General features: G+C 69.3%; 105 protein-coding genes, 1 tRNA gene, 2 pseudogenes and 1 riboswitch (2 of these 109 only partly in view). Of the genes and pseudogenes, 49 read left to right on the top strand and 59 right to left on the bottom strand.

Annotation, left to right across the window (positions count from 1 at the left end; translation table 11 throughout):
• Positions 1 to 326, top strand: partial view of a molybdopterin-synthase adenylyltransferase MoeB gene (gene moeB, locus AS25_RS08170; protein WP_035964146.1) — the 3' portion only. It extends 865 nt beyond the left edge of the window; only the last 326 of its 1,191 coding nucleotides appear in the window; its start codon lies beyond the left edge, outside the window; the stop codon is at positions 324 to 326.
• A 105-nt stretch (positions 327 to 431) separates the two neighbouring features.
• Positions 432 to 1,232, top strand: a complete 801-nt coding sequence (locus AS25_RS08165; RefSeq protein ID WP_052160823.1) for an SDR family oxidoreductase — start codon at positions 432 to 434, stop codon at positions 1,230 to 1,232.
• Between the two features lie 148 nt (positions 1,233 to 1,380).
• Here AS25_RS08165 and AS25_RS08160 read toward each other — a convergent pair whose 3' ends face one another.
• Genes AS25_RS08160 through AS25_RS08150 form a run of 3 tightly spaced genes read right to left on the bottom strand, consistent with a single transcriptional unit; the run spans position 1,381 to position 4,711 of the window.
• Complete coding sequence (locus tag AS25_RS08160) at positions 1,381 to 2,025, bottom strand: LutC/YkgG family protein (RefSeq protein ID WP_035964145.1); 645 nt, start codon at positions 2,023 to 2,025, stop codon at positions 1,381 to 1,383.
• Positions 2,022 to 3,881, bottom strand: a complete 1,860-nt coding sequence (locus tag AS25_RS08155; protein ID WP_084118093.1) for a LutB/LldF family L-lactate oxidation iron-sulfur protein — start codon at positions 3,879 to 3,881, stop codon at positions 2,022 to 2,024. Before AS25_RS08155 ends, AS25_RS08160 begins: the two co-directional genes overlap by 4 nt.
• Entirely contained in the window at positions 3,878 to 4,711 is an 834-nt protein-coding gene (locus AS25_RS08150) for a (Fe-S)-binding protein (RefSeq protein ID WP_035964144.1), read from the bottom strand. Before AS25_RS08150 ends, AS25_RS08155 begins: the two co-directional genes overlap by 4 nt.
• A 308-nt stretch (positions 4,712 to 5,019) precedes the next feature.
• On the opposite strand from AS25_RS08150, the gene AS25_RS08145 reads away from it, so the two are divergent.
• Complete coding sequence (locus AS25_RS08145; RefSeq protein WP_035964142.1) at positions 5,020 to 6,690, top strand: L-lactate permease; 1,671 nt, start codon at positions 5,020 to 5,022, stop codon at positions 6,688 to 6,690.
• Between the two features lie 175 nt (positions 6,691 to 6,865).
• Positions 6,866 to 7,588 carry a FadR/GntR family transcriptional regulator gene (locus AS25_RS08140; protein WP_035964141.1) on the top strand — a complete coding sequence of 241 codons (723 nt, stop codon included), beginning with the start codon at positions 6,866 to 6,868 and terminating at the stop codon, positions 7,586 to 7,588.
• Between the two features lie 339 nt (positions 7,589 to 7,927).
• Here AS25_RS08140 and AS25_RS08135 read toward each other — a convergent pair whose 3' ends face one another.
• On the bottom strand, positions 7,928 to 8,650 hold the full coding sequence (locus AS25_RS08135) for a response regulator transcription factor (RefSeq protein ID WP_253270517.1): 723 nt from the start codon (positions 8,648 to 8,650) through the stop codon (positions 7,928 to 7,930).
• A 46-nt stretch (positions 8,651 to 8,696) separates the two neighbouring features.
• Between AS25_RS08135 and AS25_RS08130 the strand changes: the two genes are divergently transcribed.
• Genes AS25_RS08130 through AS25_RS08120 form a run of 3 tightly spaced genes read left to right on the top strand, consistent with a single transcriptional unit; the run spans position 8,697 to position 10,413 of the window.
• A complete protein-coding gene (locus tag AS25_RS08130; RefSeq protein ID WP_035964137.1) occupies positions 8,697 to 8,891 on the top strand; it encodes a hypothetical protein in 195 nt (64 codons plus the stop codon).
• Between the two features lie 50 nt (positions 8,892 to 8,941).
• Entirely contained in the window at positions 8,942 to 10,072 is a 1,131-nt protein-coding gene (locus AS25_RS08125; RefSeq protein WP_035964135.1) for a sensor histidine kinase, read from the top strand.
• Positions 10,069 to 10,413 carry an MGMT family protein gene (locus AS25_RS08120; RefSeq protein WP_035964132.1) on the top strand — a complete coding sequence of 115 codons (345 nt, stop codon included), beginning with the start codon at positions 10,069 to 10,071 and terminating at the stop codon, positions 10,411 to 10,413. Before AS25_RS08125 ends, AS25_RS08120 begins: the two co-directional genes overlap by 4 nt.
• A gap of 154 nt (positions 10,414 to 10,567) precedes the next feature.
• Here AS25_RS08120 and AS25_RS08115 read toward each other — a convergent pair whose 3' ends face one another.
• Both AS25_RS08115 and purD read right to left on the bottom strand, forming a co-directional pair.
• A complete protein-coding gene (locus AS25_RS08115; RefSeq protein ID WP_035964130.1) occupies positions 10,568 to 11,539 on the bottom strand; it encodes a phosphoribosylaminoimidazolesuccinocarboxamide synthase in 972 nt (323 codons plus the stop codon).
• Positions 11,536 to 12,903: a phosphoribosylamine--glycine ligase gene (gene purD, locus AS25_RS08110; protein WP_035964128.1), complete on the bottom strand. Its 1,368-nt coding sequence runs from the start codon at positions 12,901 to 12,903 to the stop codon at positions 11,536 to 11,538. The genes AS25_RS08115 and purD overlap by 4 nt, the downstream gene beginning before the upstream one ends.
• Positions 12,904 to 12,974: 71 nt before the next feature.
• Between purD and AS25_RS08105 the strand changes: the two genes are divergently transcribed.
• The 5 genes from AS25_RS08105 to purM all read left to right on the top strand — a co-directional run bounded on the left by AS25_RS08105 (position 12,975) and on the right by purM (position 17,634).
• Entirely contained in the window at positions 12,975 to 13,976 is a 1,002-nt protein-coding gene (locus AS25_RS08105) for an asparaginase (protein ID WP_035964127.1), read from the top strand.
• 26 nt (positions 13,977 to 14,002) lie between these two features.
• Positions 14,003 to 14,368: a sterol carrier family protein gene (locus tag AS25_RS08100; RefSeq protein WP_035964124.1), complete on the top strand. Its 366-nt coding sequence runs from the start codon at positions 14,003 to 14,005 to the stop codon at positions 14,366 to 14,368.
• A 213-nt stretch (positions 14,369 to 14,581) separates the two neighbouring features.
• Positions 14,582 to 14,923 carry a magnesium transporter gene (locus tag AS25_RS08095; RefSeq protein ID WP_035964202.1) on the top strand — a complete coding sequence of 114 codons (342 nt, stop codon included), beginning with the start codon at positions 14,582 to 14,584 and terminating at the stop codon, positions 14,921 to 14,923.
• 12 nt (positions 14,924 to 14,935) lie between these two features.
• Complete coding sequence (gene purF / locus AS25_RS08090; protein ID WP_035964122.1) at positions 14,936 to 16,477, top strand: amidophosphoribosyltransferase; 1,542 nt, start codon at positions 14,936 to 14,938, stop codon at positions 16,475 to 16,477.
• The gene (gene purM, locus AS25_RS08085; RefSeq protein ID WP_035964120.1) at positions 16,474 to 17,634 is read left to right on the top strand and encodes a phosphoribosylformylglycinamidine cyclo-ligase; all 1,161 of its coding nucleotides are present in this window, start codon (positions 16,474 to 16,476) and stop codon (positions 17,632 to 17,634) included. Before purF ends, purM begins: the two co-directional genes overlap by 4 nt.
• A gap of 120 nt (positions 17,635 to 17,754) precedes the next feature.
• On the opposite strand, the gene AS25_RS08080 is transcribed toward purM, so the two are convergent.
• Positions 17,755 to 17,955: a DUF3073 domain-containing protein gene (locus AS25_RS08080; protein WP_035964118.1), complete on the bottom strand. Its 201-nt coding sequence runs from the start codon at positions 17,953 to 17,955 to the stop codon at positions 17,755 to 17,757.
• 267 nt (positions 17,956 to 18,222) lie between these two features.
• Here AS25_RS08080 and AS25_RS08075 point away from each other — a divergent pair, with 267 nt between their 5' ends.
• The gene (locus AS25_RS08075) at positions 18,223 to 20,109 is read left to right on the top strand and encodes a BCCT family transporter (RefSeq protein ID WP_084118091.1); all 1,887 of its coding nucleotides are present in this window, start codon (positions 18,223 to 18,225) and stop codon (positions 20,107 to 20,109) included.
• A 51-nt stretch (positions 20,110 to 20,160) separates the two neighbouring features.
• Here AS25_RS08075 and clpB read toward each other — a convergent pair whose 3' ends face one another.
• Entirely contained in the window at positions 20,161 to 22,851 is a 2,691-nt protein-coding gene (gene clpB / locus AS25_RS08070; RefSeq protein ID WP_035964117.1) for an ATP-dependent chaperone ClpB, read from the bottom strand.
• Positions 22,852 to 23,086: 235 nt separating this feature from the next.
• On the opposite strand from clpB, the gene AS25_RS13820 reads away from it, so the two are divergent.
• From AS25_RS13820 to AS25_RS08050, 4 genes are all read left to right on the top strand, one after another.
• Entirely contained in the window at positions 23,087 to 23,920 is an 834-nt protein-coding gene (locus AS25_RS13820; RefSeq protein WP_052160822.1) for an ATP synthase subunit B family protein, read from the top strand.
• The gene (locus AS25_RS08060; protein WP_035964116.1) at positions 23,917 to 24,387 is read left to right on the top strand and encodes a phage holin family protein; all 471 of its coding nucleotides are present in this window, start codon (positions 23,917 to 23,919) and stop codon (positions 24,385 to 24,387) included. Before AS25_RS13820 ends, AS25_RS08060 begins: the two co-directional genes overlap by 4 nt.
• Positions 24,384 to 25,007: a DUF3618 domain-containing protein gene (locus tag AS25_RS08055; RefSeq protein WP_035964115.1), complete on the top strand. Its 624-nt coding sequence runs from the start codon at positions 24,384 to 24,386 to the stop codon at positions 25,005 to 25,007. Before AS25_RS08060 ends, AS25_RS08055 begins: the two co-directional genes overlap by 4 nt.
• A 161-nt stretch (positions 25,008 to 25,168) precedes the next feature.
• A complete protein-coding gene (locus tag AS25_RS08050; protein ID WP_035964113.1) occupies positions 25,169 to 25,402 on the top strand; it encodes a hypothetical protein in 234 nt (77 codons plus the stop codon).
• An 18-nt stretch (positions 25,403 to 25,420) separates the two neighbouring features.
• Here AS25_RS08050 and AS25_RS08045 read toward each other — a convergent pair whose 3' ends face one another.
• From AS25_RS08045 to AS25_RS08035, 3 genes are read right to left on the bottom strand one after another with little or no spacing between them, the layout of a single operon-like run.
• A complete protein-coding gene (locus tag AS25_RS08045) occupies positions 25,421 to 26,020 on the bottom strand; it encodes a DNA-3-methyladenine glycosylase I (protein ID WP_035964197.1) in 600 nt (199 codons plus the stop codon).
• Positions 26,014 to 26,565 (bottom strand): GNAT family N-acetyltransferase, encoded by a 552-nt coding sequence (locus AS25_RS08040; RefSeq protein WP_156960929.1) that lies wholly within the window; start codon positions 26,563 to 26,565, stop codon positions 26,014 to 26,016. The genes AS25_RS08045 and AS25_RS08040 overlap by 7 nt, the downstream gene beginning before the upstream one ends.
• Positions 26,562 to 27,188 carry a hypothetical protein gene (locus AS25_RS08035; protein ID WP_035964112.1) on the bottom strand — a complete coding sequence of 209 codons (627 nt, stop codon included), beginning with the start codon at positions 27,186 to 27,188 and terminating at the stop codon, positions 26,562 to 26,564. The genes AS25_RS08040 and AS25_RS08035 overlap by 4 nt, the downstream gene beginning before the upstream one ends.
• Before the next feature lie 52 nt (positions 27,189 to 27,240).
• On the opposite strand from AS25_RS08035, the gene AS25_RS08030 reads away from it, so the two are divergent.
• A complete protein-coding gene (locus tag AS25_RS08030; RefSeq protein ID WP_035964111.1) occupies positions 27,241 to 27,912 on the top strand; it encodes an HAD family hydrolase in 672 nt (223 codons plus the stop codon).
• A gap of 94 nt (positions 27,913 to 28,006) precedes the next feature.
• Entirely contained in the window at positions 28,007 to 28,657 is a 651-nt protein-coding gene (locus AS25_RS08025) for an HAD family hydrolase (protein WP_035964110.1), read from the top strand.
• Between the two features lie 194 nt (positions 28,658 to 28,851).
• Here AS25_RS08025 and AS25_RS08020 read toward each other — a convergent pair whose 3' ends face one another.
• The 3 genes from AS25_RS08020 to AS25_RS08010 form a co-directional block, all read right to left on the bottom strand.
• Positions 28,852 to 30,426, bottom strand: coding sequence for a DEAD/DEAH box helicase (locus AS25_RS08020; protein ID WP_035964109.1), 1,575 nt, complete (start codon positions 30,424 to 30,426; stop codon positions 28,852 to 28,854).
• Positions 30,427 to 30,597: 171 nt separating this feature from the next.
• On the bottom strand, positions 30,598 to 31,350 hold the full coding sequence (locus AS25_RS08015; protein WP_035964108.1) for an SDR family NAD(P)-dependent oxidoreductase: 753 nt from the start codon (positions 31,348 to 31,350) through the stop codon (positions 30,598 to 30,600).
• Between the two features lie 95 nt (positions 31,351 to 31,445).
• The gene (locus tag AS25_RS08010) at positions 31,446 to 32,222 is read right to left on the bottom strand and encodes a type 1 glutamine amidotransferase domain-containing protein (RefSeq protein ID WP_084118090.1); all 777 of its coding nucleotides are present in this window, start codon (positions 32,220 to 32,222) and stop codon (positions 31,446 to 31,448) included.
• A gap of 207 nt (positions 32,223 to 32,429) precedes the next feature.
• Between AS25_RS08010 and AS25_RS08005 the strand changes: the two genes are divergently transcribed.
• A complete protein-coding gene (locus tag AS25_RS08005) occupies positions 32,430 to 32,825 on the top strand; it encodes a hypothetical protein (RefSeq protein ID WP_035964106.1) in 396 nt (131 codons plus the stop codon).
• 149 nt (positions 32,826 to 32,974) lie between these two features.
• Complete coding sequence (locus AS25_RS08000) at positions 32,975 to 34,549, top strand: alanine/glycine:cation symporter family protein (protein WP_084118089.1); 1,575 nt, start codon at positions 32,975 to 32,977, stop codon at positions 34,547 to 34,549.
• A gap of 164 nt (positions 34,550 to 34,713) precedes the next feature.
• Here the strand turns inward: AS25_RS08000 and AS25_RS07990 are convergent, their stop codons facing one another.
• The 4 genes from AS25_RS07990 to AS25_RS07975 form a co-directional block, all read right to left on the bottom strand.
• Positions 34,714 to 35,589, bottom strand: a complete 876-nt coding sequence (locus AS25_RS07990; protein WP_035964102.1) for a D-hexose-6-phosphate mutarotase — start codon at positions 35,587 to 35,589, stop codon at positions 34,714 to 34,716.
• Between the two features lie 50 nt (positions 35,590 to 35,639).
• Positions 35,640 to 37,100, bottom strand: a complete 1,461-nt coding sequence (locus AS25_RS07985; RefSeq protein WP_052160821.1) for an amino acid permease — start codon at positions 37,098 to 37,100, stop codon at positions 35,640 to 35,642.
• Between the two features lie 170 nt (positions 37,101 to 37,270).
• Positions 37,271 to 38,746 carry an alanine/glycine:cation symporter family protein gene (locus AS25_RS07980; RefSeq protein ID WP_035964099.1) on the bottom strand — a complete coding sequence of 492 codons (1,476 nt, stop codon included), beginning with the start codon at positions 38,744 to 38,746 and terminating at the stop codon, positions 37,271 to 37,273.
• Positions 38,747 to 39,007: 261 nt separating this feature from the next.
• Positions 39,008 to 40,255 (bottom strand): multidrug effflux MFS transporter, encoded by a 1,248-nt coding sequence (locus tag AS25_RS07975; RefSeq protein ID WP_052160820.1) that lies wholly within the window; start codon positions 40,253 to 40,255, stop codon positions 39,008 to 39,010.
• Positions 40,256 to 40,372: 117 nt separating this feature from the next.
• Between AS25_RS07975 and trmB the strand changes: the two genes are divergently transcribed.
• The 3 genes from trmB (at position 40,373) to catC (ending at position 43,766) form a co-directional block, all read left to right on the top strand.
• Entirely contained in the window at positions 40,373 to 41,365 is a 993-nt protein-coding gene (trmB, locus tag AS25_RS07970; protein ID WP_253270516.1) for a tRNA (guanosine(46)-N7)-methyltransferase TrmB, read from the top strand.
• A gap of 73 nt (positions 41,366 to 41,438) precedes the next feature.
• Complete coding sequence (locus tag AS25_RS07965; RefSeq protein WP_084118088.1) at positions 41,439 to 43,448, top strand: BCCT family transporter; 2,010 nt, start codon at positions 41,439 to 41,441, stop codon at positions 43,446 to 43,448.
• 6 nt (positions 43,449 to 43,454) lie between these two features.
• On the top strand, positions 43,455 to 43,766 hold the full coding sequence (gene catC / locus AS25_RS07960; protein WP_035964097.1) for a muconolactone Delta-isomerase: 312 nt from the start codon (positions 43,455 to 43,457) through the stop codon (positions 43,764 to 43,766).
• A gap of 82 nt (positions 43,767 to 43,848) precedes the next feature.
• Here the strand turns inward: catC and AS25_RS07955 are convergent, their stop codons facing one another.
• From AS25_RS07955 to dnaK, 4 genes are all read right to left on the bottom strand, one after another.
• A complete protein-coding gene (locus tag AS25_RS07955) occupies positions 43,849 to 44,403 on the bottom strand; it encodes a heat shock protein transcriptional repressor HspR (protein ID WP_035964094.1) in 555 nt (184 codons plus the stop codon).
• Position 44,404: 1 nt separating this feature from the next.
• A complete protein-coding gene (locus AS25_RS07950) occupies positions 44,405 to 45,445 on the bottom strand; it encodes a DnaJ C-terminal domain-containing protein (RefSeq protein WP_035964093.1) in 1,041 nt (346 codons plus the stop codon).
• A gap of 82 nt (positions 45,446 to 45,527) precedes the next feature.
• The gene (locus AS25_RS07945; protein ID WP_035964091.1) at positions 45,528 to 46,178 is read right to left on the bottom strand and encodes a nucleotide exchange factor GrpE; all 651 of its coding nucleotides are present in this window, start codon (positions 46,176 to 46,178) and stop codon (positions 45,528 to 45,530) included.
• Positions 46,175 to 48,052 carry a molecular chaperone DnaK gene (gene dnaK, locus AS25_RS07940; protein ID WP_035964088.1) on the bottom strand — a complete coding sequence of 626 codons (1,878 nt, stop codon included), beginning with the start codon at positions 48,050 to 48,052 and terminating at the stop codon, positions 46,175 to 46,177. The genes AS25_RS07945 and dnaK overlap by 4 nt, the downstream gene beginning before the upstream one ends.
• Positions 48,053 to 48,394: 342 nt before the next feature.
• Between dnaK and AS25_RS07935 the strand changes: the two genes are divergently transcribed.
• From AS25_RS07935 to AS25_RS07915, 5 genes are all read left to right on the top strand, one after another.
• Positions 48,395 to 50,383: a BCCT family transporter gene (locus tag AS25_RS07935; protein ID WP_035964085.1), complete on the top strand. Its 1,989-nt coding sequence runs from the start codon at positions 48,395 to 48,397 to the stop codon at positions 50,381 to 50,383.
• Between the two features lie 186 nt (positions 50,384 to 50,569).
• A complete protein-coding gene (locus tag AS25_RS07930; RefSeq protein ID WP_084118086.1) occupies positions 50,570 to 51,409 on the top strand; it encodes a TetR/AcrR family transcriptional regulator in 840 nt (279 codons plus the stop codon).
• A gap of 40 nt (positions 51,410 to 51,449) precedes the next feature.
• Positions 51,450 to 51,941 carry a low molecular weight protein-tyrosine-phosphatase gene (locus tag AS25_RS07925; protein ID WP_035964184.1) on the top strand — a complete coding sequence of 164 codons (492 nt, stop codon included), beginning with the start codon at positions 51,450 to 51,452 and terminating at the stop codon, positions 51,939 to 51,941.
• Positions 51,938 to 52,564 carry a nucleoside/nucleotide kinase family protein gene (locus AS25_RS07920; protein WP_035964084.1) on the top strand — a complete coding sequence of 209 codons (627 nt, stop codon included), beginning with the start codon at positions 51,938 to 51,940 and terminating at the stop codon, positions 52,562 to 52,564. The genes AS25_RS07925 and AS25_RS07920 overlap by 4 nt, the downstream gene beginning before the upstream one ends.
• 65 nt (positions 52,565 to 52,629) lie before the next feature.
• On the top strand, positions 52,630 to 53,520 hold the full coding sequence (locus tag AS25_RS07915; RefSeq protein WP_052160819.1) for an aminotransferase class IV: 891 nt from the start codon (positions 52,630 to 52,632) through the stop codon (positions 53,518 to 53,520).
• Positions 53,521 to 53,604: 84 nt separating this feature from the next.
• On the opposite strand, the gene AS25_RS07910 is transcribed toward AS25_RS07915, so the two are convergent.
• The 10 genes from AS25_RS07910 to AS25_RS07865 all read right to left on the bottom strand — a co-directional run bounded on the left by AS25_RS07910 (position 53,605) and on the right by AS25_RS07865 (position 64,043).
• Positions 53,605 to 54,408 (bottom strand): energy-coupling factor transporter transmembrane component T family protein, encoded by an 804-nt coding sequence (locus tag AS25_RS07910; RefSeq protein ID WP_035964082.1) that lies wholly within the window; start codon positions 54,406 to 54,408, stop codon positions 53,605 to 53,607.
• Positions 54,405 to 56,210 (bottom strand): ABC transporter ATP-binding protein, encoded by a 1,806-nt coding sequence (locus AS25_RS15275; protein ID WP_035964080.1) that lies wholly within the window; start codon positions 56,208 to 56,210, stop codon positions 54,405 to 54,407. The genes AS25_RS07910 and AS25_RS15275 overlap by 4 nt, the downstream gene beginning before the upstream one ends.
• Entirely contained in the window at positions 56,207 to 56,830 is a 624-nt protein-coding gene (locus tag AS25_RS07900) for an ECF transporter S component (protein ID WP_035964079.1), read from the bottom strand. The genes AS25_RS15275 and AS25_RS07900 overlap by 4 nt, the downstream gene beginning before the upstream one ends.
• A gap of 58 nt (positions 56,831 to 56,888) precedes the next feature.
• A riboswitch (TPP riboswitch) is annotated at positions 56,889 to 56,995 on the bottom strand.
• Between the two features lie 117 nt (positions 56,996 to 57,112).
• On the bottom strand, positions 57,113 to 57,385 hold the full coding sequence (locus AS25_RS07895; RefSeq protein WP_035964077.1) for a DUF4235 domain-containing protein: 273 nt from the start codon (positions 57,383 to 57,385) through the stop codon (positions 57,113 to 57,115).
• Positions 57,386 to 57,515: 130 nt separating this feature from the next.
• Positions 57,516 to 57,881 carry a monovalent cation/H(+) antiporter subunit G gene (gene mnhG / locus AS25_RS07890; protein WP_035964074.1) on the bottom strand — a complete coding sequence of 122 codons (366 nt, stop codon included), beginning with the start codon at positions 57,879 to 57,881 and terminating at the stop codon, positions 57,516 to 57,518.
• Positions 57,878 to 58,141, bottom strand: coding sequence for an MrpF/PhaF family protein (locus tag AS25_RS07885; protein WP_035964181.1), 264 nt, complete (start codon positions 58,139 to 58,141; stop codon positions 57,878 to 57,880). The genes mnhG and AS25_RS07885 overlap by 4 nt, the downstream gene beginning before the upstream one ends.
• Positions 58,142 to 58,143: 2 nt before the next feature.
• Positions 58,144 to 58,791, bottom strand: coding sequence for a Na+/H+ antiporter subunit E (locus tag AS25_RS07880; RefSeq protein WP_035964072.1), 648 nt, complete (start codon positions 58,789 to 58,791; stop codon positions 58,144 to 58,146).
• Positions 58,788 to 60,425, bottom strand: a complete 1,638-nt coding sequence (locus AS25_RS07875) for a Na+/H+ antiporter subunit D (RefSeq protein WP_035964070.1) — start codon at positions 60,423 to 60,425, stop codon at positions 58,788 to 58,790. The genes AS25_RS07880 and AS25_RS07875 overlap by 4 nt, the downstream gene beginning before the upstream one ends.
• Positions 60,415 to 60,945, bottom strand: a complete 531-nt coding sequence (locus AS25_RS07870) for a Na(+)/H(+) antiporter subunit C (RefSeq protein ID WP_035964068.1) — start codon at positions 60,943 to 60,945, stop codon at positions 60,415 to 60,417. Before AS25_RS07870 ends, AS25_RS07875 begins: the two co-directional genes overlap by 11 nt.
• A complete protein-coding gene (locus AS25_RS07865; protein WP_035964067.1) occupies positions 60,942 to 64,043 on the bottom strand; it encodes a Na+/H+ antiporter subunit A in 3,102 nt (1,033 codons plus the stop codon). The genes AS25_RS07870 and AS25_RS07865 overlap by 4 nt, the downstream gene beginning before the upstream one ends.
• A 218-nt stretch (positions 64,044 to 64,261) precedes the next feature.
• Between AS25_RS07865 and AS25_RS07860 the strand changes: the two genes are divergently transcribed.
• Positions 64,262 to 65,629 (top strand): MFS transporter, encoded by a 1,368-nt coding sequence (locus tag AS25_RS07860; protein ID WP_035964065.1) that lies wholly within the window; start codon positions 64,262 to 64,264, stop codon positions 65,627 to 65,629.
• Between the two features lie 19 nt (positions 65,630 to 65,648).
• Here the strand turns inward: AS25_RS07860 and dcd are convergent, their stop codons facing one another.
• On the bottom strand, positions 65,649 to 66,227 hold the full coding sequence (gene dcd / locus AS25_RS07855) for a dCTP deaminase (RefSeq protein WP_035964180.1): 579 nt from the start codon (positions 66,225 to 66,227) through the stop codon (positions 65,649 to 65,651).
• Between the two features lie 257 nt (positions 66,228 to 66,484).
• Here dcd and AS25_RS07850 point away from each other — a divergent pair.
• The 7 genes from AS25_RS07850 (at position 66,485) to AS25_RS07820 (ending at position 72,791) form a co-directional block, all read left to right on the top strand.
• Positions 66,485 to 66,555 (top strand) — tRNA-Gly (locus AS25_RS07850).
• A 148-nt stretch (positions 66,556 to 66,703) separates the two neighbouring features.
• Entirely contained in the window at positions 66,704 to 67,156 is a 453-nt protein-coding gene (panD, locus tag AS25_RS07845) for an aspartate 1-decarboxylase (protein ID WP_035964064.1), read from the top strand.
• Between the two features lie 60 nt (positions 67,157 to 67,216).
• A complete protein-coding gene (locus tag AS25_RS07840) occupies positions 67,217 to 68,137 on the top strand; it encodes an AEC family transporter (protein ID WP_035964063.1) in 921 nt (306 codons plus the stop codon).
• 158 nt (positions 68,138 to 68,295) lie between these two features.
• A complete protein-coding gene (locus AS25_RS07835) occupies positions 68,296 to 69,612 on the top strand; it encodes an extracellular solute-binding protein (RefSeq protein WP_035964062.1) in 1,317 nt (438 codons plus the stop codon).
• Complete coding sequence (locus AS25_RS07830) at positions 69,609 to 70,577, top strand: carbohydrate ABC transporter permease (protein WP_035964061.1); 969 nt, start codon at positions 69,609 to 69,611, stop codon at positions 70,575 to 70,577. Before AS25_RS07835 ends, AS25_RS07830 begins: the two co-directional genes overlap by 4 nt.
• A gap of 6 nt (positions 70,578 to 70,583) precedes the next feature.
• Entirely contained in the window at positions 70,584 to 71,420 is an 837-nt protein-coding gene (locus AS25_RS07825; RefSeq protein WP_035964060.1) for a carbohydrate ABC transporter permease, read from the top strand.
• 48 nt (positions 71,421 to 71,468) lie between these two features.
• Complete coding sequence (locus AS25_RS07820; protein WP_035964059.1) at positions 71,469 to 72,791, top strand: ABC transporter ATP-binding protein; 1,323 nt, start codon at positions 71,469 to 71,471, stop codon at positions 72,789 to 72,791.
• A 217-nt stretch (positions 72,792 to 73,008) separates the two neighbouring features.
• Here AS25_RS07820 and AS25_RS07815 read toward each other — a convergent pair whose 3' ends face one another.
• On the bottom strand, positions 73,009 to 73,659 hold the full coding sequence (locus AS25_RS07815) for a hypothetical protein (protein ID WP_035964057.1): 651 nt from the start codon (positions 73,657 to 73,659) through the stop codon (positions 73,009 to 73,011).
• Between the two features lie 171 nt (positions 73,660 to 73,830).
• Between AS25_RS07815 and AS25_RS07810 the strand changes: the two genes are divergently transcribed.
• Positions 73,831 to 74,811, top strand: a complete 981-nt coding sequence (locus tag AS25_RS07810; RefSeq protein ID WP_035964056.1) for a hypothetical protein — start codon at positions 73,831 to 73,833, stop codon at positions 74,809 to 74,811.
• Between the two features lie 288 nt (positions 74,812 to 75,099).
• Here AS25_RS07810 and AS25_RS07805 read toward each other — a convergent pair whose 3' ends face one another.
• From AS25_RS07805 to malQ, 12 genes are all read right to left on the bottom strand, one after another.
• On the bottom strand, positions 75,100 to 76,989 hold the full coding sequence (locus tag AS25_RS07805; protein ID WP_035964055.1) for an NHL domain-containing thioredoxin family protein: 1,890 nt from the start codon (positions 76,987 to 76,989) through the stop codon (positions 75,100 to 75,102).
• 199 nt (positions 76,990 to 77,188) lie between these two features.
• On the bottom strand, positions 77,189 to 79,432 hold the full coding sequence (locus AS25_RS07800; protein ID WP_084118083.1) for a bifunctional copper resistance protein CopD/cytochrome c oxidase assembly protein: 2,244 nt from the start codon (positions 79,430 to 79,432) through the stop codon (positions 77,189 to 77,191).
• 76 nt (positions 79,433 to 79,508) lie between these two features.
• Positions 79,509 to 80,780 carry a Dyp-type peroxidase gene (locus tag AS25_RS07795; protein ID WP_035964053.1) on the bottom strand — a complete coding sequence of 424 codons (1,272 nt, stop codon included), beginning with the start codon at positions 80,778 to 80,780 and terminating at the stop codon, positions 79,509 to 79,511.
• Positions 80,770 to 81,477 (bottom strand): copper chaperone PCu(A)C, encoded by a 708-nt coding sequence (locus AS25_RS07790; RefSeq protein WP_035964052.1) that lies wholly within the window; start codon positions 81,475 to 81,477, stop codon positions 80,770 to 80,772. The genes AS25_RS07795 and AS25_RS07790 overlap by 11 nt, the downstream gene beginning before the upstream one ends.
• A gap of 298 nt (positions 81,478 to 81,775) precedes the next feature.
• On the bottom strand, positions 81,776 to 82,999 hold the full coding sequence (locus tag AS25_RS07785) for an IS110 family RNA-guided transposase (protein WP_035964051.1): 1,224 nt from the start codon (positions 82,997 to 82,999) through the stop codon (positions 81,776 to 81,778).
• A 249-nt stretch (positions 83,000 to 83,248) separates the two neighbouring features.
• Complete coding sequence (locus tag AS25_RS07780) at positions 83,249 to 83,935, bottom strand: copper resistance CopC family protein (RefSeq protein ID WP_052160818.1); 687 nt, start codon at positions 83,933 to 83,935, stop codon at positions 83,249 to 83,251.
• 107 nt (positions 83,936 to 84,042) lie between these two features.
• A complete protein-coding gene (locus AS25_RS07775; protein WP_035964050.1) occupies positions 84,043 to 84,636 on the bottom strand; it encodes a hypothetical protein in 594 nt (197 codons plus the stop codon).
• Positions 84,637 to 84,819: 183 nt separating this feature from the next.
• Complete coding sequence (locus tag AS25_RS07770; protein ID WP_035964049.1) at positions 84,820 to 85,104, bottom strand: HU family DNA-binding protein; 285 nt, start codon at positions 85,102 to 85,104, stop codon at positions 84,820 to 84,822.
• Between the two features lie 76 nt (positions 85,105 to 85,180).
• Positions 85,181 to 85,486 carry a 30S ribosomal protein S14 gene (gene rpsN, locus AS25_RS07765; protein ID WP_035964047.1) on the bottom strand — a complete coding sequence of 102 codons (306 nt, stop codon included), beginning with the start codon at positions 85,484 to 85,486 and terminating at the stop codon, positions 85,181 to 85,183.
• A 3-nt stretch (positions 85,487 to 85,489) separates the two neighbouring features.
• Positions 85,490 to 85,657: a 50S ribosomal protein L33 gene (rpmG, locus tag AS25_RS07760; RefSeq protein ID WP_012397435.1), complete on the bottom strand. Its 168-nt coding sequence runs from the start codon at positions 85,655 to 85,657 to the stop codon at positions 85,490 to 85,492.
• A gap of 1 nt (position 85,658) precedes the next feature.
• The gene (gene rpmB / locus AS25_RS07755; RefSeq protein WP_012397434.1) at positions 85,659 to 85,895 is read right to left on the bottom strand and encodes a 50S ribosomal protein L28; all 237 of its coding nucleotides are present in this window, start codon (positions 85,893 to 85,895) and stop codon (positions 85,659 to 85,661) included.
• Between the two features lie 561 nt (positions 85,896 to 86,456).
• The gene (gene malQ / locus AS25_RS07750) at positions 86,457 to 88,688 is read right to left on the bottom strand and encodes a 4-alpha-glucanotransferase (RefSeq protein ID WP_035964046.1); all 2,232 of its coding nucleotides are present in this window, start codon (positions 88,686 to 88,688) and stop codon (positions 86,457 to 86,459) included.
• A gap of 126 nt (positions 88,689 to 88,814) precedes the next feature.
• Here malQ and AS25_RS07745 point away from each other — a divergent pair, with 126 nt between their 5' ends.
• Complete coding sequence (locus tag AS25_RS07745; protein ID WP_035964045.1) at positions 88,815 to 89,525, top strand: HAD family hydrolase; 711 nt, start codon at positions 88,815 to 88,817, stop codon at positions 89,523 to 89,525.
• Positions 89,526 to 89,562: 37 nt separating this feature from the next.
• Here the strand turns inward: AS25_RS07745 and AS25_RS07740 are convergent, their stop codons facing one another.
• Positions 89,563 to 90,408, bottom strand: a complete 846-nt coding sequence (locus AS25_RS07740) for an HpcH/HpaI aldolase/citrate lyase family protein (RefSeq protein WP_035964044.1) — start codon at positions 90,406 to 90,408, stop codon at positions 89,563 to 89,565.
• A 428-nt stretch (positions 90,409 to 90,836) separates the two neighbouring features.
• Positions 90,837 to 91,934 (bottom strand): glutathione S-transferase family protein, encoded by a 1,098-nt coding sequence (locus AS25_RS07735; protein WP_035964043.1) that lies wholly within the window; start codon positions 91,932 to 91,934, stop codon positions 90,837 to 90,839.
• A 175-nt stretch (positions 91,935 to 92,109) separates the two neighbouring features.
• Here AS25_RS07735 and AS25_RS14620 point away from each other — a divergent pair, with 175 nt between their 5' ends.
• Genes AS25_RS14620 through AS25_RS07725 form a run of 3 tightly spaced genes read left to right on the top strand, consistent with a single transcriptional unit; the run spans position 92,110 to position 93,542 of the window.
• On the top strand, positions 92,110 to 92,790 hold the full coding sequence (locus AS25_RS14620) for a hypothetical protein (protein WP_156960928.1): 681 nt from the start codon (positions 92,110 to 92,112) through the stop codon (positions 92,788 to 92,790).
• 24 nt (positions 92,791 to 92,814) lie between these two features.
• On the top strand, positions 92,815 to 93,000 hold the full coding sequence (locus AS25_RS15270) for a hypothetical protein (protein ID WP_052160815.1): 186 nt from the start codon (positions 92,815 to 92,817) through the stop codon (positions 92,998 to 93,000).
• 56 nt (positions 93,001 to 93,056) lie between these two features.
• Positions 93,057 to 93,542 carry a MarR family winged helix-turn-helix transcriptional regulator gene (locus tag AS25_RS07725; RefSeq protein ID WP_035964042.1) on the top strand — a complete coding sequence of 162 codons (486 nt, stop codon included), beginning with the start codon at positions 93,057 to 93,059 and terminating at the stop codon, positions 93,540 to 93,542.
• 636 nt (positions 93,543 to 94,178) lie between these two features.
• Here AS25_RS07725 and catA read toward each other — a convergent pair.
• Positions 94,179 to 95,063, bottom strand: coding sequence for a catechol 1,2-dioxygenase (gene catA / locus AS25_RS07720; RefSeq protein WP_035964176.1), 885 nt, complete (start codon positions 95,061 to 95,063; stop codon positions 94,179 to 94,181).
• 392 nt (positions 95,064 to 95,455) lie between these two features.
• On the opposite strand from catA, the pseudogene benA reads away from it, so the two are divergent.
• Positions 95,456 to 96,778: pseudogene (gene benA / locus AS25_RS14200) on the top strand (benzoate 1,2-dioxygenase large subunit); the annotation flags it as partial.
• 228 nt (positions 96,779 to 97,006) lie between these two features.
• Here benA and AS25_RS07705 read toward each other — a convergent pair.
• From AS25_RS07705 to AS25_RS07680, 6 genes and pseudogenes are all read right to left on the bottom strand, one after another.
• Complete coding sequence (locus AS25_RS07705) at positions 97,007 to 98,107, bottom strand: mandelate racemase/muconate lactonizing enzyme family protein (protein WP_035964038.1); 1,101 nt, start codon at positions 98,105 to 98,107, stop codon at positions 97,007 to 97,009.
• 31 nt (positions 98,108 to 98,138) lie between these two features.
• The gene (locus AS25_RS07700; RefSeq protein WP_035964037.1) at positions 98,139 to 99,020 is read right to left on the bottom strand and encodes a LysR family transcriptional regulator; all 882 of its coding nucleotides are present in this window, start codon (positions 99,018 to 99,020) and stop codon (positions 98,139 to 98,141) included.
• A gap of 186 nt (positions 99,021 to 99,206) precedes the next feature.
• Positions 99,207 to 99,581: pseudogene (locus AS25_RS07695) on the bottom strand (MFS transporter); the annotation flags it as partial.
• Positions 99,582 to 99,635: 54 nt separating this feature from the next.
• Positions 99,636 to 99,980, bottom strand: a complete 345-nt coding sequence (locus AS25_RS07690; protein WP_035964035.1) for an AMP-binding enzyme — start codon at positions 99,978 to 99,980, stop codon at positions 99,636 to 99,638.
• A 163-nt stretch (positions 99,981 to 100,143) separates the two neighbouring features.
• Positions 100,144 to 100,545 (bottom strand): AMP-binding protein, encoded by a 402-nt coding sequence (locus AS25_RS07685; protein WP_035964034.1) that lies wholly within the window; start codon positions 100,543 to 100,545, stop codon positions 100,144 to 100,146.
• 78 nt (positions 100,546 to 100,623) lie between these two features.
• Positions 100,624 to 102,333 (bottom strand): long-chain-fatty-acid--CoA ligase, encoded by a 1,710-nt coding sequence (locus tag AS25_RS07680; RefSeq protein ID WP_035964032.1) that lies wholly within the window; start codon positions 102,331 to 102,333, stop codon positions 100,624 to 100,626.
• 156 nt (positions 102,334 to 102,489) lie between these two features.
• On the opposite strand from AS25_RS07680, the gene AS25_RS07675 reads away from it, so the two are divergent.
• The 6 genes from AS25_RS07675 (at position 102,490) to AS25_RS07650 (ending at position 108,741) form a co-directional block, all read left to right on the top strand.
• Complete coding sequence (locus AS25_RS07675) at positions 102,490 to 103,455, top strand: hypothetical protein (RefSeq protein WP_035964031.1); 966 nt, start codon at positions 102,490 to 102,492, stop codon at positions 103,453 to 103,455.
• A gap of 63 nt (positions 103,456 to 103,518) precedes the next feature.
• Positions 103,519 to 104,235 carry a LuxR C-terminal-related transcriptional regulator gene (locus AS25_RS07670; RefSeq protein WP_035964030.1) on the top strand — a complete coding sequence of 239 codons (717 nt, stop codon included), beginning with the start codon at positions 103,519 to 103,521 and terminating at the stop codon, positions 104,233 to 104,235.
• A 19-nt stretch (positions 104,236 to 104,254) separates the two neighbouring features.
• Positions 104,255 to 105,562: a sensor histidine kinase gene (locus tag AS25_RS07665; protein WP_253270515.1), complete on the top strand. Its 1,308-nt coding sequence runs from the start codon at positions 104,255 to 104,257 to the stop codon at positions 105,560 to 105,562.
• Positions 105,559 to 106,584, top strand: a complete 1,026-nt coding sequence (locus AS25_RS07660) for a hypothetical protein (RefSeq protein WP_035964029.1) — start codon at positions 105,559 to 105,561, stop codon at positions 106,582 to 106,584. Before AS25_RS07665 ends, AS25_RS07660 begins: the two co-directional genes overlap by 4 nt.
• 113 nt (positions 106,585 to 106,697) lie before the next feature.
• On the top strand, positions 106,698 to 107,960 hold the full coding sequence (locus tag AS25_RS07655; protein WP_035964028.1) for a metal-dependent hydrolase family protein: 1,263 nt from the start codon (positions 106,698 to 106,700) through the stop codon (positions 107,958 to 107,960).
• Between the two features lie 115 nt (positions 107,961 to 108,075).
• Complete coding sequence (locus AS25_RS07650; protein ID WP_084118081.1) at positions 108,076 to 108,741, top strand: DNA-3-methyladenine glycosylase I; 666 nt, start codon at positions 108,076 to 108,078, stop codon at positions 108,739 to 108,741.
• A 129-nt stretch (positions 108,742 to 108,870) separates the two neighbouring features.
• Here the strand turns inward: AS25_RS07650 and AS25_RS07645 are convergent, their stop codons facing one another.
• From AS25_RS07645 to AS25_RS07630, 4 genes are all read right to left on the bottom strand, one after another.
• Positions 108,871 to 110,445, bottom strand: coding sequence for a dihydrolipoamide acetyltransferase family protein (locus AS25_RS07645; RefSeq protein WP_035964027.1), 1,575 nt, complete (start codon positions 110,443 to 110,445; stop codon positions 108,871 to 108,873).
• A gap of 54 nt (positions 110,446 to 110,499) precedes the next feature.
• A complete protein-coding gene (locus tag AS25_RS07640; RefSeq protein ID WP_035964026.1) occupies positions 110,500 to 111,474 on the bottom strand; it encodes an alpha-ketoacid dehydrogenase subunit beta in 975 nt (324 codons plus the stop codon).
• Positions 111,471 to 112,652, bottom strand: coding sequence for a thiamine pyrophosphate-dependent enzyme (locus AS25_RS07635; RefSeq protein ID WP_035964024.1), 1,182 nt, complete (start codon positions 112,650 to 112,652; stop codon positions 111,471 to 111,473). The genes AS25_RS07640 and AS25_RS07635 overlap by 4 nt, the downstream gene beginning before the upstream one ends.
• Positions 112,653 to 112,746: 94 nt before the next feature.
• Positions 112,747 to 113,215, bottom strand: partial view of a histidinol-phosphate transaminase gene (locus tag AS25_RS07630; protein ID WP_035964023.1) — the end only. It continues 692 nt past the right edge of the window; the window shows 469 of its 1,161 coding nt (coding positions 693-1,161); the start codon falls outside the window, past its right edge; the stop codon is at positions 112,747 to 112,749.

The raw sequence follows: 113,215 nt of genomic DNA, 5'->3' as shown, positions 1-113,215 counted from the left end.
AGCTGGCCGAGCTACTGACCGCCCGGTCCCTCGGGGAGACGTCCTTCACGCTCGTGGACGTGCGCGAGGACTGGGAGCGCAAACTCGTGGCCATCCCCGGATCCGTGCACGTGCCGCTGCAGGACGTCCTGGACCGGGGTGTCACGGCTCTTCCGGATGAGGCGGAGGGCACCGTGATCCTGCACTGCAAGGCCGGTGCCCGTTCCGCCCAAGCCCTCGCGGCACTGCGCAGGGACTACGCCCTGCGGGAGGACACCGTGAAGCACCTGGACGGCGGGGTGCTCGCGTGGATCGACCGGGTGGACCCGGCACTGCCGCGCTACTGACCCGTTCGATCATCGCTCCGTACTTGAGGAGCGGTTTCCGCACGTGTGCCACCATGAGGTCCAGGGCCGCGCCATCCGGGCCGGTCATGACCCCGAGGAGAGATCGTGCCCACCACAGACGTCGCCGCCCCTCGCGTGTACGTGGTCACCGGAGCCGGATCCGGTATCGGACAGGCCACCGCCGCTCAACTCATCGACGAAGGCCACCGGGTCATCGGCGTGGACCTCAAGAACACGGAAGTGGTCGCGGACCTGTCCACCGAGGACGGCATCGCCGCCATGGTGGAGGAGATCGCCGCGCTGACCTCCGTGGTGGACGGGGTGATCGCCAATGCCGGTACCTCGCTGCAGGCACCCATGGACGTGGCCATCGACTTCTTCGGCGCCGTGGGCACGGTGGAGGGTCTGCTCCCCCTGCTGCGCGCTTCCGACGCCCCGCGCGTGTGCATCACCGCGAGCGCCGCTTCCCTGCACCCGGCGAACGACGACCTCGTGGACGCCATGCTGAATGGTGATCGTGAGACCGCGGCCGCGATCGGTGAGCGCCTGGTCGCCGCCGGTGGTGGAGCGGGGTACCTCAACTACTCGTCCTCCAAGCAGGCCGTGGCCCGGTGGGTGCGCCGCAACGCCCTGGCTGAGCGCTTCGTGGGCGCCGGGATCACCCTCAACGCCGTGGCCCCGGGCCTGGTGCTCACGCCCATGACCGAGCCCCTGCTCGCCACGGAGGAGGGCCGCCAGCAGGTGGAGGAGGGCATGCCCTCCCCGCTCAACGGCCCGGCACGGCCCGAGGACGTCGCCGCCGCGATCTGCTTCCTGACCTCCACCGCGGCCGGGAAGATCGGTGGTCAGGTGTTGTTCGTGGATTCCGGGTACGACGCCCTGACCCGTGGGGACGACTCGTGGTGAGCAGCCGTTCGACGTGAGTGACCGCTCGTAGGGTCCGGCAACTCCTGATGAGCGGTCGCTGCTGGTGAGCAATGTACAAGAAAGAAGGTCCCCGTCCCCGCGATAGCGCGGGAAGGGGACCTTCTCCAATTGGTGCGAGCACGCGGCCTCAGCCCAGCAGGATCACGTCCAAGGTGCGCGGACCGTGGACACCCTCCACGCGTTCGAGCTCGATGTCCGAGGTGGCCGAGGGCCCCGAGATCATGGTGGTGGGCGCCGAACGCTCCACCCGGGACATGGCCTCCGGGATCAGTTCCACCACGGTGTCCAGCGGCACGATGCAGATGTGGTGGTCCGGCACCAGGGTGATCGCGCGCCGCCCCTCATCGGGGCGCGCGGACAGGAAGATGGTCCCCGTCTGGGCACACGAGACCGTGGAGGATGTGACCACGGCGTCCACCCGGTTGAGATCGCGCACAGTCAGCGCGGACGCCTTGCGGGAGTCGTTGGGGTCCACGATCGCCCGGCGCGCCGCGGTGTCCTCCGGGAGCAGGGCGGTGTCGAAACCCTCCGGGATCACGTAGCGCGCGGACGCACCGAGTTGCGTGGCGATCCGATCCGCGACGGTCTGCGCGGTCTCCCGGAACACGTTGGCCTTGTAGTCGACCAACCGGTCCTCGAGCATGTCCACGATCTCGTCGAGGGACAGCTCGGACGTCCGGCGGTAGTCGCGCGGCACCTCGGGGGCCTGGGGCCGGTCGGAGAGCGCGCCGGCCAACCGCGCCAGGATCTCGGTCTTCGCGTCCATGCTCATGCGTTCTCTCCGTCGTGTCCTGCGGTCCGGCCGCCTTCGGTCGGGTTGCCCGCGCCGCGGGCGTCGTTCTCGTCCCCTGCAGAACCGGAGCGAACGGTTCCCTCGGCTGCGGGGGTGGCCGCAGCGGCGTCGTCCCCGGTGGACGCGGGAGCCGCGCCGTCGCGTTCGAGGCGCTGGGCGGTCTCCCCCTCGTGCTTCTTCCACCAGTTGCGGAAGGACTCCTTGGGCGGCTCGGGGATATCCCGCTCGTCCGTCCAGCCGCCCACCATGCCGGGCAGCCAACCGATCGCGTGGTCCCGCCCGGCCACCACACGGCCCAGGGGTAGGCCGCGTTCGGCCAGGGACATCCGCTTCCCGGAGGACATCACGAAGGACGCGCCCTTCATCATCGCGTCCATCTGGGACGGCACCGCGCGCGTGGGAACGGCCTCGCGCACCTTGCGACCCGCGCGGCGAGCGCGCGTGGCGAGGCCCTTGAGCGAGGTCTCACGGGGAGCGCCGTCGTGCCCGCCCTCCCCGTGGTCAGCAGTCAGGGACTTCTCCTCGCGCCAGTTGTCCCCTGCGTGGATCGCGGGATCGTCCGACGACGGCGCGGGCGCCGCGCGGTCCCGCTTCCCGTGGCGGGTGCGCACGTCCTCGTCCCGCAGGTGCACGAGGATGTCCGGGATGTTGATCTTGACGGGGCACACCTGGTAGCACGCGCCGCACAGCGAGGACGCGTACGGCAGGGACGAGTTCTCCTGGGACGTGATCCCCGTGAGCTGCGGGGAGAGGATCGCGCCGATCGGACCCGGGTAGGTGGACCCGTAGGCGTGACCGCCGGCCTGCTCGTACACGGGGCACACGTTCAGGCACGCCGAGCACCGGATGCAGTGCAGCGCGGAACGGCCCTGCGGGTCGGAGAGCACCGCGGAGCGGCCGTTGTCGAGCAGCACCACGTGGAAGTTCTTGGGCCCGTCCCCGGGCGTGACCGCGGTCCACAGGGAGGTGTACGGGTTCATGCGCTCCCCGGTGGACGAGCGCGGGAGGAGCTGGAAGAAGACCTCCAGGTCCTGGTAGGTGGGCAGCAGTTTCTCGATGCCCATCACGGTGATGAGGGTCTCGGGCAGGGTCAGGCACATCCGCCCGTTGCCCTCCGACTCCACGACCGAGAGGGTCCCGGTGTCCGCGATGCCGAAGTTGGCGCCGGAGATTGCGACCTTGGTCGTGAGGAACTTCTCCCGCAGGTGTTTGCGCGCGGCCTCCGCGAGCACGCGCGGGTCGTTGGTGAGCTCGTCCGTGGTCTCGGGCATCTCCCGGCGGAAGATCTCCCGGATCTCGTCCCGGTTCTTGTGGATCGCGGGCACCAGGATGTGGGAGGGCTTGTCCTTGCCCAGCTGCACGATCAGCTCCGCGAGGTCCGTCTCCGTGGCGGTGATGCCGTGTTCCTCGAGGTGCTCGTCCAGGCCCATCTCCTGGGTGGCCATGGACTTGACCTTGATCACGTCCGTGGCGTCCTGTTCCTGGATCAGGCGGGTGACGATCGCGTTGGCCTCGTCCGCGTCCCGCGCCCAGTGCACCACACCGCCGCGTGCGCTCACGTTCTGCTCGAACTGTTCGAGCAGTTCCGGCAGGTGCGCCATGACGGTTTCCTTGATCGCGGAGCCGGCGTCACGCAGTTGCTGCCAGTCCGGGACCTCGCCCACCACGCTCGCGCGCTTGGCGCGGATCGAGTGGGTCGCGTGGCGGATGTTGGCCCGCATCTGCTCGTTCTGCAGTTCTTTCTTGGCCGCGCGGGGGAAGGCGACCTGCGCGTGCAGATTGCCCTGCCCGTGCACGGGCCGCACACCGGGCATGCCCAGTTCGGTGATGCTCATCGCTGACCTCCGGTCGTGGCCGCGGCGGGCTTCGCCGGCGCGGGGATGGACAGTTCCACGGGGCCCTCCACCGTGAGGGTGTTCTGCCGGGTCGAGGCGAGGATCTCCGCGAAGTGGACGGTGCGCACGGGGACCCGGCGCTTGGACGCCGCGCCGCTGAGGTGCATGAGGCAGGACGCGTCACCGCCCGTGCACAGCGAGGCACCCGAGTTCTCGATGTTGCGCAGTTTGGCCTCCGCCATGGCCCCGGAGACGTCCGGGTTCTTGAACGAGAACGTGCCGCCGAAACCGCAGCACTCCTCCGCGTCCGGCAGTTCGCGGAAGTCGATCCCGGCCACCGAGCGCACGAGGTCCTTCTGCCGGTCCCCCAGCTCGAGCAAACGCATGCCGTGGCACGAGGGGTGGTAGGTCACTGTCTCCGGGAAGTAGGAACCGAGCTGCTGCGCGGCGTCCGTGACGTGCAGGACGTCCACGAGCAGTTCGGCCAGTTCGTACGTGTTGGCCGCGACCATCGCGGCGTCCTCGGCGAGCGCGGCCTCCCCGCACTGGCGGGCAACCATGGGCTGCTGGTGCCCCAGGGACGCGACGCACGAGGCCGACGGCGCCACGGCGACGTCGTAGTCCACGCTCGTGAAGGCGCGCACGTGATTGCGGATGACCGGGACGGCGTCGTCGAAGTATCCGCTGTTGACGTGCATCTGCGAGCAGCACCCCTGCCCCTGGGGGAACACGACCTCGTGTCCGAGCCGCTCGAGGATCCGCACGGTGGCCAGCGCCACCTTGGGATACATGGCATCCACAATGCATGTGGCGAAGAGCGCGATTTTCATGTGTGTGGTCTCCTAACCGTCTGCCCCGGTCCATACTCTGTGGTCATACCAGGCTACGCCCGTGAGCCCGGTCACAACAACGTACGGCGTGGCATGGGACAGGCATGAAAGGCCGCGCGCGGGCTCCCCGCGGCGGGGCGCGAGGTGTTCACCATGTGACCTGCATCATGTACGCTGTGCGGTAGGACCAATGTGGTCTGACCACTCATCGTACGACTTGCCCGGACGTGGCGCACACCGCCCCGCCGAGACCACACTCTCGATCCGGGAACCACGGTTCCGATCCGGCCCCACCCCTTGGAGAACGCGTGAATACCTTTACCGCCGCGACCGACGCCGTGGGAGGCAGCGTCGGGCTGTCCGCCCTGGTCGGCTGCCTGCCCCTGCTGACCTTCTTTGTGATGCTGCTGGCCTTCAAGGCCAGCGCCTACGTGGCGGGTCTCACGTCCCTCGCCGTGGCCCTGCTGGTGGCCACCCTGGGCTTCGGCATGCCAGCGCACCTCGCCGCACTGACCGCCACCCAGGGCGCCGTCTACGGACTGTTCCCGATCGTGTGGATCGTGGTCATGGCCCTGTGGTTCTACCAGGTGACTGTGCTCTCCGGGCGTTTCGAGGACCTGCGCACCATCTTCGACACCATCGGGGGCGGTGACCTGCGCATCCAGGCCATGCTCATCGCGTTCTGCTTCGGCGGTCTGCTCGAGGCTCTCGCAGGCTTCGGCGCCCCCGTGGCGATCACCGCCACGATGATCCTGGCCCTTGGGCTCAAGCCTCTCAAGACGGCCACGCTGGTGCTGATCGCCAACACCGCCCCCGTGGCCTTCGGCGCGATCGCGATCCCCATCACCACCGCGGGCACGCTCACGGACCTCGACCCGGCCCACATCGGTGCCGTGGTGGGTCACCAGGCCCCGTTCTTCGCGTTCGTGGTCCCCTTCTTCCTGCTGCTGATCGTCGACGGCGTCCGCGGTCTCAAGCAGGCCTGGCCCGCCGCCCTCGTGGTGGGCGGCAGCTTCGCGATCGCCCAGTGGTGGTGCGCCACGCACTTCTCGTACGAGCTCACCGACGTGGTGGCGTCCCTCGCCGGGCTCGCCGGTGTGGTGATCCTCATGCGCTTCTGGCGTCCCAAGGGCGCCGAGGCCGTGCGCGCGGACCTGGGCGTCTCCCGCCCGGAGGATGCTGCGGTGCTCACGGCCGGGCGCGTGTGGATGGCAGTGCTGCCCTACCTACTGGTGGTGGCCGTCTTCGGCGTCGCCAAGCTCTGGACCGCCGGGGTCAATGTGCCCAAGGCGCTGGCGTCCACGGACGTCAAGATCCCGTGGCCCGGCCTGAACGGGCACCTGCTCAATGCCAAGGGCGAAGCCATCTCGGGCACGGTCTACTCTTTCCAGTGGCTCTCCAGCCCCGGCACGCTGCTGCTCATCACCGGCCTGCTGGTGGCCGTGATCTACGCCCTGTTCAACCACCACGGGATGTTCCGACTCTCGATCGCGGATGCCCTTGCCGAAATCGGACGCAGCTTCTGGAAGATGCGTTTCTCCGCCCTGACCATCATGTCCGTGCTGGCACTGGCCTACGTGATGAACTTCTCCGGCCAGACCCTGGCGATCGGCACGTTCGTGGCCGGTCTTGGCGCGGCGTTCGCGTTCTTTTCCCCCGTGCTGGGCTGGGTGGGCACCGCGGTCACCGGTTCGGACACGTCCGCCAACGCACTGTTCGCCAACCTGCAGAAGACCGCGGCCCTGGGGTCTGGGCTGGACCCGTACCTGATGACCGCCGCGAACACGTCCGGCGGTGTGGTGGGCAAGATGATCTCGCCGCAGTCACTGGCCATCGCCTCCTCAGCGGTGGGCATGCAGGGCAAGGAGTCTCAGATCTTCCGCTCCGTGATCCCGTGGTCCCTGGGCATGCTGCTGGTGCTGTGCTGCCTGGTGTTCCTGCAGTCCAACGTGCTCGCATGGATGCTGCCCGCCGCCTGAGCACTCCTGAGATATCAGACCGTCCGGGGCACCGCGGAGCTGCGGGCACCTCGGGGACGCCGAGCACCATGGGGCTCAGCACGCCATGGCACCCGCAACCCTGTGGGCACAGTGAGGAGCCCGGTCCGGCGGCACCTCGCCGCAACGGACCACGGACCCGCCCCGAGAGGAATCAATGAGCACCACCCCCGCCTACACCCTCGTGCTGGACTGGCTCGAACACCAGTTGCGCACGGGCGGGCTGCACGTGGGCGACAAGCTCCCCGCCGAACGCGCGCTCGCCGAGGACTTCGGCATCTCCCGGGCGTCGGTACGGGAGGCCGTGCGGATCCTCGCGGCCATGGGGCTCGTACGGACGGCCACGGGCTCGGGCCCGCAGTCCGGGGCCTCCGTTATCTCGGACCCCTCCGCGGCGCTCGGCTGGGCCCTGCGGATGCACATTGCCACCCGTTCCTTGCCGGTCGCGGACGTGGTGGGCACACGCGTGCTGCTGGAGAGCCACGCGAGTCTTGAGGCGGCGTCGTCGACCGATCCGCACCGGGACGAGATCCTTGCGCAGGCCGGCGAACTGCTCGACCGCATGGACGACCCCGAGGTGAGCGACGCCGAGTTCCACGCGCTGGACGCGCAGTTCCACGTGCGCCTCGCATCCCTGAGCGGGAATGTGGTGCTCGAGACGATCATGGCGTCCCTGCGCGAGGCCACGATCGGGTACGTCCAGGAGACGGTCGCGAAGGTCACGGGCTGGCCGGAGATCCGCGCGCACCTGCAGCAACAGCACCGCGCAATCCTGCGCGCGACCACCGAACGCGACGGCGCCCTGACCGCGCGCCTGCTGCGCGAGCACATCATGTGGTTCTACGGCTTCGTGCCGGATGCGACCGGCACGGCCGACTAGCACCGAGCCGAACAGGGAAAAACCCCGGCGCCTCCTGGCCGGGAGGCGCCGGGGTCAGGCTTGCATCCGCCCTGGCCCGCTGACGCGACGGAGGACCTCGGAACTGCACGCGAGGTGATCCAGGCCTCGCGGAGCTCTGTCACAAGGGGGTACGAGGACCCCCGCCGCGAGTTCAGCGGTCCGCTCCTACTCGGGGCCGCACGCCGTACACTCGCTCGACCCCCGTGGAGCGGTGGACATCTCTTCCGATGTCCACCACTAACTGTGCCGTACCGGGGACCCGCGCCACCATGGCCATTCGGCCAGTCTTCGAGCGTGAACCTGAAGGTAACCTGGGAATCAGGTCAGGCGGGGGTACCGCTCGTCGTCCAGCTCGGGATGCACGAGGCCCCACTGGATGCCCGAGATCAGCACCTGGACCCGATCCCGCACCGCGAGTTTCTCGCACAGATGGGACACGTAGGCCTTCACACTGCCGTGCGAGACGGACATGCGCTCGGCGATCTCATTGTTGTTGAGCCCCTTGGCGATCCACTCGAGCGTTTCGAGTTCGCGCGGCGAGAGCTTGGGCGCGTCCGGGTGGGGTCCCCGGGGTGCGGGTTCGACGGCGCCGGCCGCCGCCGCGCGCAGGTGACCGCGGCGCACGGAGGGCACCGGGACGTCCCCCAACACGTTGTTGGCCAGCGAGCTGGCCACGGACGGGGACAGCGCGAGTTCGTCCTCGCGGATCAGGCTCACGGCGGAGACGATCTCGTCGTGCCGGGCGTCCTTGACGAGGTACCCGGAGGCCCCCGCGCGCAGAGCGGGGACCACGTACTCGAGGGTCGAGAACGTGGTCAGCGCGAGCACCTTGGTCTCCGGACACCGCTGCACGATCTCGCCGGTGGCCTCGATCCCGTCCATGCCCGGCATGCGGATGTCCATGAGCACCACGTCAGGGCGCAGTTCGAGGCACGTGGCCACGGCCTCCGCACCGTCCGAGGCTTCCCCCGCGACCTCGAAACCCGGCTCCGCGCGGAACAGGTTCGCCAGGGCGTCGCGCATGAGCGGATGATCGTCCACCAAGAGAAGCCTGCACAAATCCATGGCCTGATCATAAACTGAGCGCATGACTGAGAACTCGTCCCCCGTGACCACCACCACATCGACCCGCGCACGCTGGGTGCGCACCGCGACCGCCGCCCTCCTGAGCGGCGCCCTCATCCTCAGCGCCGCGCCCGCGCACGCGGCGTCCCCCATGGTCCCGCGCGGCCCCACGAACGTGATCTGCCACTACTGGCCCGTTCTCTGCCCCAACCGGTGATCCCGGGGGGTTCCGTTACCGGGGTCGACCCCACCCCTCGTTCCGGTGGCATGCCGAGTTGGCTGCGCATCGTCGTGGTGCTCTTCGCCGCGGTGGCGCTGCTGGACGACCTGCGCGCCATGCCGTGGTCGTTCATGTCCCCGGTGGCCGCCGTGCTCTCGGGCAGCTTCCTGGTCCTGAGCTACGGTTCCGTGGCACTGCTCGCGTGGTCCCCCCTCGCGAGCGCCGTGGCCATCACGTTCTCGTACGTGTTGGCCACGGTGTTGCATGACTACGCCCTGGCCCTGCTGTGCGCGTGCGTCGTGCTCGTCGCGGTGCTCACCACGCTCTCCCGCGGGGTCGCGCTCGCCCACCTGGCCGTGACCGCCACGTGGGTGGTGGTCTCCGCGGGGGTGCTGCGCAACTCCGACTTCGTGTGGACCGTGGGCATCCCCCTGGGCGTGTCCGCGCTGATCGGCGCGGCCGTGCGGTTCTTCCTGACCCAGTACCGACTCAACACCCGCCGGCTCGCGGTCATGGAGGCCACCCACCAGCGCCTACGCGAACAGGAACGGCTCGCCCTGGCCCGCGACCTGCACGACGTGGTCGCCCACGAACTGACGCTCGTGACCATGCAGGCCGCGGGGTCCCACCGGCAACAGGACCCCGGGGAACTGCATCGCACGATCGACACCATGGACTCCGCCGCCCGTTCCGGGCTGCACGAGCTGCGCACGCTGCTGCACATCCTGCGGGACTCCCCCGGCGCCCCGGACGAGCGCGACAGCAGTTCCGGGCTCACCACGGGATCCCTGTACGGCGTGGCCCGGGCGCTCGCGGCGAGCCTCGAACGCGCCGCGTTGAAGCCGGAGCTCGAACTGGGTGACGGCCTGGACGAGATCCCCACGTCCATCCGCGGCACCGCGGCCCGGGTGCTGCAGGAGGCCTCGACCAACATAATCAAGTACGCGCCCACGGGTTCCCGGTGCGCCCTGCGGGTGTTCGTCCGGGACGGCGCCGTGCACGTCCACGCCGAGAACCAGATCCGCCGGGGTGCCGGCACCGACTCCGGGCGCAGGGAACTGACCTCCGCGTTCGGGCTGCGCGGCATCCAGGAACGGGTCGCCCTGCTCAACGGTCAGGTGGAGTACGGTCCGCGCAATGCCGTGTGGCACCTGGACGTGCGGATCCCGGTCGCGTGAGCGACACCCCGGACGGCCCGCGGACCGGGACGGACGCGGTCGAGGCCGTGCGCGGCGTCGTCGTCGCGATCCCACCGGGCGCGGTACTCAGCTACGGGGACGTCGCGGAACTCGCGTGGTTGAGCACCCCGCGGCTCGCGGCCCGGATCATGGCGCTGGGCATGGCCGGGGCGGACGTCCCGTGGTGGCGCGTGGTGCGGGCGGACGGCACGCTGCCCGACCACCTGCAGATCACCGCGCGGGAACACTACGAACGCGAGGGCACCCCGTTGCGGGAGACCGACGCCCACTGGGTCCGCGTGGACATGCGCGCCGCGCGCTGGGACGGCCGGGTACCGTAGCATCGGCGCGCCGACACGTCAGTCGCGAAAGACCGGGATCCTCCGTGACCCGCAACCCGACCGGGCCGGCGCTCGGCGGGATCGGTACTCCGACCGGGTCGGGGCCCGGCGGGACCAGCACTGCCGCCGGAGGAGTACCCGGCGGGAGCAGGGATCAGTACTCCGGCGGGCCGGCGACCTCGAAGAACGGGCCGCGCGCGTCGAACACGCGGCCCGTGAGCCGCTCGTACGCCTCCACGTAGCGCTCGCGCGTCTTGGCCACGACCTCCTCGGGCAGCTCGGGCACGGGGCCCTGACCGTCCCACCCGGAGGCGTCCGAGCGCAACCAGTCCCGTACGTACTGCTTGTCGAAGGACGGTTGCGGGCGCCCCGGCTTGTACGTCTCCAGGTCCCAGAACCGTGAGGAGTCCGGGGTGAGCACCTCGTCGCCCAGGGTGATGGCCCCGCGGTAGGAATCCAGGCCGAACTCCACCTTGGTGTCCGCCACGATGATCCCGCGCTCCCGGGCGATCCGTTCGGCGCTCGAGTAAATCTTCAGCGAGAGCTCCCGCAGCCGGTCCGCCACGGAATTGCCCACCACGTTCGCCATCTCCTGGTACGTGATGGGCTCGTCGTGCTCCCCCAGCTCGGCCTTGCCCGTGGGGGTGAAGATGGGCTGCTCGAGCCGGTCGCCGTCCTCGAGGCCCTCGGGCAGCTCGATCCCGCACACCGACCCCGTGGCACGGTAGTCCTTGAGCCCGGAACCGGTGAGGTAACCGCGCACGATGTTCTCCACGGGGAACATGGACAGGTTCTTGCACACGACCGCGCGTCCGCGCACGGACTCGTGCACGTCCGTGGTGAGGATGTGGTTGGCGATCCCGTCCAGCTGCTGGAACCACCACAGGGACAGCTGGGTGAGGATGACACCCTTGTCCGGGATGGTGGTGGGCAGCACCTGGTCGAACGCGGAGATCCGGTCGCTCGCGACCACGAGCACGGCGCCCGCGCGGTACTCGGCGTCGTCGTGGATCGCCACACCCGTGGCGCTCAGACGTGATTCGTCCGGGACGTAGAGTTCCCGGACCTTCCCGGAGTAGACGTGCTTCCAGCCCGGGATCTCGCGCGGTGTGCCGTGCTCGCTCATGCCTGCTCCTCTGCTGTGGTCGCTGTGGGCGCCCCGGCGCGACCCTGCGTCCCGCCCGGGACGTCCGTGGTGCCCGGGTGCGGTGCGCCCCCGGGGACCGTGATCCGTCCCTCGGACGCGGCCAGTGCGATGTCGGTGCGGTAGTGCGATCCGGGGAGGGTGATGCGCTCCATCCCACGATAACCACGCTCGCGCGCTTCCCGCAGGTCCGCCCCGCGGGCCACGACGGCGAGCACCCGCCCGCCCGCCGAGACGAGCTCCCCGGCGGCGTCACGGTCCGTGCCTGCGTGGATGACCCACGTGTCCGGATCCTCGGCGGCCTCGGCCAGCCCGGTGATCACGTCACCCTTGCGCGGGGCGCCCGGGTAGTTGTGTGCCGCGAGCACGATGGTCACGGATGCGCCGGGCGCCCACTGCAGCTCCTCGCGCTCCGCCAACCGGCCCTGCGCGGCGTCGAGCAGCAGTTCACCCAGCGGCGTCTCGAGCATGGCCAACACGGACTGGGTCTCGGGGTCGCCGAAGCGCGCATTGAACTCGATGACCTGGACGCCGCGCTCCGTGACCGCCAGACCGCAGTAGAGCACCCCCACGAACGGGGTGCCGCGGCGGCGCAGTTCGTCGATCACGGGGCGGGCCACGCGGCGCACGACCTCGTCCGTGAACCCCTCCGGCAGCCACTCGAGCGGCGTGTAGGCGCCCATGCCGCCCGTGTTGGGGCCCTGGTCACCGTCGCGGACACGCTTGAAGTCCTGGGCGGGTTGCAGCGGGACCACGTTCTCGCCGTCGCTGAGCACGAACAGGGACACTTCCGGGCCGTCCAGGAACTCCTCGACGACCACGGCGCCGCCGGCGTCCAGGCATTCGCGCGCGTGGGCCTCCGCACGGTCCCGGTCGGACGTGACCACCACGCCCTTGCCCGCGGCCAACCCGTCGTCCTTGACCACGTACGGGGCACCGAATCGCTCGAACGCCGCGCGCACGTCCGCGAGGTCGGCCGTGGCCACCGAACGTGCGGTGGGCACACCGGCCGCCGCCATGATCTCCTTGGCGAACGCCTTGGAGCCCTCGATCCGCGCGGCCTGCGCGGACGGACCGAACACGGGGATCCCCGCCCGGGTGAGGGCGTCCGCGACACCTGCGACGAGCGGGGCCTCCGGTCCCACGACCACGAGGTCCGCGTTCAGCTCCCGTGCCAGCGCGACCACGGCGTCCGGGTCCTGCGCGTTGAGCGGGTGCACCGGGACGTCCTGCGCGATCCCCGCGTTACCGGGTGCGCTGTGCACCTCGCTGACGTTGGGGTCCCGCAGCAAGGACGTGATCATCGCGTGTTCGCGGCCACCTGGGCCCACCACCAAAACCTTCACGCGCTCAGCGTATCGGCCGCTCCCCCCGCCCGGGCAACGATTGCGCGGGCCGCGCTGCCATACTGGGGGGTATGCAGACCTTCAGCTCGGACCAGGCCGTGGAACTCGCCGTGGTGCAACGCAGCGGCTTCGTGGAGTCCCGGCACAGCGGATCCGCCGTGGTGCTGGCCCCGGACGGTTCCGTGGCGTTCTCCGTGGGCGCCCCGGACGAGGCGATCTTCCCGCGCTCCACCCTCAAGCCGTTCCAGGCGATCGCCGCGATGAAGGCCGGGGCCCCGCTGCGCGGCGAGCAGGTGGCGATCGCGGCGGCGTCGCACACCGCCACGTTCGACCACCTGGACGCGGTCAGCTCGATCCTCAAGGCGGCCGAGCTGGGCCCCGAGGCCCTGCAGTGCCCGCCGGACTGGCCCCAGGACGAGGACACCCGCGCGTGGTTGATCCGCACCGAGCGCGGCCGCAACCGCATGTGCATGAACTGTTCGGGCAAACACGCGGCGTTCCTGCTCGCGTGCGTGACCAACGGCTGGCCCATCGATTCCTATCTGGACCCCGAGCACCCGCTGCAGCAACTCGTGATCGAGACCATCGAGGAGTTCTCCGGCGAGCGCGCGCAGCATCTGGGGGTGGACGGCTGCGGCGCACCGCTCACGGCGATCACCCTCACGGGGTTGGCGCGCATGTACTCCACGCTGGGACGCGCCGCGCGCAACATCCAGGCGGACGCCCGCGCCGCGACCGTGGCCACGTCCATGCTCGACTACCCCGAGTACGTCCAGGGCCCGGGGCGCTCGAACACCGTGGTCATGGAGGAACTGGACGTGATCACCAAGCTCGGCGCGGAGGGCGTGCTGGGGCTGGGCACCCGTTCCGGGTGGTCCGTGGCCATCAAGATGCTCGACGGCTCCTCGCGCGCCAACTCCCTCGTGGGCCTCACGCTGCTCGCGCACGCGGGTGCCATTTCCCGGGCCGACGCCGATCGCGTCCTCGAACGCGTCACGCACCCGATCACCGGGGCCGGGCGGCCCGTGGGGGCCATCGAGCTCGCCGAACCGCTGCGGGACCTGCTGGGCTGACGGTCCGACGATCCGAGAGGTGGGACATGACGATCCGACGCAAGGTGGACCCGGCGGACGGCAGCCTCGCGCTCGCGCGCTGGCGTGACGCCCCCGATGCTGCGGACCGTCGCACCACGGCCACCGCGGTGCGCTATTGCCTCGAGGAGCTCGCGAGTCGCGCGGAGGGCAATTCCGTGGAGGTGCGCGTCCCGCCCTTCGGGGTGACCCAGTGCGTGCCCGGACCTCGGCACACGCGCGGCACCCCGCCCAACGTGGTGGAGACCGACGCCGCCACGTGGCTCGCGCTCGCGACCGGCCGCGCACGGTGGGCGGACAGCGTGCGCGAGGGCAGCGTGGCGGCGTCGGGAACGCGCACCGACCTCAGCGCGTGGCTCCCGCTGTTCGGCTGACGCATCACCGACGCACCACCGACGCACCACCGGCGACGGTGCGCCGACCCGCGGCGCGGCGCGGGGACGCCCCCGGGGCGTGCGCCCGCGGCGTCGTCCCGCATTCGTCCCGATGCCGTACACGCGGTGCATCGGGAACTCCCAGTGGATCGCAAGTCCTCTCCGGGCCCGCTGTGGCCCGCGCACGCCCGGACGCGCGATAACCTGGAGACCATGAGTTCCGCCGATCCAGAGACTCCCGCGCCCGCCCCGCAGCCCGGTTCCGCCACCGAGCGGATGACGGTGCGCCGCGCCCCGAACATGATCGCGTTCCTGATCACGGGTGCGGCCGTCGGGGCCATCGCGGGGCTGCTCGTGGGAGCACTGGGTCCCGGATCGCTCGCCTACACCCGCGGGGCCATCATCGGGTTCTTCCTCATGACGTTCCTGATCGTGGGCGCGACCGTGGGCGCCGTAGTGGCACTCGTGCTGGACCGGATCTCCCTCAAACGCTCCCGGCACGTGAGCGCGGAGGTCCGGGATCTTCACGGGACGGACGAGCGCCCCGGCACGTGAGACACTGTCTGCGTGGTTCGAGCTGACGGAAAACTCTCTCACGACCTTCTGCCCGGAGAAAAAGGCCCCCAGGACGCGTGCGGCGTGTTCGGCGTGTGGGCCCCGGGGGAGGACGTCGCCAAACTGACGTACTACGGCCTGTACGCGCTGCAGCACCGCGGGCAGGAGTCCGCGGGCATCGCGACGTCCGACGGGGAACGGATCTCGGTCTACAAGGACATGGGGCTCGTGTCCCAGGTCTTCGACGAGACCACGCTCAACACCCTCAAGGGGTACCTGGCCGTGGGACATGCGCGCTACTCCACCACGGGTGCGTCCCACTGGGCCAATGCCCAGCCCACCCTGGGTGCCACCCCGCACGGCACGCTCGCGCTCGCGCACAACGGCAACCTGACCAACTCCGCCGAGCTCTACGACCTGCTGCTCGACAAGTCCGGGTTCCCGTCCCGGGGTGAGATCGCCCGGGGCAACACCACGGACACCGCGTTGATCACCGCGCTGCTCGCGGAGCACCCCCTGAACTCGCTCGAAGAGGCGGCCATGATGCTGCTGCCCCGGCTCGTGGGGTCCTTCTGTCTCACGTTCATGGACGAGGCCACACTCTACGCCGCGCGCGATCCCCTGGGCGTGCGTCCCCTCGTGCTGGGCCGACTGGAACGCGGCTGGGTCGTGGCCTCCGAGACCGCTGCGCTGGACATCGTGGGCGCCTCCCTCGTGCGCGAGGTGGAACCCGGTGAGTTCATCGCAATCGACGAGAACGGCCTGCGTTCCCGCCGCTTCGCGGAGGCGAAGCCCGCGGGGTGCGTGTTCGAGTACGTGTACCTGGCCCGCCCCGACACCACGATCGCCGGGCGCTCCGTGTACGAGTCCCGCGTGGAGATGGGCCGACAACTCGCGCGCGAGCACGCCGTGAACGCGGACCTCGTGATGCCCACCCCCGAGTCCGGGACCCCCGCCGCGATCGGATACGCGGAGGCCTCGGGCATCCCGTTCGGACACGGACTCGTGAAGAACTCCTATGTGGGCCGCACGTTCATCGAGCCCTCGGACACCATCCGTCAGCTCGGGATCCGGCTCAAGCTCAACCCCCTGCGTTCGATCGTGGCGGGCAAGCGCCTGGTGGTCGTGGACGACTCGATCGTGCGCGGCAACACCCAGCGGGCCCTCGTGCGCATGCTGCGTGAAGCGGGGGCGGCGGAGATCCACGTGCGGATCTCCTCCCCGCCCATCAAGTGGCCGTGCTTCTACGGCATCGACTTCGCGTCCCCCGCGGAGCTGATCGCCAACGGGCTCGCCGTGGAGGACGTCCGCGCCTCCCTGGGCGCCGATTCCCTGGGGTACATCTCCGAGGAGGGGATGATCGAGGCCACCGCCCGCCCCCGTCCCACCCTGTGCACCGCGTGCTTCTCGGGTGAGTACCCCACGGCCCTGCCCAAGGCGGACCGGCTCGGCAAGTCCGTGCTGGAATCCCCCGGGGCCCACGCGGAACCCTCCGAGGACCTCGTGGACCCAGCACCGCGCACCGACACCGCCCACGAGGAGACCACCGCATGAGCCAGTCCCGAGCCCACGGCACGGAAGCCGTCACCTACGCGAGCGCGGGGGTGGACGTCGAGGCCGGGGACCGCGCCGTCGAACTCATGAAGTCCGCCGTGAAGGCGACCCACACGTCCGGCGTGGTGGGCGGCGTGGGCGGCTTCGCCGGGCTCTTCGACGTCTCCGAGCTCACGGGCTACCGCAAGCCCTACCTGGCCACGTCCACGGACGGCGTGGGCACCAAGGTCGCGATCGCCCAGTCCCTGGACGTCCACGACACCATCGGGTGGGACCTCGTGGGCATGGTCGTGGACGACATCGTGGTCGTGGGCGCCAAGCCGCTGTTCATGACCGACTACATCGCGACCGGCAAGGTGGTCCCGGAACGCATCGCGGACATCGTGCGGGGCATCGCCGCGGCGTGCGAGGCCGCGGGCACCGCCCTCGTGGGCGGAGAAACCGCCGAGCACCCCGGGCTGCTGGGCGTGGACGAGTACGACGTCGCCGGTGCGGCCACCGGCGTGATCGAGGCGGACGAACTGCTCGGCCCGCAGCGCGTGCGCGACGGGGACGTCGTGATCGGCATGGCGTCCTCCGGACTGCACTCCAACGGGTACTCCCTGGTGCGCCGGGTCATCAACGTGGCCGGGTGGCAGCTGGACCGCCAGGTCGGCGAACTGGGCCGGACCCTGGGCGAGGAACTGCTCGAACCCACGCGCGTCTACGCCGCGGACGTCCTGGACCTCGCACGGGCCTTCCCCGTGAACGGCCCGGACGGCACCACGGGCCACGGCGTGCGCGGTTTCTCCCACGTGACCGGCGGCGGCCTCGCGGCCAACCTGGCCCGTGTGCTGCCCACGGACCTGCAGGCCACGGTGGACCGCTCCACGTGGTCCCTGCCGCCCGTGTTCCAGCTCGTGGCGCAGCTCGGTCAGGTGCCCCTGGCGGACCTTGAGCGCACGCTCAACCTGGGCGTGGGCATGGTCGCGATCGTGGATCCCGCCGTGGCCGACGCCGCCGTGGCCCACCTCACCGAACGTGGGCTGCCGTCCTGGATCATGGGCCGCGTGGGTCCCGTGGACCCGGACGCCTCCCACCACGGCAGCGACTGGGTGCAGGGCGCCAAGGGCGTGGCCGGCGGCGGCGTGCTCATGACGGGTGACTACGCGCGCTGAGCGCACACCGGGCGCCCGCGACGCGGCGGTCACGCAAGGAACCGCCCACACGCTCGTGTGGGCGGTTCCTTGCTCTGCTGGTCACGATGACGACGCCGCCGCGGTGGCGCGGCGAGCGGATCAGTCGTAGTCCGAGTACTTCTCCGCGTAGGTCGAGTAGTCGTCCTCGTCCTCGGGACGTTCCTCGTGATCCACGGCTCGGGAGGACGGTTTGCTGCTGCGCAACTCCCGCTGCAACGCCGAATAGTCGGTCTGCGGGCTGAAGTACTTCATCTCCCGCGCCTGTCGTGTCGCCTTCGCCTTTTGACGGCCGCGCCCCATGGCGTGACCCCCTCTGCGTCTCGTGTCCGATCGGCGGTACCGTGTTGAGCACACAGTACGGCCCCGGAGTGTCTTGTCAGTTTTTCGTGTGTCCAGGGTACATGTTTTGCACGCTTCTCGCGCACCCGCACCGCGTGCGTCCACCCCGGGCCGATCCGGGGCCCTCACGGCGTCGTTCCAGGAGTCTCCCGGCCCGAATCCGGCCGGTACAGTGAAACCGCCCCGGCGGCGCAGTCCGCACATTCCCCGCACCAGAGCAGGTTCGCCATGAGTTCATCCCCGCGGAAGGTCCCGCCCTCCGAGAGTCCGTATCCCCATGACACCCACCCGGGCCTGGTCCCCGGGGTCTCGGTGGAGGAACAGCGGGTGCGCTACCGCACGGACAAGATCACGTTCGGGGTGGCCGGAGCACTGATTGTGGGGTTCGTGGTGTGGGGTGCGGTCTCCACCGAATCGCTCACCGCGGTGTCCAAGGGCGCACTGGACGCGGTGGTGACCTACGGCGGATGGGTCTTCACCCTGTTGGCCGCCGTGATGCTGTTGTTCCTGCTCTTCGTGGGCTTCTCCCGCTACGGCCGGATCCCCCTGGGCAAGGACGGCGAGGAACCGGCGTACTCCATGGGGTCGTGGATCGCCATGCTCTTCGCGGCGGGGATGGGCGTGGGGCTCATCTTCTTCGGCGTCTACGAACCCGTCACGTACTACATGACGCCTCCCCCGGGACGCGCCGCGGCGGAGAGCTACCACGCGATGCACTCCGCACTCGCGCAGACCATCTTCCACTGGGGACTGCAGGCGTGGGCCATCTACGCGCTCGTGGGGGCGGCCGTGGGCTACGCGGGCTACCGCCGCGGGCGGCCCCTGCTGATGTCCGCGATCTTCGGCCAGCGCGCGCACCTGAGCGTGGGCGGGCGGCTCATCGACATGTTCGCGATCGTGGGCATCCTCTTCGCGACCTCCGCGTCCCTGGGGCTGGGCACGCTGCAGATCGGCCGCGGTCTGCAGATCATCACCGGTCTCGGTGAGGTAGGCAACGCGGTGCTGATCGCGATCATCGCCGTACTCACGTGCGTGTTCCTGATCTCCGCGGTCTCCGGCGTGGCCAAGGGGATCCGCAGGCTCTCGAACTTCAACATGGTGCTCGCTGCCGTGGTCGCGTTCTTCCTGTTCGTGGCGGGCCCCACCGTGTTCCTGCTGAACTTCATACCCTCGGTCGTGGGCACGTACTTCGGTGAGATGTTCCAGATGCTGTCCCTCTCCGCGTCCTGGGGCACGGAGGCCGAGGAGTTCATGCGCTCGTGGACCCTGTTCTACTGGGCGTGGTGGGTCTCGTGGGCGCCGTTCGTGGGGGTGTTCGTGGCCCGCATCTCCCGCGGGCGCACCCTGCGCCAGTACGTGAGCGTGGTGCTGCTGGCGCCCACCGTGATCTGCGTGCTCGCGTTCTCGGTCTTCGGCGGCACCGCCATCTGGTTGCAGCGCGACGGCGTGGACATCGCGGGTGCCGCGTCCCCCGAGGACATGCTCTTCCGAGTCCTGGACGCCCTGCCGTTCGCGCAGATCACGCCCATCGCGATCATCGTGCTGCTCGCCGTCTTCTTCATCACGTCCGCGGATTCCGCGACGCTCGTGATGGCGTCCATGTCCCAGCAGGGCAAGCCCGAACCGGACCGGAAGATCATCATCTTCTGGGGTGTGGCCCTGGCCGGGGTGTCCTCCGTGATGCTCGCCGTGGGCGGGGCGAACGCCCTGCAGGGTCTGCAGGACCTCGTGACCGTGGCGGCGCTGCCCTTCGCGGTGATCCTGCTGGCCCTCATCCCGGCGTTCCTGCGGGACCTCTCCACCGATCCCATGAGTCTGCGCCACCACTACGCGCGCACCGCGCTGGACAACGCCGTGCGCCAGGGGATGGACGAGCACGGGGACGACTTCGCGCTCGAGGTCCGCCACCAGGAGGGCCCGGCCGCCGCCGGTCACGACGTGGACTCCACGGGCGAGCGCATGAGCTCGTGGTACCAGCGCACCGACGAGAACGGTCAGCCCGTGGAGTACGACTACCGTCAGGACACCTACGTGGACGAGCGGCCGGCCGCGGGCGAGAGGCCCACCGTGGATGAGCGGTCGCCCCGGAACGGACGACCGCCCGAGCAGCACTAGGCTCCTCGGGCGGTCGCGGTCACCGCGGACGCATCCGCGGTGGCCGGGGTGTCACTCGTCGATGATCTCCGCGTCGACGACGTCGTCGCCGCTGTCCCGCGCCGCGGCGTCGTGGGCGTGCGCGGCGTCGTCGTCCTGCGGGTCGTCGCCGTGCGAAGCGGTGACAGTCAGGCCGTCCTGGGCGACGTCCGGGTTGACGTCCACGAGCACGGTGTCCCCGTCCGTGATGGCGCCGGAGAGCAGACCGCGCGCCAAGCGGTCACCGATCTCGCGCTGCACGAGCCGACGCAGCGGGCGGGCACCGTAGGCGGGGTCGTAGCCCGTGATACCCAGCCACTCGCTAGCCCCGGGCGTGACCTCCAGGGACAGGCGCCGCTGCTCGAGACGGTGCGCGAGCTGGGCCACCTGGATGTCCACGATCTTGGCCAGATCCTCGGTGCTCAGCGGGTCGAACATGATGATGTCGTCCAACCGGTTGAGGAACTCCGGCTTGAACGAGGCGTTGACCACGCCCATCACGGCGTTCTTCTTGGCCTCCTCGTCCATGGTGGGATCCACCAGGAACTGGCTGCCCATGTTCGAGGTCAGGATCAGGATCACGTTGCGGAAGTCCACCGTGCGGCCCTGCCCGTCGGTCAGGCGACCGTCGTCCAGGACCTGCAGCAGGATGTCGAAGACCTCGGGATGGGCCTTCTCGACCTCGTCGAGCAGCACCACCGAGTACGGACGACGCCGCACGGCCTCGGTCAGCTGCCCGCCCTCGTCGTAGCCCACGTACCCCGGAGGGGCACCGACCAGGCGTGAGACAGAGTGCTTCTCCGAGTACTCGGACATGTCGATGCGGATCAGGGCGCGCTCGTCGTCGAACTGGAAGTCCGCGAGGGACTTGGCCAGCTCGGTCTTACCCACGCCCGTGGGACCCAGGAACAGGAACGAGCCGATGGGGCGGTCCGGGTCCGAGATCCCCGCGCGGGAACGCCGTACGGCGTCCGCGACCGCACTCACGGCCGGCTTCTGCCCGATCAGGCGCTTGCCCAGCAGCTGCTCCATGTGCAGCAGCTTGTCGGACTCGCCCTGCAGCATCTTGCCCGCGGGGATACCGGTCCACGCGGAGATCACCTCGGCGATGTCGTCCGCGGTAACCTCCTCCGAGACCATGGTGTCATGCCGGGCCCCGGCCTCCTCCTGCGCCTGTGCGGCGTCCAGGTCCTTCTGCAGAGCCGGGATCTCGCCGTACAGCAAGCGGGAGGCCTCCCCCAGGTCACCGTTGCGCTGGGCGCGTTCGGCCTGCGAGCGCAGGTCGTCGATCTGCGCCTTGAGGTCACCCACGCGGTTGAGTCCGGCCTTCTCGGCCTCCCACCGCGCGTTGAGGGCATCCAGCTCGGCCTCCTTGTCCGCCTTGTCCTGGCGCAGAGCGGCCAGACGTTCGACGGACGCGGGGTCTGTCTCCCCGTCCAGGGCCAGTTCCTCCATGGTCAAGCGGTCCACGGAACGGCGCAGCTCGTCGATCTCCTCCGGGGCGGAATCGATCTCCATGCGCAACCGGGACGCGGCCTCGTCAATCAGGTCGATGGCCTTGTCCGGGAGCTGACGGCTGGGGATGTAACGCTGGGACAGTTGAGCGGCGGCAACGAGGGCCGAGTCCGCGATCTGCACCTTGTGGTGCGCCTCGTAACGCTCCTTCAACCCGCGCAGGATCGCCACGGTGTCCTCGACCGAGGGCTCCCCCACGTAGACCTGCTGGAACCGACGCTCCAGGGCGGCGTCCTTCTCGATGTTCTCGCGGTACTCGTCCAGCGTGGTGGCACCGATCAGGCGCAGCTCACCGCGGGCCAGCATGGGCTTGAGCATGTTGCCCGCGTCCATGGACCCCTCGGACGCACCCGCGCCCACGACCGTGTGGATCTCGTCGATGAACGTGACGATCTGACCCTCGGACTTCTTGATCTCGTCCAGGACGGCCTTGAGGCGTTCCTCGAACTCCCCGCGGTACTTGGCGCCGGCCACCATGGACCCCAGGTCCAAGGAGATCAGGGTCTTGCCGCGCAGCGACTCGGGTACGTCCCCGGCCACCATGCGCTGGGCGAGGCCCTCGACCACGGCGGTCTTACCCACACCGGGCTCACCGATCAGCACGGGGTTGTTCTTGGTCCGGCGCGAGAGCACCTGGACCACGCGGCGGATCTCCGAGTCACGCCCGATCACGGGATCGAGCTTCCCCTCGCGGGCGATCGCCGTGAGGTCCGTGCCGAACTTCTCGAGGGATTGGAAGGTCCCCTCCGGGTCCGGGCTGGTGACCCGGCGGTCACCGCGCACCTGCGGGATGGCCTGTGCGAGCGCCTCCGTGGTCACGCCCGCAGCCTGCAGCGCCTCGGCGGTCTTGTCGCGTCCCGCGGCCAGACCGTAGAGCAGGTGCTCGGTGGAGACGTACTCGTCCTTGAGTTCACGCGCGTAGTTCTCCGCAGCCTGCAGTGCCTGCAGCGCGGTGCGGCTCAGCTGGGGCTGGGCCGTAGAGGTCCCGGATGCGCTGGGCATCTCGTGGATGATGTTGCTCGCCTTGATGGACACGGCGTCCGCGTTGGCACCGGTGGCCTGTAGGACGGCGACGGCCACGCCGTCGCGCTGGTCCATGAGCGCCTTGAGGACGTGGGCGGGCTCGATGTTGGGGTTGCCCGCGGTCGCGGCGTTTGACGCTGCAGCGCTCAGGGCTTCTTGGGACTTGGTCGTGAACTTGGTGTCCACGGCGGCTCCTTCCGACGGTAATGATGACGTTGACTTCAGCTAACTTGAGTCTACTACGCTCAACCACGTGACGGAAGCCCGATATTCCGCTCAACGCGGAATAATTTGTCACTCCATTTTCCGTTCCGCATCTTCGGTCTAATCGGGTGGAAATGAATCATCGAATGCTCTTACCAGTCCCCCGATAATCTGTAACCTTATTGAGTCGACCACATGTTGTAGGAAAGGTGCCACTATGAGCAACAACAACGATCAGCGTCGAGCTGGTCAACAAACCCACTCCCAGGGTTCCACCGAGGTCCCGTCCAAGAAGGACGTCGCCGCGGAATCCGGCAAGGTCGAGGCGCAGCAGCTCAAGAACGAGGCGGCTGGATCCGGCCGCCGCGTGAAAGAGACCGCCAAGGAGCAGGCCGTCGCCGCCAAGGACGAGGCCATGGGCCAGGCGCACGACCTGTGGGGCCGCCTCAAGGAGGACCTGCAGGGCTACGTGGGCCCGCAGCAGGAGCGCCTCGCATCGACCGTCCGCTCCGTGAGTGACGAGGTGGACGCCATCTCCCAGGGCAAGAAGCCGGAGACCGAGTACGTCAGTGGCCTGCTCGGCAACGCCTCGGGCACCGTGAACTCCCTCGCGTCCTCGCTGGAGAACAAGGACCCGCAGCAGCTACTCGGTGACGTACGCCGCTTCGCCGCCCGCCGTCCCGGGACCTTCCTGGCCATCGCGGCCGGCATCGGTCTGCTCGCCGGGCGCGCCACGCGCAGCGCCAAGGACAGCGACGAGATCGGCAACGACCACCACGACACCGTCGCCCGCACCCAGGCACCCGCGTACGGCACCCCCAGCACGGGTGACACGTACGCGTACCGCAACGACACCCGTGGCGAGGGCACCCGCACCTACACCGACCGGGTTCCCGGCACGGTCTACCCGGATCAGCGCGACGCGCAGGTTCCCGGCACCACGTACCCCGGACAGGGCGACACCCAGGTCCCCGGCACCACCCAGCCCGGACAGGGCAACGCCCAGGTCCCCGGCACCACCTACCCCGGACAGGGCGGTGAGCGTCGATGAGTCACCCCATTCCCCCGTCGGAACCCGAACAGCGGGCGGAGCACGAGTCGCTCGGTGAGATGTTCAAGTCCCTGAGCACCAACCTGACCACCCTGATCCAGCAGGAGATCGCGCTGGCCAAGGCCGAGGCGAACGTGGCGATCCAGAAGGCCACGGACTCCGCCAAGGTCACCGGTAAGGGCGCGGGACTGTTGGGTGGCGCCGGTGTGGCCGGCCACTTCGTGCTCCTGTTCCTGTCCCTGGCCCTCATGTGGGCCCTGGGCAACCTGGTGGGTCTTGGCTGGTCCGCCGTGATCGTGGCGGTCATCTGGGCGATCATCGCCGCGATCCTCGCCGCGGTGGGCAAGAAGAACCTGGGCCGCGGCAAGCGCAAGATGGCCCAGGCCACCAAGGACCCGCTGCCCCGAACCCGCGAAACCGTCAGCGAAATCCCGGATACCGTGAAGCCTTCCAAGGAGACCCGATGAGCCAGCAGAACCCCGATCAGATCCGCGCCGACATCGAAGCCACTCGTGCACGCCTGAATGCGGACGTGGACGCCGTGGCGGAGAAGGTGACCCCGGAAAAGGTGGTCGACCGTCAGAAGAGCAAGGCCCGCCACAAGATCCAGGACGTCCGTGAGTCCATCATGGGCTCCGCCGAGGACGCCCGGGACACCGGCCGCGACCTTCGTGACGAGGCCTCCCACCGCATGGACCAGGCCGGCGAGGCCATCAGCAACGCCCCGGCAGCCGCCCGGGCCAAGACCCGTGGCAACCCCATGGCCGCGGGCCTGATCGCCCTCGGTGCCGGTTGGTTGATCGGCTCCCTGCTGCCCTCGAGCCAGAAGGAGCAGGAGCTCGTGGCCGAGGCCGCCGACCGTGTCCAGCCGCACCTGCAGAGCGCCATGGATTCCACCAAGGAAGCCGCGCAGGAGATCGCGGACAATCTGAAGGAACCGGCCAAGGAGGCTGCGGAGTCGGTCAAGCAGACCGCGCAGTCCGGCGCCCAGGAGGTCAAGGAGCAGGGTCAGCAGGAAGCCGGCCAGCTCAAGGGCTCCGCGCAGGAGCACGCCAAGAACGTCAAGGACGACACGCAGCGGGCCTGATCCGCTCGTGAACTCACCCGAGGGCCCCTGACCGGGAACGGTCAGGGGCCCTCGGGCCGTTCTCGCCGGTTTCTCGGGCATGATGGAGGTGGAGCGCTCAAGCGCTCCCAGAGCTCTCGCACCCGCAGCTCTCCCACCCGCAGTCCCCGAAGGAACCCGCCGTGGACACCGATTCACCGTCCGATGAGACCACCCCGCGCAAGCCGAGCCGGCTGCAGCGTTTCAACAAGCTGGTGATGCGCTTCGTGGGCCCAGCCAACCGCAGCTCCATGAACCTGCGGGGCAACACCGAGATGACCCCCGAGGCCCAGGACTGGTACCGCAACCTCCAGGACGACTACGAGATGGTCAGGGGTTCCGACGGCCGCAGCTATCTGCGCCGTCGTGATCGCTAGCGCCCGCGGCACCCGGTCTCACGTCCAGACCCCGGAGGTCCCGCGGCGGTGACTGCCCACCAGGTGGGTGTCCACCATCCCGATCGCCTCCATGAGCGCGTACATGGTCGTGGGACCCACGAACACGAACCCGCGCCGCTTCAGTTCCCGTGACAGGGCCCTGCTCTCGTCCGAGGTGGTCGGCACGTCCGCGAAGCGCTCGGGGCGCGGGGTGCTGCTCGGCATGAACGACCACACGAGCTCCGCGAGCCCGCCGTCCGCGCGCAGGTCCACGGTGGCCCGCGCGTTGGTGACAGCCGCCTCGATCTTGCGGCGGTTGCGGATGATCCGCGCGTCCCCCAGGAGCCGCTCCACGTCCCGCTCACCCATGGCCGCCACGGCCTCCGGGTCGAAGCCGTGGAACACCTCCCGGAACGCCGGTCGTTTCGCGAGCACCGTGCGCCATGACAGCCCGGACTGGAACGCCTCGAGCGTCACGCGCTCGAACACGCCGGTCTCGTCCCGCACCGGCACGCCCCATTCGTGGTCGTAGTACTCCCGCAGCAGGTGGTCCGAGGCCGCCCACACGGGCCGGGCGAGGCCGTCCTCGCCGATCACGAGGTCGGGGTTGCTCACGATGCCTCCCGTTCGGGCGCGGCGGGCGCGCGGAGCTCGAAGAGTTCGCACTCGACGTCGTAATACGCGCGGCTGAGCCCGCGGTGCGTCATGCCCAGCCGAGCGCACACCGCCTGGGACGCCCGGTTGGCCGGGTGCGTCACGGCGACCACGCGGTCCAACCCGCGCCCGAAGGCGTGGGCCAGCACGGTGCGGGCCGCCTCCGTGGCGTACCCGCGCCCCCACGCACGCGGGTGCAGGTGCCACCCGATCTCCACGTCGGACGCCGTGTCTGCGCCGGAATCGGGGATGGGCTTGAGCAGCAGGGTCCCCGCGAGCGAGCCGACCGGGTCGACGATCGCCCACACGCCGAGCACCGGCTCGCACGCGTAGCCGTCGTCCCAGCCCCGGATCTTCTCCTCGGCCTGCGCGATCGTGGTGACGCGCCGCGTGCCGTCCCCGAGGTAGCGCTGCACCTCGGGGCGCGCATACAGGTCGCGCACGAACGCGGCGTCGTCCGCGGTGTAGGCGCGTAGCTCGAGTCGGGGCGTGCGCAACGGGAGCGTCACGGCCGTTCCCGGGACGACGACGCCGCGCTCGCCCTCGCGGGCCCGGCACCGGTCGCGTCCGTGGGCGTGCCGTGATCGCCGGGGTACGCCGCGAGGCGGTCCAGGCGCTCGTCCTCGGTGAGCGGTTCGTCGCGCAACCGGCGCGCGGTGACCCGCAGGTCCGTGAGCGCGAGCAGCACGAGGGCGACCGCGAGCGCCACGGACAGCACCCCGAAGATGTTCACGAACCCGTAGCTCAGCTCCACGTACTCGGCGCCGACCACGTGGGTGAACAGGGACTGCATGCCGTGGGCGGTGGAATCCGGGAGGAAGAACCCGAAGAGCAGCGTGATCACCCACGCGGCCACCGCGGTGAGCATGCCCCGCCGGCTCATGGCGTGGGACGGGTAGTTGAGTGCGTCCCGGCGGAACAGGGCCGCCGCGATGACGTGCAGCAGCAGGATGGGCAGCCCGATCGCCGCGGCGTAGACCGGGGTGAGGGAACCGAGCAGACCCGCGATACCGCGACCGAAGCCGACCCACAAGGCCAATGCCGCGGCCACCGCGATCATGATCACCGGGAAGGCGCGGGACGGCGCGGATCCCGGTCTGTGATGGGCGGACGCGGGATCGGAAGCACTCATACGTCCATCGTAGGGCGCGGTCCGTGTCGGGGCGGGCACGTACCGTGGAGTCATGAGCACCCACGACTTCCCGCAGGCCGTCCTCTTCGACCACGACGGCACCCTGGTGGACACCGAACCGCTGTGGGAACTGGGCAAGCAGCGGATCGTGGCCGCGCACGGGGGCGAGTGGCGCGAGCAGGACACCCAGGACACCCTGGGCAGGCCGCTCGCGGTCACCGTGGAGCGGTTGAGCGCCCTGGGCGTCCCGGGGTCGCTGGAGGAGGTCTACCGCGAGTTCTACGGGGTGCTGCAAGAAGTCCTGGAACAGAACCCGCCCACGTTCATCCCCGGGGTCGTGCCCCTCCTCGAGGAGCTGGACCGCGCGGGGATCCCCGCGGCGATCGTCACGAACGCGACCTCCGAGGTGGCCCGCTACACCGCCTCCCTGGCGCCGGACAACCTGTTCCGGGTGATCATCGGGGACCAGGATGTCGCCCAGGGGGTCAAGCCCAAACCGGATCCGGACGCCTACCTCCAGGCTGCGCAGCGGCTCGGTGTGGCGCCCCACGCGTGCGTGGTGGTGGAGGACTCGCCCTCCGGGGCCGCGTCCGGTGTGGCCGCGGGGATCACCACGGTCGTGGTCCCGGGGGTGCAGCAGGTCCCGCCCGACCCCGGCATCGTGCACGTGGCCGATCACGCGGCGCTCACCCTGGACTTCCTGCGCGGCCTGGCCCCCGCGTAGCGCGGCGGCATCCCGACGACGCCGCCTCCGGTCCCGGGGTTCGCCGGTAAACTGGGGTCCCATACCCCACCCCCAATGCTTCCGAAAGGTGGCCATGACCTACCCCCTGGCTGTGCTCTTCGACCACGACGGCACCCTCGTGGACACCGAACCCCAATGGGCGGCCGCCAAGCGCAAGGTCGCGCAGCGGTACGACCAGACCTGGACCGTGGAGGACGATCACGCGACCCTCGGGGGGACCGTGCCGGACGCGGCCCGCAAGTTCGTGGAACGCGGGGCCACCGATTCCGTCGAGGACATCACGCGGCAACTCGCCGAGCACGTGATCGACAGCATGGACGACCGCGTGCCCTTCCTGCCCGGCATCCGCTCGCTGTTGCACGAGCTGAGCGAGGCCGGCATCCCGGCGGCGATCGTCACGAACGCGCTGAGCTCGGTCGCGGGGACCACCGCCGCGGGCGCCCCGGACGTGCTCACCCGGATCGTCTCCCAGGACGACGTGACCCGCCCGAAACCGGATCCCGAACCGTACCTCACGGGTGCCGAGCTGCTCGGGGTCGCCCCGCGGGACTGCGTGGCCATCGAGGACTCGGAACCCGGGGTGCGCAGTGCGGTTGCCGCGGGGATGACCGTGGTGGTCGTCCCGGGTGACAAGCCCGTTCCGCGCGGGCCCCACCGGGTGTTCGTCAACGCGCACGAGGACGTCACGCTGGACTTCCTGCGCTCGCTGACCCCGCCGGAGTAGGCCCGCGGGCAGGATGCCGGAACCGTCCCGGCCCGGACCAGCGCTGACGACGGGCAATGACGAACTCCCGGTCCGATGAGTCATCGAACCGGGAGTTTTTTGCCGGGAACCGCAGTCCCGCGAGCGCTGTCCCACCCCGGGGTCGAGGTGGCTGCCTCGCGGGCGGGTCGCTCGCGGCGACCCTCCCCGAGCGATCAGCGGGTGGGCTGACCCGCGCGGTTGTTCTCACGACGCCGCTGCGCCGCCGCCGTGGCGCGGTCCGGAACCCGGTCCGCCCCGTGGCTGCGCTGGGCGGAACCGCCGCGCGTGGAGCGGGACGCGCCGGTGCGTGCGCTACCGGAGGCCGCGCCGTCGGCGGCGCCACCGCGGCGTCGTCCACCGGAGCGAGCCAGCGAACGTCCGTTCGAGGTACCGCGCCCGGCACCGGCGTCACCGGAACGAGCGCCGTTGCCGCGACCCGCGGCCTGAGCGGAACCGCGACCGCGGCCCCGGCCCGAACCGCCACGGCCACCCCGGCGGGACCCGGAGGCACCCCCGCCGGAACGAGAAGCGGAGGGCGAACCGGTCGGGGTGGCACTCGGCGCAATGCGCTCTGCGCGCTCGCCCACGAGGTCCTTCACGACCTCGGAACCGGGTGCGACCTGGTCCACGCGGGGCGTGACACCGGCCTTCTTCATGAGCTTGTTGACGTCCGAGCGCTCCTCGGTGGTCGCGATCGTGATCACGGACCCGGAGGCGCCGGCCCGCGCCGTGCGGCCGGAGCGGTGCAGGTAGGACTTGTGCTCGGCGGGCGGGTCGATGTGCACGACGAGCTCGACGTCGTCCACGTGGACACCGCGCGCGGCCACGTCCGTGGCCACGAGGACCCGCACGTCACCCGCGGAGAACGCGGCGAGGTTGCGGTCCCGCGCGCCCTGGGACAGGTTGCCCTGCAGGTCCACCGCGGGGATCCCGGCCTGGCTGAGCTTCTTGGCCATCTTCTTGGCGCGGTACTTGGTGCGGGTGAACATCATCCGCCGGCCGGTGCCCGAGGCGAGGGTCTCGATGAGCGCTTGCTTGTGATCGCTGTCGGTGACCAGGACGTGGTGGTCCATGGTGGTCACCGCGGCCTGGGCGTTGTCCGCCGAGTGCAGCACCGGGTCCTTGAGGAACTTCTTGACCAGGATGTCCACGCCGTTGTCCAGGGTCGCGGAGAACAGCAACCGCTGGGAGCCCTTGGGGGTGCGGGACAGGATCCGGGTGACCACGGGCAGGAAGCCCATGTCGGCCATGTGGTCGGCCTCGTCCAGGACGGTCACGCGGACGTCGTCGAGCGTGAGCAGACGCTGCTTGATGAGGTCCTCGAGCCGGCCCGGGCAGGCCACGACGATGTCCACGCCGCCCGCGAGCGCCTTCTCCTGGTGCTTCTGCGAGACACCGCCGAAGATCACGGTGGTGTTCAGCCCCGCGGCCTTGGCCAGGGGGGCCACGGTGCGGTCGATCTGGGTCGCGAGCTCACGCGTGGGAGCCAGCACCAGGCCGGTGGGGCGGTTGGCCCGGCGGGCCACGCGGGACGAGCCGGGGGCGAGTCCCGCGAGCCGGGACACGAGCGGCAGCGCGAACGCGACCGTCTTGCCCGAGCCGGTGCGGCCGCGGCCGAGCACGTCACGCCCGGACAGCGAATCGGGGAGGGTTTTCTCTTGGATGGGGAAAGCTTCCGTGATGCCCACGCGGGCGAGGTCAGCGGAAAGCGCCTCGGATACACCGAGGTCTTCGAAAGAATGAGACAAAGAACGTCTTTCAGGTTGGTCCGCGCGAAACGATTCCGCGCGCACGCGCCATGTTGGGGCGCGAACTGCGCGCCTCGGACCGGCGCGCCTCTACCCCGCAATGTGTACGGGGGAACCTGGCCATTCTACACGCGTGCCGGAACACCCGTGACCCGCGGGTGTCGCCGCTGCTCAGACCGCCGTGTACCCGCCGTCCACCAGGAAGTAGCCCCCGGTGATGAAGGAGGCGCCGTCCGAGAGCAGGAACGTGGTCAGCTGAGCCACTTCCTGGGAGGTGCCCAGCCGCCCCATGGGGTGCTTGGCGATCAGTTCCGACAGCGTCTGCGGGGGCAGGTTCTTGAGCAGCGGGGTGTCGATGTAGGCGGGACCCACCGCGTTCACGCGTACGCCGCGTCGGGCGTAGTCCACTCCCGTCTGTTTGGTGAGACCCACGAGACCGTGCTTCGCCGCGGTGTAGGCGCTGTTGCCCACGGCGGTGGCCACGGTGGAGTGGATGGAACCGATGTTCACGATGGCCCCTCCCCCGTGCTGTTCGATCACGGGCAGCTGGGCGTGCATCCCGTAGGCCACGCCGGTGAGATCGATTGCGAGCGTGCGCTCCCACGCCTCGATGTCCGTCTCCCCGAGGGCCTCCATCTGCCCGCCCACACCGGCATTGTTCACGGCGTAGTGCAGACCGCCGTACGTCTGCACCGCGAAGTCCACCGCGGCCACGGCGTCCTCGCGCTTGGAGACGTCCTGGCGGATCCCGGCGGCGTCACCGCCGTCCGCCATGATGGCCTGCACCACGTTGTCGATCCCGGTGGAATCGATGTCCGTGACCACCACCTTGGCGCCCTGCCGGGCCAGGTGTCTGGCAATGGCCTCCCCGATACCGGAGGCGGCGCCGGTGACCAGCGCGACACGGGACGTGAACTCTGACATGACAACTCCTGGGCGTCGAATCCATGGGGACCGCTTCCAGTCTCACCCGTGTCGCCGCCGGCCACCAGGGCTTGCGGCAATGAGTCAGGACGCCGTCACTCGTCCTCCTCCGCGGCCTTCTCCGCGTCCCGTTCCGCGCGCAGCTGCTGGGCGGCCTGCTCCTCCTCCGCCTTCTGCTCGCGCACGACCTCGGTGAGCAACTTGGTCATCTCCTTGGCCACGCCCGCTGCGGACTGGGGGTTCTGCCCCGTGACGAGGCGCTCGTCCACCTGGACGTTCTCCTCCCAGTTGTCGGCGAGCTTGACTGTGGCGCCCTGTTCCTCGAGCTTGTCCTGGAGCAGGTACGGCACCACGTCCTGCTTGCCCACGGCTTTCTCCTCCGCATTGGTGAATGCGGCCACCTTGCGCCCGGACAGCAACGCCACGCCCGTGCCGAGCTCCACGTCCACGAGGCCGGCGGGGCCGTGGCACACCGCGCCCACCACGCCACCGGAGTCGTAGACGGACGCGATGAGCTTCTGCAGGTCCGCGTCCCCGGTGAAGTCCCACATGGTGCCGTGCCCGCCCACGAGGTAGACGGCGTCGTACTGGGAGGGGTCCACCACGGAGACCCGCGGCGTGTTGTAGAGGGACGCCTTGACGGTCTCATCCTGCGTGAACTCCACTTGGACGGGGTCGTCCTCCTGGACCTCGTCACGCGGGGGCTGACCCCCGGCGATCGAGGCGAAGTCCACGAAGTAGCCGGCGTCCCGGAAGACCTTCCACGGGTGGGACGCCTCCGCCACGTTGTAGCCGGTGGCCTCCCCCGTGTCTCCCAGGGTGTCCTGGCTGGTCAGCACCAGGAGGATCTTCTTCATGGTCTCGATGTCCACGGGTCTCCTTTCCGAGGGCGCGCGGTGCGCTCGACGTGCCACCACACTAGACACCGGACCGCACGCGGGGGCCGCGCGTTCACTGTCGGCATGTTGCACTCGCCCCGGGGCCGGAAATGGCCCCGCTGTTAGGATGAACAGCGATCCCCGGTGGGTTCCCAGGGCCCTGCTCCGCCCCCACCGCACCTCCCGACGAAAGGCTCAGTCATGCGCATTTCCAACGCCATCCTGCGCGGCGTCCCCGGCGCGTTCCTGCTCCAGTCCGGCTACGGCAAGCTCGGCATGGATGCCGAGTCCGCCGAGGGTCTGAAGCAGTTCGCCTCCACCGGTGTCCCCCAGTTCGCGGACTGGGACTCCCAGACCTTCGCCAAGTTCATCGCCGGCACCGAGCTGGCCCTGGGCACCGCCCTGCTGACCCCGTTCGTGTCCAAGCGCCTGGCCGGCGCTGGCCTGCTCGCCTTCAGCGCCGGGCTGCTGAGCATGTACTTCCGCAACTCGGACATGACCCAGGAGGACGGCATCCGCCCGTCCGAGCAGGGCATGACCCTGTCCAAGGACTCCTTCCTGGCCGCGATCGGCGCGGCCCTCGTGCTGCAGAAGTAATACGGCACCGCGTTCTCCCGACGACGCCGCAGTGGTCCGCCACTGCGGCGTCGTCGTCTTCCGCGCCGGGACCGCGAACCGTGGTGCGCGCCGGGCTGCTACGTTAGTCAGCAATTCGCACCGTTCCTCACGGAAAGCTCCGTACCCCCATGGAAACCCTCCAACACAATCTGGACCTTCTTCGCGACCTGATCTGGGGGCCGTGGCTCCTGATCCCCCTGCTGCTGGGAACGGGAATCTTCCTGACGTTCCGCTTGCGCGGCATCCAGTTCCGGCTCTTCACCAAGGCCATGAGCCTGGGATTCGGGCGCCGTTCCCGGGCCACCGGGGAGAAGGGCGACATCTCCTCCTTCGCAGCGATGTCCACGGCGCTGGCCGCCACGGTGGGGACGGGCAACATCGTGGGTGTGGCAGCGGCCATGTCCATCGGCGGCCCCGGCGCCCTGTTCTGGATGTGGATCACCGCGCTGTTCGGCATGGCGTCCAAGTACGCGGAGTGCTTCCTGGGCGTGCGCTTCCGCACCCGGGACACCGCCGGTCAGCTCACCGGCGGACCGCAGGTGTACCTGGCCCGCGGCATCCCCAACAAGTTCGGCCGCTTCCTGTCCGTGATGTTCGCGGTGTGCTGCGTAGTGGCCACGTTCGGGATCGGCAACATGACCCAGGGCAACGCGATCGCGTCCAACCTGGAACACACCTTCAACGTCTCCCCCGTGATCACCGCCGTGGTCCTGGCCGTGGGCACCGGGCTCGCCCTGCTGGGCGGGATCCAGTCGATCGCCAAGGTCACCACATACATGGTCCCGCTCATGATCGTGCTCTACATCGGTTCGGGGCTGTACATCATCGGCGTGAACTTCCAGGGGATCCCCGAGGCCCTGCGCCTGATCTTCACCGGCGCGTTCACCCCCATGGGTGCCGCCGGCGGTTTCGTGGGCTCCACGGTGCTCATGGCCATCCAGATGGGTGCCGCCCGCTCCCTGTTCTCCAACGAGTCCGGGATGGGCACCGCCTCGATCGCCGCGTCCGTGGCGCAGACGAGCCACCCCGTGCGCCAGGGCCTCGTGTCCATGACCCAGACCTTCGTGGACACCCTGGTGGTCATCTCCATCACCGGTTTCGTGATCCTCACGACCGGAGTGTGGAACGGCGCGGACACCGCGACCATGACCTCCGTGGCGTTCTCCACGGGCCTGCCCGGTTCGTGGGGCGGGATCGTGGTCACCATCTGCCTGGTGCTGCTGGGTTACTCCACCGTCCTGGGGTGGGCGTATTACGGCGAGCGCAACGTGGAACGCCTCGCGGGGGCCCGAGCGGCCATCGTGTACCGCGTGATCTTCTCCTTCGCGGCCGGTCTGGGCGCCCTCGCCCCGCTCACGCTCGTATGGTCCTTCTCGGACATCATGAACGGGCTCATGGCCATCCCCAACCTGATCGGGCTGATCATCCTCTCCGGCCTGGTGGTCCGGGAGACCAACCTGTATCTGAAGAACGATCCCAAGTTCAACGCCACGACCGATCAGATCGACGCGTTCATGGGCACCCACCCCGGTGCCCTGGACGCCCAGATCCACCACACGGTGGACCTCTCCTCGGCCAACCCGGCGCTGTCGGAGACGGGTACGCTGCCCGTGGTCCCGCCCGCCGAGTCCCCGCGCGCCGGGGCCGCTACCGGTGCGGCACCGGGGGGCGACGCCGCGGCGTCGTCCGCCGAGCGCGACTGACGGTCCCGCACCCCGGGGCATTCACCCCGGGGCATTCTCGCACCGGAACGTTCCCCGCGGGGTGCGGGCCGGGCCGAGCGGCGGTCTCCCCCGCGCGCTCGCCGGGCGCGGGCGACGTCGCGTGGCGAGAGCCCGCTCAGGTGTCGTGAGCGGCGGGTGCCCGCTCAGGCGTCCTGGGCGGCGGGCTCCTGCGCGGTGAGGTCCTGCACCTCGATGCTCTGCACGAGGGTGTGGGACTCACCGGCCTCGAGCCGGACCGGGGAGCCCATCACGTTGCCCGCTTCCACGCACAGCATCTGCTGCCACTCGTCGTCCGCGAAGTCCGCCATGGCCACGGACTTGTCCGCCCAGGGGTTCCACACCACGGTGCTGTCCGAGCCCTCCTTGGTGATCACGAGGGTGCGACCGAGCTCGGGGTCGGAAACCCGCACCTCGCCGCGATGGGCGAACACGGCGTCGGTCTCGCCCGTGATCGTGAGTTCCCCGCTCTGGCGCCGCTGCTCCTTGGCCACCTTGTCGTAGTAGGAGACACCGTCGAGGCCGGTCACGCTCACGCGCCGGGAATCGCCCACGTGGAGGTAGCTGTGCAGCGCCTCCTCGAAGTCGAAGGTCCCGGTGCCGGTATTCGTCACGGTGAGCGCCATACGCAAGCGGGCGCCCACGGTGACCCGGAACCGGGCCTCGAACTCGTGGGGGAACGTTTCGCGCAGGTGCTCGGCCACGTCCGCGGGCGTGAGGGTGAACTCGGCGTAGGCGTGACCCTCGGTGTCCTCCCCCTGCTCGGCGAGCTGCCACTCGGTGATCCGCGCGAACCCGTGTGCGGGGTCCATGTCCCCCGTGCGCCCGGGGCCGAACCACGGGAAGCAGATGGGGACACCGCCGCGGACCGCTCTGCCCGTCTCGTTGTAGGAGCGGGAGGAGACCCACAGCACGGGCTCGTGATCCTCCGGTGCCCACGACACCACGTGCGCGCCGTAGCTTAGGACGGATCCCGAGCCGTCGGCGCAGGACAGGGACAGGGGTTCCGGCAGTCGAGTCATGTCCCCAGCTTAAGCATGGGGTGCGTGCTGAACAGGGGGCCAGGTGTGTTCTATCGGGACGGGTGTTCGTGCTCCACGGGGCGGGCCATCTCCTGCTTGAACCACTCGAAGGTCTGCCGGTGGGACTCCGTGCGGCGTACGAAGGCCCACGAGATTCCCAGCACCACGAGCCACGCGGCCACCGCGACCAGCCCCGTGGCTGTCTGGGGATCCGTGCTCAGCGCCCACGCCACGAACACGAAGAACGCGAGCACCACAGCGCACATCACCACGCCGCCGGGCATCTTGTACTCGGAGGTGGCGTGGCGCTCGGGGAACTTCATGCGGTAGCGGATGTAGGAGATCAGGATCATGGACCACACGAACACGAACAAGAGGGACGCCACGGACGTGATCAGCGTGAACGCCTCGATGATCGAGTCCCCCGCGTAGAGCACGGGGATGGTCAGCAGCAGGATGCCCGCCGTGAGGTACAGGGCCCGCACGGGTACGCCCACGCGGTTGAGCCCCTTGAAGATCCCGGGTGCGCTGCCCTCCGCGGAGAGACCGAACATCATCCGGGACGTGGAGAACACCCCGGAGTTGGACGAGGACATCGCGGAGGTCAGCACCACGAAGTTCACCACGGACGCGGCGCCCGCGAGCCCGGCCAGCGCGAACATGGCCACGAACGGGGACTGCTCGGGGTTGATCGAGCGCCACGGGGTGACCACCAGGATGGCCAGGAGGGATCCCACGTAGAAGATGAGGATGCGCACCGGGACGGAGTTGATCGCCCGGGGAAGGGTCGTGCGGGGATCACGGGCCTCGGCCGCGGTGGTGCCCACGAGCTCGATGCCCACGAACGCGAAGACCGCGATCTGGAACCCCGCGACCACGCCCATAGCGCCGTTCGGGAACCACCCGCCGTCGTTCCACAGGTTCGCGAGCTGGGCGGTGTGCCCGTCCGGGGATGCGAAGTGGGTCAGCGCCATGATCGCGCCCACCACGATCAGGGCCAGGATGGCCACGATCTTGATGAGCGCGAACCAGAACTCCATCTCCCCGAAGTTCTTCACGCTCACGGCGTTGAGCAGGAACACGATCACGACCACGAGGACGGTGGGCAGCCACAGCGGGACGGCCGCCCACCAGAACTGGACGTAGCCCGTGATGGCCACGAGCTCCGCGATCGCCGTGACGATCCAGCAGAACCAGTAGGACCAGCCCACGAAGAACCCCGCCCACGGGCCGATCAGATCGGCCGCGAAATCCGCGAAGGTCTTGTAGCGCAGATTGGACAGCAGCAGCTCGCCCATGGCGCGCATCATGAAGAAGAGGAAGAAACCGATCACCACGTAGACGAACACCACGGCCGGGCCCGCCAGGGAGATGGTGCGCCCCGATCCCATGAACAACCCGGTGCCGATCGCACCGCCGATCGCGATCAGTTGGATGTGTCGATTGCTCAGGCCCCTGCTGGGCTCGGAGTGCGTGTGCTGCGGCGACACCGCGGTGGAGCTGTTCGTCATGGAGTCAGAGGGTACACCCGGGCGGGCGCCCAACCGTGGCGGGGCCTGCGCCCGGGTGTCGGGAACAGCTGAGGCCCGAAAAGGCAGGTGATCCGCGGATCACGTGCCGTTTCGGGCCTTGGCTGTTGAGCGCCGTCGGGACCGGTGGTCCCGAGCGGGCGGGGCGTCGGTCAGCGCACGCGCTGCGCCCGGTCCGAGCGCGTGTGCCCGGTGGAGACGTAACTGTCGATGGCCCCGGGGCGGCCCTCCATGAACCCGTCGATCTGCAGCTTGTCCGCGCGCAACTGCGGGTCGTTGCGCAGGTAGTGCTTGGTCTCGCGGGCGATCAGCCCGGAGAGGATGAGCAGACCCAGCAGGTTGGGCAGCGCCATGAGCCCGTTCATGAGGTCCGCGAAGGACCACACGATGGCCAGCGGCACGCTGCAGCCCACGAACACGATCAGTGAGAAGAACACGCGGTACGGCATCACGGACCCGCGGCCGAACAACCGCTCCATGCAGCGCTCGCCGTAGTAGGCCCAGCCCAGGATGGTGGAGTACGCGAAGAGGATCAGACCCAGGGTCACGATGAGGTGGCCCCACCCGCCGGGCAGCCCGTGGCTGAAGGCGTCCCCGGTCATGGTGGCCGCGAAGTCCTTGCCCTGGTCCCACACGCCGGTGGTCACGATCACGAGGCCCGTGCAGGTCACCACGATGATGGTGTCGATGAACGTCTGGGTCATGGACACCAGACCCTGACGGACGGGGTGGGTGGTCTGCGCGGCAGCTGCGGCGATGGCCGCGGACCCCATGCCGGACTCGTTGGAGAAGATGCCGCGGGCCACACCCATCTGCACCACGAGGATGATCGCGGACCCGGCGAAGCCGCCCACCGCGGAGTGCCCGGTGAAGGCCGTGCTGAAGATGGTCCCGAACGCCGCGGGGACGGACTCGATGTTGACCGCCAGGATGTAGAGCGCACCCAGGACGTAGAAGACGATCATGATGGGCACGAGCGCAGCGGTGACCTTGCCGATGGACTTGATCCCGCCCACGAGCACGAGCAGCGTCAGCGCCGCGAGCACGAGGCCCGTGACCCACACGGGCACACCGAAGGAGGACTCCACGTTCGCGGAGATGGAGTTGCCCTGGGTCATGTTGCCGATCCCGAAGGACGCGAGCACCGCGGCGACCGCGAAGAACAGGGAGAGGAACTTGCCGAAACCGTTGGGGATCCCGCGGAACAGGTAGTACTGCGGACCGCCGGAGATCTCGCCCTTGGCGTCTCGGGTGCGGAACCGCACGCCCAGGAAGGCCTCCGAGTACTTGGACGCCATGCCCAGCACGCCCGTGACCCACATCCAGAACAGGGCGCCGGGGCCGCCGATCGAGATGGCCGTGGCCACGCCCACGATGTTGCCGGTACCCACGGTCGCGGCGAGCGCCGTGGTCAATGCCTGGAACTGGGAGACGTCACCGCCGGGGGCGTCCTTGTCCTTGCGTTCGAACAACGCGAGGCGCAGTGCGGGGATCAACTTGGTGATCTGCAGTCCGGACAGCCGGATGGTCAGGTAGATGCCCGTTCCGAGCAGCAGCGGGATCAGGAGGAACGGCCCCCACACGAACCCGCCGATCGTGTCGAGAATGGATTGGAGCGAATCGAGCATGAAGGTGTCCCTCGTTCAACTGGGGCAGGATGCCACGGACGGTGTGTGAACAATGTCACTGTCCCGGACAGTGAACCACATCCCGCGCGGTTCCGGGCCCGTCGGCGCGCGGAGCGGGGGCCATGTCGCACGGCTCGCGGGACGACGCCGCCGGGTCCGGGCATTCACCCGACGGGCGACACCGCCGGGTCGGGACATTCGCCCTCCGGACGACGCGGCCGGGACGTCCGCCCGACGAACGACGTTGCAGCGCCGGGTGGTTCACCGGAGGGGCGTCCCCTGCCGGCGCGCCGTGAGGACCAGTCCCACGGAGATCACGGCGCATGCCGCCATGCTCAGCACCATGGGCACCGCGGTGTACTCCCCGCCGAGGCCCGTGAGGGGCGTGACGAGCCCGGCCAGGATGAACTGGGCCATGCCCACCACGGCGGAACCTGTGCCGGAGAGGCGCAGCCGTTGGGCCTGGCGCTGGGCCATAGCCACGGCGTTGCCCAGGACGAGTCCCATGCAGGACTGGGCCAGGAACAACAACACCAGGGTGATCGCTCCGACCACGCCCAGCAGCACCAGGACCATGTTGAGCACGGAGAAGGTTGCGAGTCCCGTGACCCCCACGAGCAACAGGGAGGAGGGGTCCCGACTGCCCACGAGCTTGGTGTTGACCACTCCCATGGTGATCGAACCGCACGCGTTGATCGCGAAGATCACGGAGTAGACCAGGGCGCTGAAGCCCAGCACGTTCTGGATCACGAACGAGGACGCGGAGATGTAGGAGAACAGCGCACCGAACGCGAAGGCGAAGCTCAGGGCGTAGAGCGTGAAGTGCCGATCACTGATCACCTGCCCGGCGTTGCGCAGGATGCGCCCCAGCCCGCCCCGCGAGCGCTGCCCCGGCGGGAGGGTCTCCGGCACGATGAACACGGAGCACGCGAGCATCACGGCCCCGAAGATCGCGAGCACCCAGAACACCACACGCCAGTCGGCCACGGTCGCGATCACACCGCCCGCGAGCGGTGCGACCACGGGTGCCAGGGACGTGATGAGCGCGAGCACCGAGTACAGCTGGGCCGCGCGGTGGCCATGGGCGATGTCCGAAACCACGGCCCGGGCGATCACCACGCCCGCCGCCCCGGCGAGACCCTGCACGAACCGCAGGGCGAGCACCCAGTGGATGTCCGGGGCCACGATGATCCCCACGGACGCGAGCAGGAAGATCAGGTTCCCCGTGACCATGAGTTTGTGCCGCCCCAGCACGTCCGAGAGCGGGCCCAGCAGGAATTGCCCCAGCGCCATGCCCACCATGTACGCGGTGAGGGTCAGCTGGATCATGCTGGCCGGGGAGCCGAACCACTCGCCCATCTCCGGCATGGACGCGAGGTACATGTCCGTGGCCAGCGGGCTCACGGCGGAGAGGATGCCCAGGGCGCCCACGAGCACGATCCAGTCCAGGCGCGGGCTCAATCCCAGCCTGCTGCGACCGGGCTCGGGGAACGCGGGGTTCTGGGTCATGCGGGCTCTCCTGGCAGGCGCCTGGGCGTTGAGGGGTGGGCGGGTTGTTCAAATAGTAGGTGCCGCGGGTCACCCGATCCCCTCCTGTAACGCCCCCCGCGCCTAGGATGATCCACGATGGAATCCAGCGATCGCACCCCTGACACGTCCGCGCACGACGCGGCCCTCCCGGACTCCCCGGGCAGCGCCCCGGAGGCGTCCCCGGCCCCCGAACACCGCACCGAACAGCCCGCCGAGGCCCGTGCGGCCGGTGCCGCGCCGTCGTCATCCGAGCACACCGATGCCGATGCCACCCCGACGAACGACGGCGCACCGACTGACGCCGGCGCTCCGACGGGTCCCGCCGCGGCGACCGGCGGTGCCCCCGCGGGCGTGGCGTTCCCGCGGCAGCCGTACTCGTTCGTGCGCCGCGGTGACCGGTTGTCCCCCAAGCGCCAGAAGGCGTGGGACGAGCATGCGGACGAGTGGGTCCTGGACATCCCCCGCGTCATGACCGACACCTCCGTGGATCCGGCCTACCGACTGGACCGGGAGGCCGTGTTCGGCCGCGTGGCACCGCTCGTCGTGGAGGTGGGCTCAGGTCTGGGTGAGGCCATCGTGTCCCACGCGGCGGCCCACCCGGAGCTGGACCACCTGGCCGTGGAGGTCTACAAGCCCGGTGTCGCGGACCTACTCATGAAGGCCGCCCAGGCCGGTGTGACCAACGTGCGCGTGGCGCAGGCCAACGCCCCCGAGGTGCTCGAGCACATGCTGGAACCCGGTTCCGTGCACGAACTGTGGGTCTTCTTCCCGGATCCGTGGCACAAGACCCGCCACCACAAGCGGCGCCTGGTCTCCCCCGGTTTCGCCGACCTGGCCGCCCGCGTCCTGGAACCGGGTGGACTGTGGCGGCTCGCCACCGACTGGCAGGAGTACGCGGTGGTGATGCGCGAGGTCCTGGACGGCGCGGACGCGGACTTCGAGAACGTGCATCCGGGTCCGCTCGCGGACGACGAGCACCCCGACACCGCATGGGCCCCGCGCTGGGAGGGCCGGATCCTCACGAGTTTCGAACGCAAGGCCACGGAAGCCGGGCGGATCCCGCGGGACCTGACCTACCGCCGTCGTTAGCCGGACCCGGGACGAACCGGTCCGGGGGCCTACTGTGGGAAGGTCCCTGACCGACCGACCCGCAGGAGTTCCGGTGTCCTCCAGTACACGACCGCCCCATCCGTCGGACGCGGAGCCCGAGCCCTCGCCGCGCGGGGGCGCCCGCAGACCGGCGAACCGCAAGGACGCCACGCGCTCGTTCCTCGACGAGATCAACTACCCCCACAACATCCACCCGGCCGTGGTGCCGGGCGTGTCCGTGGAGGACCAGAAAGTGCGCTACGGGATCGACAAGATCGTGGTGGGCGTGGCCGGCGGATTGATCACCGCGTTCATCGTGTGGGGCGTCCTGGACACCGCATCACTCACGGCCGTCTCCGGGGCCGCGCTGAACTGGACGATGCTCAACATGGGGTGGGCGTTCAACGTCCTGGCGATCGGGCTCTTGCTCTACCTGCTGTACATCGCGGTCTCCCGCTACGGGCGGATCCCGCTGGGTCTGGACGGGGACCGGCCCGAGTACTCCACGGCGTCGTGGGCGGCCATGCTGTTCGCGGCGGGGATCGGGATCGGGATCATCTTCTTCGGTCCGTTCGAACCCATGACCTACTTCCTGTCCCCGCGCCCGGGGTCCGCGGATCCCGGCACGGTGGACGCCATGAAGAAGGCCTCCGCCCAGGCCGCACTGCACTGGGGGCTCAACGCGTGGGCCATCTACGGTCTCGTGGGCGTGGCGGTGGCCTATACCTCCTACCGGCGCGGACGCGTGCCACTCATGAGTTCCGTGTTCGCACCGTTCTTCCGCAACGGCAACACCGACAACCTGGCCGGTCGGATCATCGACATCCTGGCGATCCTGGCCACCCTGTTCGGCACCGCGGCGTCCCTGGGCATCGGTGCCCTGCAGATCGGGCGCGGCGTGGAGATCTTCACGGGTCTGGGCCCCTCGGGCAACGCCGCGGCGGTCATCATCATCGCGGTGCTCACCGCGGGGTTCATCGCCTCCGCGGTCTCGGGTGTGGCCCGCGGGATCCGGTGGTTGTCCAACATCAACATGGTGCTCGCCGTGGGTCTGGCCCTGTTCTTCTTCGTCCTGGGTCCCACCGCGTTCCTGCTCAACTTCGTGCCCTCCGTGATCGTCACGTACTTCGCCGAGCTGCCCACGATGCTCTCGGCATCCATGTCGGACGGTCCCGAGATGCAGGCGTTCCTGTCCTCGTGGACCACGTTCTACTGGGCCTGGTGGGTCTCCTGGGCACCGTTCGTGGGGGTCTTCGTGGCCAAGATCTCCCGGGGCCGCACGATCCGCCAGTTCATCCTGGGGGTGCTGTTCATCCCCTCGTCCATCGTGGTCATGGCCTTCACGGTGCTCGGCGGGACCGCCATCCACCAGCAGATGCAGGACCACGCGATCGCCCCGGACGGCACCGCGCAGACCCTGCCGGCCCCGGAGGAGATCTTCTTCACCGTCCTGGACGGCATGCCCGCGGCCGGCGTCATGGCCGGGATCGCGGTGCTCATGCTGGCCATCTTCTTCATCACCACCGCGGACTCCGCCTCCGTGGTGACGTCCCAGATGTCCCAGCGGGGCAACCCGAACCCCAAGCGGCGGATCACCGTGTTCTGGGGTCTGTGCATGGCCGGGATCGCCGTGGTGATGCTGTTGATCGGCGGACAGAACGCGCTCACGGGTCTGCAGAACCTGATCACCGTCACGGCTCTGCCGTTCACGCTGATCATGTTCGCCATGGCCGTGGCCTTCCACAAGGACCTGCGCCGGGACCCCATGGTCATCCGCGAGCAGTACTCCCGCTGGGCCGTGGACAAGTCCGTGCGCCACGGTATCGACGAGTACGGGGACGACTTCACGTTCTCGGTGGAACGCGCCCCGGACAGCAAGTGGGCGGCGGGCGCGGACTTCGACTCGAGCGCCCCCGAGGTCACCGAGTGGTACCGACGCACGGACGAGGACGGCAACACCGTGGCCTACGACTACGAGACGGGCGAGTTCACCGATTCGCACGACGTCGTACACCCCGGCGAGCGCGCGGCAGCGCCTAGGGTGGAACCCGACGCACCCTCCACGGACCCCGAGAGAAAGTAGCCCCGCATGTTGTTCCTGGCCCGCATGGACGTGGTCTTCCCGGAATCGATGACCGACGAGACCAAGGCTGATTACCAGCACCGCGAGAAGGCCTACTCCGGTGAACTCCAGCGCACGGGTGTCTTGAAGGGCATCTGGCGCGTGGTGGGCGAGTACGCCAACTACTCGATCTACGACGTCGAGGACAACGACGAGCTGCAGACCGTCCTGTCCGGGTTCCCCATGTTCGCGTACATGAACGTCAAGGTGACCCCGCTGGCCAAGCACCCCAACGCCACCACGGACGACTTCTTCGACGGCAACACGATTCAGGAGTAGGCCTTCGCGGTACCCCCGGATGACGAGATCCCTGCGGCCCCTCCCGAGAGGAGCCGCAGGGATCTCGCCGTTCGCGGGTCGTCTACTTCTGCGAGCCGCGCCACTTCGTGGACGACGACGACGTCGCATCCCGCCGCGCGGATGCCGCGTCCCAGCCCGGGGCCGTATCCCGGCCCAGTATGGCGTCCCGGCCGGTGGCCGCAGCCTCGGGCTTGGCCGGGCGGTAGAGCATGAGCGCCTGGGACACCTTGCGGGGTGAGCGCTGGGTGCCACGGGCCATGCGCACCACATCCCCGGCGGAACCGGCGGTGAAGATCATGTCCCGCTCCTGCCGCGCCCGGCGCTCCCGTTCGAGTTCCTCGGACAGTTTCGTGACCCGGGTCTGCAGCGCCTGCACCTGGTTCTCGAGCTGGATGATCCGCTTGATCCCTTCGAGGGACACGCCCTCCTGGGAGAGCTCCTGGATCTGACGCAGTTTCTGCACGTCCAGCTGGGAGTACCGGCGGGCCCGCCCGGAGGCCCGGGACGGGGTCACGAGACCCATGCGGTCGTACTGGCGCAGGGTCTGGGGGTGCATGTCCGCGAGCTCCGCGGCCACCGAGATCACGAACACGGGCTGGGCGAAGTCGATAGCCATGTCAGAGCGCCGCCTTCTCGCTCAGGTTCGCGCGGGGGTCGAAGTCCTCGGTGGCCCGCGCGAACTCCTGCAGTGCTTCCTGCGCGGCGTCGTTCAGGTCCGCCGGGAACTGGATCTGCACGGTCACGATCATGTTGCCCGTGGTGGACCCGGACGTGAAGCCCTTGCCCTTGACGCGCATCCGGTGCCCGGACGACGTCCCCGCGGGGACCCGCACGGTCACGTGGCCCCCGTCCAGTGTGGGCACCTGCACGGTGGTCCCGAGTCCGGCCTCCGCAGCGGTCACCGGGATGTCCACGTGCACGTCCTGGCCCTCGCGGGTGAAGAACGGGTGCTCCTTGACCTTGACGGTCACGAACAGGTCCCCGTGGCCACCGGGCCCCGAGTGTCCCTTGCCCGCGATCTTCAATCGCTGCCCATCCTTGACGCCCTTGGGCACGCGCACCGTGGTGGACTGGCCGTTGCCCCGGCGCAGTTTCACCGTGGTGCCGTTGTACGCGGAACGCAGCGGGATCGTGGTCGTGGTGTGGATGTCCTCACCCTTGGCGGGCGGTGCCTGGTAGCCACCGAATCCGCCCTGACCTCCGCCGAATCCGCCCTGGCCGCCACTGAAGCCCCCGCCGAACCGCGAATTGCCGCCCTGGCCGCCGAACTGCGCGAACAGGTCCTCGAACCCGCCACCCCCGGAGGTGGAGTAGCTCCTGCGGCCACCGCCGCCGTTGAACAAACCCCCGAAGAGGTCCTCGAACCCGGCGCCGCCAGCGTTGCTCGCGCCACCGGGGCCACCGGCGGTGAACCGCGCCCCGGAACCCATGGCCCGGATCGCGTCGTACTGTTCGCGTTCCTCGGGGTCCGACAGCACCGAATTGGCCTCGGTGATGTCCTTGAACTTCTTCTCCGCGGCCGCATCCCCCGGATTCTGGTCCGGGTGGTACTTGCGGGCCAGCTTGCGGTAAGCCTTCTTGATGTCCGCCTGGGATGCGTCCTTGGAGACGCCCAGGACAGTGTAGAAATCTTTGTCGATCCAGTCCTGACTGGCCATGACGCCTCCTTCCTCCTGGTACTTCCCTGTGTGACTCGGGGCGGGTCCCGTCATGCGGACCCGCCCCGAGGAATTTCTTGCGTTACGGCTTCGTGGCCACGGCCACCTGGGCCGCCCGGACCACTCGAGCGCCCACCCGGAAGCCCGAGCGCAGCACCATGGACACGTGGTCCGGTTCCACCTCGTCGGTGGGTTGCTGCAGCACGGCCTCGTGGACGGTGGGGTCGAAGACCTCCCCCACCTCCCCGATCCGGGTAAGGCCCTTCTTGCCCAGGGCGTCCTCGAGCTTGGTCGCGATCGCGGCGAACGGGCCGTCCTCGAGGTCCCCGGCCTTGCGAGCGGCGTCGACGTCGTCCAGGACCGGCAGCAGCGCGGTGATCATCTCGCCGGAGACGAAGTCCCGCAGCTGATCCTTCTCCCGCGCGGTGCGGTTCTTGAAGTTCACGAACTCCGCCTGCAGCCGACGCAGGTCCTCCAGACGCTCGTCCGCGAGCTTCTGCGCGGCGGACTCGCCCGCCGGGGCGGCGTCGTCCTGCGACGACGCCGCGTCCGCGGCCTGCGTGTCCCCGGTCTGGGCGTCCTGGGACTGAGGGGTGTCCAGGATGTCGTCCACGGTCAGCCCCTCACCACCCTCGGAACGCTCGGTGCCAGTGGAGTCCTGAGCTGAATGATCCGGGTCCTCCGGCACGGACTCGCCGTGACCCTTGGTGTTCTCGGAATCGCTCATGCTCACTTCCTCCCGTTCTTACCGTCTTCGTCGTCCACGACCTCGGCGTCGACGATGTCGTCGTCGTCCTTGGCCTGCGCACCCTGAGCGCCCTCGGCACCCGGCTGGGCACCGGCGGCACCCTCGCTCTGGGCCTGGGCGTACAGCGCCTCACCGATCTTGGTCTGGGAGGCCTGCAACTTCTCGAACGCGGTCTTCACGGCGTCGTCGTCGTCACCTTCGAGGGCGGACTTCACGGCGTCGACGTCGGCCTGGACCTCGGTCTTGACGTCCTCGGGGATCTTGCCCTCGTCGTCCTTGAGCAGCTTCTCCACGGAGTACGCCTGCTGTTCCGCGTTGTTGCGACGGTCGGCGGCCTCACGGCGCTGCTTATCAGCATCAGCGTTCGCCTCGGCGTCCTTGACCATGCGGTCGATGTCCTCCTTGGACAGCGAGGTACCGCCCGTGATGGTCATGGACTGTTCCTTGCCCGTGCCCTTGTCCTTGGCGGACACGTGCACGATGCCGTTCGCGTCGATGTCGAACGTGACCTCGATCTGCGGCATGCCGCGCGGGGCCGGGGCGATGCCCGTGAGCTCGAACGTGCCCAGGTTCTTGTTGTCCCGGGTGAACTCGCGCTCGCCCTGGAAGACCTGGATGGACACGGACGGCTGGTTGTCCTCCGCGGTGGTGAAGGTCTCGGACCGCTTGGTGGGGATGGCCGTGTTGCGCTCGATGAGCTTGGTCATCACGCCGCCCTTGGTCTCGATGCCCAGCGACAGCGGGGTCACGTCGATCAGCAGCACGTCCTTGCGGTCGCCCTTGAGCACACCGGCCTGGATCGCGGCGCCGATGGCCACGACCTCGTCCGGGTTCACGCCCTTGTTGGGGGCCTTACCCGCGAGCTCGGTGACCTTCTCGACCACGGCGGGCATACGGGTGGAACCACCCACGAGCACCACGTGGTCGATGTCGGAGACGTTGATCCCGGCCTCGGAGATGACGTCCTTGAACGGCTTCTCGGTGCGGGCCAGCAGGTCCTTGGTGAGGTCCTCGAACTTGGCACGGGAGAGCTTCTCGTCCAGGTGCACGGGGCCCTCGGGGGTCACGGACAGGTACTGCAGGGAGATGGTCGTGGACGTCGCGGAGGACAGTTCCTTCTTGGCCTGCTCGGCCGCCTCCTTCAAGCGCTGCAGGGCGATCTTGTCCTTGGACAGGTCCGCACCGGTCTTGGACTTCACCTGCTCCAGCAGCCAGTCCACGATGCGCTGGTCCCAGTCGTCGCCACCGAGGCGGTTGTCACCGGCGGTGGCGCGGACCTGGATGGTGGAGAAGTCGTCCTCGTCCTTGCCGACCTCCAGCAGGGAGACGTCGAACGTGCCGCCACCGAGGTCGAAGACCAGGATGAGCTCGTCCTCCTTGCCCTTCTCCAGACCGTATGCCAGGGCCGCGGCGGTGGGCTCGTTGACGATGCGCAGCACGTTCATGCCAGCGATCTCACCGGCCTCCTTGGTGGCCTGGCGCTCGGCGTCGTTGAAGTACGCGGGAACAGTGATCACGGCATCCGTGACCGTGTCGCCCAGGTAGGACTCGGCGTCCGCCTTGAGCTTCATGAGCGTACGGGCGGAGATCTCCTGCGGGGTGTACTTCTTGCCGTCGATCTCGGTGGTCCAGTCCGTGCCCATGTGGCGCTTCACGGAGGCCACGGTGCGGTCCACGTTGGTCACGGCCTGGCGCTTGGCCACGTCGCCCACGAGGGTCTCGCCATCCTTGGAGAAGGCGACAACGGACGGGGTGGTGCGGTTGCCCTCGGCGTTCGCAATGACGACGGGCTCGCCCCCTTCCAGTACGGATACCACGGAGTTAGTGGTACCGAGGTCGATTCCTACTGCACGAGACATGTTCTATCCCTTCGTTGTTCCGATGCGGTCCGGGAGGGGCACCGACGCGGCCCGTCCGTGAACCTTCAAGACTTGAGCTTTCGAGACTCAAGTTTACACCTTGAGCTACCCCTGTCAACCTAAGTTGAGTCGCAACGGCTCAAGTATCTGCACACCGCGTTTCGCCCGAGCTGCCGGGAATTCCACAGCAATTCGGGGGTGGACACTTAGCCGCGTTACACTGATGGGTTTGTACGCCCAGGGCGAAACGTGCCGGTCCCGCACTGCCCCCGACCCCTCCAGGAGCGCCACCGCACCACACGAGCTCACCGATCACACACCGCCGCAGTCAGGAGAACTGTCTTGAGCACGCCACCGCATTTCACGGACCGAGAACCATCGACCACCCCGCCCGACGACCACACCACCCAGGGATCGACCGCGCGCAGCAGGTCCCGTCAGATCATCGACGAGCTCACCTACCCGCACGGCATCCACCCCGCGCTCGTCCCCGGTGTGGGCGTGGAGGACCGCAAGGTGCGCTTCGGCACCGACAAGGCCGTCTTCATCGTCACCGCCCTGCTGATCGTGGGTTTCATCCTGTGGGGCGTGCTGGGCACCGACAGCCTCACGAGCGTCTCGAGCACCGCACTCGCGTGGGTCACGGCCAACACGGGGTGGTTCTTCATCCTGCTGTCCACCGCGGCGGTGCTGTTCATGCTGGTCATCGGTTTCACGCGCACCGGGCGGATCAAGCTCGGCCGTGACGACGAGGAACCCGAGTACTCCTTCTTCTCGTGGCTCGCGATGCTCTTCGCGGCGGGCATGGGCATCGGCCTGATGTTCTACGGCGCGTTCGAGCCCATGTCCTACTTCGAGGGCGGCATCCCCGGTTTCTCGCACGTGTCCGAGCCGGGCCAGGACTCCATGGTGGTCTACTCCCTGGTGCAGTCCGCATTCCACTGGGCCCTGAACCCGTGGGCGATCTACGCCGTCGTGGGCGTCTCCGTGGCCTACGGCGCCTACCGCCGCGGCCGCGCACCCCTGATCTCGCGCGTGTTCACCTCGCTGCTCGGCCACAAGCGCGTGGACGGACCCCTGGGCAAGCTCATCGACGTCTTCGCGATCTTCGCGACCCTCTTCGGCACCGCCGCCTCGCTCGGCGTGGGCGCCATGCAGATCGGTTCGGGCATCACGATCGTGGGCGGGATCGGCCCGCTGGGCAACAACGCCCTGATCGGGATCATCGCCGTGCTGTCCGTGTGCTTCGTGATCTCGGCCGTGTCCGGGGTCTCCCGCGGCATCCGCTACCTCTCGAACATCAACCTGACGCTGGCCTTCGTACTCGCGCTGTTCGTCTTCTTCGTGGGCCCCACCGTCTTCCTGCTCACGCTGATCCCCTCCACGTTCTCCACCTACATCTCCGAATACCTCTTCATGACCGGGCAGTCGGCCGCGTGGGGTCCCGACAGCGCCGAGTTCTCCAACACCTGGACCGTGTACTACTGGGCGTGGTGGCTGTCCTGGTCCCCGTTCGTGGGCATGTTCATCGCCAAGATCTCGCGCGGGCGTTCCATCCGCCAGTTCGTGACCGTGGTCCTCGTGGTCCCGGCCTCCGTGTGCATCCTGTGGTTCATCGTCTTCGGCGGCGCCGCGATGTACTTCTCCAAGAACGGCGCGGACCTCTCCGTGGCGGACGGCGCCGAGTCCATGCTCTTCGGACTCTTCGACCAGCTGCCGCTGACCGGCGTCACCTCGGTGCTGGGCATGATCGTGATCGGCATCTTCTTCGTGACCAGTGCGGACTCCGCGTCCGTGGTCATGGGCACCATGACCCAGCGCGGGCGGCCCAACCCCAGCAAGTGGATCGTCATCTTCTGGGGTGCGTGCCTCGCGGGCATCGCGATCGTGATGCTCCTCGTGGGTGGCGACGACGCCCTGGCCGGCATGCAGAACCTCGTGATCGTCTCCGCGCTGCCGTTCGCGGTCATCGTGGCCGTGATGATGGTCGCCCTCTACCGGGACCTGCGCAACGACCCGGCCACCCTGCGCACCCGCTTCGCGGTGTCCGCCGTGGAGAAGGCCGTGTCCGCGGGTCTCGCCGAGCACGGCGACAACTTCGCCCTGCAGGTGGAGCACGCCAAGGGTCACCGCGCCGCGGGCAACACGTTCGACTCCCACGATCCGGCGATCACCGAGTGGTACCGCCAGACGGACGAGAACGGGGACGAGACCGACTTCACGTACAAGTCGGCGTGGGTCTCCTCGGCCGCCGACGACATCGCGGACGGCACCCCCGAGGGCGAGGCCCCGTGGGAACAGACCACTCCCAAGCACCGCAACGACCAGTGACACCGAGGGCCCGCTGAACCGGGTCCCCCCTCCCGAACGCGGGGTGCACGTCCTGAGGACGCGCACCCCGCGTTCGCGTACCGGGACACCGTTTGGTCCCGCGCGGCCGCGCTGCGTACCTTGGTGCGCATGAACGACGGCCCACCACGATCCCCCGATCCGGACCCCGACTCCCGGTCCCGGCCCATGAGCCCGTCGGGAGACGGCCCCGACGACGCCGCGCGCGAACACGCGCCCGGCGCGCCCAGTACGGGCGGGGCGAGCGGGAAGGGGACCCCGCGGCGTCGTGCGTCGCTGTCCCTGGAGACGATCGCGGACACCGCGATCGCGATACTGGACCGCGAGGGGTCACAGCGCCTGACCCTGCGCGGGCTCGCGGCCGAGCTCAACAGCGGCGTGGCGAGCCTCTACTGGTACACCACCGGCAAGGACGACCTCATGGCCCTGGTCACGAGCGAGGTCCTGGGCCGGGCACTGACACAGTTCCACGCGCTGTGCGGGGACGGGGAGAAGGGGCCGCGGGAGTTCATGACCTTCCCGCCCCCGAGCGCGGATCCCCGCACGAGTGCCGCCACGGCGCAGGCACTCCAGGAACTGCGCTGCCTGTGCCTGTGCCTGTTCTCGCAGATGCGCGAACACCCGTGGCTCGCCGGGCAGTTGCTCGGCACCGCGCGCGGTGAGGAGAACGCGTTGCGCACGTGGGAATGCACGGGACAGCTGCTGCAGCGCATGGAGCTCGACGCCGAACAGCGCTTCCACGCGTCCTTGGCCGTGGCCAACTATGCGTTCGGCACAGGAGCGGGAATCGCCCACCGCCGCAACCGACCCGGAGCGGAGGAAGCCGCCCGACTCGTGCGTGAACAACTCGAACGCGCGGGCCGTTCGGGGCAGGGGACGCTTCCCGGCGTGCGCGCCATGCTGGGCTCGTTCGGGGACCACGACGACCGCTCGGAATACGTCGCGGGCCTGGAACTGATGCTCGCGGGAATCGAACGTCAGACATGGGGTGTCCCCTCGAATCCTTGACGCCACTCACGGGGAACGGATTTTTCGTACAGTGGAGGTCATGTTCTCCATCGTCACGGTCTGCACCGGCAACATCTGCCGCTCGCCCATGGCCGAGGCCCTGCTGCGATCCGAGCTCACCGACGCCGGTCTCGCGCAGCGCGTCCACGTCAGCTCGGCGGGTGTGAGCGACGAGGAACACGGCAACCCCGTGGATCCCCGCGCCCGCACCGTCCTGAGCAGGAACCACCTGGAACTGCCCGAGCATCAGGCACACAGGGTCACGGACGCCGAGCTCGCGGACGCGGACCTGATCATCGCCATGACCGAGTCCCACAAAGATCAGTTGCAGCGCCGGCTGCCCGCGGACGACGCCCGGAAGGTCCGGCTCATGCGCAGCTTCGACCCGGCCGTGGCCGACTCACAGGCGGACCTCGACATCGCCGACCCATGGTACGGCGGTTCGGACGACTTCGACACCGCGTGGGAACAGATTACGGCCGCCACCCCGGGCGTGGTCTCGTGGGTCGAGGATCGGATCGACGCGCGGTGATCTCCCCGGACGAGGGTTTCCAGGACGACGAGATCGCCCAGTACCCGGAAGGCGTCAACCTCGCACGGTTGCTGCCCCCACCCACGCGCAAGCCGTTCATCGTGGGCATCGACGGCCGTTCCGGAGCGGGCAAGACCACGCTGACCGAGCAACTCTCGCAGGTGCTGGAGCGCTCGCACGACGTCGTGAGCTTCCACCTCGAGGACATCTACCCTGGGTGGAACGGACTGCTCGAGGGCATGGAACGGTACCGCGGTGAGATCCTCGAACCGCTGCGCCGCGAGGAGGACGCCCACTGGACCGCGTGGGACTGGCTGACCAACGAGCCCGGCACCCCGCGTCTGACCCGCACCGCTCAGATCGTGCTCGTGGAGGGCGTCGGGGCGTGCCACCGCGAGGCCCGGGCGTTGCTGGATGTCTCGGTGTGGGTGGAACTTCCCACCTCACAGCGCAAACAGCGCGCCCTGGACCGGGACGGCGCCACGTACGAGAAGTACTGGGACGTGTGGGCGGAGCAGGAGGAGCAGTACCTCGACGAGGACCCCGTGTGGGAGTCCGCCGAGATCCTCCACCCCGGACCCTCACCCCAGGAACCGGGCACGGAGCAGCGGGACACCCCGTGATTTCGCCCGGTGCCGGGACACCCGTTCCGTCCCCCGCAGCGCCCGTAGCCGGGCCTGCCGCGGCTGTGCTGATCTCCCCGATCGGTGCCCCGCCACGACTCGTGGACCCGCACGAGGCGCACGTGAGCCTCGAGGACCAGGGTCTCACCCGCGGGGACGGCGTCTTCGAGACCCTCCACGTCCTGGACGGCACCGCGTACAAGCTCGACGCCCACCTGGCCAGGCTGGGGCACTCCGCCGGGACCGCCCAATTGCCCGCACCGTCCGCGGATGCGTGGCGCGAGGCCCTGTCGACGGCGCTCGCGGCGGCCGGCCCCGGCTCCCGGGACCCTTCGGCCGATCTCGGGGCGGAGCACACGGTCAAGTTGAGCATCAGCCGCGGTGTCCCCGGCGGTCAGCCGTGGGCGTGGCTCACGGCCGCGCCCGTCCCCGAGCGGACGTTCGCCGCCCGGCGCACGGGGGTGTCCGTGGTGTTGCTCGAGCGCGGCCACGACCCCGCGGAGGACACCGGGTTGCCGTGGCTGCTCCCGGGGGTCAAGACCCTGTCCTACGCGGTCAACATGGCCGCCGTGCGGTACGCGCACGCCCACGGTGCCCAGGACGCCGTGTTCATGACCTCCACGGACCACCGGATCCTGGAGGGCGCCACGTCCTCGGTGGTCTGCGCTCGGCTCGACGACGGCGCCGCGCCCACCCTGCTCACGCCCGAACCGTCCCGCGGGGTGCTGCCGGGGACGTCGCAGGCGCGGATCTTCGACGCCGCCCGCGAGCGCGGTTGGGCCGTGGACTACGGCCCGCTGTATCCCGAGGACCTGTTCGCGGCGAGCGCCGTGTGGCTCACGTCCTCGGTGCGGCTCGCGGTCCCGGTGACGAGCGTGGACGGGCGGCCCGTGGCCTCGGACCCGCAACTCACCCGCACCCTCACGGATTTCCTGCTGGGCCGCCCGGGGCGCTGAGCGCGTCACGGGTGGTCGCGCCCGCACCGCCCGTCCCATCTCGACATGCCCGGGCGCGAGTGCTCCCCCGTCACCTTCGGCGCATCACTGCCAGATGAAGCGGTGCGCCCCCGTGAGCAGGGACAGCGTCACCGCAGCGACCGCGATGAGCACGGTGGCACACCCCACGACCACGTCCACGCGGCCGAAACGGGGCACGCGCGCCCATGTGCGCGGACCCGCCCCGAAACCGCGCGCCTCCATGGTCATGGCCAGGCGCGTGGCCCGGCGCAAGGACTGCACGAGCAACGTGAACGCGAGACCGGCGAACTCGGTGAGAGCGGCCCACGGGCCCCGCGCTCCCCCCGCACCGCGGGCGCGCCGGGCCGCCGCGAGCACACCCCACTCGGTGACCATGACCTCCACGAGCCGCAGGGCTGCGAGCGCCGCGAGCACGAAGCGTGCCGGCAGCTTGAGGGTTTGGGCGAGACCGTCCGCGAGGTCCGTGGGGTCGGTCGTGAGCAGCACGGTGATCCCGGGCAGCGCGATCGCGAGACCACGCAGGGCGATCGCCCCACCGGCCGCGAGCGACCCCGTGGTGATCGTGATCCACCCCAGGTGTAGCAGGACGGGACCACCCTCCGGGGAGAGCACCGCGGTCCCCCACCCGCTGATCAGGGCGGCCACCACGATCGGCCACAGGGTCGTGAGCAGCCGCCACGGACCGATCCCGGCGGCAGCGAGCAGGAGCAGTTGGCCCCCGAGTGCCACGCCACTCGTCACGGGGTCCGCGCTGACCACGAGCACCGCCGTGATCACGAGAGCCCCGAGCAGTTTGACCACGGCATTTGTCCGGGCGAGTAACCCCGTGCGGGCCACGGTGGGCAGCACGCTCGCGACCGTGCTCATGAGCCGAGCCTCAGTTCGTGCGCGCCCAGGGCTGCGACCAGATCCCGGTCGTGGGTCACGACCACCACGGCCGTTCCCCCGTCCAGCTCCTCGACCAACAGGTCCACGAGCTCCTTCCAGGTCCGGGCGTCCTGACCGAACGTGGGTTCGTCCAGGATCAGCACGCGCGGGGACGCCGCCAGGACCGTGCCCACGGACAGTCGCCGCTTCTGCCCACCGGACAGGGTGAACGGGTTGGCCTCGGCGAGCTCCTCGAGGCGCAACCGTCGCAGCAGCTCGGCCACCCGGGCGTCGTCCGCGTCCGCCATCGCGTCGGTGGCGCGCGCATCCCGACGGCCCGCGCGGCGTCGTCGTTGTCGGGGACCGAACGCGAGTTCCTCGCGCACCGTGGGGCGCAGGAACTGGTGCTCGGGGTGCTGGAACACGGTGCCCACGCGGGAGACCAGTTCCGCGCCGTCCCACAGGGAGGGATCGGCGGGCGCGTCGGTCGCGAGGGCGTCCGTGGCCCGCACGGTACCGCGCACGGGCAGCAGCAGTCCGGCGAGGGTCAGCGCGAGGGTGGACTTCCCCGCGCCGTTGACGCCCGTGACGGCCAGCGCGTGCCCCGCGCGGACGTCCACGGTGATGTTCTCGGCCGCCGGAGCCGCCCCCGGGCGCACGTCCGGTTCCGGGTACGTCTCCCCACGCCGCCACGCGGTGAGCGCCCGACGACGCCGCCGCGCGAGCGCTCGCCGACCCGGTTGGCTCCGGGACACGGCGAGGTCGCGCGCACTCAACAAGGTGGTGCCCGGTGCGATGGGGGCGGAGGGGGTCACCCGATCCGCGGGGTTCCCCGAGGCCACCGCGTCTCCCGCGTTCCCCGGGGCGTGCGCGGTCGTCGCCGTCTCCGGGATCGCCCCGAGCGGCGTCGTGCCGTCTGAGGTCTCTAAAGCGGGCGCCTCTACGAGCGGCGCGGTGGCGTGTGAACCCGGTGCCGTCTCCCCCGCCTCGGGTGACATTCTCCGCGAGGCATGCACGGGAGTGCGAGTGCGCGGCACCCAGCCGGGGACCCACGTCCCCTGGTGCTGCAACAGCTCCCGGGCGTCCTGCAGGGTCTGCTGCGCGGGGCCGTCGAAGGCCACCCGACCGTCGTCGCCCAGCACGATCACGCGGTCCACGACCGGTTCCCACAGGGCCACCCTGTGCTCCACGACCATGAGGGTCGTCCCGTCCTCGCGCACCGCATCGGCCACGGCGCGGCACAACTGCTGCGCCCCCTCGTGGTCCACGCTCGCCGTGGGTTCGTCCAGCAACAGCAACCGCGGGCGCATGGCCAGGGTCCCGGCGAGCGCGAGACGTTGTTTCTGCCCCCCGGACAGCGCCGTGGTGGGGTGGTCGAGCGGGATCTCCAGACCCGTGCGCGCGAGTGCTTCCCGCACGCGCGGCCAGATCCGCTCGCGAGGGACCGCGAGGTTCTCGAGGCCGAACGCGACGTCGTCCCCCACGCGCGAGAGGACCACCTGCGTCTCGGGGTCCTGGTGCATGAAGCCCACCGTGCCGCGCGCGTCGCGCGGGTCGACACCCGCGACGCTCAACCCGCCCGATGCGGAGCGGCCGTCAGGGTCCTGGTCCACGCCGGCCAGCGCCTGCAGGAGCGTGGACTTGCCCGCCCCGGACGGGCCCAGGAGCAGGACGCGCTCGCCGGGCTCGATGATCAGGTCCAGGTCCATCAGACTGGGCGTCTCGCGGCCGGGGTGATGCCATCCGAACCCCTCCAGGACCACCCGCGCGCCCGTGAGCTGCGCGGTCGGTTCCGCGGTCATCGGCGCACGGCGCCGGAGGCCAGTGCTCCGAGGACACCCGTGGCCTGCAGGGCTTTCATCACGGCCCACATGAGCAGCCCGGCGATCACGGCCCCGGAGAGCGTGGTCAGCGCCGCGTAGACGACCTGCTGGTCCAGGGCCCACTCGAAGTTGTACATGATGTTCTCGCTCACGCCCAGGAACAGCCCGGACACCGCCCCGCCGATCGCCGCAGTCACGGGACCGAACCGGCGGTAGCGGGTCAGGAGGAACACGACCTCCACGCCGAGGCCCTGCACCAGACCGGAGAGCACCACGAGCCACCCGAAATGCGTACCCAGGAAGCCCTCGATCACGGCCGCGAGCAACTCGCAGAACAGGGCCGCGCCCGGTTTGCGGATGATCAGGGCGCCCAGGGTACCCGCCACGAGCCAGCCCCCCGCGATGAGGCCCGCGGACGGCGGGTAGGCCACCGTGCCCGCCGAGACCGCCGGGTACAGGAGGTTGGACCACATCCAGAAGATCACGGCGCACACCGCGGCCAACACGGCGGTGACCACGATGTCCACGACCCGCCACGACGAGCTGCGGTTGCCGCCTGCGCGCGGTGTACGGGTGGGGGTGTTACCGACCTGCGTCATACTGAATCCTCCTGAAGATCCCAGGAGGGGAAGAACACCACCCGCCGTTGCGAGCGGGTCCTTGAGATACTCGACTCCCTAGCGCCGGTACGAGCCGGATCAGGTTCGAGGGTCTGCGCTCACGCGCACTCTCAGCGCCGCGGTGGCGCTCCCCTGTCGTTGAGACGCCAGTCTAGACCACGACGGCGGGTGGCCGGGCATCTCGCGTGCCCGGCCACCCGCCGTCGTACGTGCGTCCTACGCGGCCCCGGCCCACCCATACGGGGGCGCGGGACCCGCGGCTCAGATCTCGCTTTGGGAGCTGCGGGAGGGATCGGAGTCCTTGGACTCGAACTTGGCCACCTGGCGGGAGATCCCCACCTTGATGACGGTGCCCACGACACCGGTGATCACGGCCCAGATGATGATGTCGGTCCAGGCCTCGTCCGGGTCCGGGTTCTTGGCGGGGGGCTCGTTGCCCGTGACCTGCTTCCACACCGCGGACAGACCCTTGTTGGCCAGGGCCACGCCACCCAGGGACGCCACCGTGCCGAAAATGTCCATTGCCTTGTTCATGAGGTTTTCTCCTTGTCTTGTGGGGTGCCGGCGGCACCGGGCAGCCGACGACGTCGTGCTCGTTGCCCAGCATACGAAGCGCCGGGCGCGACGGGGCGGAAGGGACCCGGCCCCACCGAGAATTACGTCCTCAGCGAGATTCTTCCTCGCCAGCGCGAGCGACGACCTCGCGCAGCTCGTCCTCCACGAGGTTCTTCTCGTTCAGGTGCTTGGAGCGGTAGGCGGCGCGGCCCACCATGTGCGCGGACACGGGCACCGTGAGCAGCTGGAACAGCCACGCGAGGATCATCAGCGGGATCATGCCGGGATTGCCGCTCTCGATCGCCACGGCCGTGAGCAGCAGGAGCAACCCCAGGACCTGGGGCTTGGTGCCGGCGTGCATGCGCGAGAGTAGATCGGGGAAGCGCACCAGACCCACCGCCGCGGCCAGGGACATGAGGGAGCCCCCCACGAGGCACAGCAGCGCGATGACGTCCAGGACGGTGTGCCAGTTCATGAGCGCTCCAACCCCACGTTGCGCGCGACCGTCACGGAGCCCAGGAAGCCCACCAGGGAGATGATCACGAGCAGGATGATGTTGCTGGAGTGGTGGTTGTACACCATCTCGATGGCGAGACCCGCACCCACGATCGCGAGCAGCACGTCCGTGGCGATCACCCGGTCCAGCAGGGACGGGCCCTTGGCCAGCCGGTAGATCGTGCCCGCGGCCGCCACGGTGAGAATCGCACCGCACACCCACACGGCGACGTCGAACATGGTCATGGCCGCTCCTCCCCGAGGCCGTCCAGGGCCTTGTTCATCTTGGTGGTCGGCGACGCGACGGCGCCGGAGGCGTCCGCGCCGCCCGCGTCACCCGAGGCCTCCAGTTTCGCGAGGTCCTCCTTGGAGCCCATGATCTTGATCCACGCCGCCTCGATGTTCAGCGCGGACTCCCGGAACGACTCCGCTTCCTCCGGCGTGGAGACGTCCAGCACGTGGAAGTACAGGATCCCGTTGCCGCGATCCACCTCCACCACGAGCGAGCCCGGGATCAGCGCCATGGTGTGACCCACGGCCGTCATGAGCAGGTCGTTGTTCTGCCGCAGCTTCACTCGCAGCACCGCGTTGTGCACCTTGGGGCCCTGCATGAGCGCGACACCGAACACGTGGATGCTGGCCCGGGCCACCTGCCAGATGAACGTGATCACGAACAGCGCGAAGTGCAGGACGTTGAACCGCCCGGACAACCGCACCGGGGGCAGCGTGAGCGTGCGGGTCACGAACACCGCGAGAATCAGCCCGAAGACCAGGTTGCCCACGCTCCAGTCACCCCACAGGGCACCCCACACGACCACGAGCCACAGGATCAGGGGCAGCTCGGCCCGCAGGGAGTTCCGGGAGCGGCGCTGCATCGGGGACGTACTCATCGGCCCTCCTCGCTCACACCGCCGGGACCCACGGGGGCCAGCACGGCATTGACGTATCTATCCGGATTGATCAGGTTCTCGGACGCGTTGTCCGCGAGATCGAACAGCGGCCCGGCGAAGACCGTGAGCGCCACGCCCACCGCCACGAGCGCGGTGGTCGCGCCCACCATGGTCCCGGGCAGCAGTACCACGGGGGACCGGCCGGAGAAGCGGCTGCCGGACTCGCCCGCGACCGCGCGGGACGTGCGGGGGCGGCGGCCCTCCGCGGTGGTGGCGCGCAGCACGGGGTCCGGGTACTCGGCGTCGTCCACGTTGCGCAGGAACACGCGGTTCCACACGCGGATCAGGGCCATGAGCGTGAGCAGCGAGACGAACACGGACACGCCCACGAGCAGGTAGCTCAGCCACGTCCCGGCCTCGACACCGGCCTCCAGCAGGCCCACCTTGCCCAGGAAGCCCGAGAACGGCGGGATGCCGCCCAGGTTCAGGGCCGGGATCACGTACAGCACACCCAGCAGCGGGGAGATCTTGAGCATCCCGGCGAGGCGGTCCACGTTGGTGGAGCCACCGCGGCGCTCGATCAGTCCGGCGACCAGGAACAGGCTGGTCTGGATCACGATGTGGTGCGCGATGTAGTAGACCACCGCGGCCAGTGCGGCCTGCGTGCCCAGCGCGATGCCGAAGATCATGTAGCCGATGTGACTGATCAGCGTGAACGAGAGCATACGTTTGATGTCGATCTGGGCGAGCGCGCCCAGGATGCCCACGACCATGGTCAACAACGCGACCCACATCAACAGGTCGTTGATCTGCGTCCCGGGGAACAACAAGGTCTCGGTGCGGATGATCGAGTAGACGCCCACCTTGGTCAATAGACCGGCGAACACCGCGGTCACCGGTGCGGACGCGGTGGGGTAGGAGTCGGGCAGCCAGAAGGACAGCGGGAAGATCGCGGCCTTGACCCCGAACGCGATCAGCAGCATCAGGTGCAACTGCATCTGGGTGCCCTGCGGCAGGTCCGCGAGCTTCACGGACAGGTCCGCCATGTTCACGGTGCCCGTGGCGCCGTAGATCATCCCCAGGGAGATCAGGAACAGGATCGAGGAGATCACCGAGACGACCACGTAGGTCACGCCCGCACGGATCCGCTGCGCCGTACCGCCCATGGTGAGCAGGACGTAGGAGGCGGTCAACAGGATCTCGAAGCCCACGTAGAGGTTGAAGAGGTCACCCGCGAGGAACGCGTGGGACACACCCGCGACCAGCAACAGGAACGTGGGGTAGAAGATGGAGATGGGACCCTCGTCGTCCCCGCTGGCCACACCCTCACTGACCGCGTAGATCAACACCGCGAGGGACACCACCACGGAGACCACGAGCATGAGCGCGGACAACTGGTCCACGACCATCACGATGCCGTACGGGGCGGCCCAGTCCCCCAGGTGCACGACCTGCGGGCCCTGGTTCCATACGTTCGCGAGCATGAACGCGTTCAGGATCAGCGTGAGCACCATGGCGCCCACGGTCACCCCGCGCTGCAGCCGGTTGCGGTGGACGATGATGAAGTTCAGGGCGGCGCCGAGGAACGGGATCAGGACCGCGAGCGGCGCGAACTGTGCCGGATCAGTGGTCATGCGGGCTCCTCCCTCGCGCCTCGGAGAACTTCTCGGCCCTGTAGTGACCAGGCGATTCGGCGGCCTCTTCCTCGTTGTGACGCGACGGTGCGAACCGGGCGTCCGCGTGGTTGAACTCGGAGGTGTCCTGCGGCAGGGCGTCGTCGTCCTCGGCGTCGTACGAGGACTGCTGCGCCACGCGGCGGTCCTGGAGGTCGTCCTGGATCTCGTCCCGGCGGGCCAGGATCCACGAACGCCAGATCATGCTGAGGATGAAGGCGGTCGTGGCGAGCGAGATCACGATCGAGGTGAGCACGAGCGCCTGCGGCAGCGGGTCCGAGTACTCCGAGGGGTCGCGGGCGGCGTCGTACAACGGCGCGATGCCGGGTGCGCCGCTCGTGTGCAGGATCAGCAGGTTGGCCCCGTTGGTGAGCAGCATGATGCCCAGCAGTACGCGGGTGAGCGAGCGTTCCAGCAGGAGGTAGACCCCCACGGAGAACAGCACACCCATGATTACCAGGAGTGTGAGATTCACGGTCATCGCTGTGCCTCCTGGGGCTCGTCCCCGGAGACCAAGGAGCCCTCGGGAGCGTCGGGGTCGTCCACCCTGTGCGCGGTGACCTCGGGGCCGTTACGGGTCAGGCGGATCCGGGCGCCGCGGCCCGCGCGCTTCTTCCGGGACTCCACCGCGGAACGCTCGATCCGTTCATCGATCCGCCCGCCCAGGGAGCGCAGGATGTCCAGCACCAGGCCCACCACGATCAGGTAGACACCGATGTCGAAGATCACGGCGGTGACGAACTTGACGTGACCGAAGACGAGCATGTCCCACTCGAACGTGTAGCTCTCCATCACGGCCCCGCCGAAGAACACGGGGACGATCGCGTACAGGGAGGCGATCGCCAGGCCCGCGCCGAGCATCCAGCCCGCGTTGACCGGGGTCGCGCGTTCGAGCTCGTAGCGTCCGCCCGCGAGGTAGCGCAGGGTCAGGGCGAGGGAGGCCATCAGGCCGCCGGCGAAGCCACCACCGGGGATGTTGTGGCCCGCGATGAGCAGGTAGAAGGACACGAGCATGAAGGTATGGAACAGCAGCCGGGCCACGACCTCGAAGATGATCGAGCGCCGCTCCGGGGCGAGCGTGCGCCCCGCGAGCAGGAACGGGTCCGCGTCCGGGCGGGAGGTGAACCGGCGGGCGACCTCGAGCTGGCGGGTGTTCGCGTGCGGGGAGTGCGCCGCGGAGTCCGCGCCACGCACGACCTTCAGCTGCTGGGTGTCCAGCTCGTGGCGTTCGCTGCGCAAGCGGTCCCCGCGTCCCTTGACGAAGATCAGGGAGGCGATGCCCGTGGCGGCCACCGTGAGCACGGTGATCTCACCCATGGTGTCCCACGCGCGGATGTCCACGAGCAGGACGTTGACCACGTTGGCGCCGTCGCCCATCTCGTAGGCCATCCGCGGCAGTTCCAGGGAGATCCGTTCCGCCGACCGCGAGGAGATGGAGAACACCGCGAGCGCCATCATGAACAGTCCGAACACCACGGCGAAGACCGCGCGGAACACGCGGTGCCCGGCGGGCCGGCGGTTCCACAGGGGGCCGGGCAGGGAGCGCAGCGCCAGGACGAACGCCACGAGGGAGATCGTCTCCACGAGCGTCTGGGTCAGGGCGAGGTCCGGCGCGCCGTGGAGCGCGAAGGTCAGGGCCAGGCCGTAGCCCGTGACCGAGACCAGCAGGACGGCCAGGAACCGCTTGCCCGCGGTGAGCACGAGCAGGGCCGCCACGATCATGGCGATCCCGGTGACCAGCTGGGCCGGGGAATCCGCGTAGCGGAACCCGGCGAGCGGCGGGGTCTCGTACCAGAACAGGGCCACGAGCGGCACCACGATCGCGGTCACGAGGATCACGGACAGGTAGAACATCAGCGAACCACGCTGGGTCCGGCCGGTGAGCCACACCGCGACCATGTCCAGCACGTTGATGATCTTGCGGTAGACGAAGTCACCGGTGGGCAGTTTCGGCAACCGGTCCTGGAACGAGCCCACGGGCCGGCGCGCGACGTACAACAGCGCGCCCACGCCGATGATCAGCGCGGAGAGCCCCAGCGCCGGGGTCAGCCCGTGCCACAGCACCAGGTGCACGTGGGATTCGGCGACGTCCGGGAACTGTTCCTGGTAGCGCACGATCCCTGCCTCCACGGGTGCGGGCCACAGGCCGAACACCACCGTGAGCAGGGCCAGCACCGCGGGCGCCACGAGGAAGGCCCACGGCACCGGGGTGAACTCGCCGATGACCGACTGACCGTCCTCGGCGGCGTCGAGATCGGAGAACTGCGCGGGCTTGCGCGCGAAGCCGCCCCACAGGAACCGCGCGCTGTACGCGAAGGTGAGGATGGAACCGAGCACTACGCACACGAGCGCGATCATCGCGAGCGGGTCCGAAGCGTGGTCCACGAACGCCGTGAGGACGGCTTCCTTGGTCACGAAGCCGAGCAGCGGCGGGATGCCGGCCATGGACGCCGCACCGATCATGGCCACCACGAACAACATGGGTGCCGTGCGACCCACACCGGAGAGCCTGCGGATGTCGCGGGTGCCGGCCTGGTGGTCGATGATGCCCACGCTCAGGAACAGGGTGGCCTTGAACAGACCGTGTGCGATGACCATGCCCATGCCGGCCATCGCGGTGTCCGCGGTGCCGAACGCGACGACCGCCGTGATGAAGCCCAGCTGGCTCACCGTGCCGTACGCGAGGATCAGTTTGAGGTCGAACTGGCGCAGTGCGACCCAGCCACCGAAGATCATGGTGCCCAGGCCCAGGGTCAAGGTGACGGGCAACCACCACTGGGTGTCCACGAAACCGGGAGCGAGCCGCGCCACGAGGTAGATCCCGGCCTTGACCATGGCCGCAGCGTGCAGGTAGGCGGAGACCGGGGTGGGCGCCGCCATGGCGGCGGGCAGCCAGAAGTGGGTGGGGAACAGCGCGGACTTGGAGACTGCGCCGGCCAGGATCAGCACGAGCGCCACGTCCACCATGGTGGAGCCCAGGAGCTCGGGGGCCGCCTCCAGGACCCCTGAGATCCGGAAGGTCCCGGCGGCGTTGCCGAGCATGACCAGGCCCACGAGCATCGCCAGACCGCCCGCGGTGGTGATGATGAGCGCCTGCAGGGCCGCTCGACGCGCGGCGAGCTTGGTGCGCGAATAGGAGATCAACAGGAAGGAGAGCACCGAGGTGATCTCCCAGAACACGAACAGCACCATGAGGTCGTCCGCGGTGACCAGACCGAACATGGCGCCCGCGAAGGCCACGAGCTGGGCGGCGAACGGGCCGATGCCCTGGGCGTCCGGCTTGAAGTAGCGCGCACAGTACGCGAGGACGAGCGCTCCCACGCCCAGCACCAGCAGGCACATCATGTACGCGAGGGAATCCATCCGGAAGGACAGCGAGATCCCCAGCTGGGGGATCCATTCCACGGTGGTGGTCCACCCGTCCACGTCCGCGTGGGCGCGGGATGTCTGGGTGATAAGCCAGATCAGACTCGCGAGTGGGACGAGGGCCACGAGGTAGAAGCCGGAGCGTCCGGTGCGCTTGAGGATCGCGGGTGCACACAGGGCCGCGAGCCCGTGGACAAGCAGCACCGCGATCATAGGACCTTACCTCTCGAGCCACGGATTACCCACGAGTACCTGTAAATGGGCCCACGGGGATCCGGGCGGAAATGGGGTGTCAGTTTCGAGGTCCCCAGCATAACAAAGCAGGGTGACTGTCCGTTTCGCCGCACGTCACGGGCCCCTCACTCGGCGCCCCCACTGCCCAGGGGCGCCGGACCCTGGGCGGGAGGGCACAGGGCCCGTAGGGTGAGCCCATGACCGGTCAGCACCCGTCCACGGCGGCCCCTGGACGTCCCCCGCACGCCCAGCGCCCCGGCGAGGGCGGTTCACGCGCCCGCGTGCTCATGTGGTGCCTGTGGGACACCGGCACATCCGCGTACAACGCCGTGATGCTCACGTTCGTGTTCACCGTGTACCTCACGAGCCCGGCGTTCGGGTCGAGCGAGTACACGTCCACGGTGCTGAGCATCGCCATGACCGTCGCGGGTTTCGCGATCGCGTTGACGGCTCCGCTGATCGGCCAGCGCAGCGATTCCCCGCGGTCCCGCGCCACGTTCCTCACCGGCAACACCGTGGTGCTCGTCCTGTGCACGGGTCTCGCGTTCCTCGCCCGACCCGATCCCGCCTTCCTGTTCCTGGGCGTGGGGCTCGTGGCCGTGGGCAGCGTGGCCCAGGAGTTCGCCACGGTCAGCTACAACGCCATGCTGCCCGCGCTGGCCGGTCCGCAGCGCATGGGCAAGGTCTCCGGGTGGGGCTGGGGCGCGGGGTACGTGGGCGGGATCTTCGCCCTCGCCTTCGTCCTGTTCGGTTTCGTCACGCCCGGGTTCCTGGGCATCCCCACCGACGACGCCCTCAACTATCGCGCCGTGGCACTGTTCAGCGCGGCATGGATCCTCGTGTTCTGCCTGCCCCTCATGCTCAAGGCGCGAAGTATGCCGTTCCGGGCATCCATCGACGACGCCGCTGCGGTCCCTGCACAGCCCCGCCGCCGCGGCATCCTGGGCGCCTACGCCGAGCTCTTCCGCACCATCGCGGCCCTGTGGCGGGTCTCGCGTGCCACGGTCGTCTTCCTGCTCAGTTCCGCGGTCTACCGGGACGGACTTGCCGGGGTCTTCACGTTCGGCGGGGTCCTGGCCGCGGGCAGCTTCGGCTTCTCGCTCACCGAGGTCATCATGTTCGCGGTCGCGGCCAATCTCATCGCGGCGCTGGGTGCGTTCGTGGGCGGCGCGCTCGACGACGCGCTGGGCCCGCGCGCCGTGATCACCGCGTCCCTCGTGGGCGTGCTCGTGGCGGGAACGGCCCTGCTGTTCTGGCACGGCAAGATCGCGTTCTGGGTGTGCGGGCTGGCACTGTGCCTGTTCGTGGGACCCGCACAGGCCGCGTCGCGCACGTACCTGGGCCGGCTCATCCCCCCGGGCCGTGACGGGGAGATCTACGGTCTGTACGCCACCACGGGCCGCGCGGTGAGCTTCATGGCCCCCGGGTTGTTCGGGGTGTTCGTGACCCTCATGGGTGCCCAGATCTGGGGCATCCTGGGAATCCTGGTGGTCGTGGCCGCGGGCCTCGTGCTGCTGTTGCTCACGCCCCGTCCGCCCGAGGGGTTCACCACGGCGCGCGTGTGAGCCGCCCTCACACGCGGGCTCACTCGATGATCGTGCGGTGGAAGTTCAGGTGGCTGCGCGACGCGGTGGGGCCCCGCTGGCCCTGGTAGCGGTTGCCGTACGCGCCGCTGCCGTAGGGGTGCTCGGTCGCGGAGGAGAGCTGGAAGAAACACAGCTGCCCCACCTTGGAGCCGGGCCACAGCTTGATGGGCAGGGTCGCCATGTTGGACAGCTCGAGCGTCACGTGCCCGCTGAAGCCCGGGTCGATGAACCCGGCGGTCGAGTGCGTGAGCAGGCCCAGCCGCCCCAGGGAGGACTTGCCCTCGAGGCGCGCCGCGACGTCGTCCGGCAGGGTGACCTTCTCGTACGTGGCCCCCAGCACGAACTCCCCCGGGTGCAGCACGAACGGCTCGTCCGGGGCCACCCCCACGAGCCGCGTGAGGTCGGGCTGCTCCTGGGAGGGGTCGATGTGCGCGTACTTGTGGTTGTCGAACAGCCGGAACCACCGGTCCAGGCGCACGTCCACGCTCGCGGGCTGGACCATCGCGGGATCGTACGGTTCCAGGCACACGCGCCCGGAGTCCAGGTGGCGGCGGATGTCGCGGTCTGAGATGAGCACGTGTCCACGGTAGTCCACGGTCCCGCGCGGGCGCCGGGCACGACGCCGCGGGTCCCGGTCACCACGCCGCTACCCCGCCCTCGCGGCCACGGAACGGCGATGCTCGGGACGCCGCACGGCCGGGAGCGTGACGCCGCCTCGTGAGGGCGGCGGGGCGTCGTCGAACCCGCGAAGCGCCACCGGAACAACCACGCACCGAAACGTGTTGTAGAGTGGTGGGCGTTCAAACGTGGACCGCACGGTCCCGCACGAACGATGCGGCTGTAGCTCAATGGTAGAGCGCACGCTTCCCAAGCCTGATACGCGGGTTCGATTCCCGTCAGCCGCTCCGCACGAATCGTGAAACGCCCCGGGAACCATCTGGTCCCGGGGCGTTTCGCGCCGAGGGCCCGCGTCGAACACCGCCCCGGCCCTCACGGCGGGCGGCCGGCAGGTCCGAACCGCGAACCACACCACCCATCGCATCAGGAGCGATCATGCTGCGCACCATGTTCACCGGGAAGATCCACCGGGCCACCGTGACCCAGGCGGACCTGCACTACGTGGGGTCCGTGACCGTGGACCAGGACCTGTTGGACGCCGCGAACATCCTGCCCGGCGAGCTCGTGGCGATCGTGGACGTCACCAACGGCGCGCGGCTCGAGACGTACACGATCGCAGGCGAGCGCGGCAGCGGCGTCGTGGGCATCAACGGCGCGGCGGCGCACCTGGTGCACCCGGGTGACCTGGTGATCCTGATCGCGTACGGTCTCATGGACACCGCCGAGGCGCAGAACTACGAACCCCACGTGGTACACGTGGACGAGCACAACAGGATCGTGGCGCTCGGTTCGGACCCCGCGGACGCCGTGGTGGGGGACATGCTCCGCCCGCCGCACGCCCGCGCCCACCTGCAGGCCCGGGAGGACGCGGCCGTCGCGGGCCTGTGACCCTGCCGCGCTCCCGGTGCACCCGGGCGCGCGGACCCGCCGACGCGAGGAGATGAGCTCATGAGCGGAGTCGTCTCCGGGTTCTTCATCGTATGGGCCGTGATCGGGCTGGGTTACGTGATCGGGCGCGCAGGGGTGCTCGGCCCGGACGGCCAGCGGGTGCTGTCCAAACTCGCGTTCTACGTGGCGTCCCCGCCGCTATTGTTCACCACCATCTCCGAAGCGGACATCCACCACATCTTCTCCGCGCCGCTGCTCGTGGCGGCCACGTCCGCGTGGCTCACCATGATCGCGTACGCACTGCTCTCCCGGTTCGTGTTCTCCCGGGACGCCGCCACCGTGGTGATGGGCGCGCAGGCCGCCGGGCAGGTCAACGCCGCCAACCTGGGGATCCCCATCGCCTTGTTCGTCCTGGGGGACGCGTCCCAGGTGGCCCCGGTGATGCTGTTTCAGCTGGCGATCAACACGCCGCTGTACCTCACGATCATGGACACCCTCACTGGCGGGCGGCGCCCCACGGTCGGCTCGGTGCTCAAGAACATCGTGACGAACCCGCTCATCATGGGCTCCGCCCTGGGCATCATGTCCGCGGCCACGGGGATCCGCCTGCCCGACCTCGCGATGGAGCCCGTGCGCATCGTGGCGGGTGCGGCCGTTCCCGCGATGCTGCTCGCCTTCGGTCTCTCGCTGGTGGGCTCCCGCCCCCTGGCCTCCCCCGGCGCCCGGGTGGACACGCTGCTCGCGACCGGGGCCAAGGTCGTCGTGCACCCCGGGCTCGCGCTGTTGCTCGCGTGGGCGCTCGGGCTCACCGGGCACGCCCTGTACGCGGCCGTGATCATGGCCGCGCTGCCCACCGCGCAGAACCTCTACGTAGCGGCCGTGCGCTACGACCGGGCCACCACGGTGTGCCGGGACACCGTCCTGCTCACCACGGTCGTGTCCATGGCCACGATGGCGGTGGCCGCGGTCTTCCTCTCCTGACACACCGGCCGCCACGCCACCATCCCCGAAAGCGGGTAACACACGGTCCGTGACCCACGCCACGCCTACACTGAGCAGATACTGAAATGACCGGTATTCCTACGGGGAGCGCCGGACCCATTCCGTCAGTACAGGCGCTCATCAGGGGAGGAACCATTGTGAAGTCCACTCACCACTCTCGCAGGGCAGGCAAGCCTCGCACGGTCCGCAGCGTAGCGGCCGCTGCGGCGGCGTCCGCCATGCTGCTCACGGGGTGCAGCGGCGGGGAGTCCGGCCCGCCCACGCTCACGTGGTACATCAACCCGGATGACGGCGGCCAGGACGTCCTCGCCCAGCAGTGCTCGGACGCGTCCGGCGGCAAGTACAAGATCCAGACGTCGCTGCTCCCGCGTGACGCGGCGTCCCAGCGCGAACAGCTGGCCCGCCGCCTCGCCGCGGGCGATACGTCCATGGACATCATGAGCCTGGACCCGCCCTACGTCCCAGAGCTCGCGGAACCCGGCTTCCTCGCCAAGCCCCCGCACGACGTCGTGCAGGCGACCACTCAGGACACCCTCGAGGGCCCGCTGGAGGGCGCCAAGTGGAACGGCGAGATCGTGGCCATCCCGTTCTGGGCCAACACGCAGCTGCTGTGGTACCGCGAGTCCGCGGCCAAGGCGGCGGGTCTGGACATGGCCGAGCCCGTCACGTGGGACCAGCTCATCAAGGCGGCCAAGTCCCAGGACAAGTACCTGGGCGTGCAGGGCGTGCGCGGTGAGGCCATGTCCGTGTGGGTCAACGGCCTCGTGGAGTCGGCTGGCGGCCAGGTGGTCTCGGACGGCCAGGACGGTCAGGACGCCAAGATCACGCTAGACTCCGACGCCGGCAAGAAGGCCGCGGAGATCATCGGCACCATCGGCAAGGAGGGCCTCGGCGGACCCGGCCTGGCCACCCAGGACGAGAACGCCTCCATGATCCAGTTCCAGGGGGACAAGGGCTCGTTCATGGTCAACTGGCCGTTCATCTACTCGGCCTCCAAGGCCGCCGTGGAGGAGGGCGCGCTGGACCAGTCCGTGGTGGACGACATCCGCTGGACCACGTGGCCCCGCGTGGACGCCGACACCCCGTCCGCTCCGCCACTGGGCGGGATCAACCTGGGCGTGGGTGCGGCCTCCGAGCACCAGGATCTCGCGTGGGACGCGGTGCAGTGCATCGTCTCGCCGGAGCACCAGGCGCAGTACTTCGCGACCAACGGCAACCCGCCGGCGTCGGCCAAGGCCTTCGACGACCCCGCGGTGAAGAAGGCCTACCCCATGGCCGACACCATCCGTAAGTCCCTGGACAACGCCGCGCCCCGCCCGCAGACCCCGTACTACAACGAGATCTCCACGGCCATCCAGCAGCACTGGACCCCGCCCGGCGACGTCACCGAGGACACCCCTCGTGAAACGACCGAATTCATCCAGGAAGTCCTGAAGGGAGATGCGCTGTTGTGAGTAGCACCGTCGATTCGCGCGCTCGCGCGTCCGCGCCGGAAAAGCCCCGCGGGAGAGGCCATCTCTCGGACCGGGCCCGTTCGGAACGGAAACTGGGGTGGCTGCTCGCCGGCCCCGCGTTCGTGATCATGCTCCTGGTCACGCTGTACCCCATCGTCCAGGCGTTGTGGGACTCGCTGTTCTCCTTCCGCCTCACCGCACCGGGTGACCGGGAGTTCGTGTTCCTGGGCAACTACGCCACGGTGCTCTCCGACATCGTGTTCTGGCGGGACCTGGGTGTGACCATGTTGATCACCGTGGTCACGGTGGCCGTGGAACTCGTGCTGGGCCTGGCCCTGGCGCTCGTGATGCACAGCGCCATCAAGTCCACGCGCGGCCTGCTGCGCACCGCTATCCTGGTGCCCTACGGCATCATCACGGTGGTCTCCGCGTTCGCGTGGTTCTACGCGTTCGACATCACCACCGGCTACGTCAACAACTGGTTCTCGTGGTTGCCCGTGATCGGTCCGGACTTCAACTGGTTCGCGTCCGCCGGGCCGGCCCTGACGGTGATCATGGCCTCCGAGATCTGGAAGACCACCCCGTTCATCTCGCTGCTGTTGCTCTCCGGGCTCGCACAGGTCCCCGGTGAGCTCTCCGAGGCCGCCCGTGTGGACGGTGCGTCCTCGTGGCAGCGGCTGACGCGGGTGATCCTGCCGAACATGAAGGCCGCGATCATGGTGGCCGTGGTGTTCCGCGCACTCGACGCGTTCCGCATCTTCGACAACGTCTTCATCATGACCCAGGGCCAGTACGGCACCGAGACGCTCTCGCTGCTCGCCTACCGCACGTCCATCGGTCGTCTCGAAATCGGCCTGGGTTCGGCCATCTCGGTGATCCTGTTCATCTGCGTGATGATCATCGCGCTCGTGGCGATCAAGATCTTCAAGGTGGACCTCACCGGTGGCTCTGGGAAGGGGAGGTAACCCGCCATGTTGAGCACGAAACAGAAAATCGGTTGGACCGTCGTCTCGATCCTGGTCCTGGTCTACGCCCTGTTCCCGGTGCTGTCGATCCTCATGATGTCGTTCAAGTCCCCCGCGGACCTGAACTCCGGGAAGTTCCTTCCCACGTCGTTCGTCTCCGACAACTACCAGCAGATCTTCGTGGGGGACGCCAAGGACCTGTTCCTGCCCGCGCTGCGCAACTCGATCGGGATCTCGCTGATCGCCACGTTCATCGCGGTGGTCCTGGCCACCTTGTGCGCGTACGCGATCGCCCGCCTGGACTTCCCGGGCAAGAAGATCATCCTGACCACCGCGTTGATGGTCTCCATGTTCCCCGTCATCTCCATCGTCACGCCGCTGTTCAACCTGTGGCGGCAAGTGGGTCTGTACGACACGTGGCTCGGTCTGATCATCCCCTACCTGTCGCTGACCCTGCCGATCTCCATCTGGACGCTCGCGGCGTTCTTCCAGCAGATCCCGTGGGACCTGGAGCGCGCGGCCCAGGTGGACGGCGCCACCACGTGGCAGGCGTTCCGCAAGGTGATCGTCCCGCTGACCCTCCCGGGGGTCTTCACGACGGCGATCATCGCGTTCTTCATCGCATGGAACGACTTCGTCTACGGCATCGGTCTGACGTCCACGTCCGCCGCTCGCCCGGTCCCCGCGGCGCTCGCGTTCTTCACGGGCGCCTCGCAGTTCGAGGAGCCGGCCGGTGCGATCTCCGCGGCGGCGATCATCGTCACGATCCCCGTGGTGCTGCTCGTGCTGGCCTTCCAGCGACAGATCGTCTCGGGTCTGACCCAGGGCGCGGTCAAGGGCTGAGCCCGCGTCCCATCCTTCACGCTTAGACACAGTTAGGACTGAGTAGACATGGCAGCAATAACCATGGAACACCTCGTCAAGAAGTACGACGACGGGTTCCCGGCCGTCAACGACATCTCCATCGACATCGCGGACGGCGAGTTCCTGATTCTCGTGGGCCCGTCCGGTTGCGGTAAGTCCACGCTCCTGCGCATGGTCGTGGGTCTCGAGGACATCACGAGCGGCGATCTGCTGATCGACGGCGAGCGCGTCAACGACAAGCAACCCCGTGATCGCAACCTGTCCATGGTGTTCCAGAACTACGCGCTGTACCCGCACCTGTCGGTGTACGAGAACATCGCGTTCCCGCTGCGCCTGGCCAAGGGCCAGTTCGGGGAGGACGAGATCGACCGCAAGGTCCGCGCCGCCGCGGACACGCTCGACCTCAACGAGCACCTCGAGCGCAAGCCCGCCAACCTCTCGGGTGGTCAGCGTCAGCGCGTGGCCATGGGTCGCGCGATCGTGCGGGACGCGGACGCGTTCCTGTTCGACGAGCCCCTGTCCAACCTGGACGCCAAGCTGCGCGGTCAGATGCGCACCGAGATCGCCCAGTTGCAGCGGCGCATGGGGATCACATCCCTCTACGTGACCCACGACCAGACCGAGGCCATGACACTCGGTGACCGCGTGGCTGTGCTCAAGCGCGGGCAGCTCCAGCAGATCGCGTCCCCGCGGGAGCTGTACGAACAGCCCGTCAACCTGTTCGTGGCGGGGTTCATCGGCGCGCCGTCCATGAACTTCATCCCGGCGCGCATCAACGGCACCGTGTTCCAGACCCCCATCGGGGAGATCCCGGTGCCCGAGCGCGTCCAGCAGCGGTTGTCCGGGGCGCCCGAGATCGTGTTGCTGGGTCTGCGCCCGGAGCACTTCGAGGACGCCAAGCTCGTGGACGAGGCCAAGGCGGGTCACGGCACCACGTTCGACGCCGAGTTCACGCACACGGAGTGGTTGGGTAACCAGCAGTACGGCTACATCCACTACCAGCAGGACGAGGCCGTCCAGCACAAGCTCAACGAGCTCGCGCAGGAACTGGACGCGGACGAGATGCCCGCCCAGGTCATTGTGTCCCTGGACGCGTCCTCGCGGATCCGCGGTGGTTCCACGCACACCATCTGGTTGGACAGCCGCCGGATGCACGTGTTCAACCCGGAGACCGGTGAGAACCTCACGCGTGACGCGGAGGCCGGTGCCGAGTTGACCCGCGAGGCCAACGAGGAGCGCAAGTCGGAGATCGAGCGTTCGCGCCAGCGCGACGGCGCGGCGGGCTCCCCCGATCGGTCCGACGCCGCGGCCACCGGCAACCGCATGGACGGCAGCAGCGCCGCGCGCTGAGCGTCCCGCACGGGTCGTGGGACACCGCGACCCCGCCGGCCGCGCGACGGCCGGTCCCCGACGGAGGGGACCGGCCGTCGTCGTCCCCGGAACCGTTCACGGTGCCACGGGCCGTGGCCGGAACGAAAGACGGGGGCGAGGGCCCTACTGGTGGGGCCAGGGAAGGGAACCGAGCGCCGTCGTCCCCGGAAAGATGGGCCCCGTTGGAGCGGATGGATCAGGCGGGGCCCCGTGTGAAGGCCCAGCACGCGAACAGGGCGACCGCGGCGATCAGTGCGGCCGACGTCGCGATGTACCGCACGCGCGGGTAGCGCACCCGCCACGCGACGAGCCGGGGCCAGTGCTCCGTGAGCTGCGCGGGCGTGGCCCGCTGGAAGTTGACGTGCTGGGCGCCGCTCGCCCGGGCCAGCTCGTCCAGTGTGCGCGCGTCCCAGACGGTCCCGTCCAGGAAGAGCGCCGAGCGCCCCGCGGGGGTGACGAACCACAGGCCGGGGCGACCGCGGGAACCACCGCCGCGCGGACGCGGTGCGAGCAGCATCCGGACCGTGACCACCTGGGCGATCCGATCACGGGGCACGGCACGGAAACCGACCCACCGGGAGAGCAGGACATGATCAGCGGTGAGTACCACGAGCGCTGGGCGGAGGTAGGCGTAGGCCGTCACGAGTCCCACGAGGGCGAGCAGGAGCAGCACGCCCATGGCGGGGCCGGCGGGGCGGCGGTAGCCGATCACGAACACCGCGACGACCACGAGCAACAGCGGAGGCAGTGCCGCGCCGAGCCTGCGTCCGTACGACCCCATGCGGGGGTGGAACACGTGTTCCGGTGCCCCGTACTTCGCCGGGATCTGTCGGATGGTTTCCGCCATGAGCCGCCCTCGTGCCTGCCGTCCTCGGGGATCGCACCGGAGCGTGCGGTGACGCCGTCCGGGGGCGGTGCCCCCGCGCCGCCCGGTTCAGCCTAGCGGCCCGGTACCGGGTGGGTCATCGCCGGGACACGCGGGGCCCGCTCCCCGGGACGTCCACTAACGTGGGGACTCATGGAACGCAGTGAACGCATCGTCAGGGCCGTGGGGGCATGGTTCGTCCTGATCCTGCTGGCCCTCGCGGGCGCGGCTGTGACCATCGCACTCGTGAACATGTACGCGTACGGGCCCGAGACCGATGTTCGGGACTACTTCCAGGCCCTTCAGGACGGGGACGGCGGTAAGGCCCTGGGGCTGCTCAACGCCCGCGTGCCGGACTCCAATGCGGCGCTGCTGGACGGCGAACCACTGGCCGAGGCGAGCAAGGGGCTCCAGGACGTGACCGTGCGCACGGTCGCCTCGTCCGGGGACCGTGCCGTGGTGCGCGCGAACTACACGCTGAACGGTCAGGAGGCGTCCTCGGAGTTCACCCTCCATCCGGCCGAGACGCAATGGGGTTTCTTCACGGTGTGGGACTTCGACCCCTCCACGCTGCCCACCATGACCGTGACCATGCCGGGTTCCACAGCGGTGGACATCAACGGTGCGTCCGTGGCCCTGCCCGGGTCCTCCCGGGAGTTCGCCGTCTTCTACCCCGGGACCTACACGGGCTCCTACTCCTCCCCCATGGTGCGCGCCGAGCCGCAGGAAGTGGCCGTGAGCGATGCCCGGGAGAACACCACCATGACGCTCGAGGCCGAGCCGACCGAACGGCTCACCCACCAGGTGGACGAGCAGATCCGCGAGCACCTGGACGAATGCACCGCGCAGGACAGTCTCTACCCCGCGGGGTGCCCGTTCTCCTACGAGTTCGACGGCCGCATCCAGGGCCGCGTCTCCTGGAGCATCAAGGATTACCCCACCCCCTTCGTCTCCCTGGACGACGCCGCCGCGGGCCGCTGGCACGTGCCCGACAGCCGGGGGATCGCGCGCATCGAGTTCACCGCGGTGGACCTCTACGACGGCACCACGTCCCAGGTCACCGATGAGGTCCCGTTCCTGCTGAGCGCGGACGTAAGGGTCACCGGGGACGAGGTGACCCTCACGCCGCGCTGATGGGCGGGCATCACGCTGACGGGCGGGCACCGCGCTGATGGGTGACCGCGGGTGCAGGTCCGCCCGGGTTCGCTCGGGTGGCCCAACATCCATGCTGCGATCCGCACGGGAAAACACCGTTTTCGCGTGCGGATCGCAGCACACGTGTCGTGGAGGGCGGTTGCCGCGGGGGTGGAAGGGTAGCGGGGAGCGGGATGAAGGGGATGGGGCCGATGGAGCGGGTGGTGGGAGACGGATTGGGCCGGGTGTGGGAGAAGGGTGGGCCGTGGGGCCCTTGTGTGGCCCCGCTCAGTCCGTTCCGCGCAGGTCCAGCGTGAGTTCTGCCGGGGCCTGCGGGTCCACCGTGAACGGGATCCCCCAGTCCTGCTGGTAGAGGTGGCACGCCGCGTGTTCCGGGATCTCCCCGTCCGGGGAACCGTCGCACGCCGCCGCGCGGGCCGTGATGTGCAGGACCCCCTCCGTGACGCCGTCCGCGATCCGCAGGGAGCGGGTCAGCCCCTGAGCCGTCCCGTCACCCTGCACGAGCGCGTCCTCCGGGGACGAGGACACCTTCAGCTGCGTGGGATCACCCCACCGGGTGTCGAGCTTCTGACCCGTGGGGGCCGAGAACCGCACCGTGAGCTCGAGTTCTCCCGGGGCCACCGCGGTGCGCTTGCGCTGCATGGTGGCCGCACCCTCGTCCACCCTCTGGGCCTGCTTGGGAACCGCCACCCGCACGAGCCGGTGGGCATTGGCCTCCACGACCACCAGGACGGGCTCGTCGTGGCTCGTGTCGAGCAACACGTCCGAGGGCTCGGCGAGTCCGCGGGTCAGCGTGGAGACCTCACCGGTCGCGGGGTCGAACCGGCGCACCGCACCGTTGTAGGTGTCGGCCACGGCCACGGATCCGTCCGGGAACACGCACACCCCCAGGCAGTGCTGGAACCGTGCCTGATCGGCCGGCCCGTCCCGGAAGCCGAAATCGAACAGTCCGAGTCCCACGGCGGATTCCACCGATGCGGATCCGTCCTCGCCGAAGCGCACGCTGCGCAGCGCGGAGGACTCGGAGTCCGCGACCCACACGACCCCGTGCGCGTCCTGGGTCAGGCCGGAGGGCTGGGCGAACCAGCTCTCGGGCGCGGAACCGTCGCGCAGTCCCTCGTCCCCGGTGCCCGCCAGCACCGCGAGCGCCCCGGTACGCGGGTCGAACGAAAACAGTTGGTGCGTCCCGGCCATCGCGATCACCAGGGTGTCCGCGGCGTCGGACCACGTCACGTCCCACGGGGAGGACAGCGCCACGGACGTGGCCGGGGTGTCCTGCGGGATCTCGTTGGGGTCCACGCCGCGCGCGCGGGCGTCGTCGAGCAGGCGCTGGACGCCGTTGCCCGCCAAAGTGCGCACCGCGCCGGTACCCAGTTCGACGCCGCGCAGCCGGTGGTTGACGGTGTCCGCGACCACGAGGTCGTAGCCGACGTCGGCACGCACGCGCTCGGGCAGCACGGCAATGCCCTGGGGTTCGTTGAACCGCGCGGCGTCCCGGGGGCCGTCCGCCCAGCCCTTGGTGCCCGAACCGATGGCCCGACGAACCGTGGTGAGGTCCTCCTCGAGCTGGACCAGGCGGTGGTGGCCGGTGTCGCTGACCATGAAGGAACCGTCCGGAAGCGCCACGACCTTGCCGGGGAACCGCAGGTCCCCCTCGGGCTGCGGACGCGGGACATAGGGGCCGTCCCCGCGGTGCAGGGTCCCCTTGGCGTCGTGCTCGGCCACGAGTTCGGACACGAGGGATTCCAGCCCCTGGACGTGGCCCTCACCCGAGAGGTGCGCCACGATGTAGCCCTCGGGGTCCACGACCACCAGGGTGGGCCACGCGCGCGCCGTGTAGGCGTCCCACGTGCGCAGCTCGGGGTCGTCCAGCACGGGGTGGGTGAGCTCGTAGCGGTCCACCGCGGCGGCCAGGGCGTCCGGATCGGCCTCGTGCTCGAACTTCGGGGAGTGCACGCCCACCGTGACCAGCACGTCCGCGTACTTCTCCTCGAGGGGGCGCAGCTCGTCCAGCACGTGCAGGCAGTTGATGCAGCAGAAGGACCAGAAGTCCAGGATCACGATCTTGCCCCGTAGCGCCTGCAGGTCCAGTCGCTCACCGCCGGTGTTCAGCCAGGCTCTGCCCTCAAGTTCCGAGGCGCGGACGGGTGTGTTCATGCGTGCGGAGGTCACGGTGTCTGGGTCCTTCCACCGGGGGTCAAGGGTTTCTTCCTGGGACAACGTTATCCGCGGGGCAGAGCTTCCCGTGCGTTACGTAACGCTCCCGCACACCCCGCGGACCCGTCCTCCCCGGGCCTACTCACCGCGCACACGTGCGACCCGGGGCCTCCGTCTCGCGCGCCCGTCCCGGCGGACGTCAACGACGCCGCTCGTCCCGCTCCGCGAGCTCGGCCATCATCTCGTTGTAGGCGCGCAGTTCGGCGTCGTCGGTGCGATCGGCCTGCCGGTCCACCCGGCGGTTCTCCTTGGCGCCCTCCATGGCCCACAGCACGGCCACGATGACGGCGAGCAGGAACGTGGGGAACTCGCCAATCCCCCACATGAGCATGCCGCCGAGCTGTTGGTCGTCCAGGGCGCTGGGACCCCACGGGCGGCCCATGTTGCCGAACCACGAGGCCTGCAGCACCGTGGTCAGGCTCATGATGCTGATGCCGATGAACGCGTGCGCGGCCATGGTCGCGAGCAGCAGCACGAGACGCATGGGGTAGCTGGGCCGGCGCGGGATGGGGTCGATGCCGATCAGCACGAGCGCGAACATGTATCCCGTGAACAGGAAGTGGACCATCATGAACTCGTGGCCCACGTGGTAGCGCAGCGTGAAGCGGAACAGGTCCGTGAAGTAGAACAGCACGATCGAGAACGCGAAGTTCGCGGCCGCGAAGATCGGGTGGGTCACGATCCTGCCCCACGTGGAGTGCACGAGGCGCAGGATCCATTCACGCGGGCCGCGGGTTCCGTCCCGGCGCGGTTCGAGGGCCTTGAGCACCACGGTGACGGGTGCGCCCGAGACCAGGAACAGCGGCACGATCATGGTCAGGCTCATGTGCTCGACCATGTGGGCGGAGAACAGCACGCGGGCGTAGACGGCCACCCCTCCACTCGTCGCGTAGAGCAGTGCCGCCAGACCCACGAACCAGGACACGGTGCGCAGCACGGACCACGAGTCCCCGCGGCGCCACACCTTGATCGCGGCCCACAGGTACACCACGGCCAGGAACACGACCACGGCCACCCAGAACCAGTCCAGGCGCCACGTGGTGAACCAGCGGGCGAACGTGGGCTCCGGGGGCAGTTCGTACCACGTGAGGATCCGCGCCGGGGAGGCGTCCGGTGCGAGCTCCTCCGGGACGGGTGGGGCGGTGCGGCTCAGGGCCGTGGCGATGCCCATGAGCAGACCCATGAGCACCATTTCCACGACGAGCACGCGCCACAGGGTCGCCGCACGGGACCGGGAGCCGTCCGCGACCCCCGGGATCAGCCACTGGCGGTGCGCGAAACCCGCCAGGGCCAACAGGATGGTCAGCACGAGTTTGGTGAGCGCGAGGATCCCGTAGGAGGAGGTGAGTTGCTCCCACGTGCCGATGCGCACCGCGGCGTTGATGATCCCGGACAGCAACACCAGCAGGTAGCAACCCAGTGCCACCACGGAGTAGCGCCGCAGCACCACCGCGAGCAGCGGTTCGGTGTGGCGGGAGCCCCCGCGGCCGCTGACCGTGAACTCGCGGGACAACAGCGGCCCCGCCCAGATCAGCACCAGCAGCCCGCCGACCCACAGGCACACGCCCAGCAGGTGCAGTCCCAGGGAGTTCACCGCGCCCATGTGGTCCGCACCGCCGGCGGCATGCCCGTTGAGGGCCAGCGCCACGAGTGCCACGAAGGACAGCGCGAGGGTGCAGAACAGTCCCAGCAGGGCGCGCACGCCGAACACCAGGGTCGTGACCACGGCGGCCACCATCACGATGACCGCTTGGGACTGACCCGTGGAGATCCCGGTGATGTAGTGCAGCAACTGTTGGGTGTAGTTCTCCCCCGCACCGATACCGGACCCGGAGACGTCCGAGTACGTGAAGATCAGCACGGCCACGGCCGCCACGGTCCACACCACGGCGGCGGCCTCCACGAGCTGCATGACGCTGCGGAACACGGGATGCTCCGGTTCACCCGCTTGGTCCTTGCTGTTGCGCGGGGGCCGTTTCCGGGAACGGTCCGCGAACCGGGGCACCACGCCGATCGCGAGCAGCAATCCGCCCATCACCACCGTCATCGCGATGTTGTGGACGGTCTCCACCACGGGCAGCCCCCACCGCACGAGCGTCCCCGGGTCCGCGACCTGCCGGGGCGCGGCCGCTCCCCCGTAGACGAGCGCCGCGGTCATCCCGATCATCGCCGCGACGAGCACCACCGTGATGGTCCACGGACTCACGCTCACAGCCCCCACGGGAGCGGTCCCGCCGTTCGACGAGCTCGCGCCCTTCGGCGAGCCGGCACCGGGCGAGCGCCCACCGTCCGGTGCGCCGGCGCGCTCACGGCCGCGAGCGACGTCCCCCCGCGAACCGCCCCGGCGCGGGCCGGTGTCCCTGGTGCGTGCGCTGGTACTCATCGTGGCGTTCCTCCGGCCCGTCGACTCTCTTGTTCTGCTGCTCCGCGCGAGTGTTCTGCTGCTCGGCGCGAGGGGGTCACGTGAACAACGCGTCCCCGATGAACCCGCCCGCTTCGCAGCCCGGCGGGATCGCGAACACGGCGGATCCGATGGGTACGGTCCACGTGTTCAGCATGTCCAACTCAGCCAACCGCTTCTGGATGGGCACGAACTGTTTCGCGGGGTCCGACTGGTAGGACGCGAAGATCAGACCCGTGTTGGACACACCTCCCCGGACGTCCCCGGACCGGCTCTGCCCGGATGCACCGCTCACCGCCAGATTGTAGTTGTACACCCTGCGGAAGATCTTCTCGTCCGGGTTGTCGCTGCGCGAACGCCGCACATGACTGTAGGACGAGATGACCGGGAATCCCAGCGGACCCTTGGCGTCGAAGTCCGGTTCGTCGTGCTCGGCGGTGCCCGTCAACGGCGCACCATTGGAGAGTTTGCGTCCCACGGAGTCCTCGCGCGCGGGGGTGTCGGCCTCGTCCCACGTGTCCAGGTTCATGTGGATGCGCCGGATCACCACCGATGTCCCGTTCTCGATCCACGGGGTGAACCCGCCCTGACCGTAGACGACCTTCTCGTGGTCGGCCTCCCCCGGGTACGGGTTCACGGTGCCGTCCACCTGCCCGAAGAGATTGCGCGTGGTTTGGCCGTCGGGGGTGGCGCCCACGGTGTTGCGGAAGCCGTCCTGCACCCAGCGTACGGTCGCGAAGGAGCGCACGTCTTTGAGCAGCACACGCTGGGCGTGGGCCAGGGTCAGCTTGTCGTCGCAGCACAGCTGCAGCAACAGGTCCCCCTGGTTCCACCGCTCCTGCAACTTGTCGATCGTGAACGCGGGCAGGGGTTCGAGCCACCGCGGGGCCCGGGCGGCGTCGATCAAGGACACGGCCCGGGGTCCGAAACCCACCGTGACGGTCAACCGCGAGGGGTTCTGGGCGAGCCACGGTTCCTGGTCGTTGACGGGAGCGGTGCCCTGGGTGAGGGCCGCGGCGTCGTCCGTGAGCACACGCAGCAAGCGCCGCAGCGCGTCCCGGTCCACGTCCTTGTGCAGGTCCAGGCCGATGAACGCGCAGAACGCCTGCGGGAGCGTGGCCACGCCGGCCTGTCGGGCGCCGTAGAAGGGTTCGGTCCGCAGCCCGGGCCGGTCGGTGTCCTGTCCCGCCGCCGCGAGTCGGGGGTCCACGGCGCCGAGGGCGGCGGCGGAGACCGCCCCGAGCCCGGTGGCGCCGGCGCCGGCGACCGCGCCCGTGAGCAACGATCGCCGGCTCCAGCCCGAAGCGGAAGGGCTCCGATCAGTGGTCATGACACGTGGGCAGGGCGCTCGAGGACGGGCTCGTGCTCATGCCCTCGTGCGACCCGTGGTCGTGGGCGGCATCCGACGACGACGAGTGTCCGTCCCCCGAGCCGTGCTCGCCTCCGTGGCCCGCGTGCTCGTCCTCGCCGGGCGCGTACCGCTCCTTCGCGCCCGTGAAGTCGCGCACCGGGACGGTGACGTCCCGGATCCCGCTGTCGGTGCGCAGCTGCAGCGTGAGGTCACTACCGGCCTTGAGCGAGCACGTGAGCCCCATGAGCATGATGTGATTGCCGCCCGGCTTCAGGTCCAGGCTCTCCCCCGGTACGAGGGTGAAGCCACCCTCCTTCTGCCGCATCTGCGTGGCGCCGGAGCCGCCGTCCGCCACGGTCTCGTGCAGCTCGACCGAGCGCGCGACGCCGTCCGCGCCCGCCCCGGTGAACGTGACCTCCTGCCCGGAGGTGTTCGTGAGCTTGCCGAACACGGCGGTCATCCCGGAGTCGGCCGCCTTGGCCCAGCCGTCGCTCAGTTCCAGGGGCGCGGCGGCGGTGCTGTGCGTCGCGGAGTCCGTCCCCGCGGGCGACGACGCCGCCTCCCCGCCCTGCGCCGAGCACCCGCTCAGCGCGGCCAGGCCGAGGCCCAGGACGGCCACGGCGGCCAGCGCGCGGCGCGGGGCGGGAAGGGACGTGGTGTTCAGGTTGTGGTTCATGTGTGTGTCCTTAGGAGTGAATCGTGCTCCGGCTCGCCCGTCCGTTGCGCGTGTCGTCTGACGCGGCGTCGAGTGGCGCGGCACCGTGCCCACTCGACACCGGGACCATGCCCGCTCGATGCCGGGACCGTGCCCACTCGATGCCGGGGCCGCGGTGGGCCGAGTCAGCAGTGGGCCGCATCAGTGGTGCGCGGGGCCCACGTCGAGCGGCATCCGCGGCGTGCCGGAATGCGTGAGCGCGGCGGCGGGAGCCTGACGGGAAAAGGATGATCCGGGGGGGGTGTCCCTATGTTTCGAGTCAAGCCGCGAGAGTGGGTGGCTCGGGGGTCGGGACTGGTGTGGGTGACTGGTAGTACGTGCCGTCGCGGAGCATCGCGAAGATGACGTTGCAGCGGCGGCGGGCCAGGCAGATCACGGCGGCGTTGTGGCGCTTGCCCTCGGCGCGTTTGCGATCGTAGTAGGTCTTCGAGATCGGGTCGTGGTTCGAGGCGACCCAGGCAGAGTAGAACAGGGCGTTCTTCAGCCGCTTGTTGCCCGATCGGGCGGGGAACTCTCCGCGGATCGAGGTCCCGGATCTTCGTGTGACCGGCGCGATCCCGGCGTAGGCCGCGAGGTGGCCGGGAGTCTCGAACGCGGAACCGTCGCCGATGTTCAGGAGGATCTGCGCGGCGGTCTTGAGGCCGATCCCCGGCATGCTCCTCAAGACCGAGGCGAGAGGGAAGTCCTCCAACATCCCCTCGACCTCCCTAGCCACCGTCGCTAGCTGCTCCTTCAGCTCTTTCACCTGGCCAGCGACTCTCGGGATCACCAACTCCACTGCGGCGGTCGCAGGAACGACCACGGTCTGCTCACCCAGCGCCGCGAAGATCTGGTCGATCAGGGCTTCGGGGTCTCGGCGAGAGTGGGCGCGGGCGAACCGTAATACCTTCCCCCGGCCTGCGGTCTTGAGCCCGGTGGGGCCGCCATACTTGATCAGCAGCTCCAGGGTGAGACTGTTGGCGAGGCTACCGCCGGCGAACACCCGTTCCAGGGCAGGATGGATCTGCGTGAGCAGCGACCGGATCCGGTTCAGCGCCCGTGTTGTTTCGTGAGCGAGATCCTCATCAAAGCCAGCGAGGACCTTCAATGCGGAGAGGACTTCGTTGTCACGGTCGACGGCACGGAGGGTGTGCGGCATGGTGCGGGCGGTGTCGGCGATGATGAACGCGTCGCGTGCATCGGTCTTGGACCGGCCCGGATACAGGTCCGCGGCCTTTCGCATCGCTAGTCCGGGCAGGTAGGCCACGGCACAGCCCGCATCCCGGGCGACCGCGATCGGCAGTGCTCCGATGGTGTTGGGTTGATCGACGACCATCAGCACGTTGCCATGCTTCTGGAGTTCGGTGAACAGCTCCCGCAGCTGGGCCTCGTCCTGGGGCAGGGGCTTGTCGAACAACCGGCTTCCGCCGGGGTCCAGGGCGCAGGCATGGTGGCCTGTCTTCCCAACGTCTAAGCCGATCACGACCGCGAATCTTGTCTCCATGATGCTGTCCTCCTTTGACGCATCACTGCTGGTCGCAGTCACGACACCCGATGCCGGCACCCACGTTACGAAGAGACCTCAGCAGTGCTGGGCCGTGTCCCTATCAGCGGTCAACGCGTGTCTCTCGACCGGGCGGCAACACCCCCCGGACCATGGATGGCAGGGCAACAAAGCCATACCCGGCCGAGCGACCAGACCCCCCGACTATCGGGGGTACTCACAAGGTAACGGGCCGCCCGGGTCAGGGAATCAGCGCTGCTTGGGGCGGGTGGCGAAGGCCAGGATCACCAGCAGCAGGACCAGCGCGATGGCGCCACCGGCCACGGGCAGGACCCAACTCGGGATGCCCGTGCCGCTCACGTCCTCCTGGGCTCCGTTCGCGTCCTGGGCCGCGCCCTGGGAGGCGTCCGCAGAGGCCACGGGGGCCGGGGACGCAGCGGTCGCGGAGCCGTCGCCCACGGTGTACGTGAACGTGCCCTCGATGGGGTGCCCGTCCTGGGAGACCACGCGCCATGTGACCGTGTAGGTCTCGTCCTCGCCCCCGCCCTCGCGCAGCGGCTGGGACACCGTGGTGTTCTGCGCGGCCAGCGTGCCGCGCGTCATGTCCGTGCCGTGGGAGTCGGTGACCCGGACCTCGCTGCCGATGTCCTGGATGTTCCCGGAGAACGTCAGTTCGAGCGCCGTGGGGGCCTTCTCGAGCTTCGCGCCGGCCTGCGGGTTGGTCCGCACAAGTTCGTCGTGGGCGCTCGCGGGCCCCGCCGTGGTGACGACCAGGGCGAGGGCCAGCAGCGCGGCGAACAGGGCCGCGAGCGACGTCGTCGAACGTTGCGAAAGGCGGGCGGTCTGCGCGGCCGACGACGCCGCGGCGTCACCCGTCCGCGCCGGGGTCCGCAGAGTGGGCCGTGGCTGAGGTGGTGTTGAGTACGAAGGGTTCATGGGTGTTCTCTCCTGCGCCCTGAGGCGTGGGGGCCGCGTGGTGGGCGGCCGATGGATGCGATGGATGCTCCGGGCGGCATCGGATCCAGGGGAATCCCCGCCGATGCCTAGGCGAGGGCGGGCGGTCCGCGGTATCCGCAGACGGAGGAGAGCAGGAGTTGATCGGTCAGTGCGCGCGGCGAGGTCCAGGAGGTCCGCCGCGGCACGGCCGTGGTGACCGGGCGCAGGGCAAGAACCAGGATGCGCAGCACGCGCAGGGACACGGCGTCCAGCAAGCGGAACGCCGCGGTCTCGCCGTGGCGCAGCAGGGCGTAGGTGGCCACGGCCGCCACGGCGTGGGCGGCGAGCATGCCGCTTCCGTGATGCGCGGCGGGCAACACCGAGATCACTACGGCGGGACCGTCCGCCACGGAGGCCGCGTGGTGGTGGGTGTGGTCGATCGCGTGGGCCATCCCGCCGGACTGGGCGTACAGGGTGTGCAGCAGCGCCTGGCTCAGCAGGACACTGCCGGCCACGCTCCAGCGTGAGAGCACCCGTCCCGCGAGCAGCATGCACAGCGGGGCCGCCAGACACGTGGACAGCGCGATGATCAGCAGGGAGGGCCAGGCCCCGTCCACCGCGGCGTGCGAACCGGCCGCGAGCGTGGTGGCCACGAACGCGGCCACCCAGCCCCGGGCAAGCCGGCGCGCGCGAGGGGACACCGAACACCTCCGGGACTCACGGGAGAAAGGATGGGGTTCCATTATGCGCCACCGCGCGGGGAACCACGAACCTGGCGGCCCCGCGGACGGGGTGGGGTGGCGCACACGCAGAAGGGACCGTTCACGCAGTGCATGAACGGTCCCTTCGAGCACCGGGTCCGAAAGGGACCCACTGGTCCTACCTCACTTGGAGGAGACGGCAGCCTTCAGCTTGGAGCCCGCGGTGAGCTTGACACCGTGGCCGGCCGGGATCTGGATGGCCTCGCCGGTCTGGGGGTTGCGACCCTGACGCGCGGCGCGGTCGGTGCGCTCCACGGAGAGCCAGCCGGGGATGGTGATCTTCTCGCCCTTGGAAACGGAGCTCTCGAAGACCTGGAACAGGGAGTCGAGAACGCCGTTGACGGCGGCCTGGGTGTTACCGGACTTCTCGGCAACCTCGGCAACGAGTTCGCTGCGGTTCATAGCCATGTGCTTGTCCTCCTGGACTGGGTTGGCATTCGCTGGGGAAGGGGCGACCGGGGGTCGGGTCCTTCCGGTGCAGAAATTACCAGCTGGACTTGTAGATACCGGGCAATTCGCCGCGGTGAGCCATGTTGCGGAAGCGCACGCGGGAGATCCCGAAGCGCTGGAAGGTGCCGCGGGGGCGACCGTCGATCTGGTCGCGGTTGCGCACGCGCACGGGGGAAGCGTCACGGGGGAGCTTCTGCAGACCCAGGCGGGCCTCCTCGCGGGCCTCGGGGGACGCGTTCTCGTCCACGAGGGTCTTCTTCAGTTCAGCGCGCTTGGCGGCGTAACGCTCGACGACAACCTTGCGCTGCTCGTTCTTGGCGATCTTGGACTTCTTGGCCATGTCTCAGCGCTCCTCGCGGAAATCGACGTGCTTGCGGACCACCGGGTCGTACTTCTTCATGACGAGGCGATCGGGGTTGTTGCGGCGGTTCTTGCGGGTGACGTAGGTGAACCCGGTACCGGCCGTGGACTTGAGCTTGATGATGGGACGTACGTCCTTGTCCTTGGCCATCTCAGATCTTCTCCCCACGTGCGATGAGTTCGTTGACCACGGCGTCGATGCCGCGCGCATCGATGACCTTGATGCCCTTGGCGCTCAGGTTGAGCGTGACGTTGCGACGCAACGAGGGCACCCAGTAACGCTTCTTCTGGATGTTCGGGTTCCACCGACGCTTGGTGCGGCGGTGCGAGTGCGAGATGCTGTGGCCAAAGCCCGGCTGGGCCCCGGTCACCTGGCAGTGCGCTGCCATAGTGTTCTCCTCCAATGTCCAATGTCGACGAAATGACGGCACGCATGGTCGCCGCCGAGCGGTCTCCCGCCGGCAGCCGTAGCCAAGAGTGGTCCGTCACCTCAAGAAAATGCCACCGTTCGCGCGCCGGGCGTGATGGGTTTACCCCGCGGCAGTACCGGTCAGGGCACTCGCTACGACGAAGACGGTGAAGATCAAGGCGCCGGTAGATGGACTCCACCACACGACAGCCTTAGATTCTAGGCTTCTACGGACTCGCTCGCAAATTCGAAAACGGAAACGGTGCGATTGAGCGCCCCTCGATCCTAGCCGCTGGCTCGCAACGGACCAACTCGTCCGCCCCGCCGTGACGGACCCCACGGGCAGCGCCCACTACGGCACGCCTCGCCGGTAAGCCTCCCCCGGGGAACACGCGGGGGTGGCGGTCCGTCCATGACCCGGCCCGCCACCCCACACGTTTTCTTCGGCCCCATCCCCTCACCCAGGAGATTAGGTAAGGCAATTCTTACCTAATTCCCCCGAGGGGGCAACCCCCTCCGGAACTCGCCCGTGTGCGGGTGCTCAGCACTCCCCCGTGAACGGGTCCGCGACGTCCCGGTGTTCGGGTTGTTCCGGCGCCTTGGCCTTGGGATCCCGGCGATGCGTGCCCAGCGCGCCGTTGACCACGTCCACGAGGGAGTTGACCCGCTCGGACCCCGGGAGGGATTCGAGCATCACGGGCCGGCCATCCGAGTCCGCGAGCGGGACCCGCCAGTTCGGGTACTCGTCGCTCGTGCCGGGCTGGTTCTGGATCCGCTTCTCCCCCACCGCGTCCACGAGGGAGACGTTGATCAACACGGACGGTGCGTCGCACAGGTAGCGGTGGATCGCCTCGATCCTGGCCTGCTCCCCCGGGTCCTCGTCCCGGGGCAGATAGCCGGCGTCCGCGACCGCGGTGAAGAAGGTGTCGAGCTGACGGCGTGCCTCCTCCCGTTCCTCCTCCGGCGAGCGCGCGAGCAGTCCCAGGTCCTCGCGCAGTTGCAGCTGCACGCCCTCGAGGTAGCCCGCCGTGGGCGGGAGGTCGTGCGTGTTCACGGAGGCCATGCACAGTTCGCGGTAGCGGGAGGGGTCCAGGGGGACGTCCCCGTCCATCTCGAACCACATGATGGAGGTCCCCAGCACGCCCTTGCGCTCCAGGAACTCGCGCACGCTGTCCTCCACCGTGCCGAGGTCCTCACCCACGACCACCACCCCGGCGAGCTCGGCCTCGAGGGCCAGGACACCCACCATGGCCTCGTGGTCGTAGTACACGTAGGCCCCGTCCGAGGCCTGGTTGCCGTCGGGGATCCACCACAACCGGAACAGTCCCGCCACGTGGTCGATCCGCACACCCCCGCCGTGACGGAAGATGTTGCCGAGCATCTGCCGCCACGGCCGGTACCCCGCCTCGGCGAGCTTGCGCGGATCCCACGGCGGCTGGCTCCAGTCCTGACCGAGCTGGTTGTACATGTCCGCGGGGGCACCCACGCTCACCCCGGGGGCCAGGACGTCCTGCAACGCCCACGCGTCCGCGCCCTGCTTGTGCACCCCCACCGCGAGATCGTGCACCACACCGATGTCCATCCCGGCCCGGTACGCGGCGCGCTGCGCGGCCTCGAGCTGCTCGTCGAGCAGCCACTGCAACCACACGTGGAAACTGATCCGGTGGCGCAACCGGGTGCGGGCCTCCCGTGCGTACGGCGCCTCCGGGGAACTCGCCTCATCACGCCACAGGGGTGAGTCCTCCCCGAGTTCCTCCCGCAGCGCGCACCACAGCGCGAAGTCCTGCAGGGGTTGCCCGGCATGCGCCACGAACGCCTCGAGCTGTTGCTGGCGGTAGGGCGAACGGCGCACGGTGAACAGCAGTTCGAGGCTCTTCAGCTTCGCGGCGTAGGCGGAATCGCGGTCGATCGTGCTGGGGTCCAGCACGGCCTTGCGCTGCACGGCGGCGAGCTGGGCCACGACCTCGCGGTCCCCCGGGCGTAGGTACGGGAACTCGGCGACGTCGCTGATCCGCAGGTACAACGGGTTGAAGAAGCGCCGGCTCGAGGGCAGGTACGGGGAGGGCTCCACGGGCGGTGCGGGTTCCGCGGCGTGCAGCGGGTTGATGAGCACGTAGTCCGCGCCCTGCACGCCGCTGATGGCCGCCAGTGAAGCGAGGTCCGAGAGGTCCCCCACGCCCCACGAGCGCGAGGACATCACCGAGTACAGCTGGGCCATGTAGCCCCACCGTTGGCGTCCGCGCAGCCGGTCCGTGGTGCTGAGCCGCTGCGGGGTCACCGCCACGTCGATGCTCTTGCGCTGCCCCGAGTCCGTCCGGGCCTCGAGGCGGTACCAGCCCAGCGGGAGGTCCCGGGGCAGTTCGTAGGGCACGCGCTCGCGGACCGTGTCATCGACCTCGCGGGTCTCGGGAGCCACGTCGGGCGCCGGGTGCAGCTCGCGCACCGCGTCCGGATCGTCCTCGGGCCACAACCGCACCCGGACGCCGTCCCCGCGCACGGTGGCCACGGCCACGGTGGTCTCGCGCTGTTCCTCCGCGATCACCACGGGCGGCAGCAGCTCCCGCCACGGGGCCAGTTCGCGGTCGCGCAGACTGCGCCGCGCGGCGTCGTCGTCCGAGACGTCCGCTCCGAGCGCCGTGAGCACGCCGCGCAGCGTCTGCTCGGGCACGGCCTTCTCGTCCCCGTCGAAGCCCCGGTACTCGGTGGCCACCCCGTACTCGGTGGCCAAGCGCTGCACAGTCGTTTCCCCTGAAGTTCCTGCGTTCTCCGCCATGCCCCCACTCTAGCCAGCGGGGACGGGTCCCCACGGTCGACGACGACGACGCTGCCCACCGTGATCACGCCCGGACCGCCGCGCGGGCACGCCGGACGCGTCGGGGGCGCGTGGTTGACTGGAGGCATGGATACCACCCTGCCCGGCCCGGGCCCGCAGTGGCGCCCGCGCGCCGTCGTCTTCGACTGCGACGGCGTGCTCATGGACACCGAGAGCGCGTGGGCGCGCGTGCAGGCGCAGGTCGCCGCATCGTTCGGCGTGACGCTCGACGAGCGCGCGGGCACGTCCCTCATGGGTCTGTCCGCCGCGGACGTGGCCCGGGACATCACCCGGCGCGCGGCGGCCGTGGCCGAGCGGCGGGGCGAGCCCGCCCCGGGATTCGACGCCGTGTACGAACGGCTCGTGCGCACCGAGGAAGAAGTCGTCGGAGAGGTCCTGGAACCCCTGCCGGGCGCGATCGAGACCGTGCGGGCGTGCGCGCGGCGGGTTCCCGTGGCCGTGGCGAGTAACTCCACCCGCGCGATCCTGGACCGCAAGATGCACGCGATCGGCCTCACGGACGTCGTGGTCACATGGGTCAGCGCGCAGGACGTACCCCGCGGCAAGCCCGCCCCGGACATCTACGAAGAAGCCGCACGGCGCCTGGACGTGGCCCCCGCGGATGCCCTCGCGGTCGAGGACTCCCCCGCGGGCACGCAAGCGGCGGTCGCGGCAGGACTGTGGGTGCTGGGGGTTCCCCGCGGACACGACGAACCCATCACGTCCCACTTCCGCGCGGAATCGCTCGCCGACCCCGCGGTCGGGCGGATGCTGCAGGACTGGGGCCTCCCGCTGTGAGTCCGCGCGGGGCCCGCGTGACGGGCCCCGCGGCGGATCAGCTGTTCCAGAGGCCGTAGGTCTCCGCGAGTTCCGAGACCTTCTTGGCACGCGCGAGGCGCGGCAGGTAGGAACCGTCCGCCCCGGCGTGACCGGATTCGGCCTGCTCGATCATCTCGCGGGCCCAGCGGATCTCCTGGTCGCTCGGGGCGAGCGCGTGGTTGATGCCGTCCGTCTGCTCCGGGTTCAGGCACAGCTTGCCCGTCATGCCCATGGACTGCGTGACCTTGCACGCGGCCTCGAGCTCGTCCCCGGACACCCCGTTGGTGGGACCGTCGATGGGACCGGGCAGCTCACCCACGCGTGACGCCGTGACCAGGGTGGAGCGCGCGAACGCCAGGGCCATGGGGTCCCCCGAGGCACCCGTGTCCCGGCGGAAGTCACCCACGCCGAACGCGAGCCGGAACACGCCGGGGGCGCGCGCGATGTCGTATGCGTTCATGAGGCCCACGGCGGACTCGATCAGCGCGACCACGGGGGTCCCCGCGCGGCTCATCATGGCGGTCTTGGTGATGTGGTCCGGGTGCTCGGTCTTGGCCAGCACGATGCCCCGCAGGTTGTCGACCTCGCTCAGCGCGGCCAGGTCCTTCTCCCAGTGCGGGGTGGTGATGTCGTTGATCCGCACCCATGCGCTCACGCCCTGGTGCATGGCCTCGATCATGTCCTCGCGGGCCCGGTCCTTGTCCTCCTCCGGCACCGCGTCCTCGATGTCCAGGATCACGGAGTCCGCTTCCGAGGCCAGCGCGGGCGCGAACAGCGAGGTGTCCGCCGCGGACGTCAGCAACCACGAGCGGGAGAGTCGCGCGGGAAGTGCAGCGGCGCGTTGGTTACGGTACGGGGCCATGGGTCTCCTGGGGAAGTGGGTGGGATCGGTCTGGGGGCGTTCGGGGCGGCTCGGCACACCCCGTGGGACGACGGCGTCGGGGCGCGATTCGTGACCGCGGGACCGGGGCGTCGTCCGGGACCGCGGCGAGCGCCCATCGGGTGCGGTACGGCGGCGGTGCCGCGCGGGTGAAGTCACCCGAACCGCGACATCAACCCTAGTACGAGGGGCCATCGAGCGCCGTCGGGCCGGGGCACAAAAGCCCCCGCCGGGGGTTTGTGGGGATCCCACGAGGATGCGCGAACCACCCCGGCGGCGCGCGATGAGAAGCGACCTCCGTACGGCATGGCGTACCCCCCGGTGAGGGTGCTCGACACCACACGGGTGCACGCGGCACCGCGCGGCCCCCGGACGGGTTCTGCGCATCGTCCGGGGGCCGCGTGAGGTGATCAGGAGGCGAGCGGGGTGTGGTCCGGGTCCACTCGCTCGTCGTCCCGCACGGGACCCGATGCCGTGGCACCGGGGGCGAACGGGGAGCCGCCCAGCGACTCGCGACCGTGGGGGCTCGTCCAGTTCTCCAGGGACGGGCCGAGCGGCACGATGCCGGACGGGTTGATGTCCCGGTGCACGACGAAGTAGTGCTCCTTGATCTGCTGGAAGTCCACGGTGTCACCGAAGCCCGGGGTCTGGAACAGATCGCGCGCGTAACCCCACAGGTTGGGCATCTCCGTGAGCTTGTTCCGGGACGCCTTGAAGTGGCTCACGTACACCGGGTCGAAACGTGCGAGGGTGGTGAACAAGCGCACGTCCGCCTCGGTGATGTGATCGCCCATGAGGTAGCGCTGGCCGGAGAGCCGTTCCTCGACCCAGTCCATGGCCGTCCACAACCGCTCGTACGCAGACTCGTAGGCCTCCTGCGAGCCCGCGAAACCGCAGCGGTACACGCCGTTGTTGATCTCGGTGTAGATGCGGTGCATCACCTCGCGCATCTCGGGCACGAGCTCCTCGGGCCACAGATCGGGGGCGCCCGCCCGGTGGAACTGCTTCCACTCGGTACTGAAGTCCTCGGTGATCTGCGGGAAGTTATTGGTCACCACTTGGCCCGTGGGGATGTCCACGATAGCCGGCACCGTAATCCCCCGGGGGTAGTCCGGGAAGCGCTTGAAGTAGTTCTCCTGCAGCCGCTCGGTGCCCAGCACGGGGTCGCGCCCATCCGGGTCCAGGTCGAAACGCCACGAACGGGAATCGTGCGTGGGTCCGGGCAGGCCCACCGAGATGGCGTCCTCCAGGCCCAGCAGGCGGCGCACGATCAGCGTGCGGTTGGCCCACGGGCACGCCCGCGCGGCCACCAACCGGTACCGACCGGCCTCCACGGGCCACGCCCGGGCGCCTTCGGCCAGTTCCGCGTGCTCGGGGTCCGCCACGATGCGGTCCTCGATGTAGGTGGTGTCGCGGTTGTACTCCTCGCCTTCGTGGACGTAGGCCCCGGCGGTGGAGTAGCGCCCGTCCTCGGCCTGTTCGATGTTCTGGGTCGTGGAATCCAACATGCTGTACCTCCCGTGAATGTATTTTGATGATACGTCACCAATCCCCGGGCGGGGTAGCCCCGGGGTACCCCGGACCGCGCGGATGACTCCCGCAGGGGGCTACAGTGGCCCTGTCGAGACAGCCCGCGCGAGCACACCGCGCGAGCCCGTTGTCCCCTCACCCGAGAACTTACCCATGACTTCTGCCCAGCACCCACGGGACGAGCACGACCCGTCCGATTCCCCCTCCCAGGACGCACCGTCACGCGGCGGCGCGCGGTCGCCCGTGCCCGCTCCCCGCGAGCGCCCGAGCTACGGCATCCGCACCACGGGTCCCGGGGACGCGCAGGGTCCCGGGAACACGCAGGGTTCCGCTGACCGGGACACGCACTCTGCTGCGCGGGGTACGACGGCGCCCGGCTCGGCCGCCGCCCCCGGCTCCCCGACCGCGGCGCCGTCCACCGGGTCCCCGTCCGCTGCAACCCCGTCCGCCGCGACCCCGCGCCCGGCTGCGTCCCCGTCAGCGGAGTCCCGCGCGGCGTCGTCGCGTGCGGCGCGGCGCATGGGCCGCGGGCTGTCCTTCACCGTGGTCCTGCTGGGACTGCTCGTGGGCCTCGGCCTGATCGCGCAGGGCGTGTGGCTCGGCTGGGTCATCGGGGCGGTCCTCACGGTGGCCGGGGTCGCGGGGTACGCGCTCGTGCAGACCCAGGCGCTGCCGATCTTCCGGGATCCCACGCAACCCGTGCGTCGCGCATGGTCCAAGCTGTGGCTGATCCCCGCGGCCCTGCTGCTCCTGGGCCTCGGCTGCATCGCCACGGCCTTCGTGGTCCCCTCCTGGCTCGGGCCCTCCGTGCCCGCGGACCTGCTGGACGACTAAGTCCTGGCGTTCATCGTGGGCGGGATGACCATGATCGTGGGCGCCGGGCTCGGTTTCGGCCTCGTGGCCACGTCCCGGCTCACCCGGCCCGACGACGACGATTCGCCCCTCCGCCCCACGGACTACGCCGAACGACTGCGTGACCGGGACCGGCGGGACGGACGCAACTACTACGATTCGGACTGGATCAGACACGACCCCCGGGACTGACACCCCCGCCCACCCACCAGCACCCGCCCCGCGCGGCGCACCACGAGGAAACACCCATGGACAGCACGACCGGCACCCGGCACACGCCGTGGCTCAGCGACACCGAGGACCGGGTGTGGCGCAGCTTCCTGACCCTGTCCCGCAGCATGGAGCGCGCGGTGGACCGGCAGCTGCAGCGCGACAGCGAACTGTCCGGGTCCGAGTACGAGGTCCTCGTCCCGCTGTCCGAGAGCGACTCGGGGGAACTGCCCTCGCGTGAACTGCTACGGGAACTGGGCTGGGAACGCTCACGGTTGTCCCACATGCTCTCCCGCATGGAACGGCGGGACATGATCTGCCGCTCCCCCAGTCCCACCGATGCCCGGGGGCTCGTGGTGGGGATCACCGAGCACGGGCGCGAGGTCATTGCGCGCGCCGCCCCCGCCCACCTGGACATGGTGCGTGCCGCGTTCATGGACCGGCTCAGCGATGAGGAACAGACGGCCCTGGTGAGCATCGCGGACAAGGTGTTACCGCGCTTGCGGTCCATGGATCTCGCCTGACGGACCTTCGGGCCGTGGTCCGCACGGTGGACCCCGGGGCTCGCCGCGATCGACGGGTCCAGCGGGTTTTCACGAAAAAGGCCCGTTAACAGGGGACGGGTCCTGCCACTTGGGGGATCGGCAGGACCCGTCGGACATCCCGAATCTGGGGGAGATCGGGACGCCGGCCAGCCGGGGGATCATCCGGGCGCGTATTTGGGGGGATGCGCCCGGGCCACTTCGGCCGACAACACCACTTTATGCGGCAACTACATGGATACGCAAGTAAAGCTACTGATGATCCCGGGAATCGACGCGGACCCCCGGAAATCCGGGGGTCGAGTGCATCATAAGTAGACTTATTTCGTTATATTCACATGATTTTGCATTGTCCCCCGGTCAGGTGTGATCGTCCACACCTGTTTCCCGCCGAGGTTCGGCACCCTTGACGGGTGAAGCTGACCGGTGCAGTCGACCGCTGCTATGACCCGTCCTCGGTCGGCGCAGCTGCCCGTTGCCGGTGACCCACGCCGGTGACCCACCTCCAGCTGGCACCGCTGAGCGACGCCACCGGTGGACACGCCAACGAAAGCACCCCACCGCCGTGCGCCAACACGGGGGCGGGGTGCGCCGTCGGAACGGGACCGAGCGGAAGACTCAGCGGCTCTCGCCTTCCTTGGCGAGCACGTAGTCGTACTGGACCTCGTTGCCGGAGCCGTCCGCGCGCTCCTGCACGTCCAGCATGAGCTCGGGCTTCACGGCCGAGGCGATGTCGTCCTCGTTGTGCGGGTCACCCGGGAAGTAGAGCTGCTGGGTGACCAGCTGGTAGCCGGGAGCGGAGACCTTGATGTGGATGTGCGCGGGGCGCCACGCGTGCCAGCCAGCGGCGGCGATCAGCTGACCGCACGCACCGTCCGTGGGGATCTGGTACGGAGCGGGCTGCATGGTGTGGATCTCGAAGTGCCCGTTCTCGTCCGCCTTGACGGTGCCGCGGAAGAGCCACTCGGGCATGTCCGGCGCGTACTGGGAGTAGAACCCGGCGGCGTCGGCGTGCCAGATCTCCACCTGGGCGTCCTTGATGGGGTTGCCGTCGGTGTCGGTGAAGTCACCGTGGAACAGCAGCGGGGTGCCCTCCTCGTCCTCGCGCATCTCGAGCGTGGCAGGGGTCTGAAGCTCGGGGGCGTTCGGCACGTAGTAGGGGCCCTCGATGGTGCCCACGGTGCCCGGGCGCTCCTTGGAGTTGACGTCCTCCACGGTGTGCTCGAGCCACACGTCCAGGAACAGCGGCCACTCACCGTCCGTGCCCACCTTGATGAGCCAGGCCTTCAGGGCGTTGTACTCCTCGTAGGTGACCTCGTGCTCTTCCACGATGTCGTTGGCGGCCTTGATGAGCGCACCCGCGAGCAGCGAGACGCGCTCCTTGGGGACGTCGAGCTTGGACATCTTGCCGGAAGCGGCGAAACGCTCGGTGGCCTTGGTACCGGCTTCGACGGCGGTGCCCTGGCTCTCCTTGAGGTGTGCGGCGGAAGGGTTGTCAGTCATGGTGACCTCCACGGTTCTCGTAGCAGATGGGGACGTCCGGGGGTGATAGCAGCTGCCCCTCGCTCCGCGCTCCGGACCCGTCGATCGGACCCCGGGCCGGACGGCGAACGTGAGACACGCAACTGCGCTCCGTGACGTCCGTCTCAGAGTAGTGCGGCGAATCTATATCCAACAAATATTCAATCGAGTGTTACTCATTACATAACGCGATAAAAATGACCCCAGGTTCAGCCTAGGGTTTCCCCTGATGTGAGTGGGGTCACCCTCCACCAGAATGAGGGATACGCAACTGCTGGTTCACCTGCGGGATCGCGCCCCTCGGGGCCCCTCGGTCCCGCACCCGCACCACCTCGTCGGCTGACGTCGGCGCCCAATGTTCAAGGAGTTACGCCATGACCGAGACCCTGAGCCGTTTGCACGAAGTCCTCGACGGCGCCGTCGAGGACGACCGCGCGGAGGGGATCATCCGCGCCAAGCGCGAGATCTTCACCGACCCCGAGATCTTCGAGCTCGAGATGAAGCACATCTTCGAGGGCAACTGGGTGTACCTGGCCCACGACTCGCAGATCCCCAACGTGGGCGACTACTTCACCACGTACATCGGCCGTCAGCCCATCGTGATCTCCCGGGACAAGAACGGTGAACTGCACGCCCTGATCAACGCGTGCGCCCACCGCGGTGCCATGCTGTGCCGCCGTAAGACCGACAACCGCACCACGTTCACCTGCCCGTTCCACGGCTGGACGTTCCGCAACTCCGGTGAGCTGCTCAAGGTCAAGGACTCCCGCGGCGCCGGCTACCCGGAGAACTTCAACAAGGACGGCTCCCACGACCTCACCAAGGTGGCCCGTTTCGAGAACTACAAGGGCTTCCTGTTCGGCTCGCTGAACCCGGACGTCCTGCCCCTCGAGGAGCACCTGGGTGACGCCACCAAGGTGATCGACTCCATCGTGGAGCAGTCCCCGGAGGGCCTCGAGGTGCTGCGTGGCGCGTCCACCTACACCTATGACGGCAACTGGAAGGTGCAGATGGAGAACGGCGCGGACGGTTACCACGTGACCGCCACGCACTGGAACTACGCCGCCACCACCTCCCGCCGTACCGCGGGTGACTCGACCAACACCACCAAGGCCATGGACGCCGGCAAGTGGGGCAAGGCCAAGGGCGGGTTCTACTCGTTCGAGCACGGTCACCTGCTGCTGTGGCAGGAGTGGGGCAACCCCCAGGACCGCCCCCTGTGGGACCGCCGCGAGGAGCTCGTGGAGAAGTACGGCGAGGAGATGGCTAACTTCATGATCAACATCTCCCGCAACCTGTGCCTGTACCCGAACGTGTACCTCATGGACCAGTTCTCCTCCCAGATCCGTCACGTGCGCCCCATCGCCGTGGACAAGACCGAGGTCACCATCTACTGCATCGCTCCCAAGGGTGAGTCGGACAAGTCCCGCGCCCACCGGATCCGCCAGTACGAGGACTTCTTCAACGCCACCGGTATGGCCACCCCGGATGATCTCGAGGAGTTCCGCTCCTGCCAGAAGACGTACCAGGCCACCTCCGCGCCGTGGAACGACATGACCCGCGGCATGGCCCACGAGATCAAGGGCCCGGACGAGCAGGCCACCGCGCTCGGCATGACCCACGTCCTGGCCTCCGGTGTGCGCACCGAGGACGAGGGGTTGTACCCCGTCCAGCACGGCTACTGGAAGCAGGTCATGGACAAGGCCGTGAGCGAACTCGACGCCGAGGAAGCCGCGGCCGGGATCTATACCAAGTTCGGCATCTATTCCCGCAGCGAGCTCGCGGCGCTGTACCGGAGCAGGAATAACGGGCCCTGCTGGGCCGGGAGTCGAGAGCCGGGACGACCCCGGTGTCGCCACCCGCCCACGACCGCACGCAGGATGCGGCCCGCCCCCGCCCCGCGCGAGGGACGGGGGCGGGCCGCCTCAGCGGGCCCGGTAGTAGGCGAGCTTGTCCTCGTCGATCACGGTGCCGACCCCGGGGACGTCCCGCACGTGGATCTTCCCGTCCACGATCCGCAGGGGCTCGGCCAACAGGTCGTCCGCCATGTCCAGGAAGTTGGACAGCTCCCCCGCGCGTTTGGACGTGTGGGAGAAGGCCGCACCGAAGGTCACGGACGCGATGGTCCCCACCTGAGTGTCGATCTGGTTGCCCACGTAGACGTCCACGCCCAGGCCCTCCGCGAGACCCACTATCTTGGTGGCCTCGGTGAAGCCCGAGCGCGCGGTCTTGATCGCGAGCAGGTTCGCTCCCCCGCTCAGCAGCTCCTTGGCCGCCGTGCCCAGGTTCGGGGCGGACTCGTCCGCGGCAATCGGGATGGGCGAGGTGCTCACGAGGCGACGTCGGCCCATGACTTCCCGAGCGTCGTCCGGCTCCTCGAGGAACTCCATGCCGAGGTCCGCGGTGAGGCGCAGGACCTCGGAGGCCTCGTTGGCGCTCCACCCGCGGTTGGCGTCCATGTAGATCCGCGCCTCGGGACCCAGGCCCTCGCGCAGCACGCGGGCGGCCTCGACGTCGAGCGAGACGGGGTGGCGCCCCGTCTTGAGCTTGAAGGTGGTGATCCCGTAGGTCTCCCGGAACTCCAGGGCGATCTCGAGCAGCTGTTCCGCGGGCTTGAACCCCAGCATGTGGGAGACGCTCATGTGGTCGGTGTACCCGCCCAGCAGCGTGGACACGGGTTGTCCGAGCAGCTGGCCGATCGCGTCCCACACGGCGATGTCCACCGCGCCCTTGGCGGTCTGGTTGTGGAAGGTGCGGTCCATGACGGTCTGCATCCGCTCCCGGGCGAAGGCGTCCAGACCGCTGAGCTGCGGGGAGAAGATGTCCTCGATCACCGCCACGATGGACTTCTGGGTCTCACCGTAGGTGTACGGCCGGGGCGGGGTGTCCGCGGTGCCCACGATGCCCTCGTCCGTGTGCACCCGCACGAGGACGTGGTCCGCTTCCGTCACGGAACCCGAGGCGAAGTGCAGGGGGTGCACATAGGGGATCGAGTAGGGGATCGCCTCGATGCGGGTGATGTTCATGGTCGCCTTTCTTGAGCGGGTGGTGCTCGGGTCAGTCGTGGTCAGTGACGTCCATGACGAGGTTCAGGAAATTGCCCAGCAGGGCCGAGCGGTCGTCCCGCCGCCAGGCCACGGCCATCTCGGTCACGGGGGAATCCTCGAGGCCCGCGTAGAGCACGCCCTCGAGCTGCAGCGCCCGTACGGACTCGGGGACCACGGCGATCCCGCTGCTGGTCGCGACAAACGAGAGCATGGTGGAGGTCTCGTGGGTGACCTGCGCGATGCGCAGCTGGAAGCCCGCCCGGCGGCACATCTCGGACACGGTGCGGTGCACGGCCGATCCCGGCGGGTAGGACACGAAGTTCTGCTCCTGCAGTTCGTTCGCCGCCACGGGCCGCCCGGACGCCAGGGGGCTGTCGCTGGGCATGGCCACCACGAGCTTCTCCCGGCCCACGATCCGGTACTCGATGTCCTGGGATGCCACGGGAGGGCGCAGGATCGCGGCGTCGAGCGTGTGGTCCCGCAGTCCTGCCTCCATGGCTGGCGTCAACATCTCGCCCTGCAGGGTGAGGGAGACTCCGGGCAGCTGCTCCTTGGCGTGGCGCACGAGCCGCGGCATGACACTGTAGGTGGCCGAGCCAGAGAAGCCCACGCGCAGCACCCCGGTGGCGCCGTTGCCCACCTGGTAGACGTCCGCCTTGAGCGTCTCCACCTCGTTGATGATCTGGCGTCCGCGGTCCAGCAGCTCCTGTCCGGCCGGGGTCAGGTCCACGCGCCGGGTCGTGCGGTCCAGCAGTTTGACGCCGAGCTGTTCCTCGAGCTGACGGATCTGTTGCGACAACGGCGGTTGCGCCATGTGCAAGCGTTTGGCGGCACGGCCGAAGTGCCGCTCCTCCGCCACTGCGATGAAGTAGTTGAGTTGTCGAAGCTCCATGGTTCTCCCCGGTCCCCGTCCGCCACCTTGATATGGAGTTTAGCCATAATCACAGGGATTAGAAATAGATATTGTCAGAATTTGACGACGCCCGCCCAGCTCCGTACGCACCTCCCCGGGCAGGGTAGGTGCGCGCGGGCCCGAGTGGGCGTCGTCGTCGTCGGAGTGCACACCGGCGGAAGCCGGGATGCCCTGGAATACGCGCAGCAGGATGAGCAGGATCGCACCCCACGAACCGATGCTCGCGGAGGACGGGATCAGCCCGATCAGCGTGGAGCCGATACCCATGACGAACATGGGCAGGATGAGCATCTTCTTCCGGCCCAGTTTGTCCCCGAAGTGACCGAAGATCGCACCGCCCAGGGGCCGCGCGAGGTAGCCCGCGGCGAACGTCCCGTAGGAGGCGATCACACCGGCCACCGGGTCCAGGTCCTGGAAGAACACGTGCGGGAACACCAGCGCGGAGGCGGAGAGCAGGAAGTCGTAGTATTCGGTGGTGGAGCCCAGGTAGCTGGAGAGGATCACGCGGCGCGCTTTCCTGTCCTGCGGCCTGCGATCCATGGACCGCAGCTCGGTCCCCGGGGCGGTGGTTGATGACATGGTGGTTCCTCGGGATCAGGCGCGTTCGCGTAGGACGTTCTTCTGGATCTTGCCCGTGGTGCGCGGCAGTTCGGCCACGACCTCCACCCGGGTGCGAAGCTTGTAGGTAGCCAGCCCCTCGCGCAGCCGGGTGAGGATCTCGTTCCCGCTCAGCTCGGGGGCGTCCTCGAACAGCACGACGAACGCGCGGCCGGTCTCGCCCCAACGCCCGTCCGGCACACCGATCACGGCCGCTTCCTGGATCTCCTCGAGACCCGGCAGGGCGTTCTCCACCTCGGCGGGGTACACGTTCTCCCCGCCCGAGATGTACATGTCCTTCATGCGGTCCTTGACGTAGAGGTACCCGTCCTCGTCCTCCACGGCGATGCCCCCGGAGTCACCACGTCCGGGGTGCGGAACTGACGGTGGATGATGATGGTCCCGCCCAGCATGAATGGGGGCAGCGTCATCATGGTCAGCCCGGCAATGTGGAACAGGGGCGCCACGGCCAGGTGGTCCTCGTCCTGGCGCGGGTCCTGACCGATCAGGGTGTTGACGTACTGGTAGAAGAGGTTGTCCGGTGCGTGAGCGTGGCACCCTCGGGCCGGCCCGTGGTCCCGGACGTGTACATGATCAGGGCCAGGTCGTCCTGCTCCACCGGTTCGTCCACGAGCTCCTCGGAACCGGAGGCCAGGAACCGCTCGTACTCCTCCCCGGGTCCGCCGCCGTCCATACTCACCCAGGAGCGCACGCCGGTCAGTTCGGCCTCCAGACCCGCAGCATTCTCGCGTTGGTCCTGCCCGAAGACCACGGTGGTGGCACCGCAGTCGCCCAGAATGTACTCCACTTCCGCCTGCCGCAGCCGGGGGTTCACCAGGACTGCGGCCGCCCCGATCGATCCCGCGGCGAAGAACGTCTCCAGCAGGGCGGGGTGGTTGAACCCCATGTAGGCCACCCGGCCCCCGTGGTGCCCGCCCGTTCGGCAGGAGTTGTTCCGACCGAGCTGATCCCGGCCGATGAGGTGTCAGGAGTCCAACAGGTTGTTCTTGATGATGTCCTGCTTGACCGCTCGCCGCAGGGTCTTACCGAGCATCGTGCGGGGCAGGTCGTCCATGGCCACGATCCGGCGGGGCACCTTGTAGCGGGTGACCTTGTCGTAGCAGTGCTTGCGCAGGGCGTCCTCGTCCAGGGTGACCCCGGGTTCCAGGACGACCGCCGCGACCACGGTCTCGTTGCCGTCGTCATTGGGGATGCCCACCACGGCCGCGTCCGCGACGCTGTCGTGCAGTTTCAGTGCGGTCTCCACCTCGGTGGGGGCCACGTTGAAGCCGCCGGTGATCACCACTTCCTTGATCCGGTCCACCACGCGCAGGAAGCCGTCCTGGTCCACCGTCACGATGTCACCGGTGCGCAGCCAGCCGTCCTCCGTGAACAGTTTCGCGGTCTCCTCGGGGCGCTTCCAGTAGCCCTGCGTGACCTGGGGGCCCTTCACCAGCAGCTCACCCTCCGCATCCACGGGGACGTCCTCGCCCGTGTCCGGATCCACCATGCGCACGTCCGTGCTCGGGAAGGGGATGCCGATCGAACCCGAACGGCGGTGCTCGTTGAGCGGGTTGCACGCGACCAGCGGGGAGCACTCGGTGAGGCCGTACCCCTCGATCAGCACCCCGCCCGTGGCGTCCTCCCACGTCTCGACCAGGGGCACGGGCAGTGTCATGGCCCCGGACACCGCGACCCGGATGCCGGTGAGGTCCTTCCCCTGCTCCGCGGCGGCGTCGAGCACCTTCTGGTACACGGGCGGGACGGCCGGCAGCACCGTGGGCATGCTCTTCTTCATGGCCCGCAGGATGAGGTCCGCGCGCACGGTGGGGAACAGGACGAGCTTGGCGCCCAGGGACATCGCGAACGTGACACCCAGGGTCAGCCCGAAGGCGTGGAACAGGGGCAGCACGCCGTAGACGACCTCGTCGGACGAGCTGTCCAACCAGTGCTGGCCCATCACGGCGTTGGACTCCAGGTTGCGGTGGCTCAGCATGGCGCCCTTGGGAAGGCCCGTGGTCCCGGACGTGTACTGCAGCAGGGCGATGTCCGTGGCCGCGGGCCGGGGGTGGTCCTCACGGATCGGGTCGGAGTCCACGAGGGACTTCCACGCGATGGTCCCCGGGGCCGGCTGGGTGAGCTCCCGGCGCTGCTCGGCGAGCTTCTTGAGGGGCAGGCGCAGTCCCACGCGCATCATCGTGGGCATGCTCGCGGTGATGTCCACGGCCACCACGTGCTCGATGGCCAGGTCCTTGGGCATCCCGGTGATCCGTGCGGCCACCTTGTCCCACGCGATCACCACGCGCGCACCGTGGTCCTCGAACTGGTGGCGCAGTTCCGGGGTCGTGTATAGCGGGTTGTGTTCCACCACGATGGCCCCGAGCCGCAGGGCGGCGTAGAAGGCCACGATGTGCTGGGGGCAGTTGGGTAGCACGATGGCCACGCGGTCCCCGGCCTGCACGCCCAGCAGCCGCAGTCCTTCCGCGACCCGTCGCACCTGGTCACCGAGCTGCGCGTACGTCAGGCCCGCGCCGAAGAACTCGACCGCCGTCTTCGCGCCGTGGCGGGCCACCGATTTCTCGAGCATGTGCACCAGGGAGGTCTCGGGCAGCTCCAGGTCCCGGGGGACGCCGGGGTCGTAGCTCGTCGTCCACGGGCGGGTCGCCAGGAAGTCTCGGGAATTCGTCTCAGCCATGTCAGCGAGGCTACCGTCCCGCCCGTCCCGCCGCGGGACATTCGCCCGCGTCCCACGACGACGTCGCACCCGGCGTCCCGGACCCGTCCCACGGTCCCGGTCTCGATAGACTTCTGGGGACCCGCCACCGGACTCCCCGCCGAATCGAGGCCCTCCATGTCCCCCTCCACCGCTCGCGATCCCCTCGATGACGGCAACGCACCCTGGACCGAGCCGATCTCCCGGGTGAGCCCCGCCGGCGATGCCCAGGCCACGCGCCCCCTCCCCCGTCCCGGGGTCCAGCACGACGACGCCGCGTACGGGGACACCGCCGCCCTGCCGTCGGTCTCCCCGTACGACGACGCCCGCTCCCCCGCCCGGGACACCGCACCGCGTACGGGACGCACCGGCGTCGCCTCCGGACGCCTGCACCCGCGGGACGGACGCTCCGGGAACACGGACCCCGTGGGCGACGACCACCTCACGCCCCCGAGCGAGCGGATCTCGGCCGAGGCCGCGTGGGACTCGATGCGCCCCGCGGTGCGTCCGGAGGGCTCCACCACCGCGGCCCGGCCCACGGTGGAGGAGCTGCGGGCGCGGCAGCGGCAGCGCTTCGGCGGCATGCAACTGATCCCCGGGGTGCTGGGCCTGCTCACGGCCATCTCTCTGGGTGGCCTGTTGCTCACGCTCGCCGGGCTGCTGGGACCCCAGCTGGGCCTGGACGTGACCCGGGGAGCGGGCGACACCCTGGCCCGGGCATGGCAGGCGCCGGGCGCGGCCCAGTCGTGGATCGCCGTCGCCGTCCTGGGCGTCGCGGAACTGCTCTCGATGCTCGCGGGAGGGTACGTGGCCGGGCGCATGGCGCGCTTCTCGGGGGTGGCCCAGGGCGTGAGCGTGTGGCTGTGGTCCCTGCTGGCGCGCGCCGTCGCCTCGGTCGTGGTGTTGCTGTGGGCCGACGCCGCCGCGGCGGCCGGTCCCCGCTGGGTCGTGCAGGAGCTGATCGGGCGCGATGTGGGAATGGGTCTCATCGCGCTCGCGGGTCTCGTGCTGCTGGGACTCGCGGGCGCGATCCTCGGCGGGGTGTGGGGCATGCGCTACCACCGTAAAGTGGACGCCTGGACGGTTTCGAATGCAATGAGCTAGTAGACTTCCGTTCTGTCGAGGGCCTGGGCTGGGTCCTCACTGGGGAGTACGGAGGAACTTTCTATGCCTTCAACACTCGTCGCCGTAGTCGACGATCATGAAGTGGTCCGTGAAGGCGTGCGTCTGGTGTCCATGACATCGCTCGCGGACGTCAAGCTCGTGGGGTCATCGGATTCCGTGTCCACCCTGCTGGACCAGTTGGGCCGGGACCCGGAGAATCCCGCCCTGACCGCGCAGGGCTCGAAACGCATCGAGTGCGACGTCGTCCTGCTGGACCTGTCCCTGGCGGACAAGTCCCGCCCGGCGAGCAACGTGGAACGGTTGCGCAGCGCCGGGATGAAGGTGCTGATCTTCAGCATCGGCGAGAACGCCGGATTGATCCGCGAGGCGTTGCGCGCCGGCGCCCTGGGGTTGGTGCGCAAGTCGGACCCGCTCGAGCACGCCATCGAGGAGGCCCGGGCGATCGCGGACGGCAAACCCGTGATCACCAAGGAACTGGCCGCGGCCATCGACGGGGACGTCGAGTTCTCCCGCGCCGCCCTGTCCCCGCGCGAACGCGAGACCCTGCGCCTGTACGCCTCCGGGTTCGCCCAGGTCCAGGTCGCCCGTCGCATGGGGATCAAGCAGTCCGCGGTGAAGACCAACATCGACCGGATCCGTGAGAAGTACGCGCGGATCGGGCGTCCGGCCCCCACCAAGATCGACCTGCGCATCCGCGCGATCGAGGACGGTCTCGTGGACCCCGAGGACGACGTGACGAGCGCCGAGAAGAAGCTGTGATTCCCGCACCGGACACCCCGTGATCCTGCTCGGCAAGCCCACGGACGGCCGGGCCCGCTCCTACCGGACGGTCAACACCCGCTTGCGGTGGAAGCGGTTCTTCGCGACCACCGCACCCGACGAGCTGGGGCTGAACACCTACCGCGCCCACTGGTTCGCGATGATCGGTTTCGGCGTCTTCGCCGTGACCCACCTGATCGAGGCGCTGCCCATCTTCGCGCAGCAACAGCACTCCCTGCGCGGGTGGTACACGGTCTTCCTCTTGGCGCTCGCCGTGCTCACCGGTCTCACACTGTTCTACGGGTTGCGCCACTCCGTGCGGCCCTGGGTGTTCGTGGCCTACACGGCCGTGGTCTCCGCGTCCATCCTGGCGTTGCCCCTGGCGTGGACGGGCGAGCCGATGCCCCAGAACCCCTGGATCTCGGGGTTCATCATCTTGGCGGTGGGAGCCGCGGCGGTGTTGTGGAGTCCCACGGCCGCCCTCCTGTACATGGTGCTCAACGAGGCCGTGTACGCCCTGATCTCCGCCCTGCTCATCACCGCGGAGCCCATCCCGGAGTCATGGCTCACGGCGGGACTCTCCCGCATGGTGTTCGGGCTCGTGCTGGTCGTGGTCCTCACCGCGGGCAAGCACGGGGTCGAGCGTATGGACATCGCCTACGCCGAGGCCCTGTCCCAGACGCTCGCGCTGCGGCGCAGCCGCTCCGAGACCGCCGATCAGGAACGGATCGACCGGCTGATCCACGACAACGTGATGGCCGCGTTGCTGGACGCGTCCCGCTCCCGGGGTGTGCTGCCCAAACGCACGCGCCAGCTCGCGTCACGGGCGCTGGACATCCTGGCCGAGGAGTCCGACCGCGCCTCCGCGAACCACACCGTGATGGTCCACGTGCTCATGGACGAGCTCATGGAGGCCCTGGCTCCGTGGCGCGCGCGCGTGCGGTTCACGAACCTGCGCGCACCCATGCGTCCCGTGGGGGAACCGCGGGTGTTCGTCCCCGCGGACGTGGCCCACGGCTTGACCCAGGCCGTCACGGAAGCTGTGTCCAACAGCGCCCGGCACTCGGGCAGCGAGTACACGACCGTGTCGATGGAGGGCGAGCTCTGTCCGGCCACCGCCATCAACCCCGAGGGGTTCTACCTGCGCTTCACGATCAGCGACGACGGCCGAGGGTTCAACTACCACGACGTCCCCAACCGGCGCCTCGGCGTGCGCGTGTCCATCGTGGAGAACCTCGAGTCCATCGGTGGCCGCGTGTCCCTCGACACCGCGCCGGGGCGGGGGACGCGCATGACGCTGGTGTGGCCCAAGGACGCGGCGGCATGAGCAGCTCCACGCGGGCGGTCTTCGCCCACCGCTACATGCGCATCATCCTGCTGGCCGCGTTCTGTGCACCCTTCGTGGCCGCCGTGGGCTATCTGCGGGAATCCACCCGGCCGGTGGAGTTCGCCGTGTCCATGGTGGCCTACGCACTCGCCGGAGCCATCGTCGCGCTGCCCCGCTGGGACGGGTCCCAGTTCCCCGTGCTCCCCACCGCGCTGGCCTCCGTCCTGTTCCTGGTGGCCGCCCAGCAGGGCTACAGCGCGACCCCCGTGACACTGCAGGCGGGGCAGACCCCGTGGTTCCACCTGGGGTTCATCGCCCTGCTGTTCGGTCTGGGGATGCGACGCCGCCCGGGCTGGGCCTTCGTGGTCTGGCTCGGTGTCTCCGTGCTGTCCGTGAGCCGCTGGCCCGTGGTCAACGGCGTCATCATGCCCATCGAGGCATATCACGTGGTGGGCATCGCCATGGTGCTCGTGACGTGGATGGTCGAACGGCAGTACGACTTCTTCCAGCGGCGCAGACAGGACACCCAACGTCTGCTGGCCACCGCGCGCAGTCACGACGAGGCCGAGAAGGGGATGCGCTACGCGTCCAACCGGCGCGTGGACGAGGTCCGGCGCCTGGCCGGCGGGTTGCTCGAACAGATCGCCAAGGACTCCTCCGAGGTCACCGACTACGACGTCCAGCAGTTCCGCCTCACCGAGGCACAGTTGCGGGACAGCATCCGCGGCCGCTCCATCGCGACCCCCTACGTCCTGGAACTCACCCGCGCGGCCCGTGCCCGAGGGATCTCCGTGGACATCCTGGACGAGCGCGGCAGTGTGCCCTCGCCCGAGGTCATGGAAGCCACCGCGCAGCAGCTCGCGGCGATCCTCGCGGCCGCCGAGTCCGGGGCGGTGACCGTGCGGGCCCTACCCCCGGGTGACCCCACCGCGGTGTTCATCGTCCACGACTCCCAGGACCCGGACGCCGATCCCGTGGCCGTGGAGATCGCGGACGGCACGGGGGCGGTCTCCGTCTTCTAGGGTCGGGCTCGCGCGGGTCCGGGTCGCAACTTCCCGCTCGCGCGTCCCGCGGAGTAGGTTCACAGGGAGGGGCGGCGTGCCGCCCAGACCGCTTCCGGCCCTGAGGAGGACCCGTGACCGACCAGCAACCCGTTCTGATCAGCGATGCCCAGGTGTTCGACGGGACGAGCGACGAGCTGCGCCGCGCGGACGTCCTGGTCACCGGGTCGAAGATCTCGGAGGTCTCCGAAAAGCCCCTCACCGCACCCGACGGCGCACGCCGGATCGACGCCGACGGCCGCGTCCTCATGCCCGGCATGTCCGATGCGCACTGGCACATGATCTTCGCCCCCAACACGATGGACGCCATGCTGGAGGCGGACACGGGACTGATGTACGCCAACGCCGTCGCGGAGGCCGAGTCCACGCTCCTGCGCGGTTTCACCACCGTGCGTGATGTCGGGGGACCCACGTTCGGGGTGAAGAAGGCCATCGACGCGGGGTCCGTCCCGGGGCCGAGGGTCTTCCCCAGCGGTGCACTGATCTCCCAGACGGCGGGACACGGTGATTTCAGCCCCGCGTACGCCGCCCCGGTAACGCTCGGTGGACGGCCCTCCCGTTTCGACGAGATCGGCGTGTTCGCCGTGGCCAACGGTCCCGCGGAGGTGCAGGCCGCGGTGCGCGCCCAGCTCAAGCGCGGTGCGAGCCAGATCAAGCTGGCCCTGGGCGGCGGCGTCATCTCGGACACCGACCCCCTGGACACCCTGCAGTACGCGTCCGAGGAGATCAGCGCGGCCGTGCAGACCGCAGCGGACTGGGGCACGTACGTGTGCGCCCACGTCTACACCGCGGAGGGCATCAAGCGGGCCATCCGGGCCGGTGTGAAGTCCATCGAACACGGCCACCTGGTGGACGAGGAGACCCTGGACGAGATGGCCCGCAACAATGCGTGGTTGTCCCTGCAACCCTTCCAGAAGGGGGACAACCCCCTCACGGAGGAGCAGATCAAGAAGGCCGAACCCACGTCCCACTGGGACCGTGTGGCGCAGTGGGCCAAGGACCGCGGGGTGCGCGTGGCCTTCGGGACGGACATGCTCTTCCAGCCCGGGAAGCTGGGTATCCAGTCGGTGCTGATGACGCGCTTCGAAAAGGTTTTCGGCGCCGTCGGCACCCTGAAGATCGTGACCTCCGGCAACGCCGAACTGTTGGGGCTGAGCGGCAAGCGCAGCCCGTACAGTGAGGCGCCCCTGGGCGTGATCCGCGCTGGCGCGTGGGCCGACCTGCTGGTGGTGGACGGCAACCCGCTCGAGAACCTGTCGATACTGGCCGACCCCGGGAAGTCCCTCGCGCTGATCATGAAGAACGGTGCGGTGCACAAGAACACGTTGGGTGAGTGAGAGCCCCGCGGCAATCGCCCTGCACAGCGCGGGCTTCGGGCGGGTTCGCCCGCCGGTGATCCCCGGGTGTCGGCGCGCCCAGATCATTGGACACCGCCGGTCCTAGCGTGCTGCCATGACGACATCACCGGAGACCACCTCCGCAGACGCCCAGGACACCTCAGTCTCCACGCCCCACGCCGCCTTCCGGGTGGTGCACTGCGGGGACGGCTTGCACCGCTGCCCGTGGGCCGTGAGCACCCCCGGCGCGCTCGCGGATCACGACCACGACTGGGGAACGACCCCCTCGAGCGCGGACGAGTACTTCGCCACGCTCACCCTGGAACTCGTGGACTCCGGCCTGGCCCGGTGGTCGCAGTCGGCGCGCCACGGTGCGTGGTACCTCCACATGGCGGACCTCGAACCGGCCCGGGTGTCCCTGTTCGACGAGGACGACGTGGACGACCTCCTCGTCAACCCCGAGCTCATCCGCAACCGCGCCAAGATCGAGGCCGTGATCCACAACGCGGAGGTGTGCCAGGACTGGGACGTGCCACGGTGGCTCGGCATCCTGGAGGAGGCCGGGGTGCCCCTCCCGGACGACGCCTCGGAGGCCGCGCCGGTCGACGCGCTCGCGCTTGCGGACAGCACCGCGGAGTCCCGCAAGCTGTCCCAGGTGCTGCGCTCCCACGGCATCGTCCTGGTGGGCCCGGTCACCGCCCACCGGTGGTTGCAGCGCATCGGTCGGGCGCCGGGTCACCTGGCCGGGTGCTTCCGGGCGGACCCGGGCGACCACGGCTGAACGGGTGCCGCGCTTGCGGCGCGGGGCCCGCGACGTCGCCCCGGCCCGAGCGCGGGTGCACCCGTCACCTGCGCAGACCGGCGCGCCCGCGGACGTCCCGGCGAGCATGCCGCGCCGTCGAGCTAGCCGTCAGTCCAGCAGCAGCGCGGGCTCCTCGAGGATCCGGGCCACGTCCGCCATGAACCGTGCGGAGAGGTCACCGTCCACCACGCGGTGGTCGAACGAACCCGCCAGAGTCGTGATCCAGCGGGGGATGACGTCCCCGTCCACGACCCACGGCTTCTGCTTGATGGTCCCGAAGGCCACGATGGCCGCTTCACCGGGGTTGATGATCGGGGTTCCCGTATCGATACCCAGTGCACCGATGTTCGTGATGGACAGCGTCCCGCCCTGCATGTCCCCGGGCTGGGTGCGCCCGGCACGCGCGGTCTGCGTCAACTCGTGCAGCGCGATGGCCAGTTCCCGGAGGCTGAGGTCCTGCGCGTCCTTGATGTTGGGCACCAGCAGACCCCGGGGCGTGGCCGCGGCGATGCCCAGGTTCATGTAGCGCTTGATGATGATCTCGGTGTCGGTCCACGTGGCATTGACCTGCGGGTTGCGGGCGGCCGCCCAGATCACGGCCTTGGCCAGGATCAACAGCGGCGTGACCTTCACACCCTCGAAGTGCGGGGACTGCTTGAGCCGCTTGACGAACTCCATGGTCCGGGAGGCGTCCACGTCCACGAAGATCGACACGTGGGGCGCGCTGAACGCGGACTTGACCATGTTCTGGGCGGTCGCCTTGCGCACGCCCTTGACGCGGATGCGTTCCTCGCGCGCATTGGTCGGTTGACCGGTGTGGGTCCAGAACGTGTCCGGTCCGTCCTCCACCTCGCGCAGGTGCGCCGCGTAGGCGAGCAGATCGCGCTTGGTGACCTGGCCGCCGTCGCCGGTGGCCTGGACGTCCGCGAGGTCGATGCCCATCTCCTTGGCCGCTTTACGCACCGGGGGCTTGGCCAGGTTCGGCCGGCGCGGGATCGACGCCGAGGCGGGCCACTGCTGGGCGGGCTCGTCCCGGGACTTCAACCACGACTCCCCGCGGTCCCGGATCTTCCCGGCCTTCTCGGCGAGATCCGCGGCCGCGCTTCCCAGGCCCGTCTTGGACAACCGGTCCGCCCACCCGTGCTTACGCTCGTCGCCCGGCCCCGCGGCGTCGTCGGCGCGGGAGGTCGACGCGCTGAGTCCCTGGGGGGCCTCGGCGTCCGTGCGCATGCCCACGCGGGTACGACGCCGCCTGCGCACCGGGTCCGCCTTGGGGCCCGAACCCACGAGCGCCTTGCCCTGGGCCGAGTCCATGCTGCGCCCCGAACCCGACGTCGCCTCCTCACCGGACGACGCCGCGGTGTCCGGCACGGGAGCGTCGGCGAGACCGTCCTCCGGGGCGGAACCCGTGTAGCCCGGGTCCGTGGCGCCGGCGGGAGCGTCGTCCGCGGAGCTCACCGAGATGATGGGGGTGCCCACCTCCACGGTGTCCCCCTCGCCGACCAGGATCTCCTGGACCGTGCCCTCGAACGGGGAGGGCAGTTCCACCACGGACTTGGCGGTCTCGATCTCCACGAGCACCTGGTTGACGGACACGGTGTCCCCCTCGGACACCTTCCAGGCCAGGATGTCGGCCTCGGTCAGACCCTCACCCACGTCGGGCAGTGTGAATACCTGGGACATGACTTCTCCCTCCGGGCCACCGTGTTCGCGCCGGATCACGATGGGGTGGATGCTCTAGTAGGCGAAGGAACGGTCGAGTGCTTCGAGCACCCGGTCCAGATCCGGGACGTAGTTCTCCTCCACGGCGGCGGGAGGATAGGGCAGATGGTAGGCGCCCACGCGCAGCACGGGAGCCTCGAGCGAGTAGAACGCACGCTCGGTGACGCGCGCGGCGATCTCCCCGCCCAGACCACCGAACGTGGGGGCCTCGTGGGCGATCACCAGGCGACCTGTCTTGCGCACGGACGCCGTGACGGTGTCGAAGTCGATGGGTGACAGGCTGCGCAGGTCGATGACCTCCACGTTGCGCCCGTCCTCCCGGGCGGCCTCGGCGGCGGCGAGCGCCACGGGCACGAGCGGTCCCCACGCCACGATCGTGGCTTCCTCACCCTCGCGGATCACGGAGGCCTTGAACGGGTCCCCCGGGGAAGTCTTCTCGTCCACCTCGCCCTTGAGCCAGTACCGGCGCTTGGGTTCGAAGATGATGACGGGGTCGTCGCACGCGATGGCCTGTTGCGACATCCAGTAGGCGTCCTGCGCGTTCGACGGCGCGAGCAGGCGCAGTCCCGCCGTGTGGGCGAACAGCGCCTCCGGGGATTCCGAGTGGTGTTCCACGGAGCCGATCACACCTCCGTACGGGATGCGGATCGTCACGGGAACCGTGAGCTGCCCGTCCGAGCGGGCGTGGATCTTGGCCAGCTGGGTCGTGATCTGGTTGAACGCCGGGAAAGTGAACCCATCGAACTGGATCTCGCACACGGGCCGGTAGCCGCGCTCGGCGAGACCCACCGCGGTGCCCACGATCCCCGCTTCACCGAGGGGTGTGTCCAGGACTCGGTGCGCACCGAACCTGGACTTGAGTCCCTCGGTCACGCGGTACACGCCGCCCAGGGAGCCGATGTCCTCCCCCATGAGCATGACCTTGGGGTTTTCCTCCATGGCCCGTGCGAGCCCGGCATTGATGGCCTTGGCCACGGTCAACTGTGTCACGCGCCGGCTCCTCGGGTGTCGTGGGTGTCCATCTCGTCCTGGGGTGCGAAGCCCACCTGGTAGTCCAGGTACTCGGCGCGTTCGGCGTCCACCAGTGAATGCTGCTCGGCGTACGCCTTGGCGAAGGAGTCCTCGAACCGGGGCGGGGTCATGGCCAGGACGTCCGCGCGCATGCGCTGCGCGATCTCGTCGTTCTCGCGCGCCACGGTCTCGAAGAACTCGTCCTCGACCCCGTGGGCGTCCCGCAAGTGGGCCCGCAGCCGGTCCACGGGATCCAGGTGACCCCACTGTTCTTCCTCGTCCCGTTCGCGGTACTTGGTGGGATCGTCCGCCGTGGTGTGGGCCCCCATGCGGTAGGTCTCCGCCTCGATCAGCACGGGCCCCTCCCCCGCGCGGATCTTCTCGAGCGCGTACCGCGTGGCGGCGACGACGCCCAGGATGTCGTTGCCGTCCACGCGCAACCCCTCGAAGCCGTAACCGGCCGCGCGCGTGGCCAGGGGCACACGGGACTGGGTCGCGAACGGGACGGAGATGGCCCACTGGTTGTTCTGGATGAAGAACAGCACGGGGGCGTCGTAGGACGCCGCGAAGACCATGGACTCGTGGATCTCGCCCTCGGTGCTCGCGCCGTCCCCGAAGTACGCGATCACGGCCTCCGGGTCCGTCTCCGGCGGGGTGCCCGCATCCTGGGCGGCCTTGCGGTCCAGGGCGGTTCCCATGGCGTAACCCACCGCGTGCGGGACCTGGGAGGCGAGCACCATGGTGTAGAGGTTCAGGTTGTGTTCCTCCGGGTCCCAACCCCCGGCCGTGATCCCGCGGAACAACCGCATCAGATCGGACGGCGCCAAACCGCGCTCGAAGGCCACGGCGTGTTCGCGGTAGGACGGGAAGATCCGGTCGGTGGGCAGCGTGGGCCACACGGATCCGACCTGGGCGGCCTCCTGACCCCGCAGGGGCACCCACAGCACGAGCTGGCCCTGGCGCTGCAGCGAGGTCCCCTCCTCGTCCACGCGCCGCGCCGCGGTCATGGAACGGTAGAGGTGCTGCAACTGTTCGACCGTGACGTCCGCGACGTACGGGGACAACAGGGGGTCGTCCGCGATCGCCCCCTGTTCGTCCAGGATCTGGTGCCGCGGGAGCGTGCTGGGCACGGCGCCTGCGTGGGTGCGTGATGCCATGGGTGGTGTCGGTCCTTCCGCTGTCCTCGCCTGCCGTCTCGCCGCCGTCACGGCGATCCGGGCGTGCGCGGGGGTCTCGGTACTCGTAACGGTCTCAGGGCTGCCCGGGCAGGGGCATGGTGCTGGGGTGCGGGAACGCGGCGCACAGTTCCAGGAACCGGGTGTTCGCCTCGGGCTCCCCGAAACTCACGCGCACCCCTTCCGCACCGAAACGCCGCACGGACAGGGCGTGCTGATCGCACAGCTGGGAGAACGCCTCGCTGTGCTCCCCGAGCGGCAGCCACACGAAGTTCGCCTGGGTGGGCGGGCACTGCCAGCCCAGGTCGTCGAGCCCGCGCAGCACGCGCTCCCGTTCGTTCACGACCCGCTGGACCCGTTCCTCGACCTGGTCGATGTGCGTGAGAGACGCGATCGCGGCGAGCTGGGCCACCTCCGTGACGCTGAACGCCGGCGCGCTCTGGCGCAGGTACTGCGTGACCTCCTGCTGGGCCACGGTGTAACCCACCCGCAGCCCGGCCAGACCGTGGGCCTTGGAGAACGTGCGCAGGGAGACCACATTGGGG

This window comes from Kocuria marina (assembly GCF_000786655.1).
GTDB lineage: Bacteria > Actinomycetota > Actinomycetes > Actinomycetales > Micrococcaceae > Kocuria > Kocuria marina_A.
Note: the sequence above shows the minus strand (reverse complement) of the source record. Positions and strands in the feature narration are given on the sequence as shown.

Coding starts and splice junctions, on each gene's coding strand:
- AS25_RS07795 (WP_035964053.1), bottom strand. CDS start 80,780: ATGACCACTGATCGGAGCCCTTCCGCTTCGGGCTGGAGCCGGCGATCG.
- rpmB (WP_012397434.1), bottom strand. CDS start 85,895: ATGGCAGCGCACTGCCAGGTGACCGGGGCCCAGCCGGGCTTTGGCCAC.
- AS25_RS07950 (WP_035964093.1), bottom strand. CDS start 45,445: ATGGCCAGTCAGGACTGGATCGACAAAGATTTCTACACTGTCCTGGGC.
- AS25_RS07930 (WP_084118086.1), top strand. CDS start 50,570: ATGAGCCCGTCGGGAGACGGCCCCGACGACGCCGCGCGCGAACACGCG.
- AS25_RS08155 (WP_084118093.1), bottom strand. CDS start 3,881: ATGAGCATCACCGAACTGGGCATGCCCGGTGTGCGGCCCGTGCACGGG.
- AS25_RS08055 (WP_035964115.1), top strand. CDS start 24,384: ATGAGCCAGCAGAACCCCGATCAGATCCGCGCCGACATCGAAGCCACT.
- purM (WP_035964120.1), top strand. CDS start 16,474: ATGAGCCAGTCCCGAGCCCACGGCACGGAAGCCGTCACCTACGCGAGC.
- AS25_RS07745 (WP_035964045.1), top strand. CDS start 88,815: ATGGATACCACCCTGCCCGGCCCGGGCCCGCAGTGGCGCCCGCGCGCC.
- AS25_RS08035 (WP_035964112.1), bottom strand. CDS start 27,188: ATGAGTGCTTCCGATCCCGCGTCCGCCCATCACAGACCGGGATCCGCG.
- AS25_RS13820 (WP_052160822.1), top strand. CDS start 23,087: ATGAGCAACAACAACGATCAGCGTCGAGCTGGTCAACAAACCCACTCC.
- AS25_RS07790 (WP_035964052.1), bottom strand. CDS start 81,477: ATGAACCACAACCTGAACACCACGTCCCTTCCCGCCCCGCGCCGCGCG.
- AS25_RS07800 (WP_084118083.1), bottom strand. CDS start 79,432: ATGAGTACCAGCGCACGCACCAGGGACACCGGCCCGCGCCGGGGCGGT.
- AS25_RS07860 (WP_035964065.1), top strand. CDS start 64,262: ATGACCGGTCAGCACCCGTCCACGGCGGCCCCTGGACGTCCCCCGCAC.
- AS25_RS07820 (WP_035964059.1), top strand. CDS start 71,469: ATGGCAGCAATAACCATGGAACACCTCGTCAAGAAGTACGACGACGGG.
- AS25_RS07725 (WP_035964042.1), top strand. CDS start 93,057: ATGGACAGCACGACCGGCACCCGGCACACGCCGTGGCTCAGCGACACC.
- AS25_RS08095 (WP_035964202.1), top strand. CDS start 14,582: ATGAGTTCCGCCGATCCAGAGACTCCCGCGCCCGCCCCGCAGCCCGGT.
- AS25_RS08100 (WP_035964124.1), top strand. CDS start 14,003: ATGACGATCCGACGCAAGGTGGACCCGGCGGACGGCAGCCTCGCGCTC.
- AS25_RS07895 (WP_035964077.1), bottom strand. CDS start 57,385: ATGAACAAGGCAATGGACATTTTCGGCACGGTGGCGTCCCTGGGTGGC.
- rpsN (WP_035964047.1), bottom strand. CDS start 85,486: ATGGCCAAGAAGTCCAAGATCGCCAAGAACGAGCAGCGCAAGGTTGTC.
- AS25_RS07645 (WP_035964027.1), bottom strand. CDS start 110,445: ATGTCCCAGGTATTCACACTGCCCGACGTGGGTGAGGGTCTGACCGAG.
- AS25_RS08015 (WP_035964108.1), bottom strand. CDS start 31,350: ATGTCAGAGTTCACGTCCCGTGTCGCGCTGGTCACCGGCGCCGCCTCC.
- AS25_RS07810 (WP_035964056.1), top strand. CDS start 73,831: ATGGAACGCAGTGAACGCATCGTCAGGGCCGTGGGGGCATGGTTCGTC.
- AS25_RS07865 (WP_035964067.1), bottom strand. CDS start 64,043: ATGATCGCGGTGCTGCTTGTCCACGGGCTCGCGGCCCTGTGTGCACCC.
- AS25_RS08130 (WP_035964137.1), top strand. CDS start 8,697: ATGACTGAGAACTCGTCCCCCGTGACCACCACCACATCGACCCGCGCA.
- dnaK (WP_035964088.1), bottom strand. CDS start 48,052: ATGTCTCGTGCAGTAGGAATCGACCTCGGTACCACTAACTCCGTGGTA.
- AS25_RS08080 (WP_035964118.1), bottom strand. CDS start 17,955: ATGGGGCGCGGCCGTCAAAAGGCGAAGGCGACACGACAGGCGCGGGAG.
- AS25_RS07875 (WP_035964070.1), bottom strand. CDS start 60,425: ATGACCACTGATCCGGCACAGTTCGCGCCGCTCGCGGTCCTGATCCCG.
- catA (WP_035964176.1), bottom strand. CDS start 95,063: ATGACTGACAACCCTTCCGCCGCACACCTCAAGGAGAGCCAGGGCACC.
- AS25_RS07815 (WP_035964057.1), bottom strand. CDS start 73,659: ATGGCGGAAACCATCCGACAGATCCCGGCGAAGTACGGGGCACCGGAA.
- AS25_RS07885 (WP_035964181.1), bottom strand. CDS start 58,141: ATGTTCGACGTCGCCGTGTGGGTGTGCGGTGCGATTCTCACCGTGGCG.
- AS25_RS07925 (WP_035964184.1), top strand. CDS start 51,450: ATGTTCTCCATCGTCACGGTCTGCACCGGCAACATCTGCCGCTCGCCC.
- trmB (WP_253270516.1), top strand. CDS start 40,373: ATGGAATCCAGCGATCGCACCCCTGACACGTCCGCGCACGACGCGGCC.
- mnhG (WP_035964074.1), bottom strand. CDS start 57,881: ATGAACTGGCACACCGTCCTGGACGTCATCGCGCTGCTGTGCCTCGTG.
- AS25_RS07780 (WP_052160818.1), bottom strand. CDS start 83,935: ATGAACCCTTCGTACTCAACACCACCTCAGCCACGGCCCACTCTGCGG.
- AS25_RS07705 (WP_035964038.1), bottom strand. CDS start 98,107: ATGAACATCACCCGCATCGAGGCGATCCCCTACTCGATCCCCTATGTG.
- malQ (WP_035964046.1), bottom strand. CDS start 88,688: ATGGCGGAGAACGCAGGAACTTCAGGGGAAACGACTGTGCAGCGCTTG.
- AS25_RS07680 (WP_035964032.1), bottom strand. CDS start 102,333: ATGGCTGAGACGAATTCCCGAGACTTCCTGGCGACCCGCCCGTGGACG.
- AS25_RS07880 (WP_035964072.1), bottom strand. CDS start 58,791: ATGAGTACGTCCCCGATGCAGCGCCGCTCCCGGAACTCCCTGCGGGCC.
- AS25_RS07840 (WP_035964063.1), top strand. CDS start 67,217: ATGAGCGGAGTCGTCTCCGGGTTCTTCATCGTATGGGCCGTGATCGGG.
- AS25_RS07660 (WP_035964029.1), top strand. CDS start 105,559: ATGAGCAGCTCCACGCGGGCGGTCTTCGCCCACCGCTACATGCGCATC.
- AS25_RS08075 (WP_084118091.1), top strand. CDS start 18,223: ATGAGTTCATCCCCGCGGAAGGTCCCGCCCTCCGAGAGTCCGTATCCC.
- AS25_RS15270 (WP_052160815.1), top strand. CDS start 92,815: ATGACCATGATCGTGGGCGCCGGGCTCGGTTTCGGCCTCGTGGCCACG.
- AS25_RS08060 (WP_035964116.1), top strand. CDS start 23,917: ATGAGTCACCCCATTCCCCCGTCGGAACCCGAACAGCGGGCGGAGCAC.
- AS25_RS07980 (WP_035964099.1), bottom strand. CDS start 38,746: ATGCTCGATTCGCTCCAATCCATTCTCGACACGATCGGCGGGTTCGTG.
- AS25_RS07785 (WP_035964051.1), bottom strand. CDS start 82,999: ATGGAGACAAGATTCGCGGTCGTGATCGGCTTAGACGTTGGGAAGACA.
- AS25_RS07700 (WP_035964037.1), bottom strand. CDS start 99,020: ATGGAGCTTCGACAACTCAACTACTTCATCGCAGTGGCGGAGGAGCGG.
- AS25_RS08000 (WP_084118089.1), top strand. CDS start 32,975: ATGGAAACCCTCCAACACAATCTGGACCTTCTTCGCGACCTGATCTGG.
- AS25_RS07805 (WP_035964055.1), bottom strand. CDS start 76,989: ATGAACACACCCGTCCGCGCCTCGGAACTTGAGGGCAGAGCCTGGCTG.
- AS25_RS07900 (WP_035964079.1), bottom strand. CDS start 56,830: ATGACGCAGGTCGGTAACACCCCCACCCGTACACCGCGCGCAGGCGGC.
- AS25_RS08160 (WP_035964145.1), bottom strand. CDS start 2,025: ATGAGCATGGACGCGAAGACCGAGATCCTGGCGCGGTTGGCCGGCGCG.
- AS25_RS08025 (WP_035964110.1), top strand. CDS start 28,007: ATGACCTACCCCCTGGCTGTGCTCTTCGACCACGACGGCACCCTCGTG.
- AS25_RS07685 (WP_035964034.1), bottom strand. CDS start 100,545: ATGGGGTTCAACCACCCCGCCCTGCTGGAGACGTTCTTCGCCGCGGGA.
- AS25_RS07870 (WP_035964068.1), bottom strand. CDS start 60,945: ATGACCGTGAATCTCACACTCCTGGTAATCATGGGTGTGCTGTTCTCC.
- AS25_RS07770 (WP_035964049.1), bottom strand. CDS start 85,104: ATGGCTATGAACCGCAGCGAACTCGTTGCCGAGGTTGCCGAGAAGTCC.
- AS25_RS14620 (WP_156960928.1), top strand. CDS start 92,110: ATGACTTCTGCCCAGCACCCACGGGACGAGCACGACCCGTCCGATTCC.
- AS25_RS08115 (WP_035964130.1), bottom strand. CDS start 11,539: ATGAGCGAGCACGGCACACCGCGCGAGATCCCGGGCTGGAAGCACGTC.
- AS25_RS08150 (WP_035964144.1), bottom strand. CDS start 4,711: ATGAAAATCGCGCTCTTCGCCACATGCATTGTGGATGCCATGTATCCC.
- AS25_RS08125 (WP_035964135.1), top strand. CDS start 8,942: ATGCCGAGTTGGCTGCGCATCGTCGTGGTGCTCTTCGCCGCGGTGGCG.
- AS25_RS08005 (WP_035964106.1), top strand. CDS start 32,430: ATGCGCATTTCCAACGCCATCCTGCGCGGCGTCCCCGGCGCGTTCCTG.
- AS25_RS15275 (WP_035964080.1), bottom strand. CDS start 56,210: ATGACCGCGGAACCGACCGCGCAGCTCACGGGCGCGCGGGTGGTCCTG.
- rpmG (WP_012397435.1), bottom strand. CDS start 85,657: ATGGCCAAGGACAAGGACGTACGTCCCATCATCAAGCTCAAGTCCACG.
- AS25_RS08105 (WP_035964127.1), top strand. CDS start 12,975: ATGCAGACCTTCAGCTCGGACCAGGCCGTGGAACTCGCCGTGGTGCAA.
- AS25_RS07675 (WP_035964031.1), top strand. CDS start 102,490: ATGTCCCCCTCCACCGCTCGCGATCCCCTCGATGACGGCAACGCACCC.
- AS25_RS07650 (WP_084118081.1), top strand. CDS start 108,076: ATGACGACATCACCGGAGACCACCTCCGCAGACGCCCAGGACACCTCA.
- AS25_RS08140 (WP_035964141.1), top strand. CDS start 6,866: ATGAGCACCACCCCCGCCTACACCCTCGTGCTGGACTGGCTCGAACAC.
- AS25_RS07975 (WP_052160820.1), bottom strand. CDS start 40,255: ATGACCCAGAACCCCGCGTTCCCCGAGCCCGGTCGCAGCAGGCTGGGA.
- AS25_RS07825 (WP_035964060.1), top strand. CDS start 70,584: ATGTTGAGCACGAAACAGAAAATCGGTTGGACCGTCGTCTCGATCCTG.
- AS25_RS07955 (WP_035964094.1), bottom strand. CDS start 44,403: ATGGCTATCGACTTCGCCCAGCCCGTGTTCGTGATCTCGGTGGCCGCG.
- AS25_RS07635 (WP_035964024.1), bottom strand. CDS start 112,652: ATGGCATCACGCACCCACGCAGGCGCCGTGCCCAGCACGCTCCCGCGG.
- AS25_RS07990 (WP_035964102.1), bottom strand. CDS start 35,589: ATGACTCGACTGCCGGAACCCCTGTCCCTGTCCTGCGCCGACGGCTCG.
- panD (WP_035964064.1), top strand. CDS start 66,704: ATGCTGCGCACCATGTTCACCGGGAAGATCCACCGGGCCACCGTGACC.
- catC (WP_035964097.1), top strand. CDS start 43,455: ATGTTGTTCCTGGCCCGCATGGACGTGGTCTTCCCGGAATCGATGACC.
- AS25_RS07985 (WP_052160821.1), bottom strand. CDS start 37,100: ATGACGAACAGCTCCACCGCGGTGTCGCCGCAGCACACGCACTCCGAG.
- AS25_RS07735 (WP_035964043.1), bottom strand. CDS start 91,934: ATGTTGGATTCCACGACCCAGAACATCGAACAGGCCGAGGACGGGCGC.
- AS25_RS07910 (WP_035964082.1), bottom strand. CDS start 54,408: ATGAGCACGGTCGCGAGCGTGCTGCCCACCGTGGCCCGCACGGGGTTA.
- AS25_RS07670 (WP_035964030.1), top strand. CDS start 103,519: ATGCCTTCAACACTCGTCGCCGTAGTCGACGATCATGAAGTGGTCCGT.
- AS25_RS07740 (WP_035964044.1), bottom strand. CDS start 90,408: ATGGCCCCGTACCGTAACCAACGCGCCGCTGCACTTCCCGCGCGACTC.
- AS25_RS08030 (WP_035964111.1), top strand. CDS start 27,241: ATGAGCACCCACGACTTCCCGCAGGCCGTCCTCTTCGACCACGACGGC.